Here is a 100431-nt window from a genome sequence, read left to right on the forward strand (position 1 = left end):
AAATGAGTAAGGGAACGAAGCCGTAGACCGTGTCCTGGAAGGGGCATGTCACAGCGCGCGGCGGACCTCAGTGGCACTCAGCCCTGATTTTCATGAGGCATAGGCTCACTTCCGGGCAAGATCAAGAACAGTAGCGAGCCCGGAGCCTGGTTGTTTTGGAAGGGCATGTCACGGCGCGCGGCGGACCTCAGTGGCACCCAACCCCTGATGTTCAAGAGGCGGAGATTCACTTTCGGGCGACACAGGCAAGGCAACGAGACCGAAGCCCGCTGTCTTGGAAGGGCTACATCACGGCGCGGGGAGGTCAGTGGCAGGTCACTTGCACGGCGGGCCTGTGCGGGCGGCTCAACGCCGGCGAACCGGGATTCGTGGCGTTGCTGGAGAATGAGTGGAAGCCGGCCTGTAAGCCGGGTTCTGTCGTGGACAGTCATTCATCTGGGGCCGCCGTCACCGGCGGCCTCGAGCGACCTACCCGAAAGCACCGCGGGCCGCGGCATTGCTTTCCTATTTGGTCTTGCTCCAGGTGGGGTTTACCTAGCCGCAGAATGTTGCCACCTGCGCGGTGCGCTCTTACCGCACCCTTTCACCCTTACCCCGCTTGCGCGGGGCGGTTTGCTTTCTGTTGCACTTTCCGTGGGCTCACGCCCCCCAGGCGTTACCTGGCACCCTGCCCTGTGGAGCCCGGACTTTCCTCCCCGGCGCGCCTGAGCACACCAAAGCGACTGTCCGGCCGGCTTCCGTGTCCATTGTCGCCCAGTCGGGCTTGAAAAAACAGCTTGTCAGTCGCCCGAGCCGGCATCGAGCAATTGATAGAGGTCCCGCCGGGAGACCCCGAAGAAACGGGCGGCGACCCGTGCCGCCTGGCTCCCGGAGAGGTGATTCTGCAAGACGCGGCCCAGTTCCAGTGCACGCTCCATCTGCACATCGCCGTCCGGCTCGGCGCCGGCGACGACGAAAACGAACTCCCCCTTTTGCTGCTGCGCATTGCCCGCCACGAGAGCGCGCAGTTCCCCCAGCGGTCCACGCAGGACGGTTTCGAACTGCTTGGTCAGTTCCCGACACACCGCCGCGTACCGTTCAGATCCAAATGCCGCTTCCAGGTCCGCGAGACACGAAAGGGCCCGGTGACTGGATTCGAAGAAAACCAGGGTGCGTGATTCGTGCTGCAAGCGCTCGAGCGCAGCCCGCCTGGCTGCCTGCCTGGACGGCAGAAACCCCTCGAATACAAAACGGTCCGTAGGCAGGCCGGCGGCACTGATGGCGGCCATCAGGGCACTGGGACCCGGCACCGGACGGACCGCAATACCCGCATCGATGGCGGTTCGAACCAGTCGATAGCCCGGATCCGACACCAGGGGCGTACCCGCATCGGACACCAGCGCGATCGATTCGCCGTCCCGCAGGCGTTTCACGAGTTGGGGCGCCATGGCCTCTTCGTTGTGCTCGTGCATGGCGAGCAGGGTCCGGTCTATGCCGTAGTGCGCCAGAAGCACGCGCGTTCGCCGCGTGTCTTCCGCCACGACGACATCCGCCTCCCGCAGCACCCGGTCCGCCCGGTGGGTCAGGTCGGCCAGATTGCCGATCGGCGTGGCCACGATGAACAATTCCCCGCTGGGCATGCAATGATCCTGGGTTGGTTGCCGTTGCGGCTTCATTATGGATCATCCGGAGCCGGCCTGCGGTATCATCGGGTTACCCAGACGCAAGCGTGGCCGGCGCCGATCGAGGCCCGTGCCGACGGAGTTGCACAGCCTCATGTCATCGAATTCGAACAACCCGTCCTACACGTTTCGGCCCCTGTTGGACCGATTCGTTTTTCCTTTACTGGTCCTGGTGGTGCTGGCCTCCTGCGCCGGAGCACCGCCGCCGGCTCTCGATGTGCCGGCCGCCGAGGACCCGGAAGCCGCATTCGCGCAGGGCCGCTATGAAGAAGCCGCCCGGGCGTGGCAGCGCGAGGCGGTGACCGCTCCCGCGGTTGATGCCGATGTATTGCGCATCAACGCCGCCAACGCCTGGATTCTGGCAGGACAGCCCGCGGCCGCGGCCGACGCCCTGCGTTGGGTCAGTCACGAGGCGCTGCCGGAAGCGGACCGTGCCCGTCTGAACCTGTTGCTGGCCGATCTCGCGCTGCGCGACGAACGCGCGGAAGACGCCGAAATGCTGCTTCAGGACATCGGGCCGGAATTGCCGTTCACCTGGCAGGAGCGGTATCAGCAACTGCTGGCCAATACCCGCCGTGCGCTGGCGCGGCCGGGCAGTCGCAATCTCTCCGAAGCGCGCGCGATCAGTCAATCCCTGTCCACCTACCAGCCGGACCGGGCGCTCTCACTGCTCGAAGCACTGGAACGAATTCCATCGGGAGAACTGGCCTGGCGTGCGGAGAATCCACGCGCCGACCGGGAGTTCACGGGCTGGCTGGACCTCGCCCGGGTCATCCGCGCACACCTGGTCGAGCCCGAAGGGCTGGAAAGCGCGGTCGATGCCTGGAAAGGGCGCCACACTTTTCACCCCCTGACCCGCACTGAAGCTCTCGATCTCTGGCTGCGCTATCGTCAGCGGTTTACACCACCACCCAACGTGGCCGTGCTGCTCCCTCAGTCGGGCCGCTACGAAGCGGCCGGGCGTGCCATCCGCGACGGTATCGTGGCAGCCTATACGGACCGACCGGACGGCTCGGAATTGCATTTCTTCGCCGCGGGTGACGACCCGCTGGACACGCCGTCGGCCTACTTCGAAGCGCGCGAAGAAGGGGCGCGATGGATCGTGGGTCCGCTGCAGCCGGAATCCGTCCAGGCGCTGCTCAACCTGGCCGGCCTGGCCACTCCGGTGCTGGCGCTCAATCGACTCCCGGCCGGCTTCCTGCCCGCACCCGGATTGCAGGGACAGGTTTACGGGATTGCCTTGTCACAGGAGGACGAAGTCAGAGCCATCGCGCGCGAGATGCGCGCCCGCGGACTGTTGCGCGCCCTGGTGCTGGCCCCCGAATCCGAATGGGGCGAACGGATGGCGGCCGTGTTCAACGACGAATTCCTACGCGAAAACACTGAAATCGTCGCTTCCACCCGATACCTGGAAAGCGAAAATGATCACTCCGCGGTACTCGAGCGCCTGTTGCAGATCGATGCCAGCAAGGCGCGTGCGCAACGGTTGGAGAACACATTGCAAATGGATCTGAATTTCGAGCCGGTGCGGCGGGACGACATCGACGTCATATTCCTGGCCGCCAGCGCCAGCCAGGGCCTGCTGCTCCGCCCACAACTGCGGTTCCACTCGGCCGGCAGACTTCCGGTTTACGCCACCAGCCGGATCTACTCCGGCGTGCCCGACCGGGCGCGCGACCAGGACCTGGATGGCGTGCGGATTCCCATCACTCCGCTGCAGCTGCGCGCGGATGAAACGGATACCTACGCAGCACTGCCCAGTGTCCGCAACGGGTCGTTCGCCCCGTTGTACGCGCTGGGCCGCGACGCCTGGTCCATTCTGCCCTGGCTCGAACTCATGAAACGCGATCCCGATTTTCGTTTTCACGGCGCCTCCGGCACCTATCGCGCATCCCCGGACGGCAACCTGGCCCGTGAGCCGACCTTCGCCGAATTTCGCGGAGGACGCCCGGTGCCCGTTCCGGCTCCGGACCGGCAGGCGGGTTTGCGAACGACCATGGCCGGCGCGGGGCGGTGACTGGCGCGGCCGCCGCCGGATCGGACTGGGAACGTCGCGCGGAATCTTTTCTGCGAAACCAGGGTCTCAGACCTCTGGCGCGGAACTTCAGTTGCCGGCTCGGTGAACTCGATCTCATCCTGCTGGACGGTGGATGTGTCGTCTTCACCGAAGTACGCTATCGGCGCGACACCCGACACGGCACCGGCGCCGAGACCGTGACCCCGGCGAAGCAGCAGCGCCTGCTGCGCACCGCCCGGGTCTGGCTGCAACGCCATCGGCGGCACGCCCGTCTGCCCTGCCGTTTCGATGTCGTTTCGATGTGCCACCGCAATGGCAGCCTGGAAGTTGACTGGATTCGCAATGCTTTTACCGCCTGAGGCGGTAAACCGATTGAAACGGAGACCCCAACCATGATCCTGTTCCACACCCCGCCCTCCATGTCCGCAGGCGGTTTCAGACGTGCCATGGCATGCCTGGTACTGGCGGTGTTCGTAATTACCGGCTGCGCACCCCAGGAGCAGCGCCGCAGCGTGGGAACGGTCATCGACGACCAGACCCTGGAGGCGAAAGTCATCGATGTCCTGTTTTCACGGCCGGATTTCGACGCCCAGGACCACGTAAAAATCGAAGTGCACAGCGGTACCGTTCTGCTGGCCGGCGAAACCCGAAGTGACGCCAACCGGGCCCTGGCCAGCGAACTTGCCGGAAACCTGAAAGGCGTGCGGCGGGTTGTCAATGAACTGGCCGTCATGCCGCCGGCACAGGGCAGCGGGCGCCTCAGTAACAGTTACATCACATCCAAGGTGAACACGGCGCTGACCACCCAGAATCCGGTGGTCGGGGTGGATGCGACCCGCATCAAGGTGCTGACCGCACGTCGAATCGTTTACCTGATGGGCACGGTCACCCGGGCCGAAGCTGACGCCGTCGCCGAAGTGGTGCGCAACGTCGGCGGCGTGGAAAAAGTCGTCAAGGTATTTGACTACACCGACTGAACAGGTCTCAGGAAACAAACCACAGGCGTGCGGGAATCAACAGGGCCAGTGCATACAGGGCGGCCACCACATCGTCGATCATGATCCCCAGACCCTCGCGGAAACGGTGTTCCAGGATTCGGATGGGCCAGGGTTTGACGATGTCGAACAGGCGGAACAGCGCGAAGGCGGCCAGCCACCAGCCCCATTGCAGCGGCACGAAGACCAGCACGGCCCACAGCGCAACCATCTCGTCCCATACGATGGCTCCGGGGTCCTCGGAGCCCAGGCGGCGCGCCACCACCGAGCAGCACCACACACCCAGGGCGAAAAACACCACCCACAGTATCCAGAACTCGAGCGGGGCAAGTTGCATCAGTGGCCAGGCCAGTGGCAGGGCGGCCAGACTGCCCGCGGTTCCAGGCGCGACCGGCGCCAGACCCGAACCCAATCCCAGGGCGACGAAACCGGTTGGAGTACCAAAAGCCAGCCGCCTGGCGGAACCACGTGACCGGACGTCTTCTGCCATCACGCCGGATCGCTCCGAAAGTGATCCCAACCCGCCGTACGGGGTGAGAATGCGGCACCGTCCGCATCGATACAATCCAGCCCGGCACCTTTCCGGATACGCCCGATCACGGTGAGCGCGACGCCCGCAGCCTCTTCGAGCGCGCTCAGATCGCCGGCGGCATCCGGCACCGTGAAGCACAATTCGTAATCATCTCCGCCACCCAGCTGCAGGTTCCATCGCGACTCCAGAGTCATGCCGGAAAATACGGGTGAATCGGGAAGCCGGTCGAGCCACAATTCGGCACCGAGCCCCGACGCATCGAGGATGTGTCCGAGATCGGCCGCCAGACCGTCGGAGATGTCGATGCAGGCATGGGCGACGCCACGCAGGCACCGACCCAGGGCCAGCCTTGGCCGCGGCCGATGCAAACGCCGGAAAGCTTCAGTGGTTGCCGCGTCTTCGAGGGCCGGGGATCGTTCCGGCCAGCGCAGGGCTCGCGCCGCCAGCCCCGGCATGCCCGAGACCACGATCCGGTCTCCCGGTTGCGCGGTGCTTCTGAGCAGCGCCTGGCCACGGGGTACCTGACCCAGGGCCGTCACGGTGACGCTCATCGGGCCACCGGTCGTGTCGCCTCCCGCGAGTTGCGTCCCCTCGGAGCCGGCCAGTTCGCCCATGCCCGCGGCGAACGCGCCCAGCCACTCGCGATCGGGCGGCGGACCGGTCAGGTTGAGGAAATGCCAGGCCGGGGTCGCGCCCATGGCGGCCAGATCACTGAGGTTGACCGCCAACGCCTTGTAGCCAATGTCTCCCGGTGCCGCATCGGCTTCGAAATGCACTCCGGCCACCAGGGTATCGGTCGTGACCACCAACTGGCATCCCGGATCGACATCGAGCACTGCCGCATCGTCGCCAATCCCCACGGCCGCCGGCCGGGGCACGTCGTTGTCGTATCTGCCGGCGGCATCGGCAAGATGGCGAATCAGATCGAATTCACCAGGTTTCGGTGTGGACTCTTCCGCACTCATCCGACCTCGTCCGGCCGCCATTCGCGCGCGGCCCGGTCCAGCACCGCATTGATCCAGGCATGCCCCTGCTCGGATCCGAACCGATGAGCCAGATCAATGGACTCGTTCAGGATGACCCGATGCGGCACGTCCGGCGCATGCAGCAACTCCCAGGCTCCCAGGCGCAGAATCGCACGTTCCACGGCATCGACCTGTTTCAAGGGGCGGTCGAGAAACGGTTCCAGACGGGCATCCAGCGTCTCGGCCTCGTCGATCGCGCCGGCGACCAGGGCCGCGAAATAGTCCGCATCCACTTCGCTGAGGTTCTGCGCTTCGCGAAACTGGGCCAGGATGTCAGCGGCCGGCTGTTCGGTGAATTGCCACTGGTACAGCGCCTGGACGGCGCGGCGGCGGGCACGCTGGCGGCGTTGACTCCCTCCCCGGCTCATGGCGCCGGGTTAGCCGGATACCGGTCGCCGATCACCCGGAGGGTTTCCAGTGTTTCCAGCGCGGTCACGGCCGCATCGAATCCCTTGTTGCCTTCACCGGTTCCAGCCCGTTCCAGCGCCTGCTCCACGGTATCGGTGGTCAGCACGCCCATGATTACCGGCAAGTCCCGGTCCAGCGCGACCCGGCCCAGCCCGGCCGAACATTCGCCGGCGACGAAATCAAAATGGGGGGTCCCGCCACGAATCACCGCGCCGAGTGCAATGACGGCATCGAAGCGGCCCGTGCGCGCGAGCCGATCCGCCAGCAACGGCAGCTCGTACGCACCCGGAACCCAGAACAACGGGCGGCTGGATTCGGGAAGATTCTGACGCGCAAGAGCGTCCTGGGCACCGTCGACCAATTGCTCCACGATAAAGTGGTTGAATCGGCTCGCCGCGAGCGCGATCTGAATTCCGTCCGTCACGATGTTATGCCTCCGAGGTTCGGGGATTGTCACCGGAAGTCACCCCGGGCAATTCGGCCGGGTTGACGTATTCGACAACCTCGAGACCAAAACCGGCCAGACCGGTCAGTTTCCACGGTGCGCTGAGCACCCGCATCCGGCGCACACCCAGATCATGAATGATCTGCGCGCCGATTCCATAGGTACGCAGTTCCCGCGAGCGCCGATCGTCTCCACCCGCGCCGACCGACGGTTCCGGTTCCTGCTGGATCAGTCGCAGCAGCTCCTCATCCGAACCGTGCCCGCCGAGCACCAGCAGCAAACCGGAGCCGGTCGCATCGATTTCAGACAGCGCGGTGCGAATCGGCAGTCCGAAATCAGGCCGCCGAATCGACAACACATCGGATAAGGGATTCTGCACGTGCACACGAACCAGGAACGCATCTTCGGGAGCGGGCTCACCACGCACCAGCGCCAGGTGCAGACGGCCTTCGATCGTGTCCCGGTAGGTGTGCAGCAGGAATGACCCGAAGTCGGTTGCGACCTCGTGACAGGACACGTGCTCCACGGTTTTTTCGGTTTCCAGGCGATAGCGGATCAGATCCGCGATGGTACCGATCTTCAGGCCGTGTTCCACGGCGAATTTCTCCAGTTCGGGGCGCCGCGCCATGCTGCCGTCTTCGTTGAGAATCTCGACCAGTACGGCGGCCGGCTCCAGTCCCGCGAGCATCGCCAGGTCCACGCTGGCCTCGGTATGGCCGGCGCGGGCCAGCACCCCGCCCGGCTGAGCCATCAGCGGAAAAATATGCCCCGGCTGCGACAGGTCGGTCGGCGTGGCGTCCGGCTGCACGGCGGTCCGGATGGTGTGTGCCCGGTCGTAAGCGGAAATGCCCGTGGTCACACCCTCGGCAGCTTCGATGGCGACCGTGAAATTCGTCGCGAACCGGGCCTGGTTCTGGTTCACCATCAACGGCAGGTTGAGTTGCTGACAGCGTTCGCGTGTCAGGGGCAGACAGATCAGTCCACGACCGTACCGGGCCATGAAATTGATGGCTTCCGGCGTGACCTTGTTGGCCGCCATGATCAGGTCGCCTTCGTTCTCCCGGTCCTCATCGTCCATCATCACGATCATGCGGCCCGCGCGGATGTCGTCCAGCAACTCGGGAATCGAGTTCAGTTCACGTTCTTCACTCACAGTTTCTCTCCAGGGCGCGGCGTTCGCGCTGGCGAAATTCATGAATATTCTCCCAGACGCTCCACGTAGCGCGCCAGCAGATCGATTTCGATGTTGACGCCGTCGCCCGCGGCGAGGCCGCCGAGCGTGGTCACTTCGAGCGTGTGAGGAATCAGACAGACCGAAAACCGGTCCGCCTCCGCACCGTTCACGGTCAGACTCACTCCATCGACACACACCGATCCCTTGCGCGCCACATAGCGGCCCAGGCCCCGGGGCAATTCGAACTCGAATCGTTCGGCGCGGCCGTCGGGTTTGCGCGAGATCAGGGTGCCCACGCCGTCGACATGGCCTGTGACCAGGTGGCCACCCAGTGGCTGGCTGAGGCTCAGGGCCGGCTCCAGATTCACGCTGCGGCCTGCGGTGACGGTACCCAGTGTGGTCAGTTCCAGGGTTTCGGTCGAAACGTCGGCACAGAAGCCGTCGACTCGCGGTTCGAGCATGGTCAGGCAGGCTCCGGAAACGGCGATGCTGTCGCCCTCCTGGGAGGCGGACAGGTCGAGCGACCCACTGTTGATGTGCAAACGGCTGTCCGCGCCCATGGGTTCAATCTGGTGCACGGTGCCGCGCCCGAGTACGATTCCGGTAAACATGTCACTCATCTCCCGCCGCGTCAGCGGATTCACCCGTACCGGGCGTCAGCCGCAGTCGCAGATCCGGTCCCACCGCGCAGGTTTCAATCACTTCGAGGTAGGTGCGCCCGGCCATGGATTCAAGTTCGCCCAGGGCGAACGGTCCCGGACCGCCCTCCCCCAGCAGGACCGGGGCGAGGTACACCAGCACTTCATCCACGAAGCCACCGCGCAACAGACTGCCGCACAATCGGGCGCCGGCTTCGACCTGCACTTCATTGATGCCGCGCTCGCCCAGCCCGTCGAGCAGCGCACCGAGGTCCACGCCGTCCACCGAACCCGGCAGGGGCAGGCACGTCACTCCCGTATCCGCGAGTTCCGGCGGAATCGCACTGTCCGCCAGACCGGCGATCAGCGCCGTACCCGGATCGTCCAGCACACGGCTGCCGGGCGGTGTACGCCAATGGCTGTCCGCGATAACCCGCAGCGGTCGCAATGGCGGATCTTCCACCCGGGCCGTCAGGGAGGGATTGTCCGCCATCACGGTTCCGAGCCCCGTCAGCATGGCGCAGGAACGGGCCCGCCAGGCCTGCACGTCACGGCGCGACGCAGCGCTGGTAATCCATTTGCTGTCACCATTCGACAACCCGGTTCGCCCGTCCAGACTGATGGCTGCCTTTACCCGCAGCCACGGCCTGCCGCTGCGCATGCGTTTGAAAAACCCGGCATTCAGCGCCTCTGCCTGATCCCCGAGCAGCCCCGTTTGAACGGCAATACCGGCGGCGCGAAGCCGCTCCAATCCGGTTCCGTTCACGGCATGGTTGGGATCGACCGAAGCGACCACCACCCGCTCGATCCCGGCTTCGATCAGGCGGTCGGCACAGGGTGGCGTTCGCCCATGATGACTGCAGGGTTCCAGGGTGACGTAAGCCGTCGAGCCTCGGGCGGCCGGGCCGGCCTTGTCCAGTGCAGCGACTTCCGCATGCGGCCCGCCCGCCACCTCGTGCCAGCCTTCGGCCACTACCTCGTTCCGGACCGCGAGCACGCAACCGACACGAGGGTTGGGCCGGGTCGTATTCATGCCCAGGGCCGCCAGCCTCAGAGCCTGCGACATGCTGGCATGGTCGAAAGCCGAGAAACTCATTTTCGGCGCCGCTTGACCGTTCGGCGCGTCGTTTCCAGCAGATCGATCTGGCGCTGGTCGCGATCCCCGGGCGGGGTTCGCTCAAGGCGCTCGATGACATCTCGAAACGCCTGCATGTCTTCGAAACGCTTGTATACCGACGCGAAGCGCACGTATGCCACCTGGTCGAGCCGGCTGAGTTCACGCATGACCCATTCACCGATGAGACTGCTGGGAATCTCCGCCTCCTCCACACCGCGAATTTCACGCAGCAGGGATCGAACAGCACGTTCGACTTCACGCGTCTCCACCGGGCGTTTCTCCAGGGCGCGCAGCATGCCCTCGCGCAGCTTTTCTTCCGAAAAGGCCTCACGCGCCCCGTTGGACTTGATGATGCGTGGCGCCTTGAGCTCCGGCGCTTCGAACGTATTGAAGCGTGAACCGCAGGACAGGCACTGGCGCCGCCTGCGAATTTGCATGCCGTCCGCCGTCAGCCGCGAGTCGACCACCCGCGTTTCGTCATGACTGCAGAACGGACACCACACGTCATATCACTCAGCTGCGATAAACCGGATGTTTACGGCACAGGGACACGGCACCTTCGCGAGCGCGCTCAATGACAGCCTCGTCTCCGATGCCGTCGAGCACGTCGCAGATCAGCCCCGCCAGTTCCACGCAATCGCCCGCCGAAAATCCCCGCGTGGTCACGGCCGGGGTGCCGATGCGCAGACCGCTGGTCACGAACGGCGAACGCGGCTCACCGGGAACCGTGTTTTTGTTCACGGTCATGTGCGCGCGTCCCAGGGCGTCTTCAGCGTCTTTTCCGGTGTATTCCTTGCCGATGAGATCCACCAGGAACAGGTGATTGTCGGTTCCGCCCGAGACGATCCGATAACCCCGTTTCATGATGGTTCCCGCCATCGCGCGCGCATTGTCGACCACGGCCTTCTGATAATCGCGGAACTCCGGTTCCAGGGCTTCCTTGAACGCCACCGCCTTGGCCGCAATCACGTGCATCAGCGGGCCACCCTGGGTGCCGGGAAACACCAGCGAATTCAGTTTCTTGTGAACAGCTTCATCTTCCTGGGCCAGGATGATGCCGCCGCGCGGTCCGCGCAGGGTCTTGTGGGTGGTGGAGGTTGTCACGTGGGCGTGCGGTACCGGATTGGGATACACCCCGGCCGCAACCAGTCCCGCCACGTGCGCCATGTCCACCACGAACCAGGCACCGACCGAATCCGCGATCTCGCGCATACGCGCCCAGTCAACCACCCGGGAGTAGGCCGAAAAACCGCCGATGATCATTTTCGGGCGATGCTCCTGGGCCAGTGCCGCGAGCGCATCGTAATCAATCAGCCCGGTTTCCGGATCCAGCCCGTACTGAAAAGCCTTGAACAGGCGGCCCGAAAAATTCACCGGGCTGCCGTGGGTCAGATGCCCACCCTCGGACAAATTCATGCCGAGCAGCGTGTCGCCGGCTTCGAGCAGAGCGAGATAGGCAGCCGCGTTGGCCTGTGAGCCGGAGTGCGGCTGCACGTTGGCATACCCGGCCCCGAACAGCTCGCGGGCGCGCTCGATCGCCAGTTTCTCGGCGACATCGACATTCTCACAACCGCCGTAGTAGCGCCGGCCGGGATACCCTTCGGCGTACTTGTTCGTCAACACCGAACCCTGGGCTTCCATGACCCGCGGGCTCGCATAATTCTCGGAAGCGATCAGCTCGATATGGTCTTCCTGGCGGCTGCGCTCGGCCTCGATGGCGGCAGCCAATTCATCGTCATATCCGTCAATCCGGTAACTGTCGTCGAACATTCTGGGTTTCCGTTTCGGCTTGGGTGACTGGAGAGGGTCGGCGGCCGCCATGCGGTGCCGTTCCCGGCATACCGGCCAAGCCCGCCATTCTACCACCGATTACCCGCCGGCCGCCGGGCTGAATGGCTGGAAAGCACGTGTCCGATCCCGCATAATTCGCCGTCCTTCAAACACATGCATGACAATGAGCCAGTATATCTACACGATGATCGGGGTCAGCAAGACCGTGCCACCGCAGCGGACCATCATCAAGGACATCTCCCTGTCCTTTTTTCCGGGGGCGAAAATCGGCCTGCTTGGCCTCAACGGCGCGGGCAAGTCCACCGTATTACGCATCATGGCCGGCGCGGATCCCGATTTCGACGGCGAGGCCCGGCCCCAACCGGGTATCCGCATCGGCTACTTGCCGCAGGAGCCCGAACTCGACAACGAAAAGACCGTCCGCGAGGTGGTCGAGGAAGGCGTGGCCGAAGTTCGCGACCTGTTGCGGCGCTTCGACGAAGTCAGCATGAAATTCGCGGAACCGCTGGAAGACGAGGAAATGAACGCCCTGCTGGCCGAACAGGCCGAATTGCAGGAAGCCATCGAGAATGCCAATGGCTGGGAACTGGAGCGTACCCTGGACGTGGCAGCCGATGCCTTGCGGCTGCCGGACTGGGATGCCGGCGTGGACAAGCTGTCGGGCGGCGAGCGGCGGCGAACCGCCTTGTGCCGGCTCCTCATTTCCAATCCCGACATGCTGCTGCTGGATGAACCGACAAACCACCTGGACGCCGAGTCGGTCGCCTGGCTGGAACGCTTCCTGGCTGAATTTCCCGGCACGGTGGTCGCCGTGACCCATGATCGATACTTTCTGGACAACGCCGCCGAGTGGATTCTGGAGCTCGACCGCGGACACGGTATTCCGTGGAAAGGCAACTACTCCTCGTGGCTGGAGCAGAAAGACCAGCGCCTGCAGCAGGAAGCCAGCCGCGAGAAAGCACGGCAACGCTCCATCCAGGCCGAACTCGAATGGGTCCGGTCCAACCCCAAGGGCCGGCAGGCCAAGAGCAAAGCCAGGCTGGCACGATTCGACGAATTGAACAGTCAGGAACACCAGAGCCGCAACGAAACCCGCGAAATTTTCATCCCACCCGGTCCGCGCCTGGGAGACCAGGTGATTGAAATCGACCACGTCAGCAAGGGCTTCGGCGATCGTCTGCTAATCGATGATCTGAGCTGCCGTATTCCTGCCGGAGCCATCGTGGGCATTATCGGCGGCAACGGCGCCGGCAAATCCACCCTGTTCCGGATGATCACGGGACAGGAACAGCCCGACAGCGGCGAAATCCGGATCGGTTCGACCGTGGATATGGCCTACGTGGATCAAAGCCGTGACAGCCTGGACGGCGAGCGGACGGTGTGGGAGGAAATCGCCGACGGCGAGGAGACGATTACGGTGGGCCGATTCAGCACGCAATCACGCGCCTACGTGGGACGGTTCAATTTTCGGGGCGCGGACCAGCAGAAACGGGTGAAAGACCTGTCCGGCGGCGAACGCAACCGCGTTCATCTGGCCAAGCTGCTGCGCTCGGGCGGTAACGTTCTGCTGCTGGACGAACCCACCAACGACCTCGACGTCGAAACCTTGCGCGCGCTGGAAGAGGCGCTACTGGAATTTCCCGGATCTGTGCTCGTCATCTCGCATGATCGCTGGTTTCTGGATCGCATCGCCACCCACATGCTTGCCTTCGAAGGCGACAGCCACGTGGAATGGTTTGAAGGCAACTATTCGGAATACGAGGCGGATCTGAAACGCCGCCTGGGAGACGCGGCGGATCGTCCACACCGCATGAAGTACCGCAAGCTCGGCTAGGCATTCAGCCCGGCAGCAGTTCAGCCGTGCTGGCGGGCACAACGAAGTCCGCGGGGGACGGGTGAAATTCGCGGGGCGCATGCCCGCTGCGGGACCAGATGCCCCCGTCGTCGAAAACCAGGTCACGATTCTGCCGCCAGACCATCTGCGTGCTGGCGGCGGAATCGCGCTGGAACACCCCGGCCAGCGAAACAGCCGCGGCCAACGCCGCGGGCGGCAAACCCATCACCCGCGGCGGCAGATCGAATGCTTCGAATACACGTTCCGTCATGACCCGGAAGGAAATCGTCTCACCACCGGGCACCACCGCCTCGGCCGGAAAGTCCGGCAGGGCTTCCAGCGCCCGCATCGCCAGTGCAGCCAGATCATCCGCGTGCACCGGCTGGCGCAGACCGGATGCCGGACCTGCCACGGGCAGAAAACGGAAGCGGCGAACCCAGCGCGCGATCCGGCTCAGATTGGCGTCCAGACCACAGCCGTAAATCAGGGTGGGGCGCAGCAGACACAGCATGCCGGCCCGTTCGGCGCAGGCCTGACGAAGACGGTCCTCCGCTGCGCGCATGCTGGCCATCATCGACCGCTCCTGTTGATCGGGCGAATCCGCCTTGACCAGAACGCTACTGGACGAGAAGCACACGACCCGCGCCCCTTCTCGGCAGAACGGAACCCACTCCGGGGCCAGACCGACCGGACCGGCCGACACCAGCGCGTCCGGACGCGTGTCCGCGGCCGCGCTGCCGGACTCCGAACCGAGATCAGACGGATGGATCCAACTCAGGCGCCCTCCGGCACGGGCCGGCTCCCGGCTCTGTCCCGGCCGTATCCGCCGGCTCGGAGCCAGTATCCGGCAGCCCGCCCGTAGCAGGCGCGGCAACAGAAACACGCCCAACTGGCTGGTACCTCCGGTCAGCAGCACGCACTTCATCGCTTGAGCCACACCCGCGGCAGGGTCAGAACGTAGTGGAGCCAGATTGCACAACCCAGCGCCCAGCGGCAAGGGAGGTTCATTCCGCTGCGGTAGTGTTTGTTGAAAAATCGCTGCATGCCGCGATGCTTCTGGCGATGTACCCACCAGCGACGGCTGCGTGACGATGTTCCCTGCTCGTGCAAGGCCGAGGCCCCGGGCACATACAGGCATTTCCAGCCCTTCTCCGCCAACCGGTACATCAGGTCGAGGTCTTCGAAATGCATTTCAAACCCGGTATCGAAGCCGCCAATCTCCCGGAAAGCGCGGGTTCGGACCATCATGCAGGCGCCGGAAACAGCCTGCGCCTCGACGATATCCGATGGCAGGGTCGACGCATCGGGTTCGACACCCCGGAAGGCGGGAAGCCAGCGGCCCAGGCGTGACAGTCCCGTGCCCGTCGTCAGAGCCCGCCAGGGATCCGGAAACCGGCGCACGGTGGCCCGTTGCACCACACCCCCGTGATCCACGATACGCGGGCCCGCCAGGGCGGCCCCGTGTTCTTTCTCCAGTGCCCCGCGCAAACGGGCCAGGGCACCCGGGTGCAACTCGCAATCCGGGTTCAGGATCAACAGCCACTCTTCTCCGGCGTCGGCCGCACAGGCGTTGACCGCGCGGCCGAAGCCCAGGTTCTGAGGATTTTCCAGAACGGACAGACGCTCGTTGCGCGGAAAACGGCTGCGCAGCACCTGACAACTGCCGTCACTGGAGTCGTTGTCCGCGACCACCACGTGCAGGGGTTCACGTTCGGCCAGCACCGCACCCACACAGCGCAGGAGACCGGCGCCGGCGTTGTAGTTCACGATGATGACGCGTGTCGAAGCGGGCACGGTCCGGGACTCGTCCGGTCTGCGGGTCAGCGGCGCCCGAACCAGCGCCGCCACCAGGGCGCCCGGCCCGTCTGTTCCCGGCTGCCGTCGTTCACAGGAGATGAGGTGGAGCCGCCGGCGCTGCACGATTCAAGCTGGGCTCGCAGTAACTCGATTTCACGTTCACGCTGTTCCAGCACCGCGCCCGCTTCCATGTTTTTGCCGATTTCGTGGTGGTAATGGCGGTACACGCTTTCGACGGCATCGTCGAACAACCACAATCCGGCCTGCAGGGGAGGCAGCGCTTCACGGCTGGCCGCGCAGATCGCGATGAAATACATGGCATCGCCGCCGGGTCCTTCGAGCCGTTCGATGCGATCGTCCCGCTCCCGGTGCACCTCGAACCCGTCCGGCGGCGCGCCATCGACCGGCCATATCTGCGAATGAAAGGCCAATCGCTGACCGAGCAGCCGCACAGCGGGAAACTCGGTGGCGAGCAGGCGCTCCAACTCCGGCCGGTACAGTTCCCGCACGTGAAACGGATTGCGGTTCTTCATACGATCCGTGTAGATGGCCTTGTCGGGCGAAGAAATGATCAGAAAGCCATCCTCGGCCAGCACCCGGCGAAACTCCCGCAACAGACGCTCTTGCGACTCCAGGTGCTCCAGCGTCTCGAAGCTCACAACGGCCCCGAAGCTGTCGTCCTCGAACGGCAGGTCACAGCAATCCTCCACCCTAAACGAAAGCCGCTCGCTTCGATAACGCTGCCGCGCGTGCTCCACGGCTTCGCGGGCGATGTCCACCCCGGTCACGGTCCGCGCGCGGGCGCTGAGCAGGTGGGAACCGTAACCTTCGCCACAGGCGGCATCCAGTACGTCACGGCCGCCAACCCATTCGGCCGCGAATGCATAACGGTGCAGATGTTCGTAACGGATTTCGCGCACGCATTCCGGCGTATAACGTTCGCCGGTGAATTCCATGGGTTTACTCACAGGATGCCGTATCCTCATTTGTACCGGGCCGCAGCGCTCCGGACTGCCTGCATATCATACGCCCAGGGCCTCCCGGGTCAGGACTCCCGCCTGCTCCAGAGCCCGAACCACGGTGGTACGGCGCTCCGCCAACGGATCGTCTTCGATGAAGGCCTTGACCCGATCCAGATAGTCCGGATGACGGTCCAGCACCCGCTGCATGGCGACCGGGTCCGGAGCGAGACCGAGCGGTCCGAAGGACTGGCCGCCCACGTGTACGACATAGACATCGTCACACAACACGTTGCGCCACCCGGCCGCGCGCACGCGCATGGAGAAATCATTCTCTTCTCCATAGCCCAAACCGAAATCGGGATCGAAATACCCGACGGCATCCAGTGCCGCGCGCCGGACCGCCATGCAGAACCCCACGGCGGTGGGCAGGTCCGGATAAACCGCATCACCGGTGGCGGCCACGATCCGGGCCACGGAATCGGGATCGGACGGTATCGGGTTCACTGCGCAGAACCGGGGCAGCGAAGCAATCTCGCCATTATTGGTCCACGGCGTCGCCGTCGCGATGCCGGGATCGGATTCCAGGCAACGGGTCAATCCTTCGAGCCACCCGGCGGTTACGACCGTGTCGGAGTTGAGCAGGACGACATCACCAGTCACCGCCTGCATGCCCCGATTCGCGGTGGCGACAAAACCCCGGTTTCGCGGCTGACGCTCGAGATTCCACAAGGATCCTGCCCGTTCCAGCCAGCGGTCCAGCACCCCGGCTACCCGGCGATCGTCCGATGCGTCATCGACCAGCAGAACCCGAGCCCCTGAAGGCAGGGTTCCGTACAACGACGCCAGGCAGGCATCGAGCGCTTCCGGTGCGTTGAACACCGGCACCACGACAACGGGCCAGGGTATCGGGCGTTCACGCCCGCGACCCGGAGTTTCACCGCGACGATTCGGCATCACCCGGTCCCTCGTCCGTCCATTCGTGCTCCAACCGCACCATGCCAAGCTCGCGGCTCTCGCCACGAACCAGAAAACGCTGCTCGGCGGTGTCGAACAGGCGCAGACCTTCAGGGTCCATCGCGTGGCCGCGAAGGCTGTACAGTCCCGGCAGCAGGGGCGGTGCCCTGAACCGCACACGGAACCGGTAGTGGTGTTCATCCACGCGCTCCGGCCGCGCGCCATCCTGATCGCTGGCTACGCCGTATACCGGGGTGCCATCTGCCCGCACGATTCCAACCAGCGCGACCGGCGCCCTGCCGTCGGGCGAATGGAGCACCAGTTCCAGGCCGAGATCCTCGCCCGACGCCAGCCTCACCTCATCTCCGGACCGCGGCGCGACATCCATCGATTCAATGCGGTACAGGCCTGATTCACCCCGCGCGGTGGCGCGTTGCCGTTTTTCCTGCGCCCCTCGCGATTCGTGCCAGGCCAGGTAGGATTGCGTGACTTCGAAAACATCGCCCTGCAACTGCGCCCGCCCGTCCTGCAACCACAGGGCTCGCCGGCAGAGCTTTTGCACCTGGTACATGCTGTGAGAAACCATCAGCAAGGTGTTGCCGCGTTCGAGAAAAGCCTCGATCCAGCGAATGCATTTTTTCTGGAACGATTCATCGCCGACGGCCAGCACTTCGTCGGTGATCAACAACTCGGGATCCGATGCCGTTACCACGGCGAATCCCAGTCGCACGACCATTCCGGAAGAGTAATGCTTGACCGGTTCGTGAATGTAGTCGCCGATATCCGCGAAGGCGAGTATGTCGTCCAGCTTGCGCTCCAGCCGGCGCGGACTCATGCCCAGCAGCGAGGCCTTCATGCGGACATTGTCCAACCCCGAAAACTCCGGCTGGAATCCCGCACCCAACTCCAGCAGTGCCGCGATGCGCGCATTGACCTCGACCGAGCCGCGACTCGGGCTGATCACGCCGGTCAGTATCTTGAGCAGCGTCGACTTGCCGGCTCCGTTCTCGCCGATGATGCCGAAAGACTCACCGGGCCGGATTTCAAAACTCACATCGTGAAGGACTTCAGCGCCATCCTGAGGTTCGCGCCCGGCCAACAGGGCCATGAATGCGCGCATGCGTTCGCCGGCCCGGTGAACCCTCGGGTAGAATTTCGATACCCCGTCGACACGAATCAGCGGCGCATTCACAGGAAATCCTCGAAATGGCCGCTGAGACGGCGAAAGAAGCGCAAACCCAGCCAGAACAGCAACAACGCGGAGACGGCGATGGCGATTCCGGCCAGACCGGGGTGCAGTTCGCCCTGCAGCGCTGCGGCGCGGACGAAGCCGACAAACCACGCCATTGGATTCCACGCAATCACTTCCGCCAGGCGGTCCGGCAGATAGGTGGGGCTGTAAAGTATGGGGGTGGTGAAAAACCAGAACGTCATCAACGGCGGCAGAATCTGGGCGACATCCCGCACAAATACCTGCAGCGCACTCATCACCAGCCCGATTGCCCCGGCCAGAACGGCCAGCAACACCAGAACGGGGAGCATCGCCACCACCCCTAGCCAGTGAATGTCCGTACCCGTCAGGGACAGTACGACCAGCACCGCGGCGTAGCCGGCCATGTTCATCAGGAAGGTAGCAACCACCATGGACAGCGGCAGCAATTCACTTGGGAAGGCGACCTTGCCGATCAGCGCGGCATTGGCCCGTACCGTCCCTCCGGCCTTCAGCACCGCCTCGGAGAACGCCGTCCAGGGCCAGAACGCGACCGCCAGATAGGCGACGAAGCCGACATCCAGCGAGTCAGGTACGCGGGCCTTGAAAATGGTCGAGAAAACGAACGCATAGACGGACAGCAACATCAGGGGCTGCAGGATCAACCAGGCGAACCCGGTCAGGTTCTCCAGGTAATCCTTGCGGATCGACCGGGAAACCAGTTGCCAGAAGATGGGATGGGCGAGCCGTTTCACTGCTGCGCATTGTACGCCGTTGGGATGAACGGGGCCGCCCGGCCGGCGGCCCGTCCACTGCCATGGATTCGTTTGGGCTACTCGTCCGCCGCGGTCTCTGCGTACGGGTCCTTGCCGAGGTCATCACCGAAATGACGGCGCGCCATGACGTCGACTGAACCTTCCGGAAAGACCACCGGATCGAGCACGAGTTTTTGCAGGTAGCGTGTTCGGTAACCGCTGATGTGCTCATGCTTCATGCGGGCGACCGCCTCGTCCTTGACCTTGTCGTACGGCCGGACGATGGATTCATAGCGTTTGTCGAGGCGAATGATGTGGTATCCGTAGGCGGTCTTGACCGGATCACTGATCTCTCCCGGCTCTTGCAGACCGAAAGCGGCTTCCTCGAAAGGCTTGGCCATCTGGCCGCGTCCCACGCGCATGTACTGGCCCTTGTTCTGGACCTTGGCGGGGTCGTCGGAGTATTCGAGCACCAGCGCTTCGAACTCAGCTGGGTTTTTATCCAGCCGCGCCTTGAGTTCCCCGGCCAGTTCACGGGCGTCCGAATCACCACGCTCCTCGGTACCGATGAGAATGTGGGTCACGGTCAGGCGCTCGCCAGTGGAATAGCGCTCGGGATGGGCCAGGTAATCTTCGTAGGCCATGGCCTCGTAGTCGGCCTCGGGCGCCCGGCGGCCGAGTTCTTCCAGCCAGGCTTCAGCCAACTCCTTCTCAACGGCCTGTTCGATACGGGCCCGGACCAGAGGATCATTCGCATAGCCGTCGGCCCGGGCATCCTCGGCCACGATACGCGCGTTGAGCAGGCTGCGGACCATCTGGTCGACCTTGGCGCCGTCCCGGATGAACAACAGGCGGTGCTCCTCGGGAATCCGGTTGAACGCCGCGTCAATGTCGTGCTGGGTCAAGACCGCGTCGCCCTGGTAGGCGAGGACCTGTTCGGGATCGTTCTTGTCCACGGAGCTGGCATCGGTCGACTGTGCCTGCGCCTGGGTCATGGCGGCGAATGCCAGCAAGCACAGTGCCAGGGGGTGCATGATTCTTATCATGGTGAACCTCTTGTTGAATTGCATGTTGGGGCCGGCTTGCCGTGATGGCGGCTGGCTATCGGACCCAAGTGAGACAAAAGCGGCGCTCAGAGGTTCACAGTTCCCTGTCCCACCGCTGGGCAAGCCATGCCGGAATTTGTTGGCTCCAGACAAACGAAGGGGCTGCGATGAGCAGCCCCTCGTTTTTCTTGCAGGGCCTTGCGGCCCATTGTCTTACGACGTACGTAACGCGTCGATCAATCGATCGACCGGCTCGGATACGAGCGACGGGTGTTGGCCCGGTGATCGAACAGTCCACCGTAGTTGGCCAGCACGCTGGCTTCCGGCGTACCCAGGAACCCGTTCTCGTACTGAACGGCCCAGAAACCGGTAACCGGCAGGCCAACCAGGCCAGCCCAGTCGACGTGATCCGGATCGGCACCGAAGTTGATCCGGGCCCAACCGTTGTCGGCTGCGTTGCCGATCGTGTAGAGCAGATCGGACGTGGTGCCGAAGACAGGACCGTCGCCGAAGCGCAGGACGTTGACTTCGTAGCACAGCTCGAACGGAGCCTCAGGAGGCGTGGAGCCACCCGGAGGTGCCGGCGAGACGATCGGCGGACGATCGTTTCCGGGGGTATCCGGACCCGCATTTTCTTCGCGGTCCCAGATTTCCAGACCGAAGGCTTCGCAGGCTTCGCCGTCAAATACCGAGGTGAACGGCTCGCGGCCGGCCACGGTGAAGACCTCTTCGTACGTGCACAGCACCCAGTCTTCCTGTACGTCAGGAACGCCGTTGCTGTTTTCGTCGTCCTGGTCAACGCTGTCGCCGTCGAACGGACCATTACGGCTCGGGAACGGTTCGCCCGGAATCCAGCCACCGCAACCCGGATCGTCGAGCTTGGGCTGCCATTCGCTGGACTGCAGGTCGGTAACCATCGGATCGACGTAGAAGTTCTTCGTCGGGAAGGTCACGATCCATTCCGAAGCAGCGTTCAGGCCGGCTTCGATGTTGTACTCGTTCATGATGTACTCATGCATGAACGTCGCGGAGATCGCGTCGACACCACGCAGGTAGCTCAGCTGAACGGCCCGATCCTGAGGCACACCGAAGAACACGGTAGCCGTGCGCTGGTCACCGTCGTTCAGGCTCGGACGCTCGTTACCCGGACGGAAGTGGTTACCGTCAGAGTCCTTGTCGTAGCCCTGGATGGCGCGAGCGTTGTAGGCGTGCATCGTGCCCTTGCCTACATTGACCACGGCGGCACCACCGAACAGACCGCCGCTGTTGCGGGCGATGTCCAGGGTTTCGTCGTCGAGCCACATGCCGTCGTCACCGGACGCGAAATCGGTCCAGTTGTCGACCAGCTGCATGCAGTCGGCCGGAACCTGCTTGCCGTCTTCGAAGATGTGCGTGGCTGCATCAGCGGAACCCAGACGCTTGGCGGTCTCGGTCTCGTTGGTCAGCGTGCCCATTTCGATGACTTCGAAGTGACCTTCGGAAGCACGAGCGATATCCGTCGGGCCACCGTCTTCGTAATCACCGGTGTAGGCGTACGGCAGGAATTCCTGCAGACCGAAGTCCAGACCCGCGTCGATGCCGTCACCGTAGAGGTACGGAACCGTGCAGGTGGTATCCGGAATGATCAGGTGCGGAACACCAGCCTGTGAGGCATCGACGGAACCGCCGTCGACAATCGCGGCCACCCACACGTCCCATGCGGACATGTACATGTTGAAGTCGAGGACTTCACGCGAGTTGTAACCTTCGAGGAAACGGACTTTGACCGCCTTGGCGCTGTCGGTGGTGTTGACCACGGACAACAGGGTGTCATTACCGTCGTTGCTGGTGTAATACGGATAGATCAGGACCTGGCCCAATCCGTCCGGATTCAGGTTGACTGCCTGCGCGCTACTGGCAATACCGGCGGCGCCCGCCAGTCCTGCCAGCACTGCAGCTGTCAGATTTTTTCTATTCATTACAACACTCCTAGTTTGTGTACACAGGGCTTCGCGAACCAACCGGAACCGCTCGCGACCTGCCCAACTCCAAAGGCAAACGTGACCTTGGTCCGGTCATTCGCGCGTCAATGTTACGATAAACGAAATTTCAACGCAACAATGCACCCCGGCTCAGTCATGGATGCACGGAGGCCCGAAACCCTTGTCTCCATGCGCTTTCACGGTGCATACATTCTACCGGCACCCGCCGTCGAATCGCGCGGAAAGCCGGATGGAAAGTCGAGCCGGGCGGCGCCGGCTGGCTGTGCGGTCCATGGCGGTTCGAACTACTCGTCCGGAACGAACCACCACTGCCCATCCGTGCGCACCCACCGCTCTTCGATCAGCCGCTCGCTGTCCCACCTGGGCACACCCGGTACCGGTGAACCAATGCGGTAGCCCACACGGGTTGTAACGGTACACCGATCGCCTTCACATTGGCTGCCCTCCACGCTTGCGGAGGTCCACTGGATGCGTCGGGTACGCAATGCAATTTCGAAATCCACGCGGGAATGGGCCGAACGATATCCCGGTGAGTAGTAGGCATAGGCGGAATCCAGGTCGACGCTGAGTAAGGCTTCCCACCTCTGTCTGGCCCGTTCTTCCGCCGTGGTTCCCCCCTGAGGCTGGGTCGCGCACGCTGACAACAGGGCCACCACCAGAGCCATCAGGGCCATTCCGGAATACCGGCCTGCTGCTGACAGCCGGGCCGAAGGCACGAATACGGATCGAATCATGACGATCTTCCTTGCGAATCTGTGAATGAAAATTTACTGAGTTTTACGTGACTTAAGCCGCCACGCGCGCCACAAGCCACTCGATTTCCGATTTCCGCCGCTCCAGCCGATGCGTGGCATCCGCCGCGCGGGCTACTCTTTGTCCTCGACCAGGGTCGAAATCTTCAGCGGCGGGACCCTGGAAAACTCTTTTTCCAGGTCCGAACTGATGCGCTCGAGATCCACCGAGGTCTCGATCACCGTGGGTGTGATCATGACCAGGGTCTCACTGCGCGAGGTGTTCTTGTTGCGGGTACCGAACAGGGGGCCAATGATGGGCACCCGGTTCAGGAACGGTACACCGCTGCGACCGCGTGAATCCTGCTCGGAAATCAGTCCGCCGAGAAACACGGTCTGCCCGGACTGCACCGCCACCTGGCTGGTCACGGTCTGGTTGTTGATCGGCGGGTTTCCGCTCAGCGAAATGTCCGGGTCACGCGCGCCGGCGCGGCTGACGTCCTGTGAGATATCCATGTAAACGAGACCGCCGGGATTGATTCGCGGGGTCACCGTCAAGGTGGTACCGGTTGACACATACTGGGCACTGCTCACCACGTTGTTGGTGCCGGTGGAGATGCTGGACGATTGCACCGGCACCTGGGTGCCCACGGTGATCGCCGCGGTTGCGTTATTGCGCACCAGCAGCGAAGGCGCCGCCAGCGAACGCACATCGGTCACGGCATCGAGCGCCGAGATGGTGGCCTGTACGAAACTGGTCCCATCGTTGATCGGACGGGAGATTTCGGTCAGGAAATTATTCGCACCGCCGCCAAAGCTGATGGAGTCGATGTAACGTCCGAACGGATTGCCCGCTCCCGCCGGAATCAGGTCGGGATTGTTGGTCAGGAACCAGGCGACACCGAACTGGAGATCCTCGGTCAGTTCGACGTTCAACACCTGGGATTCGATCAGCACCTGCAACGGCTCGATGTCGATGCGCTCGATGGCCGCCAGGATGGAGTTGTACTGCGATTGCGTGGACTGAATCAGCAGTGAGTTCGTTTCCGTCACGGCCGTGATGCGGATGTCCCCTTCGCCGAGACTCAGGACGGAACCCCCGCCCGATTCGCCCCCGGCCTGGGTCTGGCTGCCGGAACCCAGCCGGCTCTCGTTGAAATCCGAAACACTGCCGACCTGGACCGGTTCCAGCCCGGGCGCCAGCGTACCACCGCTGTCCGTCTGGGCATTCCGCGCCCCGCCTTCACCGCCGAAAATTTCCGTCAGATACCCAGCCAGAATGGGCGCTTCCAGATTCTTGACCCGATACACGTAGAGCTGCTTGCCGGCGCCCGCCGCACCCCGATCCAGGATGCGGATCCACTCTTCGGCCTTGTGCAGATACTCCTGCTGGTAGGTGATGACCATCACCGAGCCCAGTCGCTCCAGCGGAATGAACCGGAACATGCCCGCCAGCGGCGTATCGCCTTCGGTTCCGAATACACCTTCGAGTTCACCGATGATCGCCTCGACGTCGACGGTGCGCAGCGGGTAGATGCCCACGGACATGCCTTCGAGCCAGTCGACGTCGAAAATCTCGACGGTCCGCAGATAATTCCTGAGTTCCTCGGGCGTACCGGCCAGGAAAATCATGCTGCGGAACTGGTCCACCTGGACGATGGCGCCATCGCGCACGTACGGCTGCAGGATTTTCTCCATCTCGACGGCCGCGATGTATCTCAGCGGCACACCTCGCACCTCATAACCCTTGGCGGACTGAAGGCCACCGATCTGCGGAGCGAGGTGGCCGGGAATGGCTTCGGCCACCGGCAGCACGTGATAACGGCCTTCGGTGTAAACCAGGGTCGCGCCGTTCCACTGCAGCAACAGCTCCAGGATGGGCATGAGCTGGTCGCGTGATACCGGTTTGGATGTCGAGAAGGTCACCTCGCCACTCACGCCGGGACCGATGACGAAGGTCTCCTGCAGGACTTCGCCAAGAATGGTGTGCACCACCGACTGAATGGACTCACCTTCGAAATTCAGGACGATTTCGCCGTCTTCGGCCACCGGCTCCGGTGGTTTTCTGGCGGCCTCCTCATCAATGAAAACGCCGGTGCCTTCGTAAATTTCGATATCCGTCACACCCGGCTGCGCGACCGTCGGCGTCGACGATCCCACGACCAACTGTTCGGATTCCGGCGCCGGCTTACTGGGCTTTTCGACCTCCAGGCCGGTTCTGCTGGGCCCGATGGTCGGCGCGCTCGAGGCACAACCCGCGATCAGGACGATGGCTACGACCCATGCGGCATGACGCCGCAGCTCGCGCCAGCGCGGGGCTCCAGCCCTCCTGCCTGCTGGTACGCGGGTCCCGCTCGGTGAAGTATCCGGTGTATCGTGCATTGCTGCCGTGCCTCTATTGCTCATTCTGGTTATCGCCGTCCCTGCGGCTACGCCCGATCATGGATTGAATCGCCCGCTGGTAATCCGGCGCGGCCTCTTCCTCACTCGGCTGTTCCTGCTGTTCCGCCTGGCGCCGGAGTTCTTCACGGCGTTCGGCGATGCGCCGGCGAATCTCTTCCGCCCGGCTCAGCGGCTTGCCGTCCGCGTCGGCTTCCCCGGATTCCTGCTGCCTGGTTTGCTGCACCCGGCCCTCCGGCGCTTCGTCCTGCCGCGAGCCCTGGGGTCGAGAGACCGGTGCGGCCGGAGGGGTGATCTGTTCGTCATGGACCTTGAGTTCCAGCCGCAGTTCCTCACCCGCCGCCGAGGTCAGCATCACTTCCCGTGCATCCACCCGGCTGACCTGCCACGAACCGAAGTCGGATTCCTCGATCGGCCGACCCTCGAAGGCGACCAACGATCGGCCTTCATCTTTCGTACGCAAGGTCGCCATGCGCAGCGACGGGGTGATCACGACACCCGACAATTCAACGTCTGGCGCGTCCGGGTCGTCTTCAACCATTTCCTCGGCCAGCGGATCGACACTCAGCTCATCCTCCAGGACGGGTTGGCGCGATTCATTGAACAACGGCCGTTCCGTGATGACATAGTATTCGTCGATCGGCGCACTCTCGGCCAGCTCCGGTAACTGCAGGGCCTGCGCATCCGGAGCCGCGTTATCCGCATCGCCCCCCCGGTAAGCCGGCAGCAAAGACACCACACCGAGCCCGGCCATGCTCAGCACCAGCACACCGCAGACAACCGCAAGCCCGAGGCCGATCGGATTATCCTGCAACCAGCGCATCATGGCGAACGCAGGTAGCCGGCCATGTTGAAGCGCACGTCGAGCGCGCTGACGTCGGCCGGCGCCTGGCTGTTGCGCCGGCGGCGGGCCCGCGGCTTGATGACAGTCACTTCCTCCGCGATGATCATCGGCACACCCGTTTCCAGCGAATAGAGCACCCGCATCAGGTCGTCGATGGCGCAGCGCATGCGGACATTGACCGTCACTTTCTCAAACCGTTCCACCACCCGGGCTCGCACCGGCTGGCGGCTCACCACCTGGCACGACTCTTCAGCCTGGGTACTGATCATCTGATTGAGGCGCTCGGACATGCCGGCGGCCGCCTCGTTGAAGTCCGCCTCGGGCAGGAACAGGTTGGACTCGGAACGCCGGCTCTGCAGCGACTCGAGCTGCGCCTCGACTTCATCACGTTGCGCAGCCACCCGTTGGTAACGCTCCAGTTGTCCCGACAGCGCACCGATTTCGTCGCTGTACGCGATGTGCCTGAGGATGAACCAGTGAAACCCGACCAGGTAGATCAGGATGACGACAATGACCGCCAACAGAACGGCGGTTGTGCGGCTGTTGCCCTGGGACAGGGAAAGGGCCATCAGCCACCCCCCCGTGCCGACACGGTGGCGCCGATCTCGAAAATTTCCAGTCCGGTCGCGGCATCCAATCGGGTGGAACCGCGAAAAGCAGCCTCCTCCAACCGGTCGGACTTGTTCACGATCTCGATCAATTGCTGGGCATTACGCGACTTGCCCTGCATCAGAACACTGTCCTGACCGATGACCAGCCGATCGAGATAGGTATCGTCCGGCAGGGTTCGGGTGACGTCGGCCAGGACCTCGATGGCCATGGGGCTCAGAGACCGCTTTCGGGTCAGGAAACTCGCCGCCTCGCTGGTTTCCTCGACCTGCTCACGCAGGCCCTGGACCCGGCGCGCTTCGTCCTGCACCGCCTCGATCGCCGCCTCCAGGTCTTCGACACGGCTCGCTCGAAGGCTGAGCGATTGCACCATCACCAGAACGAGCAGCACCAGCGCCGCTCCGGCCAGAGCGTAATTGAGGCGAGTGCGGGGGTTAACCGACGTCACCCGGCGTTCGGGTGGCAGCAGGTTGACGCCCAGCACTTCTCCATTCGCGACCACATCCACGCCGCTGACCGACAGACCCCTTGCCGCCAACCCTTCGCAGGCGTTATCCACCACAGCCCGAGGCGTGACCAGAAGCTCCAGATGTACGTCACCGGCTTCCTTGGATCCGCGCAGCACGCGCCAATCGAAATACACGTCGGCGGCACGGAACGGCGTCTGACGATCCATTTCGAAAGTCAGCACCTGGCGCAGATTGGCTTCCGCTGCCGCCGGAAGCTTGAGCTCCTTGCGCAAAACACCGGTGTCGTCGAGTACCAGGAAGCGGGGCATCTCGCCCAGTTCGCTCTCCTCCAGCACCGTGAGAATACGCTGTCGCTGCAGACCGGCATCCTCGCCCGCCGGAAACTCGCCGAGGGCGCGGATGTCACCGCCTTCCTCGACACCCAGCCGGATGTCGCCACTGTCCATTTGCAGCACCACCCGCCGCGTCGCCAACTGGAGACGCTGCTGCCATTTCGCCGGCAGCAATTGTCGCAACTCGCCCAGCCACCAGCGCACGAACTCACCGGCCGGCCCATGCTGAATGCGGGCGCGCCAATACTGGATCGTGTTGTTGAGTGCTAACGCCATCTCGATCTCAATGATGGAACCCTTCGCGCCAGCGAAGGATGTTGAAGGGATAACCGAACGGATTTCCGCCCAGCCGGATGGTCGCCTCGATCTGGTCCCAGACACCGTTCGGCATGGTCGCCTTGGCGACGATACTATACGTGAGCCCCCTGCCCTGCGCCACGGCGACCTGACCGCTTGGCAGAGCGAGTCTCAGGTCGCTCGAACCGTCCAGGTCATGCCGCGCGGTGACGAATTCCGACGCGTCTTCCCGGGTCATATCCGGCAGCGCCACGAGGGCTTCGACCGGGGCGTAGGCCGGGTCGGGCAGGTTTCCGTCCGACCACACGGTCAACCCGGGTTCGATCAGCTGATACAGTTCCCACGGCAAGCCGAGAACCTGCAGCATCTCCTCCACCATCAGAAACCCCCGATTGGCGGGCCCGACCTGATACCCGGCGGCCAGGTAGTCATCCTCTTCGGCGCCGTTCGGCCGAACCAGCATATCCGGGTCGATCCAGTCGAGAACGGCGCCTGCCAGCGCGACTGAGTCGGTCTCTTCCAGGCCGTTGGCGACGAACAACTGGATCAGGGTTTCCTCGTTCGCATGATTGACATTCAGCTTGCCGCGCTCATCGGTGATGCGCAGTTCGACTTCGGCTTCGCCATACTGGATGGTGTAAGGCCGCCCGTCCGGAATCCAGCGTTCTTCCTCCACGGGATCGCGCAGGGACACCACGGCCATATTCAATCCGGCTTCGGCCGCCAGCCGGGCCCGGGTGCTCCACAACGTCGTATGCGCCTCCAGACTGTCCATTCGCGCCATCAGCGTATAGGCGCCGGTTGAAATGGTCACCAGCAGCAGGATCCACAGCACCAGCACGAGCGCGACTCCGCGCTGCCGTCCCGGGCCGGACATGGTGGAACACACCACTGTGGCGGGAACACCGGTGACACTGGGGAGCGGTTTGTTGGAGTGACGGCCGCTCAATCCTGGCTCCTTCGTTTCTCGATCAACTCCTGGATGGCGGAACGGTAGGTATTCTGGTTGCCGGCGCCGTCCACCACGCTACCGTCCACCTTCACGGCAGCGACCAGCAACGGCCACTCGGCGTAATTGCCCTCCACGAACTGGATGTCCAGGGCGACCGCAACCGGCAGTTCACCCGGAGTCTCCCAGGTGTTGGTCCATTCCGTCAGCTCGCCTTCCTCGTCCCGGGCGAGAAACTGAAACTCGGCCCGTTCCACCCGATCGATCAGCAGCACCGGCTCGCTGTCGTCCAGCCGCGACTCGTCAAACCCCTGTACCAGCGCGTGGGTGAGGTAGAGATCCAGGCCCTCGTCACCGCTGACAAAAGTCAGCTCCTGAACCTGCGGCCCACCAAAACCGAGGTAACCCGGCATCGGCGCGACATAGCGGATGGATTCGGGGCTGCCCAGGAAGACTTCCGGTTCCGGTGCCTCCAAGGTTTCGCCATCGGTCTGGTTGAACGCCAGTGGTATGGCCTGGTTGATTTGTTTACGGACGAACTGGTGCGCCATGCGCAGGCGACCGCTCTCCTCGAGAATCTGCTGTCCCCGGTCGGTGGCGCGAGTGGCGGCGTGCAAGCCGCCGTAGGCCAGAGCGAGCAGGATGCTCAGCAGGGTCATGGCCAGCAGCATCTCCACCAGCGTGAATCCGGAAACTCGCTTCATGCTCCCCCCGGTCGGATGCCATCGCGATTGGCCAGAACCGCACGCACCGTGTTGAACATCTGGCTGCGCTCGCGGGGGAATTCGCCCCAACTCACCTCGCACTCCACTTCCAGCAACTCAACGCCCGTCAGTTCACTGACCTCCAGGGTACGCGGGTTGTCGACCATGCCACCGAATTCGAACACGCCCACTTCCCAGCGATACGGTCCCTCTTCGCCTTCCATTCCGGCACCGGCTTCGAGCGGAATGCCCAGCCCGACCTGGTCCATCACCGATTGGGCGATCAGCGCGGCCTCGGTGTATTCACGGGCTCGCACGGTGTTACGCATGGAACCGGACAGGATCTGCAACACCACGGCGAAGCTCATGGCGAACACCACGAAAGCGAGCAACACCTCGAGCAGGGTGAAACCGCCGGCTCGCCCGGTAGGCAGGGATCGTTGCCGTATCGTCCGCAGCATCAGTTTTCAACCCGTTGTAACGAGGCTTCGCCGGTGAGCCAGGCGATGTTGATCCGATAAATTCGTCCGTTGGCTTCCAGTTCCACGTTGCCACCGGTGGAACCCCCGTCCGGATAAAAACGGATGCCGCCGACATTTTCCGAGGTCAACTCCGAACGCGCCGTCGTCAACTGCAGTTCCATACCTTCGGGCAATTCGACAGGTTCACGCTCCGGTGCCGAATAGCTGCGACTCTCGGTATCCACCAGAAAGACGTGCTCCTGCTTGTCAAGGATGGCCCTGGTCCGGGTGTAGCGCATGGATGCAGCCATTTCACGGGCGGCGGTGCGCATCTCGGCGCCGGACACACTGCGTGAGATCGAAGTGCCGACCAATCCGAGCACGATTGAGGCGAGCACCATCACCACGATCAGTTCCACCAGGGTGAAACCGGCGTTGAAGCGGTAATTCATTGGCGCTGAACGATGCATGGTCGGAAATCAACCGGCGTGGCGGCCTGGTTCACCGGATGGCGCCAGTCGGGAAATTACTCCCAGCTGTTGATGTCGGCGTTGTTGTCCTCACCGCCGGGTTGACCGTCCGCCCCATACGAGATGATGTCGAATTCGCCATGCTCGCCGGGCAAGCGGTATTCGTACTCCCGCCCCCACGGATCCTTGAGACTGGATTCCTTGACATAGGGTCCGTTCCAGCCGTCCTCACCTGGGTCATCGACCAGGTGCTCAAGGTTTTCCGGCGTGGTCCCGGTATCGAGGTAATAGCTCTCCACGGCCATGGACAAGCGGCTGACCTGAGAGGATGCCGCCTTGATCTTGGCGCTCTCGGCCTTGCCGATGATGCCCGGCAGCACCAGACCGCCGATCAATGCCAGGATGACCAGCACCAGCAGCAACTCGACGAGCGTAAAGCCACGGGTCCGCTTTCCCGGGATCGCATGCCGCGCCGGACGCATCGTTTGCTTGAGATTCATACCCTTTTTCAACATGACTGCAGACTCCCAGATTCTTGTTTACCCCACGAGGTCGTTGATGCTCAGGATGGCGAGCAGCACCGATAGTACGATCGTGCCGATCAGCACTGCCAGCAGCAGGGTAACGACCGGCGTGAAAATCGACAACAGGCGGTCGATGGTGTTGCGCACTTCGATGTCGTAGGTGTCGGACACCTTCATCAACATCGAATCGAGCTGGCCGGTCTCCTCACCGACGCTGATCATCTGCAGCGCCAACCGCGGAAATCGTCCGCTTTTGGCCAGGTTTCGCGCCAAACCGCCGCCGGTCTTCACTTCACGTGCCGCGTCGGAAACTTCCTTGCGCAGCACCGTGTTGGTTATGACATTACGGGCGATGGAAAGTGCCGCAAGCAGGGGAACACCGTTGCTCAGCAGGGTTCCCAGGGTACGGGTCAAACGAGCGGTTTCGATCTTGCCGACCAGATCACCCACCCAGCGCATGGACAGGACCCGGCCGTCCCAGCTGAATCGCCGCTCGTCATCCGCCAGCAGGCGCCGCACCTGGATCACCGCGACCACCGTCACCAGAATGATGGCCCACCAGAAATTCTGCAGCAGCGCCCCGAACGCCAATACGATTTTGGTAATGGTGGGCAGATCGCCGCCGAGTTCCTCGAAGATGGGCGTGAACTGGGGTATGACGTAGACCAGCAGCAGGATCAGCGATCCGGCCGCCAGGAACAGCAGCAGCACCGGATAGACCAGGGCGGATACGATGCTGTCTTTGAGATCACGCGAGCGCTCCAGGTACTCGGACAGCCGATTGAGTGTGACATCCAGGGTGCCACCCACTTCCCCGGCCCGAACCATGTTTACGAACAGGCGGCTGAACGCACCGTGCTGTTTTTCCAGCGCATCCGACAGGCTGCCGCCCTCGCGCACATGATCGCGAATCTCTTTCACCGTGCGCTTGACCCGCTCGGTGTCCGCCAGTTCGAGCAGCACCTGCAACGAACGGTCCAGCGGCATTCCGGCGCTCAGCAGAGTCGCCAGTTGCTGCGTGAACTGTCCGACCTCGCGGGCGTTGATGCCGCGGCTTCCCATGCGCAGCGCACCGAGACCGAACCCGCCCGACCCGGCCTCGCGGGCGTGCAGCGGAATGTTGCCGGCCTCCTGCAGTTTGAGCACGACCAGATCGACACTGGGCGCGTCCATCGTGCCCTGCACGGTCTCGCCACTCGGCGCCACCGCCTTGTATTCGTACAACGGCATCAGCTTTCCTGAGTGACGCGCAGGACTTCATCCAGGGTAGTGACACCCTGCAGACACTTGTTCAGGCCATCCTGGTACATGGTGCGCATGCCTTCGGAAACCGCGAGATCCTGGATTTCACCCGAGGTCGCGTGCTGCATGACCAGACGTCGCACGGGGTCGGTCATCGTCAGCAGTTCCAGGATCGTGGTGCGGCCCCGGTAGCCGGTGGGGTTTTCTTCGTTGGCCACCGGCCGGTACACGGTGTATCGCTCGCGCTCACCGAGCTTCTCAAGGCCGATTTCAGCGGCCACTTCCGGCAACAGTTCGTAGGCTTCACGAGTCTCCGGATCCAGGGTACGCACCAGGCGCTGAGCCAGGATGGCGTTGACCGTGGAGGTCAGCAGGTAATCCTCAACGCCCATGTCGAGCATGCGGGTGATACCGCTTGCGGCATCGTTGGTGTGCACCGTGGACAACACGAGGTGACCGGTCAGTGCCGACTGAATGGCGATCTTGGCAGTTTCCAGGTCGCGCATCTCACCGATCATGATGACGTCGGGGTCCTGCCGGACGATGGCCCTCAGCGCATGTGAGAAGTCCAGCCCGATCGACGCCTTGGCCTGAATCTGGTTGATGCCCTCGAGCTGGTACTCGACCGGATCCTCGACCGTGATGATCTTGCGTTCCGGCGTGTTCAGGGCACTCAGAGCCGTGTACAGGGTCGTGGTTTTACCGGAGCCGGTGGGACCCGTCACCAGGATGATGCCGTGCGGCATCTCCAGCGCCTTGACGAAACTCTTGCGAATATGATCGTCGAATCCGAGCGAATCGAAGTCGAAAACGATGCTTTCGCGATCGAGAATTCGCATCACCACGCTCTCGCCGTGCGACGTCGGAACAGTGGAAACACGCAGGTCCAGTTCCTTGCCCTGCACCCGGTGCATGATGCGTCCGTCCTGCGGCAGGCGTCGTTCGGCGATATTGAGTTTCGCCATGATTTTCACGCGACTGATCACGGCCGCGGTCGAACTGGCCGGTGGCGCCTCGACTTCCTGCAGGACTCCGTCGATCCGGTAGCGTACTTTCAGACGGTTCTCGAACGGCTCGATATGAATATCCGAAGCCCGCGCTTCCACCGCGCGTTGCAGAATCAGGTTGACCAGGCGAATGACGGGGGCTTCCGAAGCCAGATCACGGAGGTGCTCGATGTCCTCCGCGTCGGAATCGGATTCACCGCCCAGCCGCTCGACGATCTGGCCCATGGCGCTGCGCCCGCCACCGAGCAGTTTCTCAATGCCGTTTTCGACTTCCGACGCGATACCGACCTGGCGCACGATCTGCTTGCCGCTGGCCATGGCCAGCGCCTGGGCCGCGAAGCCGTCACGCGGATTGGCCATCACCACCGTCAGCTCATCGTCGGTTTCACTGACCGGCAGGATCAGGTTTTGCTTGAGGAATCGGACCGAGATTCCAGGAAACTCCGGGGCTTCGTCCGGCAGGTCCGCGGTGCGCACCAGCGGCAACTCCAGCAGGTGCGCCTCGGCTTCGGCGACATCGCGTTCCGACACCAGCCCCAGGCGTACGAGCAGGGTGACGAGATCTCCGCCGTTCTGTTCCTGGTAGGTTTCGGCGCGTTTGAGGTCCGCCGCTTTCAGCCGGTTGCTGGACAGCATGAACTCGCAGACCGCGTTGGTGACGCCTTCCGCGCGTTCCTCGACAGCCTGGGGCTGTTGTTCGGTAGCTTGCAAAGATCGGTCCCCGTAGTTTACGGCCGGTCGTGATATACGGCCGGTCCGCGGTTCATGGCCGAATTATACGGCAGGCGCGACCCGCCCCGAGGCGGGGCGGCCTGATTACACTGACCACCGGCGACTGCAACGGTTCCGGTCGCCGGCCTTCCGCCGGTTCCCGGGAGTGCCGGACCGCGCGGGTTTCCACCTCGGGCAACGACGGGTCAGCCGGCTTTCGGACGGCTCAGGTCGCCGACATTCCAGCCCACGAATTGTTCAACCAGGGGACGGTTCGTCAGCACCCACACGAAGATGGGCGCCAGCGCCGGCAGAATCAGGGTGCCGAGTTGATAACCCAGGGCAATCGCGGCATCGGAAATTCCGGCCTGGCTGACGATTTCGTGGGTCTGCGCCCCGAAATTGAAGCCCAGCATTTTCAGGGACTGGAACACCACACCCCAGATCTGCACCGCCGTTATGGTCAGGTACCCGATGAGCAGAATGACGGCCTTGCGCAGCCAACTGACATCCGACCCCATCACCAGGCCGAACAGCAAGGGCAGACCGTAACTGAACACCAGCGGATTGATGATGAAGCCCAAGGCGTCTGTGGTGCCGTCGCGGAACACATACTGAATATTGGTTTCCACCTGGTAGACCCAGCGCTGGCCGGGTTCGGCCACGATCTGTCGGAAGTGGTCGCCCAGCAGTTCGGACAGGATGAAGTCGGCCGCCTCGCGTGCCGGTATCCCGTGAAACGGCGACAGGTAGAACCACAGCATGAAGCCGAACAGCATCCACATCGACGACAGAATCAGCAGCTCGCTGAGCGTCAATTCGTCACCGCGGTTTTCGGATGATGTTTTTTCCGGCGCCGGGGTCTGCGAATCAGTCGGGTCGGGTTGCGGGTCGGTCATGGTGTCATCCTGTCCATTCACGCGCGTTTTCAAACATGCGCAGCCAGGGCGAAGCGCGATCCCAGTCCTGCGGCGCCCATGAGAAATTGGAGGTGCGCAGGGTGCGCTCCGGGTGCGGCATCAGTATGGTGACCCGCCCGTCCTCGTTGCACAGTCCGGTTACCCCCTGCGGCGAACCGTTCGGGTTGTCCGGGTATTGTTCGGCCCAGCCGCCGCGCCTGTCAACGTAACGGACCGCGACCAGTTCACCCGGTGGATCTTCCCCGCCGGAAAAATGTGCCCGACCTTCGCCGTGCGCCGTCGCCACCGGCAGCAGGGAACCGGCCATGCCACGGAAGAACAGGGACTGCGACGGGGCGATCTCCACCAGGCTGAGCCGGCCCTCGAACTGTTCCGAACGGTTGCGCACGAAATCCGGCCAGCGATCCGCCCCGGGAATGATGTCGCGCATCGCGGCCAGCATCTGGCAGCCGTTGCAGACACCCAGCGCGAACCGGTCGGTCCGCTGCAGAAACCGGGCGAACATGTCACGCATGCGGTCGGCGTAAAGGATGGATTTGGCCCAGCCACGGCCGGCTCCGAGTACGTCACCGTAGGAAAAACCGCCACAGGCGACGAATCCCGCGAATGAATCGAGTTGCCGGCGGCCATCGATGAGATCCGACATGTGCACGTCGATGCTGTCGAAACCCGCCAGCGCGAAAGCGGCCGCCATTTCCACCTGCCCGTTCACACCCTGTTCGCGCAGGATGGCAACCCGGGGCCTTTCGGCGCCGATGATCGCGGGGGCCGCGGGAGCGAACCGGATTTCGGGCGCCAGGCCCGGACGCGTCCAGTCACACGCTGCTTCCAGTTCCTCGTCCGCGCAGTCCGGGTGGTCCCGCAGGCGTTGTACCCGATGGCTGGTTTCGGACCACAGACGCTGCAATTGAGGGAGACTCTCATCCAGCACGACCTCCCCCCGGGCCGACAACACCAGGCGGTCACCCGCCACAGGCCGGCCTATGTCATGCACACGATCCGCCAGCCCGTGCGCGTCGAGGCAGGCCACAGCCAGATCGACGTCGTCTTCCGGAACCTGGACCACCGCCCCGGCTTCCTCGGCGAACCAGGCAGCCAACGCCTGGTCGGTCGTGACCGGCAGGTCGAGTTCCAGTCCGCAATGCGCCGCGAACGCCATCTCGCAGACGGTCGCCGCCAAACCACCGTCCGACCGGTCATGGTAGGCCAGCAGCCAGCCGGCCCGGTTCATTTCCTGGACAGCCGTGAACAACGCGGCCAGGTGCGCCGGATCCTCCACATCGGGCACCTCGGTTCCAAACGCCCGGTACACCTGGCCCAGGCAGGAACCACCCAGGCGATTGCGGCCGGCACCGAGATCGATCAGCAGCAAACGGCTCGCCCCCCGGTCCAACTGCAGTTGCGGCGTCAGACAGCGGTCGACGGCCTCGACCGGCGCGAAGGCCGAGACGATCAATGAGACGGGTGACTGAATCTGGTGGCGCTCGCCGTCCTGCTGCCACACGGTTTTCATCGACAGGGAATCCTTGCCAACCGGAATCGCAATTCCCAGTGCCGGGCAGAATTCCATGCCCACCGCACGCACAGTGTCGAACAACACCGCATCCTGGCCAGGCTCACCGGCGGCGGCCATCCAGTTGGCGGACAGCCGAATGTCGCGTATGGACCCGATGGACGCCGATGCGATATTGGTGACCGCTTCGGCGACCGCCATGCGCCCGGACGCCGGCCCGTCGACGATGGCCAGCGGTGCGCGTTCACCCATGGCCATGGCTTCGCCCGTGTCGGCGTGAAAACCGGCCAGTGTCACCGCGGCATCCGCCACCGGGACCTGCCAGGGCCCGACCATCTGGTCCCGCGCCACCAGCCCACCGACCGTGCGGTCGCCGATGGTGACGAGGAAGGACTTGCTGCCCACGGTGGGATAGCGCAATACCCGGCGTGTGGCCTCCGCGATGTCGATTTTCGCCGGCAGGGCCGGCAATTCCCGCACCCGCCGGCGGAGCGCATCACGCCGGAGACGTGGTGTTCTTCCCAGCAACACCTCCAACGGCAAGTCAACCGCCACCTCGCCAAGCAAGCGGTCGGTCAGAACCAGCCGCCGTTCCGCAGAAGCGCGGCCCAGGACCGCGTACGGACACCGCTCCCGGGCACACACGGATTCAAACCATGCCAGCCGACCGGATTCCAGGGCCAGCACATATCGTTCCTGCGCCTCGTTACACCAGATTTCCATGGGTGACATGGCCGGGTCGGCACTGGGCACCTCGCGCAATTCCAGTTCCGCACCGACGCCGCCGTCATCCAGCAATTCCGGCAGCGCATTGGACAGACCGCCGGCACCGACGTCGTGGATCGACAGGATCGGATTGTCCTCACCCAGTGCCCAGCAGGCATCGATCACCTCCTGGCAACGCCGCTGCATTTCCGGGTTGTCCCGCTGCACCGAGGCGAAGTCCAGGGACTCCTGTCCCTGCCCGCTGCCCACCGACGACGCGGCGCCGCCACCGAGCCCGATCAGCATCGCCGGCCCGCCAAGCACGATCACGCAGCAGCCCGGTTCGAGCGGGCGTTTGTCGACCAGTTCCGCGCGAATGCTGCCCATACCACCAGCGATCATGATGGGCTTGTGGTAACCCCACATGACCCCGTCGACCTCTTGTTCGAAGGTACGGAAGTAACCGGCCAGGGCGGGCCGTCCGAACTCGTTGTTGAAGGCCGCGCCGCCGATGGGTCCTTCGGTCATGATTTCCAGGGCACTGGCGATCCGGTCCGGCTTGCCGTACCGGGCCAGCCACGGCAGGTCCGCATCCGGAAAATCGAGGTGCGAGACCGAATAACCCGTCAGTCCCGCCTTGGGGCGCCCCCCGCGACCGGTCGCGGATTCATCCCGGATTTCGCCACCCGAACCGGTGGCCGCGCCCGGATACGGCGAGATCGCGGTCGGGTGATTGTGGGTTTCCACCTTGATCTGAAACGGCAGCCGTTCCGCCTTCCATGCATATTGGCCACTGCCCGGTTCGACGAAAAACCGCTCGCCCTCGGGCGCATCGATCACCGCGGAATTATCGTGGTAGGCCGACAGGACGCCTTCCGGCGCCTGCGCATGCGTATTGCGAATCATGCCGAACAGCGTGTGCGGTTCCGGTTCGCCATCCACGTGAAATTCAGCGTTGAATATTTTGTGCCGGCAGTGCTCGGAATTGGCCTGTGCGAACATCATCAGTTCGGCATCCGTCGGATCCCGCCCGAGATCCGTGAACGCCGCGGCCAGGTAGTCGATCTCGTCCCCGGAAAGCGCCAGGCCCAACTGCTCGTTGGCCCGGCTCAGGCCGCCGGAATCACCGTCCGGGACCGGCACGTGACCCAGGGGCCGCGGCTCGCTCTCGGCGAACAGCGCATGCGCCTGACTGGCTTCCGTCAACACCGATTCGGTCATGCGGTCGTGCAGGCAGGCGCTGGCGGCAGTCTTGGCGTCTTCCGTCAGAGCGACCCGCGACTCGAGCCAGAATGCCGTGCCGCGCTCGATGCGAGCGATGGAATCGAGGCCGCAGCGACCGGCAATATCGGTGGCCTTGCTCGACCACGGCGAGCGGGTACCCAGCCTCGGCACCACCAGGACCAGACCCCGGGGGTCGAGTCCTTCGGCCACGCGGCCGTGGACCAGGTCCTGGAGATGGTCGACCTCCGCGGCCGTGAGGGTGCGCCGTGTGGCGGCGAAATAGACATGACGGGCTCGCAGGTCGACGACGTCGCCGCAATGGCGACGGACGCGCTGAAGCAACTTTTGCCTGCGGAATTCGGAAAGGGCGGACTCGCCCAGCAGGCAGACTGGCTTGGACAACGTGGTGCTCCCGGATGAGGTCTACGATTCGGCGGCCAGGCCGGTCCGGCACCCATGCCGGCCGGACCGCGGCCCCGGCGTATTCTACCCCACTTCAAACAGGCGCCGGAGCGCCTGTACGGAACCGCCGCTCAGGGAGCGGAAGCGGTAGCGGCCATCTGATCCAGACGCTGGCGCAGTGTCTCCGGCGGCACGTAACCGGGAATCAGTTTGCCATCCGCGGTCAGCAGCGCCGGCGTGCCGGTCACCCCGAGCGCCACGCCGAGTTCATACTGGTCGGCCACCGGGTTCTCGCATTGCAGCGGATCCGGGTCGTTACCGGCCTTGGCATCGGTCAGCGCGCTCTGCTGATCCTGCGCGCACCACACCGACACCGCCTTGTCATACGACGCGGAGCCGATGCCGGCACGCGGGAATGCCATGTAGTGAATGGCGATTCCCTGCTCGTTGTAGTCTTCCATCTGGGAATGCAGCTTGCGGCAGTAACCGCAATCAATGTCGGTGAACACGGTCAGGTCGTAGACCGGGTCGGCCGGGGAAAACGTGATTTGCCGATCGGCATCCACATGATCCAGCAAATCCTTGCGTATGCCTGCCTTGGATGCTTCGGTCAGGTCTTCCCGGGTGTCCATGTCAATGACCCGACCCTGCAACAGGTACTTGCCGTCCTCGGTGGCGTAGACGATATCGCCGCCCACCTGAACCTGCAGAATCCCCTCCATCGGAGTTTCGGAAACCGCGATGGACTGCGCGGAAGGTGCCAGGGCGCGAATACGTTCTTCGACCAATTCGAATTTGTCCTTGGCCCACGCTGTTTGCAGAAACAGCGCAAGTGCCGCAACGGCCACCAGTAGTTGAATTGAGCGCCTCATGGCTTTCCTCTCTTGGTTTTATGGCGAGTGTGCCTGTCCGGCGCGGCAGCTTATCATGACCACGCCCCCGATTCGACGCCGCAACGCCGCTCCTGTCTCACAGAACACGGCAGGGGCGAAAAGTTCCTCAACTCCGCTCAACCGCGGGGATGATGGCGCAGATGCAGTTGTTTGAGCCCTTCGCGCGCAATGTGGGTGTAAATCTGTGTGGTCGACAGGTCGCTGTGCCCCAACAGCATCTGCACGACGCGCAAATCCGCTCCGTGATTGAGCAGATGGGTCGCGAATGAGTGGCGGAGCATGTGGGGCGAAATGTCGCGGCGAATCCCCGCCGCGGCCGCATGACGCCGAACCGCGTACCAGAATGCCTGGCGGGTCATGCCAGCGCGCCGCGCGGTGACGAACATGTGCGCGCACTGCCCGCCCGACATCAACTCCGGTCGCGCGTCGTTCAGGTAGCGCTGCATCCAGTCGTGGGCTTCCTCACCGAGCGGGACCAGGCGTTCCTTGCCGCCTTTGCCCAGCACCCGGACGATCCCCTGGTTCAGGCTGACCTGGGACAGCGCCAGCCCGACCAATTCGCTGACCCGCAGCCCGGTCGCGTACATCAGCTCCAGCATGGTTCGGTCACGCAACCCTACCGCCGTCGTCACATCTGGCGCCTCGAGCAGGCGATTCACCTGTTCTTCGCTGAGCGCCTTGGGCAGGGCGCGTCCCAGTTTGGGGTTGTCGATCAGGGCGGTGGGGTCCTCGGCAATATCCCCTTCGCGCCGCAGCCAGCGAAAAAATTGCCGGAATACCGAAAGGCGCCGCGACAGGGATCGGGGACTGCGGCCCAACTGGACTTCGGTGGCCAGGAAGTGCAACAGGTCATCACGACGGGTACCGGCCAGGGTTTTGCCGAGACTCTCGAGGTGCGCATGCAGCCGGATCAGATCGTAGCGGTAGGAAGCGATCGAATTCTGGCTGAGCCCCCGTTCGGCCCAGACGGCATCGAGGAACCGTTCCACCACCGCCGGCGTGGCCCCGCTCACGGCCGGGCCCTGCCGCTCACGACGCGCGGCGTCGGCGTTCTTCCCGCAGGTGATTGATCCACTGCTGCGCGGCGTCCTTGGTGCGCGGATAACGTGATGCCCGTCCCCAGTCAGCACTGGCCCGGTCGAGCTGCCCCAGGTTGAATTGCGCCATGCCCCGGAGCAGGTAGGCTTCACCGGTCTTGCGCTCGTCCAGGCCGCCTTTTTCCAGCGCGTTGTCCAAGGCTTCGCGAGCAGCGTCCCAGCGCTCAAGGTCCACCAGGATGTAACCCCGGCGCAGATCAATGTCACCATCCGATGCGGCCTGCCCGGCCTTTTCGTAGGCGACCAGGGCCTTCTCCAGTTCCTCGGCCGCGTACCAGTTATCGGCCGTAGCGGTCCAGTTGCGCTCGGTGGACTCGACGATCCCGTCCTCGATACCCTTTTGCAGGACCTCCGCCGCCTTGTAAGGCACATCGGAATTGGCGTACAGGCTGGACAGAAACATCACGTCAGCCTGTTTGTCCATCAGGTTCTTGCGGTAGGCCAGGGCTGCAACGGACAAGGCCTTGTCGTCCTGTTTGAGCTTGTAATAGGTTTGCGCCAGCTGGGTCCAATAGATCTTCTTTTCCGGCCAGCGGGTGATCATGATCTCCAGGGTCTGGGCCGCCTGGGGGTATTGCTCCAACTCGTAGTGAGCCGCCAGTTTGAGCTGGTACCAGGGCTCCTTCGGATTCTCGTCCATCGAAATCGCTTTTTCGATGGCCGTCAGGGCCCGGGCGTAATCCAGCTTCGCAGCGAAAATCGACGCCTGCAGCACGTAAGCTCCGGATGTGATTTTTTCTTCGGGGGCGGTGCAGAACCACAAATCCAGCCGCTCCAACGCGTCGTCGTACCGCTCTTTCATGAAGTAGAGCTGTGCGATCTGGTACATCAGGGCGAAGTGCGCCTGGTTGGGAAGCGCGTCGAGCTCGACCGCTTTCTCGAAGTGACTCAGCGCGGGATCGTAATTCTCTCGCGACCATTCCACCTGCGCCAACGCCTGGTGCAGAATGGCCTGCAGATATTCGTCACGCCCGGCGCGATTGAGCATCTTCTGGAGTTCATTGAAGGCGTCGTTGAATTTCTCCTCGCCAACGTCTTCGTAGACACCGTTGAGTTGCTTGTAGGTCGCCTCGTCCAGCGCTTTCGCACCCACCTCGCGCGATTTGCCGCACTGGCCCGACTGGGCCAGGGCCTCTTGCGCGGAGAACAAAAGGATGCCGGCGCCGATGAGACCGCCCAGAATTCCGTTGACGTGTCGAATCACCATGTCAGAACCCCTGCGCATCGTCGAGACTGAAATCGATGATCTGCGTCGCGCGCCGCTCGACCGCGACACCGTCCACCACGCGTGGCTTGAATTTCCACTTCAGGATCGCGCGAATGGCTTCGCGGTTGAAGATACGCGACGGTTTCGCGTCGATCACCCGCGGATCCTTCACGGTTCCGGTCTCGGTAATCGTGAACTCCACCTTCACCCAACCCTCGATACCGCCGATCGCGGCGTCACGCGGGTACATGGGCCGGATGACAACCACCGGAATGATATCGCCTTCGGCGGTCTTGTCGACCTGCTGGAAATTCCCGATGAAAATACCTTCGCCGCCGGACATGGGGACATCCAGATTGGGGATGTCGATATCCGGCATCGGCTGGATGTTCGCGTCCTGCTTGGCGATCTGCATTTTCGGCGGCGGCGGCGGATTCTTGGGCGGCGGCGGCTTCTTGGGAATCCGCCGGCTCTTGGTCTGGATATCATCCGGAATATCCACGGGACCAAAATGAATTCCGGCGATCGGTTCCAGTTCTCCCCGGTCGCCCGAGCCGGAACTCACCAGAAAATTCATGAACACGAACAAACCGAAGGTCACGCCGACGGCCAATATCGCTGCGATAAGTAAGCGTAGTCGATTCATGGGCTCTATCCGCCCGGCACTTCGGCCGAGATTGCTATGCCTTCGACGCCAGCCAGCTTCACCTGGTCCATGACCTGGGTGACGGTACCGATGCGCGAACCCTTGTCGGCGATGATGACCACGCTGCCTTCCGGGTTCTCGGATTTGGCGCGTTCCACCATCTGCCGGACTTCGCGCATTTCGATCTGGCGCTTGGCCATCCAGATGTCGTCATTGGGTTTGACGCCAATCAGTATCGTTCCGTTCCGCAACGCAACCGCCTGGGGTGCTTCGGGTTTGACGATGGTGGCGCCGGTTTCCTTCGTGAAGGATGTCGTGACGATGAAGAAAATCAACATGATGAACACGATGTCGAGCATCGGAGTGATGTTGATTTCAGCGTCTTCAGTGTGCGCATGCCTGCGGGTTGCCATGCGGTTCGCTCCTTGGGTCCAGTAAGACCTAGTGTCTTTGCAGCAGGTCTTCGAGCCGTTCGGCTTCGGTTGTCGCCTTGTGCTCGAGCCAGGTTCCGAAATACACGCCAGACAGCGCCGCCACCATGCCGGCCATGGTCGGGACCGTGGCCATGGACACACCACCGGCCATTGCGCGGGCATTGCCGCCACCGCTGTAGGTCATGACGTCGAATACCGTGATCATGCCGGTCACCGTGCCGAGCAGACCCAGCAACGGGCAGATGGCGATCAGCGCCTTGATCAGGCCGATGTTGTTCTTCAGCGCGATCGAGGCTTCCGAAATCAGCGCGTCACGCACCTGCCTGGCATACCAGGACGAGGTGTCCGCCCGGGTTTCCCAGTCAGCCACCACCTTGCGCTTGCGCGCCGGGTAAACGCGGTACATGTACCAGACGCGTTCGAGAATGAACGTCCACATCAGGAACAGCACCGCCATGATGGCCCACAGCACGTCACCTCCGAGTTCCATGAAATCCCGGATGGCGGCAACGGCCTCGTAGAACCAGATCATGCGCGTTTCTCGGCCAGCCTCGCGATGATGCCGGCCGCCTGCTCTTCGAGCGTCTGGATCAGCGATTTGGCCTTGCCCTGCAGGAAACTGTGCAACAGGGTCAGCGGAATCGCCACGACCAGGCCGAGCACGGTGGTCACCAGCGCGGTCGAAATACCGCCGGCCATCATGCGCGGATCACCCGTACCGAACAGGGTAATCATCTGGAAGGTGGCAATCATGCCCACGACCGTGCCGAGCAGACCCAGCAACGGCGCGACCACGTACAGCACCTTGATGAACGCAAGGCCGGTCTCGATCGGCGCGGTTTCGCGCAGAATCGCCTCATCCAGCTTGAGTTCAAGGGTTTCGATGTCGGTGTCCGGGTTGTCCGTGTACACCGCCAGTACGCGACCGAGCGGATTCTTCTTGTCGGCCGAATCCTGCTTCATCTGGCGCGAGATCCGGGCACCGGTGGTGTACAGGGCAAAGGCCTTCCACAGACACAGCAGCAATCCGAACAGCCCGACACCGATGATGACGTAGCCAACGATACCGCCGTCTTCCTTGACCCGTTCCAGGGGTGTTTTGCTCTGCACCACGGCGCGCAGGATCTGGCCGCGCGTAAAATCGACCGCCATGTCGTGGACCGTTCCCGGTGCCGCGCTTTGCAGGTCATCGGCCATCTCGCGGAAACGTTCGGCCGGCTGACGCGCCAGTTCGATGAAATTCTCCCGGCTCTTGCTGGTGTCCCAGTCCAGGAATTGTCCGTTGGATACCGCGTTGAACACGCCAACCCGCACGATTTCCAGGTCTTCGCGCTCGCCGCTGGTGCGCTCCACCGGCGCGGTGAATTTCACCACTTTACCGGCTTCGGCGATTTCGGTGACCATTGCCGACCACAGGCGGCGGAGCTCAGGGACGGTAGGCAGTTCGCGGCGCTGCGCGAGCTCGGCCAGGAAATCACTGCGGCCGGGATATTGCGCGGTGACCATGGAGTCGTCCAGCGCGGCCGCCACGTCCCCCGATGCCTGGCGTACGACGCCGAACAGTTCGCCCAGATTCCCCATGCGCTCGGCCAGAGTCGTTTCCAGTTCGGCCAGCGCACGCTCGTTCTGGTCGTATTCGCCCCGCAGCCGGTCGCTGCGCGCATTTTCGGCCGCCAGTTCCTGACGCGCCTGGGCTAGCAGCTCGCGCTGCCGGTTGCGGTCACGCACGAACTCGGCCTCTCGTTCCTGGTTGATACGGGCCTCGGTCGAAGCGGCTTCGCGCACGATGCGCGCGAGCTCGTCGAGGGTCTGGGCACTGGCCAGCGGAGCCAGCACAACGGTCGCGAGTGCGACGATCAGGTTCAGCTTCTTCATTCCGCCACCTCCGGACCCGGGGTCGGCAGCACCACGAGATCAGGCGCTTTTTCATTCTTGGCGATGGAAATGCCTTTCTTGACCTCCAGCGTGTAGCGGCTGGGCAACTCCTCGAAGGCACGTGTCGACGGATTGAACCACCCCGTCGCCGACTGATCACTGGTCTGATAGACCAGCAGGGTGCGGCCCACCCGCAGGAAATCCACGGTCTGGCCCGTCGTCGGCAAGGTATCGGAATAGGCTTCTGTCGTACGCCCAAATTCCAGTTCGCCCTGGTATGCCTCCATCACACGGCGGTATTTTTCCGAGGCCGTGACCTCCGCCTGATCCATCATATCGCTCAGGCGTTCGACCCGGGCGCGGCGTTCCTCGATACGGAACGGAATGTCCGCTTCGATGATCTGGCCCAGCGCATCGATCATTTCAAGCATCAGCGGAACCACCCCGCGGTTGGTCTCCTCGAGACCCGCGAGCTGGTTGTTGATCGACTCGACCTCGTTGCGCTGGTCGGTGACCACCTGTTCCAGGTTCTCGTTGTAGATCTTCAGGCTTTCGACTTCGCGGACCACCGCGCGGTATTCCGACAACAGGTCCTGCGTCTGTCGCGCCAGGTTATTGATGCGTTCCTGCGACGCCGCTGCATCGTTATTGATCTTGGTTTCCGTCTGCACTGCATTGTCGAGCGGCTGCGCCTGTGCCTGCGCGGTGCCTAACCACAGCAGCGCCAGGCAGGCAAGCATGCTCGCCAGCTCAAAACGGTGAAGCGTAGATTTTGGCATGGCCTGATTCCATTTGGTTTTATGGGTAGATAATTTCGACGTCGGGTTCCCGGTGGCGAAGCTCGGGCCTGCGGTCCCTTCGTTCGAAGCGGAACAGAATAACCGAACCCGTCAGTCCATTACCATACGGTACCTTTGGCGGACATTCGAACGAGCCAGCGTGACTTTTAGCATAGCAGACCGATTTTTCTACGAAAACATGCGTAGACAAATCGGGATTGCTTCGCCCTTATAATGGCCCGCAGCCAACGTCTTCGACGCATCCATGCCCGACGAAACCCCCCGTTTTACTTCTCCCGCGGCGCCGTCCCGCCCCTGCGGCCTGCTTCGCCGCCTGCTGATCATGCTGTACGACACGGTGGTGGTCGTCGCGCTGTGGATGCTCACGGCCGCCGCATTGCTGCCGTTCAGCGGCGGAGACTGGATGGCCGGCCGCGACCCGCTGTATACGGCCGTCCTGGCACTGGTGTGGTTTGCCTACCTGGCCTGGAGTTGGCGGCGGGGCGGCATGACCCTGGGCATGCGAGCGTGGCGGGTGCGCCTGGCGACGGAATCGGGCAGCCTGCCGGGCTGGCGCCAGTGCGCCATTCGTTTCCTGACTTCGCTGGTCTCGGCGGCCGCCGCCGGATCGGGATTCCTGGTTGCACTCTTCGACCGGGAACGCCGCACCTGGCACGACCGCATGAGCCGTACATCGCTGATCCACCAGCCCAGGAGCAAGCGCCGCAAACCCTGAGCCCGTGGCAGGCACCCCGCAGCAGGCGGTTCCGGCCGGGCTCGCCACACCCCGACCACGCCACTGCAACCGCCCGAAGGCCGCCTAGACCGAACGCCGCAGAGCGTAGATGGCGGCCAGCACCAGCAACAGTGACGGCAGGCTATTGCTCAGAACGGCCGGAAACTGGTAGGCATCCCCGAGGTTCTGGGCCATTCGGCTGACAATCAGGAACACGCCGCCGAGCACCATGCCGATGAACATGCGCACGCCCAGGCTGTGACTGCGTGCCGAGCCAAACACAAAAGGCATGCCGGCCAGCACCAGCGCGATGGCACTGAACGGAAACATCAGTTTTTCCCAGAATGCCGCCTGGTACACCGTGTCATCCAGGCCGTTTTCCCTGAGATATTCCAGGTACCCCGTCAATGAGCGCAATGACAGCCGCTTGGGCCGGGTCACCGCGGAATCCAGCAATTCGGGCCGCACTTCGGTGGACCACGGCCGCTGCCCGATCTGTTCCTGCGCCGCACCATTGGCGTCGAACCGGACTTCCGAAATGTCGTGCAGGGTCCACCGGGTGCCATCGTGATTGGCGCTCTCCGCCCGCGTGATGGATTTCAGGTCCACACCTTCGCTGAAGGTGTAGATCACGACGTTCTTGAAAGCCACCGACTGCTCCCCCCGGTCCGCCGACAACAGCGGCAACTGGATGTTGACGATCTGGCGGCCATCGCGCATCCACATGCCACGCGGCCCACCGATGATCGCCTGCCCCACCATTTCGCTCAGTCGAAAGGCGCGCGCCTGATGCTCGGCGGCCGGCGCCACCCACTCCCCCATCACCATGACCGGAATGGTCAGCATCAGCGTCCCTGCGAGCGCCGCCCCGGCCAGCCTCACACGGGATACGCCGGATGTGCGGAACGCCACCAGTTCATTGGTCGCGGCCAGGCCGCCGACCCCGACCAGCGCGCCCAGCAGCGCCGCAACCGGAAAAATCTGGTAGGCCATGCGCGGGACAATGAGCGCCACGTACCACAGCACGTCCCCGGTGGTGTAATCGTTCTGCTGCGAGCGCAATTCGCTCAGCAGGGTGATCACGAGAAACAACACGGTCAGACCCGCCCATACGGCCAGGGTACCCAGCACGGTGGCGCGCCCCACATAACGGTCAACCAGCTTGATCACGCCATTCCCACCCGCCGCCCCTGACGGCGCAGCCAGATCAGGGCGACCACCAGCACCAGCAAATGGACCCACCACATACCCAGCTCCGGCGGCAAGGCATCGGAGGCAATCCAGGACCGGCACATGTACAGGAGGTTGGCGTAGGCCGCGTAGGCCAGCACCCCCATGACCACTCGTCCGCCCCGGCCTTCACGCGGCGCTGAGTGCGCCATCGGAATGGCCAGCAGGCCCAGCACGATGACCGCAAGGGCCGGGGACAGCCGCCACTGCATTTCCGCCGACTCGGGCGGGCCCCGCTCCATCAGCAATTCAATGCTGGGCCGGGCTTCGATCGCGGGCGCCCGGACCCGCTGTTCCGGTTCGGGCAACCGCAGGTCATTGCGGGAAAAACGCACGATGCCAAAATCCAGCGCGTCCTCCCCGCCCTCGGTGATCTGTCCGTTCTCCAGGGTCAGAAACCGCTCTCCGCTTTCCGGATTCAGCCAGTAGAAGCCCTTTTCGGCCACCCAGACCTGCTCACGTCCGTTCTGACGTTGCTGGATGAAGACGTTGCGAAGACTGCGGCCGTCGCGCTCCACGGCCTCGACGTAGAGCACCAGGTCGCCGCCTTGAAGCACGTGGAACTGCCCGGTCTGCAGTCCCCATTCGGAAGCGGTCCGGAATGCCTCCTCCAGACGCTGCTGTGCCAGGGACGATGCCGCCGGCGATACGAATACTCCGACCACGAGAACCACGGCCGCTATCGGCAACAACAGGTTGAACAGAGGCCGCAGCATCATCTGCCAGCGGAAACCGCTGCTGCGCATGACCGCCATCTCCTGATCGCGGTACAGTCGCCCCAGCCCCCAGATGACCGCGATGAATACGCCCAGAGGCAATATGGTGTTCAGCAGCTCAGGCATTTTCAGGGTGATCAGGTCGGTCAGCAGCCCCACGGGCAGCCGGCCGCCGGCGATGTCGTTCAGCAGTTCACCCAACGACACGCCCAGCATGACCACGAACAGCACGACGAACACGGCGGCGAAAGTCCATGCCCACTCGCGCAGCAGATATTTTTGCAGAATGCTCAGGAGCGCCTCATCTCGGATACCGTGCAATGCCTGCCTGTCGGACCCACCAGGCCGGCAGGACCGCCGCGCGAACCCGGGCCGCGACAGGCTCGCGGAACAGCCGGGAAGTTTATCAGCTATCACGCCAGCGGTGAGCGGACGCAAGGGGATTCAAAGCGACGCTGTCCTACGCAACCGCCGGGGAAAATCCTTTACAATGGCACGTTTACGCCGGACGCCAGTTGCCGTGCCTGTCGCGAACCGGATCGGTAAATCCAACACAGACATGGGATACACGAATGCAACTCTCAACCAACAATGACGCCGCGGCAACCGTGGCTACGCCGTGCCTGGTCATCGGCATACACGAAGATGCTCCCCTCTCGGGCGCGGCGGCCGAAGTGAACGAGGCCAGCGGCGGTGCCCTGAGTCAACGCATCGAAAGCCGGGATATTTCCGGACTGTTCCGCAAAACGACCCTGCTTCACGGCCTGCCGGGCGTGACGGCGGAACGCATCCTCGTCGTCGGCCTGGGCAAGTCGGAAAAGCTCGATCGCAGTCGTTTCAATCAGGCCTGCCAGGCCGCCGGCACATTCCTGCGCGACCACCCGGTGACCTCCGCGCATATCTGCCTGCACGATGCCGGGCCCGGCGACGCCAGTCCCGGTTGGCGGGCACGCCAGGCGGCACTGGCACTTTGGCAGGCCAATTACCGCTATACCGTCACCAAGCCGATCAAGGACGACTCGCCCGTCCCCCTGGAATCCGCCAGTTTCGCCGGCGGGCCGGAACTGCAGACCGCCCTGGATCAGGCCGCCGGCATGGGAATTGGCTTCGACAAGGCCCGCGAACTGGGCGACCTTCCTCCGAACATCTGCAATCCGGCCTACCTCGCGCAGGAAGCCCGTGCGATCGCCGACCGCCACGAGAGCGTCAGTGTGGAGGTGCTCGAAGAAGACCAGATGGCCGAACTCGGCATGGACGCGCTGCTCGGCGTCTCGCGCGGCAGCAGCTATCCCGCGAAACTGATTATTCTGCGCCACAGCGGAGCCGGCCCCGATGAGCGCCCGGTCGTGCTCGTCGGCAAGGGCATTACATTCGATTCCGGCGGTCTTTCGCTGAAATCGGGCGACAACATGATGCAGATGAAGTACGACATGTGCGGCGCCGCCGGCGTCATGGGCGCGCTGCTGGCCTGCGCCCAGCTGGGCCTGCCGGTCAACGTGATCACCGTGGTGGCCGCGGTCGAAAACATGCCGGACGGAAACGCCTATCGCCCGGGCGACGTCATCACCAGCATGTCCGGACAGACCGTGGAGGTCCTCAACACCGATGCCGAAGGGCGGCTGGTGCTGTGCGACGCCCTGACCTACATCGAACGCTTCGAGCCCCAGGCCGTTATCGACGTCGCGACACTGACGGGCGCCTGCGTGGTGGCATTGGGTCACCATGCCAGCGGTCTCCTGAGCAATGATGATGACCTGGCGGCGGACCTGCTGGCGGCCGGTGACGATGTGCTGGACCGCGCCTGGCACCTGCCCTTGTGGGAGGAATACCAGTCGCAGCTGGATTCCCCGGTCGCCGACATGAAGAACGTGGGCGGGATGTCGGCCGGCGTGGTCACAGCGGGTTGTTTCCTCAGCCGTTTCGCCAGGAAACAACGCTGGGCCCATATCGACAATGCCGGCAGCGCCTGGAAATGGAAATCGGACGACGGCGCGACCGGCCGGCCGGTGGGCCTGCTGACCCGTTACCTGATGCAGGTTGCCGGAACACTGGCACCCTGAGTCCGGATGGCCGAGCCCTGCCAGGTGGATTTCTACGTGCTCGCCGATGCGGATCAGTCGGCCGAACGGCTGGCCTGCCGCCTGGCCCTGATGGCCTGGGAGCAGGGTTACACGGCCATGCTGCTGACCGGCAGCGAACAGCAGGCCCGCCAGATCGATGATCTGCTGTGGGAATCGCCACCCGACCGTTTCCTGCCCCACGGGAGAGCCGGCGACGACGGGCCCGAAGCGGTCACGGTCGGAACGGCGGATGAACTGACTGCCGGTTGCGGGGACGTCATCATCAACCTGTCACCGGATCCGGTGCCGGAACCGGGCCGCTTCCGACGCCTGCTTGAATTCGTGCCGGCCAATGACCGGGAGCGCAGGCGGTCACGGGAAAAATTCCGTCACTATCGCGACCAGGGGCTGGAACCGGCGAGCCATTCGATAGGCCGGCAGTGAGCGGATGAGCACACATTACCCGGTCACGCCGACCGCCCCGAACACCACGACACACAGAAACTGAGCCATGGACAAGAGTTACGATCCGGCCGCCATCGAGCGGCGCTGGTACGAACAGTGGGAACAGCGCGGTTACTTCGCCCCCGAGGGCGACGGCGAACCCTATACCATCATGCTGCCGCCTCCCAACGTGACGGGCAGCCTGCACATGGGGCACGCGTTCCAGGACACCATCATGGACGCCCTCACCCGCTGGCACCGGATGCGCGGCGACGCCACCCTGTGGCAACCCGGGACCGATCACGCCGGCATCGCCACCCAGATGGTGGTGGAGCGGCAACTGCTCGCCGCGGGCACATCGCGTCACGAACTCGGCCGCGACGCATTTGTCGATGCGGTCTGGAAATGGAAACAGCAATCAGGCGACACCATTTCGGGCCAGATGCGCCGGCTGGGCGCCTCCGTCGACTGGGAACGGCATTGTTTCACGATGGACGAACCGCTGTCGGAGGCGGTCCGCAAGGTATTCGTCAGCCTGTTCGAAGAAGGGCTGATCTATCGTGGCAAACGACTGGTCAACTGGGACCCGGTTCTCAACACGGCGCTGTCCGACCTCGAAGTGCTGTCCGAGGAGGAAAACGGACACCTCTGGCATATCCGCTATCCGCGCGCGGACGGCCGTGGGCAAGTCGTCGTGGCCACGACCCGGCCCGAAACCATGCTGGGCGACACCGCCGTGGCGGTACACCCCGAGGACGATCGCTATACCGACCTGGTCGGGCTGGAACTCAAGCTGCCGCTGACGGACCGCACGATTCCGGTCATCGCCGACGACTACGTGGACCCGGAATTCGGCTCCGGCTGTGTGAAGATCACTCCGGCCCACGATTTCAACGACTACGAAATCGGGCGGCGCCACGACCTTCCGCTGATCAATGTGCTCAAGCCGGATGCGAGCCTGAATGACGAAGCTCCGGAAGCGTATCGCGGGCTCGACCGGTTCGAGGCGCGCAAACGGATCGTCGCCGACCTCGAGCAGCAGGGCCTGCTCGAGCGCACCGACAAGCACAAGCTGATGATTCCGCGCGGCGACCGCTCCCACGCCGTGGTGGAGCCCTACCTCACCGATCAGTGGTACGTACGGATCGCCCCGCTCGCGAAGCCGGCCATTGAAGCGGTCGAGGACGGCCGTATCCGTTTCGTGCCGGAAAACTGGAGCCGCACCTACTTCGACTGGATGAACCGCATCGAAGACTGGTGCATCAGCCGCCAGCTATGGTGGGGGCACCGCATCCCGGCCTGGTATGACCCGGATGGCGGCATTCATGTCGGGCTCGACGAAGCCGACGCCCGGCGGCGCTCCGGCCTGGGTGCCGACGTAACGCTGCGCCAGGATGAAGACGTTCTGGACACCTGGTTTTCGTCGGCGCTGTGGCCTTTCACGACACTCGGCTGGCCGCGGGAAACAAAATCCCTGCAACGCTTTTATCCGACCAGCGTACTGGTGACCGGATTCGACATCATCTTCTTCTGGGTCGCCCGGATGATCATGATGGGCCTGAAATTCATGGACGACGTGCCCTTCCGCACGGTTTACATCCACGGCCTGATCCGCGACGGACACGGCCAGAAGATGTCCAAGTCCAAGGGCAATGTGCTCGACCCGCTCGACCTGATCGACGGCGTCGAACTGGAAACCCTGGTCAAGAAACGCACCACCGGTCTGATGCAGCCGCAAATGGCGCCCGCGATCGAGAAAGCCACCCGCTCGGAATTCCCCAAAGGCATCCCGGCATTCGGCACCGATGCGCTGCGCTTCACGTTCGCGTCCCTGGCGACCACCGGGCGGGACATTCGTTTCGACCTGGGCCGCATCGAAGGCAACCGGAACTTCTGCAACAAGTTGTGGAATGCCACGCGTTTCGTTCTGATGCAGACCGAAGACCGGACCATCACACCGGGTGGCGAACCCGATGCCTTCACCACGTGGATCCGCTCGCGCCTGAACCGGATGGTGTCCGAGGTCGAAACCCACCTGGGCGACTACCGGCTGGATCTCGCCGCCCACGCGCTCTACGAATTCGTCTGGAACGAGTATTGCGACTGGTACCTGGAATTCAGCAAACCGACTCTTCAGGGTGATGACGAGGAGCGCAAGGCGGCCACGCGTCACACCCTGCTGGATGTTCTGGAAACGACCTTGCGGGCACTGCACCCCATCATGCCCTTCATTACCGAGGAGATCTGGCAGCGGCTGCGCCCGCTGCTCGGCATCGAGGGCGATACGATCATGTTGCAGCCGTGGCCGCAGCCTGACCAGTCCGCAACCGCGGAGGAAACCGGAGCCGACCCCGAGGCCGATGTCGAATGGCTGAAGTCGGTCATCCAGGGCATCCGCCGCATCCGCTCGGAACTCAACATTCCACCGGGCAAACTCCTCGAGGCGCGGCTGCAGGCCGGCGAACCCGGCGACGAAGCGCGCCTGCGCGGTTTCGACGAGGTATTCTCCAGCCTGGCGCGCATCTCATCCTGGCGCTGGGCGGACGCGGACGAAGACACGGCCGACTGCGCGGTCGCGCTGGTTGGCTCGCTCAAGGTTCTGGTGCCGCTGAAGGGGCTGGTTGACGTGGACGCCGAACTGGCGCGGCTGCGCAAACAATTGGCCGCTGAAGAAGGGCTGGTCAAACGCTCCGAGGGCAAGTTGGGTAACCGTAATTTCGTCGATAACGCCCCGGAAGCGGTGGTGACTCAGGAACGTGAACGCCTGAGCGAACATCGCGACAACATCGAAAACCTCGAAGCCCAGATCCGGCGGATGGAAGCGGTACGCGGCGACTGACTCGAGGCCAGCCGCAGTCAATCGGCGGCCGGCACGGGCCGGATATCAGAACGGGTCGGTAGCGGCCCGCCCTGTGGGTGAAGGCACGCTTTGCGGCCCCAGTTCCAGGCGCATGACCACCGCGTCCTCGCGCCCCTCGTCAGCCCGGTAGTAATCGCGCCGAATACCGATCACATGAAAACCGTTGCGCTGATAAAGGGCGACACCGGCCTCGTTGCTCGGCCGAACTTCCAGGAACATCGACACACATTCGTGCGAACGCGCCAGACGGATGGCGTAGCTCAGCAGCATGCTGCCAAACCCCTGACGCTGCCACTGGGGCCCGATGCACAGATTCAGCAGGTGGCTCTCGTCCGCGGCCTGGGTTTGTACGGTGTAACCGCACAACGACGAGCCGACCAACAGGCCGTGACAGTCGTAACCGACCCGGATGCAGTCTTCGAAAATCGTCCGCGTCCACGGGTAAGGATAGGCTTCCCTTTCAATATCCATCACCCGGTCCAGATCGGCCGAGGTCAGCGGTCGAATCCGCGGCTGAAACGGTACGCGCGCGGTACTCACCCGGATGTCCCCCCGGCCGTTCTTCGCGGCGCGCAGAAGTCGGTGTTTCTCAGCCGTGCCCACAGACCGCGCCGAGCCGCGGGATCCGCGGCCAGCCGGCGCAGTGAATCCGCCGACAGAATGCGGGCGCTGCCGCACACGGTCTCGTCAGCCCCGGCCTCCACGCCCGGGATGGCGACCCCGAACAGGACCACGCCGGTGAACATCCGGCCGCTGATCGCATCTTCCAGCGACTGGGCCGGTGACGGGTTGCCGTCCGCCTCGCTCGAGCGATCCGCCGGCCAGCCCCAGACCGGCGCCCCGGCCAGGCTGCGGGCGATATCGCTGGCGATGGGCAGTGACGTCTCGTTGCGACTCGCACAGACCAACAGCAGGCTGCCCGCGCCCGGCCCGATAACCAGGGTATCGGCAACCGTTGCGATGGCGGCCCGATCCGTCTGCTCATCCCGGGGCGGCGCGGCTTCGGCCGAATCGCCCGGCTGATCGACGGGACCCGGACCAGACCCGGGTTGCCCGGAAACCAACTCCGCCACAGCGTCCGACGAATCGCGACGCAACCACACGTCGATGTCCATCGCCCGAAGGTATTCGATTTGTACCGCCCGGGAAGTCATGCCTGTTCGTCTTCCGGAGCGGATTCTTCCGGCGTGTCTTGATCGGGATCGTGTTTGCGCCGGGCCTGGCGGCCCAGCCTGCGGCTGCGCCACTGGTAACGGCCCAGCACCGTGACCACCAATCCCGACCCCACGTAAATCAGGCCGATGGTGAGCAGTACCGCGGGCGGATCCAGCGCCAGAAACACGATGACCAGCACGACCAGGAAGAGCACGTACAGCGGAATTCGATCGCCGGAAGGCCAACCCTTGCCGCTGAAATAGCGGACCCGGGAAAACATCAACAGACCGAGACCCACGGTTTCCAGCCAGATCAGCCAGCGCACGGATTCACCGGCGATGCCGCGATCGGCGAAAAACCAGACAGTGGCGACCAGCAGGCCCGCCGCCGCCGGCGATGCCAGGCCCTGGAAGTAACTCTTGTCCTCCACGCCAACCTGGGTGTTGAAACGGGCCAGCCTGAGCGCGGCACAGGCCACGAACAGAAAAGCGGCCAGCCAACCCAGCTTGCCCGCGGTCGGGCCGAGATCACGCAGACTGGCCAACGACCAGTTGAAAACCAGTAGCGCCGGAGCCAGCCCGAATGAAATCAGATCCGACAGGCTGTCGTACTGCACGCCGAACTCACTCTGGGTGTTGGTGAGCCGCGCCACGCGGCCATCCAGGCCATCGAGCACGCCCGCCACCACCACCGCGACGGCGCCGGCAACATAATGGCCGTTGATTCCGCTGATGATGGAAAAAAAACCAGCGAACATGGCGCCGGTCGTCAGCGCATTCGGCAGCAGATACACACCTTTGCTGATTTTGTTGTTTGCGGGATCCATCGGTTCTCCAGGCAGGCAGCCTGCCCGCAGCATGATATCACCGGCCGGGGGTTGGCCGCGAAACTGGGCGGGCCGCGGCAGGCGATGTACTATAGACGCGAAATCACTGACGCAGGGACTGCTGACATGAACCGCTCCGCCTACGCAATTCTGGCCATGGCCGGACTGGTCGCCATTTCGCCGACGGTCGACGCCAAGGAAGTCTATACCTGGACCGACGAGAACGGCGTGGTCCACTACGTGGATACTCCGCCCGATCATCCGGACGCCCGTTCGGTCGAGGCTCCGGAAGCTTATCGACCCGGCTCGGTTACCCATGAACCCGTTTTTCCCGACCCGCCGCCGGCCGGCGACCCCGCGCAAGCCGGTTCCAGCGATGCCGAAGGCGAGTCGGCAGCCGAACAGCTTTCCGCTGCGGACGCCAGGCGACAGGAACTGGAGCAGCGGCGGCAGGAGCGACTGGCCCAGCAAGCCGAGTATGCGGCGATCTGCAATCGTGCCCGGCAGCAGCTTGCGGAAGTCGAACCGAATCGGCGGGTTTTTTATGAGAATGAAGACGGCGAAACGGTCCGCATGGACGACGAAGAGCGGGTCGCGCTGGTCGAGGAGAACAAGCGACTGATCGACCAGTACTGCAACGACTGACCATCACCGCGCCAGCCTGATCGTTCCGGTCACCCGCGCAGCAACGCCCCCGCCGGGAACGAAAACCGAGCCGTGCCGGTCCGCCGTCACAGGCCGGTCCCCTACCCCGGTCACGGCCGGACCGCTACAATGCGCCGTTTAACAAACGGACTCTCCGGCCCCATGAAAGCCAGCCAATTCCATTTCGCGACCACCCGGGAAACCCCCGCCGACGCGGAAATCGCCAGTCATCAGCTCATGTTGCGCAGCGGCATGATCCGCAAGCTCACATCAGGCATTTACACCTGGTCGCCGCTGGGCTGGCGGGTTCTGCGCAAGGTCGAAGCCATCGTGCGCGAGGAAATGGATCGGGCGGGCTACCTGGAAATGCTGATGCCGGCGGTCCAACCGGCCGAGCTGTGGCGGGAAACCGGCCGCTGGGACGATTTCGGGGATCAGCTGCTCAAGCTCACCGACCGGGCCGGACGCGAATACGTGTTCGGGCCGACCCACGAGGAGGTCATCACCGACCTGGCCCGCAACGAACTGCGCAGCTACAAGCAGTTGCCGGTCACCTTTTACCAGATCCAGACCAAGTTTCGCGACGAGATTCGGCCGCGTTTCGGGGTGATGCGGGCCCGGGAATTCCTGATGAAGGACGCCTATTCCTTCCACATCGATACCACCAGCCTGGAAGAAACCTACCGCGAAATGTATGCGGTCTACAGCCGAATTTTCGAACGTGCCGGCCTCAAATTCCGGGCGGTGCGCGCTGATTCGGGCGCCATTGGCGGTAGCGCCTCGCACGAATTTCACGTGCTGGCCGAATCCGGTGAGGACCTGATCGCGTTTTCCACCGGTTCGGATTTCGCCGCCAACGTGGAACTGGCCGAGGCACCGAAACCACAGGAGCCACGGCCCGAACCCGGTGAGGAAATGCGCCTGGTCGACACGCCTGACGCCCATACCATCGAGGAACTCGTCACTCAGTTCGATCTTCCGGTGGAGAAAACCGTCAAGACCCTGGTCGTTCAGGCAGCCGCCGACCGTGATCATGATTTCGTGGCGCTGCTGGTGCGTGGCGACCACAGCCTCAACGAACTCAAAGCCACCCGTCTGGACGCGGTGGCCAGCCCGCTGCGTTTCGCGACCGAGGATGAAATCCGTGACGCCATTGGCGCCGGGCCGGGCTCACTCGGACCGGTGAACCTGCCGATTCCCTGCATCGCCGATTTCAGCGTCGGCGTGATGGCGGACTTCGGCGCCGGCGCCAACACCGACGACAAACATTATTTTGGCATCAACTGGGAGCGTGACGTCGAACTCCCGCCGCTGGCCGATCTGCGCAATGTCGTTGACGGCGACGCCAGCCCCGACGGCGCGGGTGAGATCCGGCTGGCGCGCGGCATCGAGGTCGGTCACATCTTCCAGCTGGGTAACAAGTATTCCACCGCCCTGAACGCGGTTGTGCTCGGCGAGGACGGCAAGTCCCATCCCCTGGAAATGGGATGCTACGGCATCGGCGTATCGCGGATCGTCGCTGCGGCCATCGAGCAGAACCACGACGAGCGGGGAATCTGCTGGCCCGAGCCGCTGGCGCCTTTCCAGGTGGCGATTCTGCCGATGAACGCGCGCAAGTCCTACCGCGCCCGCGAAGCGGCCGAAGCGCTCTACCGCGAACTGCTGGACGCCGGTGTCGAAGTCCTGCTGGACGACCGTGACCTGCGCCCCGGCGTGATGTTCAACGACATGGAACTGATTGGCATTCCGCACCGCGTGGTCATTGGAGAACGCGGCCTGGATGCGGGCACCCTGGAATACCGCCTCCGCACTGCAGAGAAAAACGAAGATTTGCCGTTGGAAAATGCCGCCCGGACGATTCTCGAACGACTCGGCCGCGGCTGACGCGGCCGTTAGTGGCGGCGGCGCAAGTACAGCGCCACGCTCAATCCGATGGCAATGATGAAATAGGCGCCGGTGGCGGCGACGACGAAAGACCAGATGGGCCCCGCGCCCGGTATTTCCTTGCCTTCCATCCAGCCGATGAACATCAGGCTCGCGACCAGCACGGCCGCCAGCGCGATGCTGTCGGACATCTTCCAGCGGCGTTCCGGAAGCAGGCACCAGTAAAGCCAGACGAGTACCGCCAGTACCGGCAGCAAAATGAGGCCGGTGATCATCCCAGGCTCCGCAGGCCGACGGCGTCCCGTACACGGTCGAGAAACGGGCGGGCCCATTCCCTGGCTTTCTCAGCGCCGGCCTTCAATTCGGCTTCGATATCCGCCGGACGTGCGATCAAATCCATGTAGCGTTCACGCGCTTCGGACAGCTCGGCATTGATCAGCTCGAAGGTCTGTTGCTTGGCTTCACCCCAGGCGATGCCGTCGCGGTAAGCCTGCCGCATGGCTTCGCGTTGTGCCGAATCCGCAAATGCCGCGTAAATCAGGAACAGGGCGGAATCGTCCGGGTCCTTGGGCTCGCCGGGCTCCAGCGAATTGGTGACGATTTTCATGATCGCCTTGCGGAGCTTCTTCTCCGGCAGCCACAACGGAATGGTGTTGTTGTACGACTTCGACATCTTGCGGCCATCCTGCCCCGGCAGCACGGCAACGTGATCGTCAACCACCGCTTCGGGCAAGGTGAACAGTTCCCCGTAGTGATGATTGAACCGGGCTGCGATGTCGCGGGCCATCTCCAGGTGCTGAACCTGGTCGCGCCCCACCGGCACCTCGTGGGTACCGAACATGAGAATATCCGCCGCCATCAGCACCGGGTAACAGAACAGGCCCATCATGACCGCGTGATCCGCATCTTCCCCCTGGTCGAGGTTCGCCTGCACGGCCGCCTTGTACGCATGGGCCCGGTTCATCAGTCCCTTGGCGGTGGAGCAGGTCAGAATCCAGGTCAATTCGAGGATTTCCGGAATATCGGATTGCCGGTAGAACACCGCATTGCGGGTGTCCAATCCCAGCGCCAGCCAGGTCGCCGCGATTTCCAGGGTCGACTGCACCATCCGGTCCGGGCTGTCGTTCTTGACCAGCGCATGGTAATCGGCGAGGAAGTAATAAGACTGCACCCCGGAATTTCGGCTGGACTCGATGGCCGGCTTGATCGCGCCGACGTAGTTGCCGAGGTGGGGTGTTCCGGTCGTGGTGATACCGGTCAATACGGTTCGTTTCTTCATGACGTTGATGCGCCGGACGGGACTTGGGAATGCGGTATTCTAAGGGAAGCCCGGCGGCAGTTCGACCCGAAAGTTGCCACCGGGCGCCCCCTGGGCGCAGGCCCTTCGCACGGTCTGCGCAAGGCCGACGCGGGAGGCGGGACCGGATGACACGGACGAGACACACCGGACCAGGCAACCTGGCTGCCACCTTGCTGGCGCTGTGGCTGTGGCCGGTCAGCGGGCCGGCGCAATCCATGCCGCAACCGGGACAGGCCGTCGCGGACCCCGTGCTCGAGCCCGTCGCGGTCACCGCAAGCAGGCGTCCGCTGCCGCAGGGCGCCGACGCCTGCGACCGCACCCGGGGCATCACCGGACTGCCGCGAACCACCCAGGAGACGCTACGCAGTTGGTCCTGCCACAGTTTCCGCTGGTTCGACAGCCTGTTCGGCAGCCGGCACGAGTTTGACGCGTCGCGGGTCAACGGAATGATGACCCTGGGCGCGGAATATACCGAATACCGAGACTTCGACCCAAGGCTGCGCCTGCGGGTTCGGGCACCGCTGCCCAATCTCAGCAGCCGCTGGGACCTTCTGCTCGGCCGCGTCGACGAAGATTCCTACGTCCGCGACACCCAGCCGCAGGACGAGACCTTCTATAACCCGGGCCTGGTTCCCCGCGAAGATGCGGAATGGCTGTTGGGGCTGGGCCACCGGCGCAAGAACGCGCTCAAAGGATGGGACTATTCGGCCGGCGTGCGCTTGCGCACCCCGCCCCGGCCTTATGCCAAGGCCCAGTACTTCCACAATCACACCTTCAGTCCGCGCACCGATCTGCGTTTTCGTCAGACGTTCTTCTGGCGCGGCGACGAAGGCTTCGGCACGACCAGCCGTGGCGACCTGGCGCATGCGCTCGACTACCACAGCGTATTGCGCTGGGAAGGGGTGGCCACCGTTTCCGAGGAACGCGACGGTATGTTCTGGTATGCCGGACAGACCTGGTATCGGCTGATGGCCAACAGCAGCGCCATTTCCCTGCTGGCCTTTATCCGCGGCGAAACCCACGACGAAGTGCCCCTGCAGGAGTACGGACTCAACCTGATCTGGCGGCGTCCGCTGGACGGCGAATGGCTGTATCTTTCGCTCGGCCCCAGCCTGACCTGGCCGAAGTTCCGCGAGGAAGAAAAGCGCAAGGCTTCGTTCGGTTTCGGCGCCTGGATCGAAATCCAGTTTGGCGACTACCGTTATTGAGCCTGGGAAACCCGTACCCGACCGTCGGGAAGTGACCAACCGGGACAAGAGCCTTTAATACATTTCAGCAATGAATTTAGAATAATTAATTTATTGGCCCTATAATTAAGACATGAATCTGCGAGCACTTCAGTATTTCGTGAAACTCGCCGAACTGCGGCATTTCAGCAAGGCGGCCGAGGCGTGCTTCGTCAGCCAGCCGACGCTCAGCACCCAGATCAAGAAGTTGGAAGAGGAGCTCGATGTGCAGCTGGTCGAGCGCTCCCCGAAAAACATCATGTTGACCCCGGCCGGCGTGGAAATCGCCCAGCGGGCGCGACAGGTGCTGGCCGACATCGACCAGATCCGCACCGTGGCCCGGCGCAGCCGCAACCCGGACGAAGGCACACTCCGGCTCGGCTTGTTCCCCACCCTGGCACCGTATCTGCTGCCCCATGTCGTGCCGCAACTCCGGCTGCGCTACCCCCGGCTGAAGCTGCAACTGGCGGAGGAGAAAACCGAGAATGTGCTTGAAATGCTGCACGGCGGGGAACTCGACGCCGCGCTGCTCGCGCTGCCGGTGCCCGAGGCGGGACTGGAAATCGAAGTCCTGTTCAGGGAACCCTTCGTGCTGGCGCTGCCCGGGCACCACGAACTGGCCCGGCGCGACCACGTCGGGCTGAAAGACCTGAAAGGCAATGAACTACTGCTGCTGGAGGAGGGCCACTGCCTGCGCGAACACGCGTTGGAAGTGTGTGCCCTGGCCGGCGCCCACGAACGGGTGGATTTCCACGCCAGCAGCATGGAAACCCTGCGTCAGATGGTCGCCGCCGAGGTCGGCATCACCCTGATGCCCCTGTTGGCGGTGAAACCCCCGATCGCCGCCACCGACAACCTGGTGATCCGGCCTTTTACCGGCAAGGCGCCTTCGCGCACGATTGCCATGGTGTGGCGGTCCAGCTCGGCGCTGGCCGATTTTCTGCGGCAGTTGTCGGCCAGTTTCCGGGAACTGCCGGGAGAACTCCTGGAACCCTGAGCCTCCCGGCCCGGGCTTCAGTAATCCAGACCTTCGAGCAGTTCCTGGGCCTCGTCCGGTCCTTCCGGAACATCTTCGAACAGCGGCGTGGACAGGTAACGTTCGCCGGTGTCCGGCAGCATGGCCAGAATGACCGAGCCGGGCTCGGCCTTTTCGGCGACCTTGAGCGCCGCCGCGAACGTGCCGCCCGACGAGATGCCGCAGAAAATACCTTCCTGGGTCGCCAGTTTGCGCGAACACTCGATGGCTTCGTCATCGCTGACCGTAATGTTCTGGTGGGCGACATCACGATCCAGAACGTCCGGAATGAAGTCCGGTGTCCAGCCCTGGATTTTGTGCGGCTGCCATTCCTTGCCTTCCAGCAGCGCGGCGCCGGCCGGCTCGGTGGAGATGATTTTCACGTCGGGGCGCGCGAGGCGAATCATCTTGCCCGCGCCGGTGATGGTGCCGCCGGTTCCGTAACCGCTGACGTAGTAATCCAGGCGGTGATTGGCGAAGTCGGACAGAATTTCCGGGCCGGTCGTACTGGCGTGATAAGCGGGATTGGCCTCGTTTTCAAACTGCCGGGTCAGGAACCAGCCATGCTTTTTGGCCAGCGCTTCCGCTGCCTCCACCATGCCGGTGGCCCGCCGCGGTGCCGGAGTCAGCACCACGCGCGCTCCCAGAAAGCGCATCAGTCGCCGCCGCTCCACCGAAAACGATTCCGCCATGATGGAGACGAACGGGTAGCCGCGCACGGCACACACCATGGCGAGCGCGATACCGGTATTTCCGGACGTTGCCTCGACCACGGTCTGACCGGGTTTCAGCACGCCGCGCTTTTCAGCGTCGAGAATGACGCCCAGGGCGAGCCGGTCCTTGACCGAACTCATCGGGTTGAAAGCTTCCAGCTTGACGAACATCGTCACGCCGTCCGGAGCCAGCCGGTTGATGCGGACGACAGGGGTATGGCCCACGGTATCGAGAATGTTGTCGTATATCATCGTTATTCCTTGTTGATTCAGGCGGCCGACTGCAGTTCGGCCGGTACTTGAAGCCAGCCGAGGGTACTCCCCAGCGAAGCGACCTGTCCAATGATCAGCAGCCCGGGTTCACCCCGGGGTGCCCTGGACGCGAGGCGCGGAAGTTCATCCACCACTCCGTGAAATACCTGCTGGCGGTCCGACGTGCCGCTGATCACCAAAGCCACCGGCAGCGCAGGGTCGATACCGGCGCCCAGCAGCCGGTCGCGCAGGGCCGCGGCCTGCCGGACTCCCATGTAGACCACGGCGGTACGTCCGGGACCGGCCAGGTGACCCCAGTCGATCCCGCTCCCGTCGGATTCCGCCAACGCATCAGCCAGATGTCCGGTCACGAAGCTCAGCGATTGCGCGTGTTTGCGGTGAGTCAGGGGTATGCCGCTGTAGGCCGCGCAACCCGCCGCGGCCGTGATGCCGGGAACCACTTCGTAGGCGATCCCGTGGTCCCGCAGGAACTCCAGTTCCTCACCACCGCGACCGAAGATGAACGGGTCGCCTCCTTTCAGGCGCACCACGTGCCGGCCCTTGCGGGCTTCCGACACCATCAGTTCGTGAATCTGTTCCTGGGTTCGGTGATGATTACCGGCGCGTTTGCCCACGTCGATCCGGTCCGCGTCACGGCGCGCCAGGTCGAGGACTTCATCGCTGACCAGCCGGTCGTGCAGCACCACATCGGCCTGTCCCAGTACGTGCAAGGCCCGCAGGGTCAGCAGGTCCGCCCGTCCCGGACCGGCGCCGACCAGTGAGACACGTCCGTTCGCTGTCGAATCGTCCCCGGCCGCCGCGTCAAGGCGCCGGCCGATCTGTCCGTCGATCTCATGGTCGGATTGCAGGCTGAGTCGGCGGATGTGCTGTTCGGTGAGCACCCCTTCCCAGAAACCGCGCCGACGCTCAGGCGGCAGAACCTGTTTCACCCGCTCACGCGCGCGTCCGGCCGCCAAGGCGACCCGGCCCAGCCCGAGGGGCAGCAGGCGCTCGATCCAGCCGCGGATGCGGCGGGCCAGCACGGGCGACGAACCGCCCGTCGCAATGGCCACCTGCACCGGAGACCGGTCGATCATGGCCGGCGTGATGAACCGGCACAAGGCCTTGTCATCGACCACGTTCACCGGCACCCCGGCCGACTCGGCGGCATCGTACACCCGCCGGTTCAGTTCCGTGTCGGCGGTGGCGGCAATCACCAGCCGTGCGTCGTCCAGCAGTCCGTCGGACCACTCGGCCGCCAGCCAGCGCACGTCACCGTTTTCCTGCCAGTGTCGAAACTGGCCGTTGAGCGAACGCGCAACCACGCGCACTTCGCCCCCCGCCGCCAGTAACAACCGGGCCTTGCGTTCGGCGACACGGCCCGCACCTACCAGCAACACGGGCAGGTCACGAATGTTCATGAAGAGCGGAAAATAGTCCATCGATCCAGGGTTCTCGGCAATCGGGCCGTGTCCGGGCCGCTTTTTTGCGGGCACACCACGGCAGAATGGGGTCGATAATAGACAGCGCGGAGGCCACGCTGGAAATACGCATTCTTTCTGCCGTTATGCCCGCACGTTATATCGTCATGAAAACGCGCTGGCTTGTCAGTTTTCCTGGCTGGCGTTATGCTTCAAAGGAATAAGGAGGTTGGTCGTGTTCGAAACCACTGGAACATACCGCTGCATCTGTCCACGAGCCCCGGGGCGCGTGGCCTAGGCGTTCAATTTTTCAGGACGACTGACCACCCGCCGGCTGGCGGGTTTTTTGTGTCATAAAAGGCACCGCACGGAAAGATTTGTCGCGGTTCGACGGTCTGTTGTGCGAACCATGAGGACGAACCAACGATGAAACTCCAGCAACTGCGCTACCTGGTGGCCATCGTCGATAACGGCATGAACATCACCCAGGCCGCCCAGGCCCTGTTCACGTCGCAACCCGGGGTCAGCAAACAGGTCAAGTTGCTCGAGGACGAACTGTCCCTGCCCCTGTTCATTCGCAAGGGCAAAAGCCTGGACGGACTGACGGACGCCGGAGAGGAAGTCGTGCGCCGTTCCCGGCGGATACTCACCGAAGTCGAAAACATCCGCTCGGTATCGCGTGACATGGCGGGACAGTTGCAGGGCGAGCTGATCGTGGCCACGACCCACACCCAGGCGCGTTACGTGCTGCCCGACCTGCTGGAAGGCTTCCAGCGCGCCTTTCCCGGCATTTCGGTCAGCCTGGTACAGGGCACGTCGGATCGCATCGCCAAACGGGTTCAGGATCAGGAGGCCGATTTCGCCATTGCTTCCGGCCGCAGCGAACTGTTCAGCGAACTGATCACCCTCCCGATCTACCACTGGGAGCGCACCGTGCTGGTGCCCCACGAACACGAACTGGCCAGCCTCGAACACCCCACTCTCGCGGACCTTGCCCGTTACCCCATCATCAGCTACACGCACAGTTTCGACCCGGGATCGGATCAGGCGGTCGCCTTCGAAAGAGACGGCAGCCGGCCCAACGTGGTGTTTACCGCCGAAGATCCCGACGTCATCAAGGCCTATGTGCGCAAGGAGATGGGCATCGGCATCGTGGCCTGCATGGCCTACGACAAGGAAAAGGACTCGGACCTGCTGGCCATCGATGCGACCCGCCTGTTTCCCAGTTGCACCACCTGGATCGGATTCCGCAGGGACCGCTTCCTGCGTGACTACATGTTCGGCTTCCTCGAACTGATGGTTCCCGGCCTGGACCGGCGCAAGATCGAAGAACTGGTGGAACAGGCCGAGGGCGGCAGAGGGCCGGCCTACGGCGAATCACTGGCGGCGCTGAACAATCACCCCAGCATCGGCAACCGTTTTTCGAATTGCTGCAACGGCGAGTTCAACCTCTGACATTTGCCATGTCGCGGCCTCCGCGGCGGCCGGTTTCAGCCTGCGCCGGCGGCTGACGCCGAACTCGTAAAACGCTCGGGCTCGTGCAGGCCGCACTCCCGCAGCAAACCGAAGAACCGCGTTTCCTGTTCAGTGAGACCGTCGGTCAGCGGGCGGCTGGAATGGTGATCGCCGATGGAAACATAGCCTTCATCCCACAGCGGATGGTAGGGCAGATCGTGCTGTTTCAGGTAGTGGTGAATGTCACGGTTACCCCAGTCGATGATGGGATACACCTTCACGGCCTGTCCCTGTCGTTGCAACACGTTCAGCCGGCGCCGGGTATCCGACTGGCTGCGCCGCAGGCCACTGAACCAGGTCCCCACGTCCAGCTCCTCCAGTGCACGCTCCATCGGCTCGACCTTGTTCATCTGGTTGTAGCGCCGAATGCCCTCGGCACCCTGCTCCCACAATCGGCCGTACCGAATCTCCTGCCATGCGGGGCTGAACTGCGGCCGGTAGATGTGCAGGTTGAGATCCAGCCTGGTCTCGAGTTCGTCGATGAACCGGTAGGTCTCGTCGAACAGGTATCCGGTGTCGATCAGCACCACCGGAATGGACGGCCGGAACCGCGTGATGAGGTGCAGCATGACGGCCGACTGCGCGCCGAAGCTGGACGTGAGCACCGCCCGCTCGGGCAGGTAGTCCAGGGCCCATTCAATCCGTTCCTCGGCGGACTTTTTCTCCAGGCAGGGCGCAATGGCCGCAAGCTGGGGCTCGGTCCAGGCCTGCCCGGGTTCGGGAATGCAGAGTTTCAGTGCTTCAGCGCTCATGATTCAACCCATCACTCCAGATTTCACGGCAATTCCATCGCACCGGTACGGTGCAGATAGTTTCCAAACGCTTCGCCGTCGCGCCGGGATCCGGCGTAATCGGCGAACAAACCGTCCAATACGTCGAGCACGTCCTGTTCGTGAAGGCTTTCGCGCACCATGGCGTTGAGCCGGCTGCCATCGAAGGCGGCGCCCACGTGCAGGTTGTAGAGTCCCGGCCCCTTGCCAACCAGCCCGATTTCCGCCAGATAAGGCCGCGCGCAGCCGTTCGGGCATCCCGTCATGCGGATCGTGATCGGCTGATCGGACAGGCCGTGTTTTTCGAGCAATGCATCGATCCGGGTCACCAGGTCCGGCAGGTAGCGTTCGCTCTCGGCCATGGCCAGGCCGCAGGTCGGAAACCCGACACAGGCCATGGAGTTGAGCCGCAGCGGACTCGACTGGCGCCAGCCGTCCAGCCCGTGTTCAGCCACCACGGCATCGATGGCCTCGCGATCACCTTCCTCGACGGCGCTGATGATGACGTTCTGGTTCGGCGTCAATCGAAACTCGCCCCGGCCTTTTTCCTCCAGCAGGTGCGCCACCGCGCGCATGCCAGCCAGCCCGGAGATGCTTTCGACGTCCGCGACCCGGCCATTCTCGATGAACAGCGCCAGGTGCCAGAGTCCGTCGTCGGTCCGCTGCCAGCCCAGCAGGTCACCCGTGTGGGTAAATGAGAACGGCCGCGGCTCGGCCAGGCTGAAACCGGCTCGCGATTTGAACTCTTCGAGCAGCCACTCCACGCCACGTTCGGCCAGCGTGTATTTGAGCCGTGCGTGCTTGCGCTCGACCCGGTCGCCGAAATCCCGCTGGATACCCACGATGGTCTCGGCGGTTTCAATCAATTGCCCCGGTGTGCAATAACCGACCACGTCGGCGAGACGCGGGTAGGTTTCGGGATCGCCGTGGGTTACGCCCATGCCACCGCCAACGGTGACGTTGTAGCCCACGACTTCGTCGTCCTCGACATGGGCGACAAAGCCCAGGTCATGCGCATACACATCCACGTCATTGCGTGGCGGGATGGCGAAGGCGATCTTGAATTTCCGCGGCAGATAGGTGCGGCCGTAGATGGGCTCGACTTCCTCGTCCTGGCCGCTGGTGCCGGCCACCCGCTCACGTCCCAGCCAGATTTCATGATAGGCCGTGGTGCGCGGCAACAGGTGTTCGCCAACGGCCGCGGCATCCGCGCAGACGCGCCGGTGCAGCGACGACGACTCCGGCAGGGCCGTGGCCATGACATTGCGGTTCACATCGCCGCAAGCGGAGACTGTATCCAGCATTGAATCGTTGATGGCGCGGATGGTGGCTTTCAGTTCGCGCTTTATCACGCCGTGAAACTGGAACGACTGCCGCGTGGTAATCCTCAGGGAGCCGTTGGCGTAGGTCCGTGCGACCTGGTCCAGGCCCAGCCATTGCGCCGGACTGCAGATGCCACCGGGCAAACGGGCCCGGATCATGAACTGGTAATCGGGCTCCAGCATTTGCCGGCGGCGCTCGTCGCGAAAATCGCGATTGTCCTGCTGATAGAAACCGTGAAATTTGCTGAGCTGGGTGTCGTCCTCGGCCAGCGCGCCGGTCGCGGAGTCCGCCAGGCCCTCGGTCAGGGTGCCGCGCAGATAATCGCTGCGCAGTTTGATGCCTTCGACCGGCGAACCCTCGCCGTGCTTGAGCGTTGTCAGGTTGTTGGCGTTACTCATCAGTAAAGATCCTTCAACAGCCGGCCCTGGCGGCGCAGCTCGGCAAAGGCTTCGGCGGCACCCTCGTCCGACAGGCCCTGACCCAGCGCCAACGCCTGCTGCACCGACTGCTCCACGGCCTTGCCCATGGACAGACCGCCGCACAGATACAGGTGGGCACCGCGATCGAGCCATTCGTTGACGCGCACCGCCTCGTCACGCACCACGTGCTGCACGTAGCGTTTCTCTTCCTGATCGCGGGAGAACGCGCCATCGATACGCGTGACCAGACCGCGCTTGCGCCATTCCAGCCATTCCCGCTGGTACAGGAAATCGGTCCTGAGATGAGGATTGCCGAACACCAGCCAGACGTCGGGATTCGCACCCTCTTCCTCGAGCTGCTGCAAAAAGGCCCGGTACGGCGCGATACCGGTGCCGGCGGCGACCAGGATCAAGGGCAATGAGCGGTCCTCGGGGAGCCGGAAGCGGCGATTGGGCTCAAGGAACACCGGCACTTCGTCGCCGGGCTTCACATGGTGATTGAGGTAATGGCTGGCCACGCCCTTTCGCTCCGAGCCAATGGCATCGCTGAACAGGGTCGCCACGGTGAGGTGCACTTCCTCGCCCACGGCGGCTCCGCTTGAAGCAATGGAATAGGAACGGGGCGCCAGCGGGCGCAGCAGTGTGGCCAGGCCGGCGGCATCGAACCGATCCGTTCCGGCCGGCGGATAGGCCTCGACCAGGTCGATGAACTGGCGCTGCTCGATGAAATCACGGCGGCCCGCATCGTCGAGACCTTCGAAAGCCGCTGCCAGATCATCACGGCCCGCGCGTTCGGCGTAGCCGGTCACGGTATCCGCACTGAGCCGTGTCAATTCGCGGTGCCGGGTCAGCAATTCGTGTACCGAGTGGCGATGGGCATCGACTTCCACCGATTCATCGGCATCCACGCCAAGTCGATCGATGACCCGGGCCACCAGGTCGTGGTCGTTTGGCGCCCACACGCCCAGCGAATCCCCCGGCTCGTAATCCAGGCCGGCGTCTTCCAGCGATAATTCGAGGTGGTAAACGTGCTTGGACGATTCCAGGCCGGTGATTTTCTGCACGCGCTCGACGGTCGCGGCGAACGGGTTTGCCCGGGTCCACCGCGGTGCCTGCGGCACCACGCTGAGCCGGCCCACCGCCGCTGTGGACGCGGCACCCGACTCTGTCGCGAGGTGTTCCCTGCCGTACTCGACAACGCTGCCAGACCATTCCGTGGCCAATGCCTCGTAGTCGACGTCGCAATCGGTTCGGGTGGAAAAGGTCGCCGCGCCCTGGTCGGTCAGCAATTTCTCGAAATCGACGCCCGCGGCGCAGAACTCGCTGTAACTCCGGTCACCGAGCGCGAGCACGGAGAACTTCAGGTCTTTCAGCGCCGGAGCGCGCGATCCCGAGAGGTACTCGAACCATTCGACGGCGTCGTCCGGCGGATCGCCTTCACCGTGGGTGCTGATGACGAACGCGGCATGGCGAATCTTCTTGATCGCCGCCGGCCGCGTGGAACCCATGGACTGCAATTCCACGGCGAAGCCCGCCTGGCGGGCACGTTCGGCCAGTTCTTCCGCGACGACTTCGCCGTTGCCCGTCTGCGATGCGTAAAGCACGTGCAGGGTTTCGGCCGGGGTGGCCACCGCCGCGGGCTGTACCACGGCCTCCGGAACCGATCCCCCGCTGGCGAGCCGGCCCGCGATGAAGCCGCTGAGCCACGCGGATTGCGTGGCATCAAGCCCCGTCAGACCCTGCTGAAGCTGCTGGATTTGCAGCTCGGTGAAAGGCGAATTGTCCGTGCGCAGCGCCTGAAACATGCCGGCCTACCTCTGAAAAGATGAGCCGAGAGCATAAGCGCCACCCCGTGAAGCGGGAACGAAGCGTTTTCTATTGCGGTATAACCACCGGGAATAAGCGAGCACGGCCGAGTGACCACGGCGAGTCGCGATTCACGGCCGGCAGGCGTACCCGGGGCGGTCAGCCGATGACCAGATCCTGCAACGAAATTCCGCGAGCGAGCGCGGGTGCGCCCGCGTGGATACCGGCCGCCCGCCGGATAAATCCATCACGTAAGGCCCAACTGCCGGCCACGCCCCACAAGCCCCATCGCCGAACGGGGCCGAACGCCTCCGGCCCGAACAGGGTGTGCAGGCCGTGAATGCCCCGCGCCATGACTTCGCTTTCGGAGAGCCGCTGGCGGCCGAACGATGTGAGCCGCCCTTCGTGGCCGGGGTCTCCGCCGGCCCGGCGGGCGGCCACCGCGGTCTCCACCAGGGCGGCGGCATCCAAAAAGCCGAGATTCACGCCCTGGCCGGCCAAGGGGTGGACGACGTGGGCCGCATCGCCGATCAACACGCAACGTCCCGCCGTATACCGGTCCGCCAACTGCAGGCTTAATGGAAACGCCGCTCTCGGACCCGTCGATTCGATGGAACCGAACGGTCCCTCCGCGTTCTCGCCCGCCACCCCTTCGAGTTCCGATCCGAATGCCTCGTCATCCAGCGACAGGAGGCGATCCGCTTCGGCCGAAGGCCGGGTCCAGACGATGGACGAGGCACCATCCGACAACGGCAGAAAGGCCAGCGGACCGCCCGGCAGAAAGCGCTGCCAGGCCAGACCCGGGTTCGGCCGCGCGGTGCGCACCACCGACACCAGCGCGCGCTGCCCGTAGTCCGTATGCCGCAGGCCGATGCCCAGCGTCCGGCGCACCATCGAACCGGCTCCGTCCGCCCCCACCAGCAGGTCCGGCCGGATGCTGCGGCCATCGGCCAGGGTAACGGCCGGGCGAGGCCCGAACAGGTCGAGGGATTCGACGTCCGCCGGACAGACCCGTTCCACGGCGGCGAGTTGCTTCAGGTTCTGCCACAACGCCCATTGCACCAGGTCGTTCTCGACGATGGTGCCCAGGCGCTCGAGTCCGAACTCGGCGGCGGTGAATTCGATGGCCGGATCCCGCGCACGGTCCTCGACGCGCATGCGCCGATAGGGACCGGTCCGTTCCGCCGCAATGGCGTCCCAGGCGCCCGCGGCTTCGAGTATCCGGACGGAGCCCGGCGACAGGGCCGACACCCGCAAACCCACCGGCTCCGAGGAATCGAACGGTTCCGGCTCCTTCGCCTGCAGCACGCAGACCGAAAGCCCGGCTCGCGCGAACAGGCAGGCCGCGGCCGCGCCGACCATGCCGGCACCGATCACGAGCACATCGGGCTGGTCGGACGCCCCCATTCAGCCGGCCCCCAGGTCTTCGCCCAGCGCCAGCCGGGGGATGCGCCCCCGGTAGCCCATGGCCTGTACCGCCAGCCGCCGCCGCAAGCCGGGAAACAGGGCATGCGCCAGCAGACCCGCCCGCCGCGCGGCCGCCGCCCCGGCCGTTGGATTGGCGAACAGGCGCGCCAGACCGTCGGTCAGGGCGATGGTCCGATCCTGATCGGGTGCACGCCATTCACTGTAGCGCCGCAGCAGGTCAGGCTCTCCGGGGTCAGCCCCGCGATCGCGCGCCAGGGCATCGGCGATCACTTCGGCCAGTACCGCCACGTCGCGCAGGCCCAGATTGAATCCCTGGGCACCGACCGGATGGATGGCGTGCGCCGCATTGCCCAGCAGCAGGCTGCGCGGGCCGACATCGCGCAACGGCCTGGTGAGCTGCAGGGGATAGGCGCTGCGCCGCCCCACACGCGTCCAGTCGCCCAGCGCATCGCCGAAGCGGGATCGCGCCCGCGACAGGAAGGTTTCGTCGTCCAGGTCCAGCAGGGAACGGGCCTGCGCCGTCTCCACGCTCCATACCAGTCCGCAACGCCCCCCGACATGCGGCAGGATGGCGAACGGGCCGGTGGCCGACAGACGCTCGAAGGCGCGGCCTGCATGATGCTGCTCCGGGGTCACGTTGCAGATCACCGCGGTCTGACCGTAGTCATGGTGCCGCGTTTCGATACCGAGCGCGTCCCGCACCGCCGAGGCCGCGCCGTCGGCGCCCACCACCAGCCGGCAGCGCAACTCGGCGGACTGGCCATCGGCCTCGTACCCGACCGTGACCGCCTCGTCATCCGGCGTGAGGGTGGTCAGCCGGGCCGGGCACAGCCACTCGAAACCGTGCAATTCAGGCAGCAGCCGCTGCGCGGCGGCGCCGAACACCCGGGCTTCGACCACGTTGCCGTAACAGTCCAGACCCAGTTCGTCGGCGCGCAGTATCACCCGGCCCGGACGCCCGAGCTCGGATACATGGATTTCGCGGATCGGAGTGGCGTTCTCCTCCAGCAGCGGCCAGATGCCGAGCGCCTGGAGAATTCGGCAGGAACTGGCGCTCAGCGCCAGAGTGCGATCGTCATAGCTCGGCTGCGTGGCGCTGCGCGGCGCCACCGCTTCGAGCAGCGCGACCCGCAGCCCCAGGGGTTCCAGCGCGCAGGCCAGGCTGGCGCCAACCAGGCCGCCGCCCACGATACAGACATCGGCTTCCGACCCCGCCGCGGAATCTGGACGAGCGTCGGCGCGGCTTGAATCGCGGCCCCCGGCACGGGTCATGACGCCGCCATCAGGGCCTCGATGTCATCGGGCTCCTTGATCAGCGCGCCGGTCAAAACCAGCGGCTCGTCGCGTGTGATGGCGACATTGTCCTCGATTCGAATGCCCAGGCCGCGAAAACAGGTGCGCACGGTGGTGTCGCCGGGCGGAATGTAGATACCCGGCTCGACGGTCATCACCATGCCGGGTTCGAGTTCCCGCGAATGACCGTCGATCTGGTACTCACCGACGTCGTGCACATCCAGGCCCATCCAGTGGCCGGTATTGTGCACGTAGAAATGCTTGTAGCCTTCCTCTTCCAGTTCCTGCTCCAGCGAATTGCGCAGAATCCCCAGGTCGATCATCCCCTGGGTGGCGACGCGTACCGCTTCGTCGTGCATGTCTTCCCAGGCGTGGCCGGCCCGGGCCTTGTCGATGGCGGCCGTCTGCGCATCCAGCACCACCTGGTACAGATCGCGCTGTTCGGGCGAAAAGCGGCCATTGACCGGAAAGGTGCGGGTGATATCCGACGCATATCCGTCATATTCCGCGCCGGCGTCGATCAGCAGCAGGTCGCCGTCCCGCAGCGGATCGCGATTGGTAATGTAATGCAGCACGCAGGCGTTGGCCCCGCCGGCGACGATGGGCAGGTAGGACGCCTCGCACTGATGCCGGGTGAAGGTGTGCAGCAGTTCGGCATGAATGTCGGCCTCGTTCAATCCCGGCTCGCACACGGACATGGCGCGTTCGTGCGCCTCGATGGCCACTGCGGCAGACCGCTTCATCACGGTCAGCTCCGTCCGCGACTTGAACAGGCGGAGATCGTGCAGCATGTGATCCAGTGCGTGGATTTCCTCGGGGGCGTGGAAGCCGCGCCGCGGCTTGTCGCGAAACGCGTTGAGCCAACCGATCAGACGCTGGTCGAATGCGGGCTGCCGTCCGAGGTCGAAAAAGATGCGTTCGCGGTCCTGGAGCAGTTTGGGAATGCGCTTGTCGAGTTCGTCGATGGCGAAGGCTTCGTCCATGCCGTAGTCCTCCACGGCACCGGCCAGCCCGGTCATCGGGCCGTCCCACATTTCCCGTTCCAGGTCGCGTTCGCGGCAAAACATCACGCAGCGCCCGCCACCGCCGTCCGGGATCAGGATCAGAACGGAGTCGGGCTCGCGAAAACCGGTGAGATAGAGAAAATCGCTGTCCTGGCGGTAGGCATAGTGAACATCGCTGTTGCGCACTTTCTCCGGTGCGGCACACACGATGATCACGGCATCTTCACCGGCCATGCGCATCAACTGCCGGCGGCGCCGGGCGTATTCCTTTTGTTTGATCACGGGTGGGTTTCTCGGAACCTTGTCGCAGCCTGTAAGGCGGTCAATGTATGGCGTCACCGGCACCGGGACCGCGCAACTCCTCGCGCAGCATCATGGTGACGACGCGAACGTATTCGACAATCTCGGTAAACGCCTTTTCGTCTTCGTCTTCCACCTCCTCGGCGAGGTTCTCCTCGTCGTCGAGGCCCGAATAGGCCGCACGGGCAATCTGCTGCAGGTCGGTTAACGCCTCCGCGGCTTCCTCGGAAATTTCTGGCAGTTCCCCGCCCAGTCCCAGCCCGGCCAGGAAACCCGTGCACCACTGCGCCAGGGCATCGGTGCGATCTTCCAGAGGTTCATCGTCGTCCGGCAGCCACAGCGCGAATTGCATCTCCTCGTCTTCGAGCTGCTGCAAGGTGCTGTCGAAAGCTTCCTGCATCACCTCGTTCATGGCCAGGCCGGGTTCGTCCAACAGCTCCAGGGTTTCCAGGTGCGTCAGGAAATCGCCGGCCGTCTTGCCGGTTTCCCCGCAAATCATTCCGCACAAGACACCGTGGCACTCCGCCAGTTCCGGCGCGTCCAGACTGCCCCGGCTGAGCATCAGGGCGTGACGAAAATCGGGCAATGGATCTGGTGGCATCTGACAGCTCGGTCCGGGATTGTGAATCGGATAGGCCGCACGCGTCGCTCGGGAGCACGGCCTCAGCCGACGGCACCGACAATATTATCACTCCCCGCGCCGCCACCCCACCCCGCATGCCAGCCGGCGCGCTGGCGGGGCACAGCCTTTGATTGACGGTCCCAGGGGACGCACTTATAGTGTGTCGCCATGGATTCACTGGAACAGACCAGCAAGGATCTCGAACGTTTGGAGCAGCAACTCAATGCCTTGCTGGACCAGTGCCGGCAGTTGCGTGAGGAAAATCATTCCCTGCTCAGCCGCCAGGAAGCCCTGGTTACCGAACGCGCGACACTGGTTGCCAAGAACGAAGAGGCGCGTTCCAAGGTAGAGGCCATGATCAACCGCCTCAAATCACTGGAACAGATTTGAGCCCGATTGCGTCGTGACGCACGGAGCGCCTGCAGCCGCACATCGATGAACCAAGCTTCCGAACCCGTATCCGTCACGATCCTCGATCGCAAGTATCAATTTGCGTGCACCCCCGAGGAACGCAAGAACCTGATCGAAGCGGCTCGCGATCTGGATGAGCGCATGAAGGAAATCCGCGAGTCCGGCCACCTGATGTCGCTGGAACGCATCGCGCTTCAGGCCGCTTTGAATCTCACCGACCAGGTCCTCAAGATGCAGCGCCGGGCCGCCGATCGCGAAGAACGGATCGACAGTCGGATTCGACTGCTCACCGAGCAGCTCGATAATGCGCTGAAAGAATGAATCTTCTATAATTCGGGACAGCCCCCTGTGGTGTTTGCCAGTGGGACGTTTATTGCCTTGTCCCTAGATCATGACCTCGGGACCGCGAAACTGAGAGCCGTTGTGCACGTTCGCAATGCTGCGAAAAGCCTGAAGCCCGGTGAGCTGTCCCACCTGAACCACTGGTTCAAGGTCACCGTTCCGCAGCGGCACCATGGAGGGCACTTGATGCCCGGCTTTCCGCCGGGTCCGGCCGGTTACGTTTTCACAACCGGCGGTACCCGACCCGTCTTCCCCGGAATGGCCCCGGCGCCAGCGCGCGCACCCGCTGTACATGCCTGATTCCGTTCCCGTACCGGACACACCCGCCGCCCGCAAGCGGGCGCTGCGTGCCCGTCTTCGAGCCCGGCGTCGCGATCTCGATCCCGCCACCCGCGCAACGGCCGATCACAGCATCAACGAACACGTGCTCGATCTCGCGCGCAGCGTGCCCCAGGGCACCGTGGCCGCCTTTCGCGCCTTCGACGGCGAGCCGGACCTGAACCCGGCCCTGTCAGCCCTGGCACGGTCCGGCCGGCGCCTGGCCCTGCCGGTGCTGGTCGCAACGCCCGGTGCCGCGACGACGCGGGCACGGCATCTCGAATTCCACGCCTGGGATGTCGAAACCGACCTGCTGACCAACCATTTCGGTATCGACGAACCCCACACCGGGCGCCCGGTGAGCCTGGACGAGATCGGGCTGATACTGGTGCCACTGGTCGGCTGGGACCCCAACGGCGGACGGCTCGGCATGGGGGCTGGTTATTACGACCGGGCGCTGGCCGGCGTCGCCGACCAGAAATACCCGGTTCGCGCCGGCATCGCCTACTCGGTGCAACGCGCCGATACCCTGCCCCTGGAGACACACGACGTACGGCTGCACGAAATCATCACCGAACACGGCCGGTTTACCTGTCCGCCGTGATTCGGGACAATGCCGGTTCAACCGCCGGCCCGGGGCCGCCCCCCGCTGGCCGCCGGACCGGTTCTCACTTCAAGCTACGGACCCGTTTCGATGAATTACTGGCTGATCAAGTCCGAACCCGATGAATTCAGTATCGACGACCTGAAGAACTCGCCCAAACGCAGAACCCACTGGGACGGCGTGCGCAATTACCAGGCGCGCAATTTCATGCGCGACGATATGCGCAAGGGTGACGGAATTCTTTACTACCACTCCAATTGCGAAACACCCGGCATCGTCGGTATCGCCGAAGTCGCCTCCGAGGCCTATCCCGACCACACGGCCTTCGACGCGAACGACAAACACTTCGACCCCAAGAGCGATCCGGACAACCCCCGCTGGATGATGGTGGACGTACGCTACAAGCGTAAAACCCGCCGGCTGATCTCGCTGGCCGAACTGAAACAGTACGACCGCGAGCTGGAGGGACTGGCCCTGATTCGCCGCGGCAACCGGCTTTCGGTGATGCCGGTTGCGAAAAAGCACTGGGACTTCATCCTCGGACTGGAGGAAAAGAAACCATGAATGAAAAAGCGGAAAGCACCCAGCAGGAGCAGAAAATCCAGGTCGCCGAATCGGCACTGGCACTGGTACCGGACGACTGCGTTCTGGGGGTGGGCACCGGCAGCACCGTAAATTGCTTCATCGACGCACTGGCCGCATCCGGCAAGCGCCTGGAAGCCGCGGTGTCATCCTCCGAGGCCACTACCGAACGACTCGCCGCCGCCGGCATCCAGGTGCGCGAACTCAATCATGCCGGAACCCTGGATCTGTACATCGACGGGGCGGACGAGTTCGACGGCCACCGACGCCTGATCAAGGGTGGGGGCGGCGCGCTGACCCGTGAGAAAATCGTCGCCGGCGCCAGCCGAAAATTCGTCTGCATCGTCGACGAAAGCAAGAAAGTCGGCGTGCTCGGCCGCTTTCCGTTGCCTGTTGAGGTAATTCCGATGGCCCGCAGTTTCGTGGCGCGCCAACTCGTGGCCCTGGGCGGTCAGCCCGAACTGCGCGAGGGCTTCACCACCGACAATGGCAATGCGATCCTGGATGTCCACAACATGGACCTGGTCGACCCGGTCACGATGGAGCAGCGCATCAACAACATCGCCGGCGTCGTCACCTGCGGATTGTTCGCCATCCGTCCGGCGGATGTGGTACTGATGGCAACGGCCTCGGGCGTCATCGAATTCTGATCGCGGCGATCGCCCTGCCGCCAGGGTTACGCCGGGTTATCAGAAGTGCGCCGAGATCTGGATCCAGAATTTGGTGGTGTCCTGGTAGGCCGGATCATCGTCACCCTTGAACCGGGCCGCTTTGAACAACACGTGATAATGCCCGGCGAAGCCACGGGCCAGCGATGCGTCTACTTCGCTGCCGTAGGAGCCGGAGCCCGACTCGGCGTCGAACGCGTGATACACCACGTTCCACGCCCAGTCGCCGATCTTGCCCTTTACCCCGCCGAATACGTCATCCAGACCGGCGCCCGGGGTGGCCAGAAACTTGTCGGCCCAGCCGTTGAAGGCGTGCAGGGTGGCCAGCGGCGTGCGGAATGATGCACCGGCCTCGCCATCATCGCCCCCCAGTGATTCATAGCCGACATAGGGCGTGATCCGACCGATACCGAGCGACAGATCGAAACGGTAATAGTCGGCGCTGAAGTCCACGGGGTTGTTGTGACCGTCGGTCTGGTGTGCGTATTCGGCCGCATAGCCAAACGTCAGGCCGCCAGACTCCCGGGAACCGGCGAAACGCAAGCCCCAGGTCCGGGTGGAGAATCCGGCCACATCGTCGTTGTCGATGTCGTAGTAGTAGCCGGTCAGCTTACCCGCGTCGGCCACATCCCAGCCAACGTTGGCCAGCCAGGTCGTGTTGTCGTTTTCACCCGCAGGCACGTCGTCACCGAAAATGCGGTTGACCTGCCAGACCCAGGCCACCTGGGCATCGAGCCCGGTGCCGAATTTCTTCTGCAGCCACACGCCGTCGTAGGTCTGCTCGTTCTGTCTCCAGCCAACGTTGCCCACGAAGCGCGCATTGTCATAGATGATGCGCTGTCGCCCGCCACGCAGCGTCGTGCCCGAGCCGTCGCTCCATTGCAGCCAGGCCTGATTCAGGTCCGGCCCCACCGGATCGGCCACGACGGGATATTCGGAGCGATCCGGCGTGTTGCCGGCGCCTTCGTTGTAATCGTCCCAACCGATGTTGCCGATGTAGTCGAGTTCACCGAAGGCGGCGAAGCCGTTCCAGTCATCGGTTCGGAAATTCAGGCGGCCGCGCAGGGTTGAGGCCCGGGCATTACGGTCGAGGGGATCCTGGTCGACGTGCTCGAAACGGTAGCGGAAACCGACCGTGGCCTTGCCCTGGGTAAACGCTTCGGCCAGGGAATCGGCCGCCTGAATCTCGTCCGCCGCAACGACTGCGACGAGCGTGACCAGGGCGAGCGCCAACAGGCCTGCCGGGCGGGCCGGCAGGGATCGTATGCAGTTCATGACTTGTCTCCCGCGGAATGAGCCGCCCGGGACGCGCCCGGGCGGCTGTTCGGATCAGTAGATGTCCTTCACGGTGTTGTACACATTGAACTTGCCGGTGGGAGTGATGACTTCCGGTCCCTTGATCACGTGCTTGAGCTTGCGGGTCCGGTCATCCACCACCACGATGGCGGATTCCTGATCCTGTCCGCTCCAAACCGAGAACCACACCTCGTCACCGGCTTTGTTGAACTCCGGCTGCACGACCCGTTTCGGACCCTCGCCCAGCTCGGCCCACTCGGCGATGGGCAGCACTTCGAACCCGGCATCCAGGTTATTGATGTCGTACACGGCCACCGATTGTGAGATCCCCTCGTCGGGGTTCAGCGGCGAGTCCACCCACAGGTTCGTCGACGTTGGGTGGGACTTGACGAACAGCGAGCCGCCGCCCTGACCTTCGAGCGTGCGCACCACTTTCCAGGCCTGATCGGGGTGTCCCTCCGGATCGGTGCCCAGGAACGTGATATTGGCGTTGCCCAGCGCGCTGGTCACCCACACCGGACCGAACTCGGGATCCGTGATGTTGGCGCCCCGGCCCGGGTGGGGAATCTTGGTGACTTCAGGCAGCCCCACCAGTTTGCGCTCGCGAGAATCGATGATGGCGATGCGGTCTGAGTTGTTGGCCGCGGTCAGGAAATAGCGTTTGGATGCGTCCCAGCCACCATCGTGCAAGAACCGGGCGGCGCCGATGGTAGTCACACTCAGGCTGTCGACATTTTCGTAGTTGACCAGCAGAATCTTGCCGGTTTCCTTGACGTTGACGATGAACTCGGGATGCTCGTGCGAGGCCACGATGGCGGCCACACGAGGCTCGGGATGATACTCCTGGGTGTCGACTGTCATGCCGCGCGTGGACACGATTTTAAGCGGCTCCAGGGTATCGCCCTCCATCACCGTGTATTGCGGCGGCCAATAGGCCCCGGCGATCGCGTACTTGTCCTCGTACCCGTGATACTTGGAGGTTTCCACCGAGCGGGCCTCCAGGCCCACCTTGATCTCGGCCACCCGATCGGGCGGATCCATCCACAGGTCGATCATGTCGATTTTGGCATCACGGCCGATCGTATACATGTAACGGCCTGATGCCGAAGGCCGTGAAATATGCACGGCGTAGCCGGTCTTGACCACATTGACGATTTCCTTCGTGGTACCGTCGATGATCGCGACCTCGCCGGAATCGCGCAGGGTGACCGCGAAGAAATTCTCGATATCACGGTCATGCTGCGGCGCGTCAGGCCGCTCTTCGGGCGGCACCAGAAGCGCCCAGCTGTCACGCATTTCCTGCATGCCCCATTCCGGCGGTTCCGGCGGCTCGTGCTGCAGGAAGCGGGCCATGATGTCGACCTGCTCTTCAGTCAGATCGCCCGACGTGCCCCAGTTGGGCATGCCGGCAGGCGAACCGTAGGTGATCAGGGCTTTGAGGTAATCCGTGCCCTTCTCGCGGGTGATGTCCACAGTCAGTGGTTTGCCGGTCGCCCCCTTGCGCAGCACTCCGTGGCAGCCAGCGCAACGCTGGAAGTAAACCTCGGTCGCGACATCGAATTCCTGCTGGGTCATGTTGGGCCCTTCGGAGTCGATGAACTTGCGCGCCGCTTCGCCGGTCATGGCGGTCGGTGCGCCGGAGTAGGCCAGCTCGGTGCTGCCGGAGGAAATCGGGTGATCCGCGGGTCCGGACACGGCTTCACCGCCGCGCACCGCGGCCACCTCTGCCGCGGCGACTTCCCCGCCCGGATTGTCCCAGGAATTCATCACGTAGGTGACGATGTCCGCCACGTCACTGTCGCTGAGGTAGGACAGCGCCGGCATGACCGCGTTGTATTCAACACCGTTTACGGTGATGGGGCCGGACAGACCGTTGATCACCGCCCCGATGGCCACTTTCGCGCCGCCTTCGGCCAGGTAGTCCGAACCGGCCAGTGGGGGAAAGGCACCGGCCAGACCCTGGCCTTCGGCCTGGTGGCAGGCCACGCAATGCGTGGCGTACAACTTCTGTCCGTTCTCCAGGCGCTCTTCGAACGTGACGGTGGCGGCCTCGGCTGCGTGTACCGCAACCGCGGGATCACTCCTTGCGGCCTCCGGAGCGGCATCGGACCCGGACTCGGACTGGCCGCAGGCCGACAGCGACATCATCAGTGCCGCCGGTATCAGGGTGATAAGGAACAGCATGGTGCGGGACTTCATCGGTTCACTCCCTTTCCTGCTTGCGGAAAATAGATTCATTATGCTTGCCTTAATTCTAAAAAACGATGGGATTCAGACGCATGATTCAGGTCAACGAAAGCACCGTGTTCCGGCGCGAACCTACCGTCAGAAGCGCAGGCTGAATGTCGCGGACAGATTACGGCCGGGACGCGCCAACGCCGCGATCATCGGATCGGCGGCATCGAGGTTGGCGACGTCCAGCCAGCGCCAGTATGTCTTGTCGCCCAGATTGAACACCCCGGCCCGCAGCTCCATGCCCCGCCCCGGCCGCCAACCGGCCGTCAGGTCGACCACGCCCCAGCCATCGGTGGCGAAACGGGGTCCATCTGCGGCGTCGATATCACCCCCATCCTTGGACGCGGTTGCCGTCAGGCTCAATGCGGCATCCCAGGCGCCGCTCGCGGAAATCCAGTCCAGGCCCACGACCGCCTGGGGTGGCACGATGGAATTCAGCGGCGCACCGGTCTCCCGGTTTTCGCCTTCCGACCAGTAGCCGGCCAATCGCAGCGACCACCCGTCCAGGCCGGCCCACCACGCGCCGAGATCCTGGTCGAAACGCACGTCGATGCCGTAAATGCGCGCGCTGTCTATATTGCGCGACTGGAAGATCAGATCGCCGGTAACCGGATCCGGACCGATCAGCGCCCGCGATTCGATGAAGTCGTCGTAATCGGTGTGAAACAGGGCCACACTGAATCGGGACGATGCAGTCACGCGCCGCACGCCGAACTCGAAGCCGTCCGAGGTCTCGGACTCGAGGTCGGGATTGGGAATCGCACGATAACCGAACAGCGCGATATCGAAACCGATGTTGGCGTCCTCGAACGGCGGCGCGCGGAACCCGCGGGTGTACTGACCGTACAGCGTCCAGTCGCCGGGCCCGTGGAACAGCACGCCCAGGCGCGGCGTGAGCTGGTCTTCGTCGACCCGCACGACCACGGCATCGGGGTAATCCGCCCGCCACAGGGCGTCCGGCCGCGGATCCAGTTCGTAGCGGTCCCAGCGCAGGGCCGGAATCAGTTCCCAGCGGCCATCCGCCAGGGTGATTTCGTCTTGCACATAAAGCCCCAGTTCGCGGCTGCGCGAGTTGGGAAAATCGCGCACCGGCATGGTCTCGCCGAGAATGAAGGTGGTGGACTGTCCCGACGCCAGATCGGTCTGCAGACCATCACGGAACTCGCTGGATTCCGTCTGCAGCCATTCCAGTCCGAGGCCCACCCGATGACGAACCGCGCCGGTGTACAAGGACCGGAACAGATTGAAGTCGATGCCCGTGTGCTGCTGGCCGTAGACGAACCGCCGGTCGATGGAAACCGGTACGCGTGCCGCCTCCCGGCGCTCGAAGCTACGCTGGTCGGTTTCGTAATCCGTCACGTAGACTCGCGCCAGCCCCTGCTCCCAACCGCCCCATGCGAACAGGAAATCGGCGACCAGACGGCTGCTTTCGTCGTGGTCGACACCCCGCAGCGCGGTGGTACCGCCGAAGCGACGGCCGTAGCCCAGTTGCGAAAACACGTCCGTCGTCACGTCACGTTCCTGCGCCGCCGCCGTGAGCCGCAGCCGATGACCGGAAGCGGTGTCGTAGGTGTAGCGCAGCAGGCCGTCCTGGCTGTCCCAGTCCTGCGGATCCAGCGGCTGCCCGTGCGGAACGGCGGCTTCGGTTTCATGCCCTTCGCGGCGCGTGTAGGCGGCCATCAGGGCATGCGGACCCGAGCCGAGCGCGGCCACACCGGACCCGGCCCAACTCGCATCCGCGCCGCGGTAGGCGCCGCGGACGCTGCCGGCGGTGCTGCCGCCACCGCGGGCGAGCACATCATCGGGATCGAAGGTGGTGATGGACACCACTCCGCCCAGCGCGTTGGAGCCATAGAGCACCGATGCGGGACCATGCAGAACTTCCACGCGCTTGATTCGATCAGTCTCGACGAGGTTGCGACCACCGTCCGAGTAACTGCCGACCGCGAATCGGTCACGCACCGGTATGCCATCCTGCTCGATGGCCACCCGATTGCCGCCGATACCGCGGATACTGATGCCGGTGCCACCGAAACGGGACCCCGCTGTTTCCAGCTCCAGACCCGGTTCGTAGCGCAGCAGATCGTCCAGCCCCTCGGCCAGTTCGGATCGGATGCGGGCGGCATCGATCACGCTGACCTGCGCCGCCACTTCGGACAGCGGCCGCGGCGCACGGCTGGCGACCACGACGATCGGGTCCAGCTCGCGCGCGTGCTCATCATCACCCGGCCGGCGCCCTTCGTCGGCTGGCATCTGCGCCACTGCGAAGCCCGGCAACAGCAGCACAGGCAGAATCAATGCCCTGAGCAAGTGCGCTCCGCGCGCCGGTGCCCGGGTACGGAGGGGAATTTGCTTTGCGGCGCACAAATCCGGCTTTCTGATCTTGCGCATGTTTTTTTCCAATGCGGTTCGCACCATTAAGAAAAAGCAGAATAGATGCATTCGAAATAATCTATTTTGACCTGGATCAATCCCGGTGCCGGTACTGCTGGCAAGCGCCCCACCCGCGAGCCTGCACCGGCAAGAAGCGCCGAGTGCGCGCGGTTGACCTGCATCAAGGGCTCCAGGTGGCCGGCTTGCTATTTTAATCCAGTGTTCATGCATCAATTTCCATTTCATGAAACTGACCCGCTTCACTGATTACTCGCTGCGCGTCCTCATCTACCTGGGGCTGGAGAATGGTCGGCGGGTCACCATCCGGGAAATTTCCGATGCGTACGGCATCTCTCGCAATCACCTGATGAAGGTGGTCAGCAACCTGACCCGGCAAGGCTATCTCGACGCGCGGCGCGGTCCCGGGGGTGGTATCACCCTGTCGCGCCCGCCGGGTGAAATCAGCCTGGCCGACGTGATCCGGGACATGGAAGAGGACCTCAATCTGGTAGAATGCTTCTGTGAAGATGGCCAGTGCGTCATTCAACCCGTGTGCCGGCTGCGCGGGGTTTTGAAACAGGCCTTGGCTGCCTATATCGGCGTGCTCGAGCAGCATACCCTGACCGACCTGTTGCGACCGCGGAACCAACTCTCCGATTTGCTCGGACTGAACATCGAAGCCGCCTGATTTATTCGCCCACCGTCAACCTCCTCATCCATGACCTACCCCGAGCTGAAACTGCTCCATGTCGCGCTCGCGCTCACCAGCATTGCCGGCTTCACACTCCGCTGGACCTGGAAACGCATCGGTCATGCCTGGTACGAAGCGCGTGTGACCCGGATTCTGCCGCACATCATCGACACGGGACTGCTGGCCGCCGGCATTCTGCTGGCCATTCGAATTGCCCAGTACCCGCTGACCCACTCCTGGCTCACGGCCAAGATCGCGGGCCTGATCGCCTATATTCTGATCGGCGCGGTGGCCATGCGTGCGGCACCGCGCAGCCATCTGAGCATGGCCGCGTTCACCCTGGCGGTGCTGGTGTTCGCGTGGATGGCGAGCGTCGCGCGCACCAAGTCGGTCTGGGGTTTCATCGCCCCGCTGCTGGCCTGAGTTTCCGCGGCCAGGCGCTGGACAAGCGCCGCGCCGGGCGCTAGGTCCCGTCCGGCAGGTGCTCCCGGATAAACCGGATCTGTTCACGAATGCCCGCGCGCGCCTCCGGCAGAAACCCGAACAGGGTGAAATCGTGCGGCATTCCCGGCCACACGCTCAATTGCGTGGTCACGCCCTGCCGCCGCGCTTTCGCCGAAGCCAGGCGGCTGCTGTCCAGCAGCATTTCGGAACCGCTGACCTGAAACAGGAGCGGCGGAAAGCCGGTGAAATCCCCCCAGTAGGGGCTGGCGCGCGGGTCGGTGGGGTTGTGTTCACCCAGATACCAGTGCCGCATCAACATCAACGCCGCAATGCCGAACATCACATCCGACCGCTCGTTATCGACCACCGAGCGGCCCATGCTGGTCAGGTCCGTCGCCGGCGACAGCAACAGCGCGCAACCCGGTTGCTCCGCTCCACCATTTCGCAACTCGCCCATCAGGGCGAGCGCCAGTGCCCCGCCTGCCGAATCACCCACCAGAACGCAGCGCCTCGGCACGCCGCCGGCTTCGGTCCACGCGCGCCATGCGGTAATGCAATCCTCCAGGCCGGCCGGAAAAGGATGTTCCGGCGCGAGGCGATAAGACGGCAAAACCGCTTCGAAACCGAGTTCGACGGCCAACCGGCCCGCCAGGCCGGAATGCAGATTGGGCGTTTCGATGCACCAGGCGCCGCCGTGCAGCACAAACAACGTTCCCCGCACTTCGCCTCCCACCGGGCGAATAAACCGGGTGGGCAATCCGCCCAGTTCGCGGTCTTCCACTTCGAGTCGGCGGGGTTCGTGCGCGAACCGGCGATCGATGCGCGCGGCGATGCGCCGGAAATCACCGATCTCCAGTTTCGAGGCGTGCCGGCGCGAACTGACGCGCAGGATCAGATTCATGATTCGAGATTGCCAGGAGGGCATACCGGCATTATCGCAAATGCGGCCGGGCCGCATGCATGTTAGCCGGTGCGCCCGGGCCCGCTCTTCTGTACCCTCTCAGACACCATGGCGCTCTGATGCAAAGGACTGGCCGAATGAAACAGCAGGACAAGCCGATAAGAATCCGATTACTGACTGTGTTGATCACGGCGCTTTTTGTTTGTCCTGGCGGCGCTGCAGCACAGAGCAGCGATACCGATCCCCTGCCCGCGCCGCCGCGCGCCGAAGGGGAAGGACCGTTCGACCGGCTGGCGATTCGCAATGCAACGCTGATCGATGGCAGCGGCGCTCCGGCTGGAGGGCCGGTCGATATTCTGATTGAAGGCAATCGCATCGCCGCCGTGGTGAAGACCGAGTACGTGGTGGGCGACATGCGGCCGGCCGACGCGCCGGAGCCGGCTTCGCACGAAATCGATGCCACCGGCATGTACGTGCTGCCGGGCTTTGTAGATCTGCATCTTCATTCGGGGGATACCCCCAAAACGCCGCAAGCGGAGTATGTCTACAAACTCTGGCTGGCCCATGGAATCACCACCGGCCGCGGCGTGCCGTTTGCCTCGCCGGAGTTCTCCGAGAGTGAAAAAAGACGCAGTGCGCGCAATGAAATTACAGCCCCGCGCATGTTCACCTACCGCCTTCCGTTCGATGAATGGGAGGGCACCATCGAAACGCCCGAAAAGGCCCGCGCCTGGGTACGCTCGGCGGCCAAAACCGGGATCGATGGCCTGAAGCTCACGGCTTATCCGCCGGACATCATGGAAGCCCTGATCGACGAGGCGAAAAAGCTGGGACTGGGCACTACCGCCCACCTGTCACAAACCGGTGTCGCCAACATGAATGCCCGCGATGCGGCCCGGCTCGGTCTGGGCACCCTGACGCACTTCTACGGTTTGTTCGAATCGCTTTACAAAGATCACCGGGTGCAGACGTGGCCGGCCGGATACAACAATTTCAACGAACAGGAACGCTTCGCCCAGGTGGCCCGCCAGTGGACCCTGGTACACGAGCGTGGCAGCGACGAGTGGAAGGCCCTGCTGGCCGAGTTCAAGTCGCACGACCTGACCCTCGACCCGACCTTCACGACCTACATCGCCAGCCGCGATGTCGCCCGCAGCCGAACCTCGGAATGGCACGAGCGGTACACCCTGCCTTCGCTGTGGGACTTTTACATTCCGAGCCAGGTCAACCACGGCTCATATTTTTACGACTGGACGACCTGGGACGAGGTGGCCTGGAAAAATTTCTACCGCGTCTGGATGGCCTTCGTCAACGACTACAAGAACATGGGCGGGCGGGTGACTGTCAGCTCCGACGCCGGCTACATCTACAACACCTTCGGTTTCGCGACCATCGAGGAAATGGAGTTGCTGCAGGAAGCCGGCTTCCACCCCCTGGAAGTCATCCGCGCCGCCACCCTGCACGGCGCCCAGACTTTGTTCGAACCGAAGGGCGAGCCGATCCAATTCGGCGTGGTTCGGGCCGGCCTGCTGGCCGACCTCGTCATCGTGCCGGAAGACCCGATCGCCAACCTGAAAGTTCTGTACGGAACGGGCACGGAACGCCTCAATCACGAGACCGGCGAGGTGGAGCGGGTCGGTGGCATCCGGTACACCATCAAGGACGGCATTGTTTACGACGCACGGGAACTGCTGGCCGATGTCGCGCGAATGGTCGAGGCACAGAAGGCCGAGCGTGCAGCAATAGGGGACTCTGAGCCCCTTTCCGTATTTGGCTCGGGAGAGGGATTCTCACGGTCCCGCCCAGGAAGCCAATGATCAAGCGTTTATCGGACCACGTAAGCCTGCCCAAGCCTCAGAAATACCAAGGGAGTGAACTTGTTTATGCGGAGCATTACGGCTTAAAGGACTAATTTCTGGGTAAGAATGGGTATTTTAAGAGGCAACTCCCTGAATGCTCAATTCAGACAGACTTAAAAACCGATTTTAGCGCTGAAATAGTGGTTCTAAGCGCTAAGAAGGGACAGTTTCAATTACATTTCCTCGGTAAAACCGTAGATTAGATGGGATTGGATTGGCCCGACCCCATCTTAAAGATTCCGCCAACGAAATACGAAAAAGGCCACCCGGGGGGTGGCCTTTTTCATATTTGGCTGGGGGAGAGGGATTCGAACCCCCGCTGGCGGAGTCAGAGTCCGCAGTCCTACCACTAGACGATCCCCCAATTATTCTTGCTCGCTGGTCCGAGCTGGATCGTACTCTGATTTTACGCAATTCGGCCGCGCTCTGCGCGCGGCCTGGGAGAGGGATTACTCCGGGCATCCTCGGCAACTGCTCCTGCGTTGCTCTACCTCCTGCATCCCTGCAGTCGTGCCCTCCGCCCCTTTGGGGCCGCCGCCTTGTGGCGTCGTTCAAATTCGCTCCCGGCGAATTTGTCGAACCCCCGCTGGCGGAGTCAGAGTCCGCAGTCCTACCACTAGACGATCCCCCAAATAATGCTTGCTCGATGGATTGAGCCGGATCGTACGCTGATTTTACGCGATTTGGCGGCGCCCGTTTGTGGCGCCGGTCCGGCCCGATGTTCCGAGCGCGGACAGTGAGCGTATTTTAGCGCTTCGAGAACTGGGTGGCGCGGCGGGCCTTGTGCAGGCCGACCTTCTTGCGCTCGACCTCGCGGGCGTCGCGGGTGACGTAGCCAGCGGCGCGCAGCGGTTTGCGCAGTTCACCATCGTACTCCATCAGGGCGCGGGTCAGGCCCAGGCGAATGGCGCCCGCCTGGCCGGAGATGCCGCCGCCTTCGACGGTCGCCTTGATGTCGAACTGGTCGGTCATTTCGACTTTTTCCAGCGGCTGACGCACGATCATGCGCGCGGTTTCGCGGCCGAAAAACTCATCGAGCGGCTTTTCGTTGATCAGAATCTGCCCGCTGCCGCGCGTTACGAAAACGCGAGCGGTGGACGATTTGCGCCGGCCGGTGCCGTAATACTGCTCTGTTGCCATATCAGTGTTCCGTAAATTCGGTGTCAGAGTTCCAGCGGCGCGGGCTGCTGCGCCGCGTGCGGGTGCTCAGGGCCTGCATACACGTGCAGCTTCTTGAACATCGCACGGCCCAGCGGGTTGCGGGGCAGCATGCCCTTGACCGCGGCCTGGATGACCCGTTCCGGGTGTTCCTGGAGCTGTTTGCCCAGGGTCACCGTTTTCAGGTTGCCGATGTATCCCGTGTACCGGTGATATTTCTTGTCGGCCAGCTTGTTGCCGGTAACGCGGATTTTTTCCGCGTTGACCACGACGATGTGGTCCCCCGTATCCATGTGGGGCGTGAATTCCGGCTTGTGCTTGCCACGCAGGCGCCGCGCCACTTCCGTGGCCAGCCGGCCCAGCGTTTTGTTGGTTGCGTCGACCACGAGCCAATCGCGCTCAATGGTCTCCGGCGTTGCAGTAAACGTCTTCATGAACTCTCTCGACGAAAAGGCCGCAGGTGAAGGGCGGGAATTCTACTGATTTACAGCGCCGGGATCAACTCCCCCGCTCACTGCGGCAGCGCCGCCCCACCGGAACCCTGCCTAGATTTTCAGCCGCTCGACGGGTTTGCCGCCGACCACGTGGGAATCGATGATCTCGTCCACGTCCTCGGTATCCACGTAGGTGTACCAGACACCCTCGGGATAGACCACGCACACGGGCCCTTCCTCGCACCGGTCCAGGCAACCGGCACTGTTGATGCGCACCTTGCCTTCTCCGGCCAGCCCCAGCGACTTGACCCGCTGTTTGGCATGGTCACGGGCCGCCTGGGACCCGCAGCGATTGCAGGAAGGCCGCTCTGCGCCTTCCCCCCGGTCGTTGGTGCAGAAAAATACATGGCGCTCGTAGTAGGACATGCCCGTGCGTTCCCCGTGATTGAACCGCGGCTGTCGGACCCGGCGGCCCGATCTTCAGAATTTGTAGACGAGATTGGCCGAGGTCAAGGTGTCGGTCTTGTCCACACCATCCTCGACATCGGTATTGTGCCGTACCTGGAAGCCCAGTTTCAGCGCGAACCGCGAGTTGATGGAGACGGCCAGGCCCAGATCGTTCTGAATGAAGGTGTTGTCACTGCCCGATTCCACCAGGAAACGCTCGGTCAGGTCGGTCGATGGGGTCAATTGCCACACCCAGTCCACCAGGCCGCGCGCGATCGCATCGCTCTCACTTTCCCCGGTCTCCTGCAGTTTGGCGGTGCGATAACCCAGACCGCCTTCAATTTTCAGCTGGTGGATGTCGTTGTCCAGCAGTTGACGGCCGTAACCGAAGGTCAGGGTGGACTGGTCTTCATAAGCACTGAAGTCGTCCTTTTCGTAGCGCAGGGCGCCGAAAACGTAACTCCGCTCGGAAAGTTTGTAGTCGGTCTGGGCGCCGAAGTCGAAGCGCTTGGCCGTGGTATCACCGTCGTCCTCGGCATTGATCGCGCTCGCCGCCAGCCGGTGGCGCCATTTTTCCGAGTTGTAGATGAATTCCAGAGCGAGATTGATCGACTGGGTATCGGTATTACCGCTGGTCGAAACCAGGCCGAACTCGCCCTTGCCGCTCCAGCCATAATCCGGCGCGTCTTCTTCCTGTGCCGCCAGCGGCGAAGAAAGCGTTGCCGCCAGGGCGGCCAGGGTGATCAGCTTGCTGTTCATGTTGAAATTCTCCATGGTCCCGCGTTGGGGATCTGCGCAAAAAGTGCGCAAGTATACCGATCTGAGTGTCATTTTCACGTCAACGCGGATATTTGAAATGGAACCGGCATTCGCGCGGGGAATGCTCCGGCGTATACTCTGTCGACCCAGGCAAAGGACCCGGAGCGCACAGTGGGACACACCGAAAAATCTCTCGGAAAGAACGCGGATTTCCGCACGTTCAGCCCGCTCGACCGTGCATTGATCCGACTGGATCAGGCGCTGCGCCTGTCCGCCGGAGCCGCCCCCGAACCCGGCCGGGCAAACCCGGCGGGCGATACCGCCGACATCGACCTCGAAGACACCGAACGGCGGCACGTGGCCGGCCTGATGCGGGTGAACCACGCCGGAGAAATCTGCGCGCAGGCTCTGTACGCCGGTCAAGCCGCGACGGCACGCGACGATTCCGTGCGCGAGGCCATGCAACAGGCCGCCGACGAGGAAATCGACCACCTCGCCTGGTGCGAGGACCGTCTGGAGGAACTGGACAGCCGGCCCAGCCTGCTCAACCCGGTGTGGTACGCGGGCTCGTATGCCATTGGCGCGCTGGCAGGTCTGGCCGGGGACCGCTGGAGCCTGGGCTTCGTGCGGGAAACCGAGAACCAGGTCGAGGCGCATCTGGCGGAGCACCTCGAGCGCCTGCCCGCCGGCGATGCGCGCAGCCAGGCCATTCTGGACCAGATGAAATCCGACGAGGCCCGGCATGCCGACATGGCCGAGCAGGCCGGTGGAAGAGTGCTGCCCCGCCCCGCCCGCCGCCTGATGGCGGCGACCGCCGGGATCATGAAAGCGCTGGCGTACCGGTTCTAGCCGTTCAGTTCGAGGATTCGCGGATCCTGCGCCGCAGGTCTTCGAGGGATTCGGGCCTGAAATCGGATTGGGCCAGCGGGTCGTCGGCATCCCGCCATTCGAGCGACCACTCGTCCAGGCCGGCCCCGGGATCGAGCGGAAAATCCCGCCGCGCGTATTCGGCCTCACCGGCGAGCCGCATTTCACCCTGCTGGGCCTCGGCTCCCGCGGCCCCGCCGGTACTGAACCGGAATTCCAGATCGAAGCGGCGGCCGGTCTCATTCACCGGCCACAATTCCCCTGAAACCGACCAGGGCGCCGGAAATCCACCGACCGCGGTACCGGTATCGAGCTGGATGGGCCGGTTTTCCTCCGTGACGGCGACCGGGCGCCGCTTGACGACCGCCGCGGGCCCGCCCGGCTCCGCCCGCTCCAGCAGCCGCAGGGCCAACTGCATCATCAGGGCCGGGGCGTCGATCGAAACCAGTTCGGCCGCATCGGCATCGAAACCACGCGTCAGCAGAGCGCGTTTGCCGATCAGCGCGATATCGCCGTGCACGGTTTCACCGGGTTCGTTCAATTCGGTGCGCACCAGCAGGTCGCCGCAGCGGCAGCGGAACAACTGCCATTCGGCGCGATAGCCCTCACCGGGAAAATCGACTCGCAGGCGGACCTCGGAAGGATCTTTCCATTGCAGCCCGGGCGTCAGCGTTTCGGCCGCGGACGCGACGGACGCGCAGCAGGCCACGAAAACCCACCCGAGCAGGAGACGAACCCGAACCGGACACATGATCGTCACTCCAGCATGAACAACGACTGCAACGCGGCACCCGGATCGTCCGCCCGCATGAAGGCTTCCCCCACCAGGAATGCCCGGATGCCGCCGCGCAGCAGACGCTCGACGTCATCGCGGGTGTGAATGCCGCTCTCGGTCACCATGATACGGGATGCCGGGATGCCGGCGCGCAGGCGCTCGCTGACGGCCAGATCCGTGGTGAAGGTCCGCAGATCGCGGTTGTTGACGCCGATCAGACGGGCATCGGTGGTCAGGGCCCGTTCGAGTTCGTCCTCGTCGTGCACCTCGACCAGCACATCGAGCCCGGCCTCCGCCGCCACTCCCGCGAAATGTTGCAATTGATCATGGCCGAGCGCGGCGACGATCAGCAGGATGCAGTCGGCGCCGAGCACCCGCGACTCCGCGATCTGCCATTCGTCGACGATGAACTCCTTGCGCAGGGCCGGAAGACTGCAGGCCGAGCGGGCCTCGCCCAGGAATTCGTTGGCGCCCTGAAAATACGGCCGGTCGGTGAGCACCGACAGGCAGGCCGCGCCACCGGCCTCGTAACTTCGCGCGATCGCGGCCGGATCGAAATCGGCCCGGATCAGACCCGCGCTGGGCGATGCGCGCTTGACTTCGGCGATAACGGCGGCGCCCGCTTCGGCGTGTTGCGCTATACGTTCGGCGAATCCACGAGTGGGCGCAAGATCGGCTACCCGGGCCTGTAATTCAGCCAGCGACTGAACGGCACGGCCGGCGGCGACTTCGGACCGCTTGGTATCCAGAATGCGCGCCAGCACATCATCGCCGCGAAAGGTGTCAGCGCCCATACCCTGGCCCTGGCCCGTGGCCGTGCCCGAACCACTCATGACGCCACCGCCCGGGTCATGGTCCGCAGCGATTCGAGCCGCTCCAGCGCGGAACCGTCCGCCAGCACCTCGCGGGCCCGCGCCACGCCTTCGGCCAGAGACGGCGTCACGTCGGCCGCAAACAGGGCGGCGCCGGCGTTCAACGCGACGATATCGGCGGCGGGCCCGGACTCCCCTTCCAGTACCGCGCGTATCCTCGCCGCCGATTCCTCCGGCCCGTCGACCCGGAGATCGTCCAGCGAACCCGCTTCGACCCCGACCTCCTCCGGCCGGACCCGGTAGGTGCGCACCTGACCGTCGCGCAGTTCGGCCACGCTGGTGGGCGCAGCGATGCTCAGTTCGTCCAGGCCGTCCTCGGAATGCACCACCAGCACATGGCGACTGCCCAGATCCCGCAACACCTTGGCCAGGGGCTCGACCCAACGCCGCCCGAACACGCCCAGCAACTGGTGCGGCGCCCCCGCCGGGTTGGTCAGCGGCCCGAGCAGGTTGAACAGGGTTCGGGTGCCCAGTTCCTGGCGCGGGCGGGCCGCGTGTTTGGCCGCGGCATGGTAGGAAGGGGCGAACAGAAAGCCGACATCGATGGCGTCGATGCATTCGGCCACCCGGTCCGGTGGCAGATCGACATTGACCCCCAGCGCCTCCAGCACATCCGCGCTGCCCGACTTCGACGACATGGAGCGGTTACCGTGTTTGGCCACACGCCCGCCGCCGGCCGCCACCACGAAGGCGCTGGCCGTGGATACATTGAAGGTGCCGCTGCTGTCACCACCGGTGCCGCAGGTATCGACGAGGTGTTCGGTCGGCACGTCGATCCGCATCGCGAGCTCGCGCATGACCCGCGCGGCGGCGGTGATTTCGGTCACCGTCTCGCCCTTGGTGCGCAAACCGGCGAGAAAACCGCCAATCTGAATCGGCGTCGCCTCTCCCGTCATGATCTGCCGCATGACCGCCTGCATGTCATCGGCGCCCAGATCCACCCGGTCGACGATGTGGCTGATGGCCTGTTTGATTTCCATACCGATTTCCCGCTCAGGCCGGCCCGGCGTCCGGCTGGTTTTCCGGCGCCGCGGCCACGAAAGCCGGCAGCGTCCGCAGATGTTCGTCGATTGACCGCAGAACCGGGTATCCGTCCAGCGGTACGTCGAAACGGCGTGCATTGTAAACCTGGGGCACCAGACAGCAATCGGCCGCCGTCACGGCATCACCGTACACAAAACGCCCCTGGGCCGAATGCTCCGACGCCCACGTCTCCAGCGCGCGAAAACCCTGGTGAATCCAGTGACCGTACCAGGCCTTGACCGCATCCGCGTCCTGACCCAGTTCGCCCTTGAGATACTGCAGAACGCGGAGATTGTTCAAGGGCTGAATATCACAGGCCAGCGCATGACACATCGCCTCCACCCGGGCGCGCCCGACCAGGTCGGCCGGATACAGCGGCGGCTCCGGCACCAGCCGGTCGAGGTAGCCGATGATGGCCAGCGACTGAACCAGCACCGTGCCGTCATGCTCCAGGGCCGGCACCAGGCCCTGCGCATGCGTGGCGAGGTACTGCTCGGAATTCTGCTCTCCGGCAGCAAGGTGGGTCGCGACGGATTCATAGTCCAGGGCCTTGAGATTCAGCGCAATCCGAACGCGATAGGCGGATGAGCTGCGCCAATAGGTATGCAGTCGAAACATGGGCGATCAGGGTCCTCCAGGCCAACACAGCGGTTCGAACCGCCGCTCGTTCGTGTTCAGCGAATGTGAAAGCTCAGGGTACCAAATCCCTCGACCCCGCCATCGACGCGATCGCCGGACTCCAACGCCCCGACACCGGCCGGCGTTCCCGTGAAGACCAGGTCGCCGGCCCGCAACTCGAACAGGGTGGACAGGGTGGCGACGACTTCGGGCACGGTCCAGATCATCTGGGACAGATCGCCTTCCTGCCGCAGGTCGCCATTCACCTCGAGCCAGATCCGTCCACGCGCGGGCACCGACTGACCGTCGAGAGCGATGAGGGGTGAGACGGGCGCCGAATGATCGAAAGCCTTTCCGGTATCCCAGGGCCGGCCCAGTTTCTTGGCCTCCGCCTGCAGGTCGCGCCGGGTCAGATCCACTCCGACCGCGCACCCGAAGACCGCCGCGGCCGCGGCGGACACATCCAGGTTGCGGCCACCCGCGCCGAGCGCCACCACCAGTTCGATCTCGTGATGCAGGGACCGGGTCGCGGACGGGTACGGCACCTCGCCCGCCTGCGTGAGCGCCACCAGGGCGTCGGCCGGTTTGCAGAAAAAGAACGGGGGCTCGCGTTCCGGATCGGCGCCCATTTCGCGAGCGTGGGCGGCGTAATTGCGGCCCACGCAATAAACCCGGTGCACGGGAAACGCTTCAGCACGGCCAGCGACAGGCATGCTGACCACATCCGGCGGCTCAAAAACGTAATTCATGGGTGTTCGCTTCCGTGTGCTGATGGAGGGAGTACCGGCAAGCGCGTCAATAGCGCTTGCTGATGGACTGCAGGAAATTCCGCAGCAAATCCTTGCCATGGTGCGTCAATATCGATTCCGGGTGGAACTGCACGCCTTCGATGGGAAATTCGCGGTGTTTCAGGCCCATGATCTCGTGACCGCCCTCGTATTCCGTCCAGGCCATCACGGCCAGGCACTCGGGTATCGATTCCTTCTCCAGGACCAGGGAATGATAGCGCGTCGCCTCGAACGGCTGCGGCAAGCCTGAAAACACGCCCTGGCTGCGATGGTAGATCTGCGACGTCTTGCCGTGCATGATCCGGTCCGCGCGCACCACCCTGGCCCCGAAGGCCTGGCCGATGCACTGGTGCCCGAGACAGACACCCAGTATCGGTATCCGGTTGCCGAGACCGCGCACCACGGCCATGGAAATACCGGCCTCGTTGGGCGTGCACGGACCCGGCGAGATGACGATGCCCTCCGGCTCCATTTCGCTGATGCCATCGACATCGGTGGCGTCGTTGCGCACCACTTCGACCGGCGCGCCCAGTTCACCGAGGTATTGCACCAGGTTGTAGGTGAAAGAATCGTAGTTGTCGATTACCAGTATCACGGCCCGGTCCGCTCCATCACCACAGTCCGGTGGACGCGGAATTTACCGCCGCCACCAGCGCCTTGCCCTTGTTCACGGTTTCTTCCCATTCCTTTTCGGGATCCGAATCGGCCACGATTCCGGCACCGGCCTGCACGTGCAGCATGCCGTCGCGGATCACCGCGGTGCGAATGGCGATGGCGAGGTCGGTGTCGTCCTGCCAACCGATGTAGCCCACCGCTCCGGCATACACGTTGCGCCTCACGGGCTCGAGCTCGTTGATGATTTCCATCGCGCGAATCTTCGGTGCGCCCGACAGGGTTCCGGCCGGAAACGCCGAGCGGATCGCGTCGACCGCACTCAGTCCGGGCGCGAGGTCGCCGGCGACTTCCGAGACGATGTGCATGACGTGCGAGTAGCGTTCGATGACCATGTGCTCGGTGACTTCCACCGAACCCGTGCGCGCCACGCGGCCGACATCGTTGCGACCCAGGTCGATCAGCATCAGGTGCTCCGCGCATTCCTTGGGGTCGGCAAGCAGTTCGGACTCCAGCTGCTGATCCTCTTCGGGCGTCGCGCCACGCGGACGGGTGCCGGCGATGGGTCTCAGGGTGACCCTCCCGTGCTGCACACGCACCAGCACTTCCGGTGAGGAACCCACCACCTGGGTATCGCCCAGATCGATGAAGAACATGTACGGCGACGGGTTCAGCACCCGCAGGGCACGGTAGACGTCCAGCGGTCTCGCGGCGAAGGGCACGCTCATGCGCTGCGACAGCACGACCTGGAAAATATCGCCGGAAAGAATGTATTCCTTGCTTTTTTCGACCGCGTCGATGAACCGGTCGCGCTCGAATCCCAGGTGGAAGTCCGACGCAGCCACCGCGTCACCATTGGCCGCCTCGCCGTATTCCGAACCCCCGGCGCGCAAGCGCTGCGATAACTGGTCCAGCCGGTTCTGCGCCACGCCCCAGGCATCCGGCCGCGCGGGATCGACGTTGACGATCAGGTAGAGCCGGCCGGCGAGATTATCGAATACCGCCACTTCCTCCGACTGGAGCAGCACCATGTCCGGGGTGCCCAGTTCGTCCGGCTTGCCGTTATCGGCGAGCCGCGACTCGAAACGCTGCACGATTTCGTAGCCGAAATAGCCCACCAGACCGCCGGAAAAGGCCGGCAGGTCATCGAGTCTCGGGGCGCGAAATTCTTCCTGCAGGCGGGCGATCCAGGCCAGCGGGTCGGCGACCGTGGATTCACTGACGCCTTCGCCGTTCTCATACACGGTCAGGCGATCACCCACCAGGGTGTAGCGCCGGCTGCACGGCAGGCCGATGATGGAATACCGGCCCCAGGTTTCACCGCCTTCGACGGACTCGAACAGAAAGGCGTCCGGACCGTCCGCAAGCTTGAGGTAAACCGACAGGGGGGTGTCGAGATCGGCCAGCACGGACCGGTAGACCGGAATGCGGTTATACCCCCCTTCCTTGAGTTGCTCGAATGCTTCCCTGTCCACTGCAGTCTCTGGTCGATCGGAAGGCGAGGTGCATTCTAGGCCGGATCGACCCACCGGCGTCAAGCGCCGGGCGTCCCCGGCGGAAAATACACTTCGAATTCGACACCGGCACCGCCAGGGAGATTCCGCGCAGCGACCGCACCACCGTGGGCCACGGCCACCAGTCGAACGATGTAGAGCCCGAGTCCGAGGTGCGGCGAAGCGCCAGGTTTTTCACGCAGCGACACCAGCGAATCGAACAGCCGGTCCTGCAGTTCCCGCGGCAGCCGGCTACCGGTATTGCGCACCGCGATCCGGTGCTCTCCGTCTACCCGGGCAAGTCGCAGTTCGATACGCTCCCGCGGCGCCGTCAGGGTCACGGCATTGTCGACCAGTTTGTCCAGTGCCTGGGCCAGCAGTTCGGGAGCACACCAGGCTACCTGCGGGGAGTCCGGAACCACCAGGTCGATGCGCCGGTCCGGATGCACGTCGCGGTAACCGGCCGCGCAGTGACGCAGTAATTCGGCGAGATCGGTGCGCTCCCATTCGGCCACCCGGATCGCGGCCTCCAGGCGGCTGGCCTCGCTCATCGCGCGTACGATGGCGGCCTGACGCTCCAGACCCTCCTGGGCGCGCTCGAGAAACTGCCGCCCCTGTTCGTCCAGTGGCCGGGCCGAAAGATTCTCCAGCGAAGAACGCGTGATCGCCAGCGGCGTCTTGAGCTCATGCGACAACTTGCCGGCGAGCGTCTGCAGGTACTGGTTGTAGTCCGCCACGGCACGCAGCAGGCTTTCGTTGTTGCGCGCCAGTTCGCCGAGTTCGTCCCGGTCGGAAGTCAGCGGCAGAACACCGCTGCCGATGCCGTGCTCCATGGCCACGCTGACCGTTTCGCTCAACCGTCGCACCCGTTGCGACAATCGGGTAGCGAACCACCACAGGCCACCCGCCAATCCGAATGTCAGGACCAGGGTGGTGAGCAACAGGCGGCCCAGGGCACGGTTGGTCACCAGCAGCAGTCCGTCGGATGTCGATTGCAACACGATGGCGCCTACGGTCTTGCCTTGGATCTGCACCGGGGCCGCCACGGTATTGCTCACCACGGCGGTATCGGGATCCTGCGACCAGCGGCTGCCAACCTCGCCTTCGAGTGCAAGGCGCACTGCTTCCCCGTTCAGCCGGGAGACATCGACCTCTCGCGCGGATTCAACCTGTGTGCGGCCGCCCGCGACCAGGCGATACCACAGCCGCTGCAGCCAGGTCGTGCGCTGCCCGGCCTGCGGCAGTTCGGCTTCGGCCGTTCCCGAATCCGCCAGCACCCAGCCGTTACGGTCCACCAGCCACGCCCGTCCGCCCGCTGGCGCCGCCGCGCGCATCAGCCCGGCCGGGTCATCCCAGCGCGACACCACCGGAATCCACGGTGTGGCGTTCCAGGCGTCGGCGGTCCCGCCCGACGACTCGATCCGAATCTCGGTGTCCCGCACCAGGGCCGGCAGCACCAATTCCAGCCGATAGCCTCCGGACACGTCCAGCAGAAAACCCTCCGCCTGACCGGGACCGCCTTCGCTGCGCAGTTGAAGCGGACCGGGGGCGTCCGGCCGGATGGCGAAGCGTTGCAGGCCGCGCGGGCTGCGTACGGTGAGGTTCAGCCCGGGCAACGCTCCCAGGCCCGCGCCCGGCGGTACACCGGCGGAAACGAACAGGAAGGATCCGCGCTCGGCCCGGCCGGCCAGCACCGCGTATTCCGGCCCGCCCGGCGCCTGCCACCGGTAGGCCTGACCGGGATCCGGCCAGTCATCCGCGGAGCCATCGAGCTCGGGCGACCTTTCCAAGGCGCGCAAAACGAGATAATGCTGGGGCGTGAACAGCAAACGGCCCTGCGCCTCGAATGGCAACGACTGCGCCACCGTACGCGCCCCGTGGGTCAGCGCGGTCTCCTGGGCCTCGCGCAGAAACAGCTCCAGTTCCTGCAACAGTTTCCAGCCCGACCAGGGCAGCAGCAGGGTCAGCAGCGACAAAGCCAACAGGCGGTTGCGCAAGCTCATGGCCGATTCGGACCCGGAGTCATTCCGCGGTCACGCCAGCCTCCGCCGGGGTGGTGACGGGTTTCCAGCGATACCCTGCGCCATAGACGGTATCGAGGCGATCGAAATCCGGGTCGACGGCCAGGAACTTGCGGCGAATGCGTTTGATGTGACTGGTGATGGTCTGGTCGTCCACCAGCACATTGGCATCGTCCATGAGTTGCTGGCGGGTGCGTACGTGGCCGGGATGACGGATCAGCGAGTGAATGATCCAGAACTCCGTTACGGTCAGGTCCACCGGTTCACCGTTCCAGCTGACTTCCATGCGTTCGACCGAAAACCGGAGCGGGCCGCGTTCCAGCATCTGTTCCTCCACGGCGTCCCCGGACAGGGCTTCGACCCGCCGGAACAGCGCGACAACGCGCGCGATCAGGTGCTGCAGGCTGATGTCCTTGGTCAGGTAGTCGTCGGCACCCAGGCGCAGGCCGGAGATCACGTCGAGATCGGAATCGCGCGCGGTCAGAAAAATGATGGGCAGGCTCCGGGACAGGCCGCGCAGTTCGCGGCACAACTCGAACCCGCCTTCCGGCTCGTCACCCAGTCCGACGTCGATGATCACCAGGTCCGGCAGACGCCGCGACAGGGCTTCCAGCGCACTGTCCCGCTTGGCGTAGCCGGTCACGTGATAACCGTAGCGCCGCAGCGCATGTTCGTAGTTCTGCCGGATCGAGGCTTCATCCTCGACGATGGCGATATGCCTCTGCATCACGCAACTCCCGCGCTGTTTTTTTCAGGCTCCATTCTAAGACCACCATCCCGCCTTTGACATCCACGCCGTCCGGCTGCCACCGTCTTGCCACAATTCCTCCACGGAATCGGCCGCATCGGGCCCCGCCACCGCACACCGGCACGCTTGAATGGCTTCGTCATTATTTCAAACACGAACCGCAGCCCAACGGAGCCGCCATGCACATCCCGGAAACTTCCTGCACGATGCCCCAGGAAACCCACACCCCTTCCAGGCAACAGTCGATCCGCCGCGAACTGGAACGGGATGCCTGGCGGCACCACCCCCGATTCGCCCGTGACCGGGCGCGGGGGGGGGGGGGGGGGGGGAGGGGGGGGGG

95 protein-coding genes, 1 tRNA gene and 2 other RNA genes are annotated in these 100431 nt (G+C 63.9%); 23 read left to right on the plus strand and 75 right to left on the minus strand.

Going from position 1 to position 100431, the window contains the following annotated elements; all coding sequences use genetic code 11:
* Positions 1-387: 387 nt before the first annotated feature.
* Together rnpB and rsmI are read right to left on the minus strand one after the other, a co-directional pair.
* An RNA gene (gene rnpB / locus V3330_RS15355) (RNase P RNA component class A) lies at positions 388-738 on the minus strand.
* Positions 739-779: 41 nt separating this feature from the next.
* Complete coding sequence (rsmI, locus tag V3330_RS15360; protein ID WP_354696327.1) at positions 780-1619, minus strand: 16S rRNA (cytidine(1402)-2'-O)-methyltransferase; 840 nt, start codon at positions 1617-1619, stop codon at positions 780-782.
* Positions 1620-1755: 136 nt separating this feature from the next.
* On the opposite strand from rsmI, the gene V3330_RS15365 reads away from it, so the two are divergent.
* The 3 genes from V3330_RS15365 to V3330_RS15375 are packed head-to-tail and all read left to right on the plus strand — an operon-like array spanning position 1756 to position 4655.
* Complete coding sequence (locus V3330_RS15365; RefSeq protein WP_354696328.1) at positions 1756-3678, plus strand: penicillin-binding protein activator; 1923 nt, start codon at positions 1756-1758, stop codon at positions 3676-3678.
* Positions 3675-4037: a YraN family protein gene (locus tag V3330_RS15370; protein WP_354696329.1), complete on the plus strand. Its 363-nt coding sequence runs from the start codon at positions 3675-3677 to the stop codon at positions 4035-4037. The genes V3330_RS15365 and V3330_RS15370 overlap by 4 nt, the downstream gene beginning before the upstream one ends.
* A 33-nt stretch (positions 4038-4070) precedes the next feature.
* Positions 4071-4655 (plus strand): BON domain-containing protein, encoded by a 585-nt coding sequence (locus V3330_RS15375; protein WP_354696330.1) that lies wholly within the window; start codon positions 4071-4073, stop codon positions 4653-4655.
* A 7-nt stretch (positions 4656-4662) separates the two neighbouring features.
* Here the strand turns inward: V3330_RS15375 and V3330_RS15380 are convergent, their stop codons facing one another.
* Genes V3330_RS15380 through glyA form a run of 9 tightly spaced genes read right to left on the minus strand, consistent with a single transcriptional unit; the run spans position 4663 to position 11782 of the window.
* Positions 4663-5163 (minus strand): phosphatidylglycerophosphatase A family protein, encoded by a 501-nt coding sequence (locus V3330_RS15380; RefSeq protein ID WP_354696331.1) that lies wholly within the window; start codon positions 5161-5163, stop codon positions 4663-4665.
* Positions 5163-6170 (minus strand): thiamine-phosphate kinase, encoded by a 1008-nt coding sequence (gene thiL, locus V3330_RS15385; RefSeq protein ID WP_354696332.1) that lies wholly within the window; start codon positions 6168-6170, stop codon positions 5163-5165. Before thiL ends, V3330_RS15380 begins: the two co-directional genes overlap by 1 nt.
* Positions 6167-6598, minus strand: coding sequence for a transcription antitermination factor NusB (nusB, locus tag V3330_RS15390; RefSeq protein ID WP_354696333.1), 432 nt, complete (start codon positions 6596-6598; stop codon positions 6167-6169). Before nusB ends, thiL begins: the two co-directional genes overlap by 4 nt.
* Positions 6595-7062, minus strand: coding sequence for a 6,7-dimethyl-8-ribityllumazine synthase (ribH, locus tag V3330_RS15395; RefSeq protein WP_354696334.1), 468 nt, complete (start codon positions 7060-7062; stop codon positions 6595-6597). The genes nusB and ribH overlap by 4 nt, the downstream gene beginning before the upstream one ends.
* Before the next feature lie 4 nt (positions 7063-7066).
* Positions 7067-8278, minus strand: a complete 1212-nt coding sequence (ribBA, locus tag V3330_RS15400; RefSeq protein WP_435791837.1) for a bifunctional 3,4-dihydroxy-2-butanone-4-phosphate synthase/GTP cyclohydrolase II — start codon at positions 8276-8278, stop codon at positions 7067-7069.
* Positions 8275-8868, minus strand: a complete 594-nt coding sequence (locus tag V3330_RS15405; protein ID WP_354696336.1) for a riboflavin synthase — start codon at positions 8866-8868, stop codon at positions 8275-8277. Before V3330_RS15405 ends, ribBA begins: the two co-directional genes overlap by 4 nt.
* Before the next feature lies 1 nt (position 8869).
* Positions 8870-9991, minus strand: a complete 1122-nt coding sequence (gene ribD, locus V3330_RS15410; protein WP_354696337.1) for a bifunctional diaminohydroxyphosphoribosylaminopyrimidine deaminase/5-amino-6-(5-phosphoribosylamino)uracil reductase RibD — start codon at positions 9989-9991, stop codon at positions 8870-8872.
* Positions 9988-10515 (minus strand): transcriptional regulator NrdR, encoded by a 528-nt coding sequence (nrdR, locus tag V3330_RS15415; protein ID WP_354696338.1) that lies wholly within the window; start codon positions 10513-10515, stop codon positions 9988-9990. Before nrdR ends, ribD begins: the two co-directional genes overlap by 4 nt.
* 10 nt (positions 10516-10525) lie before the next feature.
* Positions 10526-11782, minus strand: a complete 1257-nt coding sequence (gene glyA, locus V3330_RS15420) for a serine hydroxymethyltransferase (RefSeq protein WP_354696339.1) — start codon at positions 11780-11782, stop codon at positions 10526-10528.
* Between the two features lie 184 nt (positions 11783-11966).
* On the opposite strand from glyA, the gene ettA reads away from it, so the two are divergent.
* Positions 11967-13637 carry an energy-dependent translational throttle protein EttA gene (gene ettA / locus V3330_RS15425; protein WP_354696340.1) on the plus strand — a complete coding sequence of 557 codons (1671 nt, stop codon included), beginning with the start codon at positions 11967-11969 and terminating at the stop codon, positions 13635-13637.
* Between the two features lie 4 nt (positions 13638-13641).
* Here ettA and V3330_RS15430 read toward each other — a convergent pair whose 3' ends face one another.
* The 30 genes from V3330_RS15430 to V3330_RS15575 all read right to left on the minus strand — a co-directional run bounded on the left by V3330_RS15430 (position 13642) and on the right by V3330_RS15575 (position 45789).
* Positions 13642-14562 carry an NAD-dependent epimerase/dehydratase family protein gene (locus V3330_RS15430; RefSeq protein ID WP_354696341.1) on the minus strand — a complete coding sequence of 307 codons (921 nt, stop codon included), beginning with the start codon at positions 14560-14562 and terminating at the stop codon, positions 13642-13644.
* The gene (locus tag V3330_RS15435; RefSeq protein ID WP_354696342.1) at positions 14559-15431 is read right to left on the minus strand and encodes a glycosyltransferase family 2 protein; all 873 of its coding nucleotides are present in this window, start codon (positions 15429-15431) and stop codon (positions 14559-14561) included. Before V3330_RS15435 ends, V3330_RS15430 begins: the two co-directional genes overlap by 4 nt.
* A 26-nt stretch (positions 15432-15457) precedes the next feature.
* A complete protein-coding gene (locus V3330_RS15440; protein ID WP_354696343.1) occupies positions 15458-16402 on the minus strand; it encodes a class I SAM-dependent methyltransferase in 945 nt (314 codons plus the stop codon).
* A gap of 54 nt (positions 16403-16456) precedes the next feature.
* Positions 16457-17350 (minus strand): glycosyltransferase family 2 protein, encoded by an 894-nt coding sequence (locus V3330_RS15445; RefSeq protein WP_354696344.1) that lies wholly within the window; start codon positions 17348-17350, stop codon positions 16457-16459.
* Entirely contained in the window at positions 17331-18542 is a 1212-nt protein-coding gene (locus V3330_RS15450; protein ID WP_354696345.1) for an ABC transporter ATP-binding protein, read from the minus strand. Before V3330_RS15450 ends, V3330_RS15445 begins: the two co-directional genes overlap by 20 nt.
* Positions 18539-19315, minus strand: a complete 777-nt coding sequence (locus V3330_RS15455) for an ABC transporter permease (protein WP_354696346.1) — start codon at positions 19313-19315, stop codon at positions 18539-18541. Before V3330_RS15455 ends, V3330_RS15450 begins: the two co-directional genes overlap by 4 nt.
* Before the next feature lie 77 nt (positions 19316-19392).
* Positions 19393-20361, minus strand: a complete 969-nt coding sequence (locus V3330_RS15460) for a peptidylprolyl isomerase (protein ID WP_354696347.1) — start codon at positions 20359-20361, stop codon at positions 19393-19395.
* Between the two features lie 236 nt (positions 20362-20597).
* Complete coding sequence (locus V3330_RS15465) at positions 20598-22319, minus strand: hypothetical protein (RefSeq protein ID WP_354696348.1); 1722 nt, start codon at positions 22317-22319, stop codon at positions 20598-20600.
* Between the two features lie 308 nt (positions 22320-22627).
* Positions 22628-23077: a hypothetical protein gene (locus V3330_RS15470; RefSeq protein ID WP_354696349.1), complete on the minus strand. Its 450-nt coding sequence runs from the start codon at positions 23075-23077 to the stop codon at positions 22628-22630.
* A 132-nt stretch (positions 23078-23209) separates the two neighbouring features.
* On the minus strand, positions 23210-25456 hold the full coding sequence (gene gspD / locus V3330_RS15475; RefSeq protein WP_354696350.1) for a type II secretion system secretin GspD: 2247 nt from the start codon (positions 25454-25456) through the stop codon (positions 23210-23212).
* Positions 25457-25469: 13 nt separating this feature from the next.
* Entirely contained in the window at positions 25470-26300 is an 831-nt protein-coding gene (locus V3330_RS15480; protein ID WP_354696351.1) for a hypothetical protein, read from the minus strand.
* Positions 26297-26887 (minus strand): type II secretion system protein GspM, encoded by a 591-nt coding sequence (gspM, locus tag V3330_RS15485; protein ID WP_354696352.1) that lies wholly within the window; start codon positions 26885-26887, stop codon positions 26297-26299. The genes V3330_RS15480 and gspM overlap by 4 nt, the downstream gene beginning before the upstream one ends.
* Positions 26887-28005 (minus strand): PilN domain-containing protein, encoded by a 1119-nt coding sequence (locus V3330_RS15490; RefSeq protein WP_354696353.1) that lies wholly within the window; start codon positions 28003-28005, stop codon positions 26887-26889. Before V3330_RS15490 ends, gspM begins: the two co-directional genes overlap by 1 nt.
* Before the next feature lie 7 nt (positions 28006-28012).
* Positions 28013-28975 carry a type II secretion system minor pseudopilin gene (locus tag V3330_RS15495; protein ID WP_354696354.1) on the minus strand — a complete coding sequence of 321 codons (963 nt, stop codon included), beginning with the start codon at positions 28973-28975 and terminating at the stop codon, positions 28013-28015.
* A complete protein-coding gene (locus V3330_RS15500) occupies positions 28972-29679 on the minus strand; it encodes a type II secretion system protein GspJ (protein ID WP_354696355.1) in 708 nt (235 codons plus the stop codon). Before V3330_RS15500 ends, V3330_RS15495 begins: the two co-directional genes overlap by 4 nt.
* Entirely contained in the window at positions 29676-30140 is a 465-nt protein-coding gene (locus V3330_RS15505) for a type IV pilus modification PilV family protein (RefSeq protein WP_354696356.1), read from the minus strand. The genes V3330_RS15500 and V3330_RS15505 overlap by 4 nt, the downstream gene beginning before the upstream one ends.
* Positions 30140-30610 (minus strand): GspH/FimT family pseudopilin, encoded by a 471-nt coding sequence (locus V3330_RS15510; protein ID WP_354696357.1) that lies wholly within the window; start codon positions 30608-30610, stop codon positions 30140-30142. The genes V3330_RS15505 and V3330_RS15510 overlap by 1 nt, the downstream gene beginning before the upstream one ends.
* A 56-nt stretch (positions 30611-30666) precedes the next feature.
* Positions 30667-31125, minus strand: coding sequence for a type II secretion system major pseudopilin GspG (gspG, locus tag V3330_RS15515; RefSeq protein WP_354696358.1), 459 nt, complete (start codon positions 31123-31125; stop codon positions 30667-30669).
* Between the two features lie 24 nt (positions 31126-31149).
* Positions 31150-32364, minus strand: coding sequence for a type II secretion system F family protein (locus tag V3330_RS15520; RefSeq protein ID WP_354696359.1), 1215 nt, complete (start codon positions 32362-32364; stop codon positions 31150-31152).
* Complete coding sequence (gspE, locus tag V3330_RS15525) at positions 32364-34094, minus strand: type II secretion system ATPase GspE (RefSeq protein WP_435791838.1); 1731 nt, start codon at positions 34092-34094, stop codon at positions 32364-32366. Before gspE ends, V3330_RS15520 begins: the two co-directional genes overlap by 1 nt.
* Before the next feature lie 206 nt (positions 34095-34300).
* Positions 34301-34993 (minus strand): exosortase H-associated membrane protein, encoded by a 693-nt coding sequence (locus V3330_RS15530; protein ID WP_354696360.1) that lies wholly within the window; start codon positions 34991-34993, stop codon positions 34301-34303.
* 4 nt (positions 34994-34997) lie between these two features.
* On the minus strand, positions 34998-38858 hold the full coding sequence (gene purL / locus V3330_RS15535) for a phosphoribosylformylglycinamidine synthase (RefSeq protein ID WP_354696361.1): 3861 nt from the start codon (positions 38856-38858) through the stop codon (positions 34998-35000).
* A gap of 131 nt (positions 38859-38989) precedes the next feature.
* Complete coding sequence (locus tag V3330_RS15540) at positions 38990-39730, minus strand: DsbC family protein (protein WP_354696362.1); 741 nt, start codon at positions 39728-39730, stop codon at positions 38990-38992.
* 137 nt (positions 39731-39867) lie between these two features.
* Positions 39868-40764 (minus strand): site-specific tyrosine recombinase XerD, encoded by an 897-nt coding sequence (gene xerD / locus V3330_RS15545; protein WP_354696363.1) that lies wholly within the window; start codon positions 40762-40764, stop codon positions 39868-39870.
* A 16-nt stretch (positions 40765-40780) separates the two neighbouring features.
* A complete protein-coding gene (locus V3330_RS15550) occupies positions 40781-42055 on the minus strand; it encodes a tetratricopeptide repeat protein (protein ID WP_354696364.1) in 1275 nt (424 codons plus the stop codon).
* A 1-nt stretch (position 42056) separates the two neighbouring features.
* On the minus strand, positions 42057-42701 hold the full coding sequence (locus V3330_RS15555) for an energy transducer TonB (protein WP_354696365.1): 645 nt from the start codon (positions 42699-42701) through the stop codon (positions 42057-42059).
* A gap of 5 nt (positions 42702-42706) precedes the next feature.
* A complete protein-coding gene (locus V3330_RS15560; RefSeq protein WP_354696366.1) occupies positions 42707-43114 on the minus strand; it encodes an ExbD/TolR family protein in 408 nt (135 codons plus the stop codon).
* Positions 43115-43142: 28 nt separating this feature from the next.
* On the minus strand, positions 43143-43667 hold the full coding sequence (locus tag V3330_RS15565; protein WP_354696367.1) for a MotA/TolQ/ExbB proton channel family protein: 525 nt from the start codon (positions 43665-43667) through the stop codon (positions 43143-43145).
* Positions 43664-45010, minus strand: a complete 1347-nt coding sequence (locus V3330_RS15570) for a MotA/TolQ/ExbB proton channel family protein (RefSeq protein ID WP_354696368.1) — start codon at positions 45008-45010, stop codon at positions 43664-43666. Before V3330_RS15570 ends, V3330_RS15565 begins: the two co-directional genes overlap by 4 nt.
* A complete protein-coding gene (locus V3330_RS15575; protein ID WP_354696369.1) occupies positions 45007-45789 on the minus strand; it encodes a DUF3450 domain-containing protein in 783 nt (260 codons plus the stop codon). Before V3330_RS15575 ends, V3330_RS15570 begins: the two co-directional genes overlap by 4 nt.
* 265 nt (positions 45790-46054) lie before the next feature.
* On the opposite strand from V3330_RS15575, the gene V3330_RS15580 reads away from it, so the two are divergent.
* A complete protein-coding gene (locus V3330_RS15580; RefSeq protein WP_354696370.1) occupies positions 46055-46525 on the plus strand; it encodes an RDD family protein in 471 nt (156 codons plus the stop codon).
* Between the two features lie 84 nt (positions 46526-46609).
* Here the strand turns inward: V3330_RS15580 and lptG are convergent, their stop codons facing one another.
* Together lptG and lptF are read right to left on the minus strand one after the other, a co-directional pair.
* Positions 46610-47695 carry an LPS export ABC transporter permease LptG gene (gene lptG, locus V3330_RS15585; RefSeq protein WP_354696371.1) on the minus strand — a complete coding sequence of 362 codons (1086 nt, stop codon included), beginning with the start codon at positions 47693-47695 and terminating at the stop codon, positions 46610-46612.
* Positions 47692-48792, minus strand: a complete 1101-nt coding sequence (gene lptF / locus V3330_RS15590; protein ID WP_354696372.1) for an LPS export ABC transporter permease LptF — start codon at positions 48790-48792, stop codon at positions 47692-47694. Before lptF ends, lptG begins: the two co-directional genes overlap by 4 nt.
* A gap of 251 nt (positions 48793-49043) precedes the next feature.
* On the opposite strand from lptF, the gene V3330_RS15595 reads away from it, so the two are divergent.
* The 3 genes from V3330_RS15595 to V3330_RS15605 all read left to right on the plus strand — a co-directional run bounded on the left by V3330_RS15595 (position 49044) and on the right by V3330_RS15605 (position 53814).
* On the plus strand, positions 49044-50531 hold the full coding sequence (locus tag V3330_RS15595; RefSeq protein WP_354696373.1) for a leucyl aminopeptidase: 1488 nt from the start codon (positions 49044-49046) through the stop codon (positions 50529-50531).
* A 6-nt stretch (positions 50532-50537) separates the two neighbouring features.
* On the plus strand, positions 50538-50975 hold the full coding sequence (locus V3330_RS15600; RefSeq protein WP_354696374.1) for a DNA polymerase III subunit chi: 438 nt from the start codon (positions 50538-50540) through the stop codon (positions 50973-50975).
* Between the two features lie 67 nt (positions 50976-51042).
* Positions 51043-53814 (plus strand): valine--tRNA ligase, encoded by a 2772-nt coding sequence (locus tag V3330_RS15605; RefSeq protein ID WP_354696375.1) that lies wholly within the window; start codon positions 51043-51045, stop codon positions 53812-53814.
* A gap of 45 nt (positions 53815-53859) precedes the next feature.
* Here the strand turns inward: V3330_RS15605 and rimI are convergent, their stop codons facing one another.
* The 3 genes from rimI to pssA are packed head-to-tail and all read right to left on the minus strand — an operon-like array spanning position 53860 to position 55816.
* Complete coding sequence (rimI, locus tag V3330_RS15610) at positions 53860-54375, minus strand: ribosomal protein S18-alanine N-acetyltransferase (RefSeq protein ID WP_354696376.1); 516 nt, start codon at positions 54373-54375, stop codon at positions 53860-53862.
* Positions 54372-54989, minus strand: a complete 618-nt coding sequence (locus tag V3330_RS15615; protein ID WP_354696377.1) for a hypothetical protein — start codon at positions 54987-54989, stop codon at positions 54372-54374. Before V3330_RS15615 ends, rimI begins: the two co-directional genes overlap by 4 nt.
* On the minus strand, positions 54986-55816 hold the full coding sequence (pssA, locus tag V3330_RS15620; RefSeq protein WP_354696378.1) for a CDP-diacylglycerol--serine O-phosphatidyltransferase: 831 nt from the start codon (positions 55814-55816) through the stop codon (positions 54986-54988). Before pssA ends, V3330_RS15615 begins: the two co-directional genes overlap by 4 nt.
* Positions 55817-55942: 126 nt before the next feature.
* Between pssA and V3330_RS15625 the strand changes: the two genes are divergently transcribed.
* Both V3330_RS15625 and V3330_RS15630 read left to right on the plus strand, forming a co-directional pair.
* On the plus strand, positions 55943-56461 hold the full coding sequence (locus V3330_RS15625) for a DUF4124 domain-containing protein (protein ID WP_354696379.1): 519 nt from the start codon (positions 55943-55945) through the stop codon (positions 56459-56461).
* A 162-nt stretch (positions 56462-56623) separates the two neighbouring features.
* Positions 56624-58345 carry a proline--tRNA ligase gene (locus tag V3330_RS15630; RefSeq protein ID WP_354696380.1) on the plus strand — a complete coding sequence of 574 codons (1722 nt, stop codon included), beginning with the start codon at positions 56624-56626 and terminating at the stop codon, positions 58343-58345.
* Positions 58346-58353: 8 nt separating this feature from the next.
* On the opposite strand, the gene V3330_RS15635 is transcribed toward V3330_RS15630, so the two are convergent.
* Both V3330_RS15635 and trpS read right to left on the minus strand, forming a co-directional pair.
* Positions 58354-58620, minus strand: coding sequence for a hypothetical protein (locus tag V3330_RS15635; protein WP_354696381.1), 267 nt, complete (start codon positions 58618-58620; stop codon positions 58354-58356).
* Entirely contained in the window at positions 58617-59624 is a 1008-nt protein-coding gene (gene trpS / locus V3330_RS15640; protein ID WP_354696382.1) for a tryptophan--tRNA ligase, read from the minus strand. The genes V3330_RS15635 and trpS overlap by 4 nt, the downstream gene beginning before the upstream one ends.
* A gap of 146 nt (positions 59625-59770) precedes the next feature.
* Between trpS and V3330_RS15645 the strand changes: the two genes are divergently transcribed.
* Complete coding sequence (locus V3330_RS15645; RefSeq protein WP_354696383.1) at positions 59771-60853, plus strand: hypothetical protein; 1083 nt, start codon at positions 59771-59773, stop codon at positions 60851-60853.
* Positions 60854-60965: 112 nt separating this feature from the next.
* A complete protein-coding gene (locus tag V3330_RS15650) occupies positions 60966-61868 on the plus strand; it encodes a LysR substrate-binding domain-containing protein (RefSeq protein ID WP_354696384.1) in 903 nt (300 codons plus the stop codon).
* Positions 61869-61885: 17 nt separating this feature from the next.
* On the opposite strand, the gene cysK is transcribed toward V3330_RS15650, so the two are convergent.
* Together cysK and cysG are read right to left on the minus strand one after the other, a co-directional pair.
* Entirely contained in the window at positions 61886-62851 is a 966-nt protein-coding gene (gene cysK / locus V3330_RS15655; protein WP_354696385.1) for a cysteine synthase A, read from the minus strand.
* Positions 62852-62868: 17 nt separating this feature from the next.
* On the minus strand, positions 62869-64293 hold the full coding sequence (cysG, locus tag V3330_RS15660; RefSeq protein WP_354696386.1) for a siroheme synthase CysG: 1425 nt from the start codon (positions 64291-64293) through the stop codon (positions 62869-62871).
* A 405-nt stretch (positions 64294-64698) separates the two neighbouring features.
* Here cysG and V3330_RS15665 point away from each other — a divergent pair, with 405 nt between their 5' ends.
* Complete coding sequence (locus V3330_RS15665; RefSeq protein ID WP_354696387.1) at positions 64699-65727, plus strand: LysR substrate-binding domain-containing protein; 1029 nt, start codon at positions 64699-64701, stop codon at positions 65725-65727.
* A 35-nt stretch (positions 65728-65762) separates the two neighbouring features.
* Here V3330_RS15665 and V3330_RS15670 read toward each other — a convergent pair whose 3' ends face one another.
* The 7 genes from V3330_RS15670 to V3330_RS15700 all read right to left on the minus strand — a co-directional run bounded on the left by V3330_RS15670 (position 65763) and on the right by V3330_RS15700 (position 74731).
* Positions 65763-66539 (minus strand): phosphoadenylyl-sulfate reductase, encoded by a 777-nt coding sequence (locus tag V3330_RS15670; protein ID WP_354696388.1) that lies wholly within the window; start codon positions 66537-66539, stop codon positions 65763-65765.
* Positions 66540-66562: 23 nt separating this feature from the next.
* Positions 66563-68278: an NADPH-dependent assimilatory sulfite reductase hemoprotein subunit gene (locus V3330_RS15675; RefSeq protein WP_354696389.1), complete on the minus strand. Its 1716-nt coding sequence runs from the start codon at positions 68276-68278 to the stop codon at positions 66563-66565.
* Positions 68278-70104, minus strand: coding sequence for a diflavin oxidoreductase (locus V3330_RS15680; protein ID WP_354696390.1), 1827 nt, complete (start codon positions 70102-70104; stop codon positions 68278-68280). The genes V3330_RS15675 and V3330_RS15680 overlap by 1 nt, the downstream gene beginning before the upstream one ends.
* A gap of 160 nt (positions 70105-70264) precedes the next feature.
* Positions 70265-71512, minus strand: a complete 1248-nt coding sequence (locus tag V3330_RS15685) for an FAD-dependent monooxygenase (RefSeq protein WP_354696391.1) — start codon at positions 71510-71512, stop codon at positions 70265-70267.
* Positions 71513-72805, minus strand: a complete 1293-nt coding sequence (gene ubiH, locus V3330_RS15690; RefSeq protein ID WP_354696392.1) for a 2-octaprenyl-6-methoxyphenyl hydroxylase — start codon at positions 72803-72805, stop codon at positions 71513-71515.
* Complete coding sequence (locus tag V3330_RS15695; RefSeq protein WP_354696489.1) at positions 72802-74109, minus strand: aminopeptidase P N-terminal domain-containing protein; 1308 nt, start codon at positions 74107-74109, stop codon at positions 72802-72804. Before V3330_RS15695 ends, ubiH begins: the two co-directional genes overlap by 4 nt.
* A 43-nt stretch (positions 74110-74152) precedes the next feature.
* Positions 74153-74731 carry a UPF0149 family protein gene (locus V3330_RS15700; protein ID WP_354696393.1) on the minus strand — a complete coding sequence of 193 codons (579 nt, stop codon included), beginning with the start codon at positions 74729-74731 and terminating at the stop codon, positions 74153-74155.
* 189 nt (positions 74732-74920) lie between these two features.
* On the opposite strand from V3330_RS15700, the gene V3330_RS15705 reads away from it, so the two are divergent.
* The 6 genes from V3330_RS15705 (at position 74921) to rpiA (ending at position 77659) form a co-directional block, all read left to right on the plus strand.
* Positions 74921-75142: a TIGR02449 family protein gene (locus tag V3330_RS15705; protein WP_354696394.1), complete on the plus strand. Its 222-nt coding sequence runs from the start codon at positions 74921-74923 to the stop codon at positions 75140-75142.
* A 45-nt stretch (positions 75143-75187) separates the two neighbouring features.
* Positions 75188-75484: a cell division protein ZapA gene (locus tag V3330_RS15710; RefSeq protein WP_354696395.1), complete on the plus strand. Its 297-nt coding sequence runs from the start codon at positions 75188-75190 to the stop codon at positions 75482-75484.
* Positions 75485-75503: 19 nt separating this feature from the next.
* Positions 75504-75688: non-coding RNA, 6S RNA (gene ssrS / locus V3330_RS15715), on the plus strand.
* A gap of 109 nt (positions 75689-75797) precedes the next feature.
* Positions 75798-76427, plus strand: a complete 630-nt coding sequence (locus tag V3330_RS15720) for a 5-formyltetrahydrofolate cyclo-ligase (protein ID WP_354696396.1) — start codon at positions 75798-75800, stop codon at positions 76425-76427.
* Between the two features lie 90 nt (positions 76428-76517).
* Positions 76518-76991, plus strand: a complete 474-nt coding sequence (locus tag V3330_RS15725; protein WP_354696397.1) for an EVE domain-containing protein — start codon at positions 76518-76520, stop codon at positions 76989-76991.
* Positions 76988-77659 (plus strand): ribose-5-phosphate isomerase RpiA, encoded by a 672-nt coding sequence (rpiA, locus tag V3330_RS15730; RefSeq protein ID WP_354696398.1) that lies wholly within the window; start codon positions 76988-76990, stop codon positions 77657-77659. Before V3330_RS15725 ends, rpiA begins: the two co-directional genes overlap by 4 nt.
* Before the next feature lie 39 nt (positions 77660-77698).
* Here rpiA and V3330_RS15735 read toward each other — a convergent pair whose 3' ends face one another.
* The 3 genes from V3330_RS15735 to V3330_RS15745 form a co-directional block, all read right to left on the minus strand.
* A complete protein-coding gene (locus V3330_RS15735) occupies positions 77699-78952 on the minus strand; it encodes an alginate export family protein (protein WP_354696399.1) in 1254 nt (417 codons plus the stop codon).
* Between the two features lie 54 nt (positions 78953-79006).
* Positions 79007-81172 carry a cytochrome D1 domain-containing protein gene (locus tag V3330_RS15740; protein ID WP_354696400.1) on the minus strand — a complete coding sequence of 722 codons (2166 nt, stop codon included), beginning with the start codon at positions 81170-81172 and terminating at the stop codon, positions 79007-79009.
* Positions 81173-81298: 126 nt separating this feature from the next.
* Positions 81299-83518: a TonB-dependent hemoglobin/transferrin/lactoferrin family receptor gene (locus tag V3330_RS15745; RefSeq protein ID WP_354696401.1), complete on the minus strand. Its 2220-nt coding sequence runs from the start codon at positions 83516-83518 to the stop codon at positions 81299-81301.
* A 307-nt stretch (positions 83519-83825) separates the two neighbouring features.
* Here V3330_RS15745 and V3330_RS15750 point away from each other — a divergent pair, with 307 nt between their 5' ends.
* Positions 83826-84269 (plus strand): RrF2 family transcriptional regulator, encoded by a 444-nt coding sequence (locus V3330_RS15750; RefSeq protein WP_354696402.1) that lies wholly within the window; start codon positions 83826-83828, stop codon positions 84267-84269.
* 30 nt (positions 84270-84299) lie between these two features.
* Positions 84300-84695, plus strand: a complete 396-nt coding sequence (locus V3330_RS15755; protein ID WP_354696403.1) for a SirB2 family protein — start codon at positions 84300-84302, stop codon at positions 84693-84695.
* Positions 84696-84735: 40 nt separating this feature from the next.
* Here V3330_RS15755 and V3330_RS15760 read toward each other — a convergent pair whose 3' ends face one another.
* Positions 84736-85617, minus strand: coding sequence for an alpha/beta hydrolase (locus V3330_RS15760; protein ID WP_354696404.1), 882 nt, complete (start codon positions 85615-85617; stop codon positions 84736-84738).
* Positions 85618-85754: 137 nt separating this feature from the next.
* On the opposite strand from V3330_RS15760, the gene V3330_RS15765 reads away from it, so the two are divergent.
* Positions 85755-87434 carry an amidohydrolase family protein gene (locus V3330_RS15765; protein ID WP_354696405.1) on the plus strand — a complete coding sequence of 560 codons (1680 nt, stop codon included), beginning with the start codon at positions 85755-85757 and terminating at the stop codon, positions 87432-87434.
* Between the two features lie 332 nt (positions 87435-87766).
* On the opposite strand, the gene V3330_RS15770 is transcribed toward V3330_RS15765, so the two are convergent.
* From V3330_RS15770 to V3330_RS15790, 5 genes are all read right to left on the minus strand, one after another.
* Positions 87767-87840: transfer RNA gene (locus V3330_RS15770), tRNA-Gln, on the minus strand.
* A 383-nt stretch (positions 87841-88223) separates the two neighbouring features.
* The gene (rpsI, locus tag V3330_RS15775; protein ID WP_354696406.1) at positions 88224-88616 is read right to left on the minus strand and encodes a 30S ribosomal protein S9; all 393 of its coding nucleotides are present in this window, start codon (positions 88614-88616) and stop codon (positions 88224-88226) included.
* Between the two features lie 23 nt (positions 88617-88639).
* Positions 88640-89068, minus strand: a complete 429-nt coding sequence (gene rplM / locus V3330_RS15780; protein WP_354696407.1) for a 50S ribosomal protein L13 — start codon at positions 89066-89068, stop codon at positions 88640-88642.
* Positions 89069-89179: 111 nt separating this feature from the next.
* On the minus strand, positions 89180-89494 hold the full coding sequence (locus V3330_RS15785) for a (2Fe-2S) ferredoxin domain-containing protein (RefSeq protein ID WP_354696408.1): 315 nt from the start codon (positions 89492-89494) through the stop codon (positions 89180-89182).
* Between the two features lie 54 nt (positions 89495-89548).
* Positions 89549-90274: a DUF481 domain-containing protein gene (locus V3330_RS15790; protein WP_354696409.1), complete on the minus strand. Its 726-nt coding sequence runs from the start codon at positions 90272-90274 to the stop codon at positions 89549-89551.
* 171 nt (positions 90275-90445) lie between these two features.
* Between V3330_RS15790 and coq7 the strand changes: the two genes are divergently transcribed.
* Positions 90446-91123 carry a 2-polyprenyl-3-methyl-6-methoxy-1,4-benzoquinone monooxygenase gene (coq7, locus tag V3330_RS15795; protein ID WP_354696410.1) on the plus strand — a complete coding sequence of 226 codons (678 nt, stop codon included), beginning with the start codon at positions 90446-90448 and terminating at the stop codon, positions 91121-91123.
* A gap of 4 nt (positions 91124-91127) precedes the next feature.
* Here coq7 and V3330_RS15800 read toward each other — a convergent pair whose 3' ends face one another.
* From V3330_RS15800 to pdsR, 9 genes are read right to left on the minus strand one after another with little or no spacing between them, the layout of a single operon-like run.
* Positions 91128-91892, minus strand: coding sequence for a hypothetical protein (locus V3330_RS15800; protein ID WP_354696411.1), 765 nt, complete (start codon positions 91890-91892; stop codon positions 91128-91130).
* A 5-nt stretch (positions 91893-91897) separates the two neighbouring features.
* A complete protein-coding gene (gene trpC / locus V3330_RS15805; protein WP_435791839.1) occupies positions 91898-92749 on the minus strand; it encodes an indole-3-glycerol phosphate synthase TrpC in 852 nt (283 codons plus the stop codon).
* A complete protein-coding gene (trpD, locus tag V3330_RS15810) occupies positions 92746-93768 on the minus strand; it encodes an anthranilate phosphoribosyltransferase (protein ID WP_354696412.1) in 1023 nt (340 codons plus the stop codon). The genes trpC and trpD overlap by 4 nt, the downstream gene beginning before the upstream one ends.
* 13 nt (positions 93769-93781) lie before the next feature.
* On the minus strand, positions 93782-94429 hold the full coding sequence (gene maiA, locus V3330_RS15815) for a maleylacetoacetate isomerase (protein ID WP_354696413.1): 648 nt from the start codon (positions 94427-94429) through the stop codon (positions 93782-93784).
* A gap of 56 nt (positions 94430-94485) precedes the next feature.
* Entirely contained in the window at positions 94486-95178 is a 693-nt protein-coding gene (locus tag V3330_RS15820; RefSeq protein WP_354696414.1) for a fumarylacetoacetate hydrolase family protein, read from the minus strand.
* A 46-nt stretch (positions 95179-95224) separates the two neighbouring features.
* A complete protein-coding gene (locus V3330_RS15825) occupies positions 95225-95812 on the minus strand; it encodes an anthranilate synthase component II (protein WP_354696415.1) in 588 nt (195 codons plus the stop codon).
* A 16-nt stretch (positions 95813-95828) separates the two neighbouring features.
* Entirely contained in the window at positions 95829-97304 is a 1476-nt protein-coding gene (gene trpE, locus V3330_RS15830; protein ID WP_354696416.1) for an anthranilate synthase component I, read from the minus strand.
* Positions 97305-97363: 59 nt separating this feature from the next.
* The gene (locus tag V3330_RS15835) at positions 97364-99325 is read right to left on the minus strand and encodes an ATP-binding protein (RefSeq protein WP_354696417.1); all 1962 of its coding nucleotides are present in this window, start codon (positions 99323-99325) and stop codon (positions 97364-97366) included.
* 19 nt (positions 99326-99344) lie between these two features.
* Positions 99345-100070, minus strand: a complete 726-nt coding sequence (pdsR, locus tag V3330_RS15840) for a proteobacterial dedicated sortase system response regulator (RefSeq protein WP_354696418.1) — start codon at positions 100068-100070, stop codon at positions 99345-99347.
* Positions 100071-100431 lie beyond the last annotated feature (361 nt).

Source organism: Elongatibacter sediminis (genome assembly GCF_037892215.1).
Lineage (GTDB): Bacteria > Pseudomonadota > Gammaproteobacteria > Xanthomonadales > SZUA-36 > Elongatibacter > Elongatibacter sediminis.

What these genes read in the sequence shown, in the direction of transcription:
- rsmI (WP_354696327.1), bottom strand. Translation starts at nt 1,619, where the DNA reads ATGCCCAGCGGGGAATTGTTCATCGTGGCCACGCCGATCGGCAATCTG.
- V3330_RS15365 (WP_354696328.1), top strand. Translation starts at nt 1,756, where the DNA reads ATGTCATCGAATTCGAACAACCCGTCCTACACGTTTCGGCCCCTGTTG.
- V3330_RS15375 (WP_354696330.1), top strand. Translation starts at nt 4,071, where the DNA reads ATGATCCTGTTCCACACCCCGCCCTCCATGTCCGCAGGCGGTTTCAGA.
- V3330_RS15380 (WP_354696331.1), bottom strand. Translation starts at nt 5,163, where the DNA reads ATGGCAGAAGACGTCCGGTCACGTGGTTCCGCCAGGCGGCTGGCTTTT.
- thiL (WP_354696332.1), bottom strand. Translation starts at nt 6,170, where the DNA reads ATGAGTGCGGAAGAGTCCACACCGAAACCTGGTGAATTCGATCTGATT.
- nusB (WP_354696333.1), bottom strand. Translation starts at nt 6,598, where the DNA reads ATGAGCCGGGGAGGGAGTCAACGCCGCCAGCGTGCCCGCCGCCGCGCC.
- ribBA (WP_435791837.1), bottom strand. Translation starts at nt 8,278, where the DNA reads ATGAATTTCGCCAGCGCGAACGCCGCGCCCTGGAGAGAAACTGTGAGT.
- V3330_RS15405 (WP_354696336.1), bottom strand. Translation starts at nt 8,868, where the DNA reads ATGTTTACCGGAATCGTACTCGGGCGCGGCACCGTGCACCAGATTGAA.
- ribD (WP_354696337.1), bottom strand. Translation starts at nt 9,991, where the DNA reads ATGAGTTTCTCGGCTTTCGACCATGCCAGCATGTCGCAGGCTCTGAGG.
- glyA (WP_354696339.1), bottom strand. Translation starts at nt 11,782, where the DNA reads ATGTTCGACGACAGTTACCGGATTGACGGATATGACGATGAATTGGCT.
- ettA (WP_354696340.1), top strand. Translation starts at nt 11,967, where the DNA reads ATGAGCCAGTATATCTACACGATGATCGGGGTCAGCAAGACCGTGCCA.
- V3330_RS15430 (WP_354696341.1), bottom strand. Translation starts at nt 14,562, where the DNA reads ATGAAGTGCGTGCTGCTGACCGGAGGTACCAGCCAGTTGGGCGTGTTT.
- V3330_RS15445 (WP_354696344.1), bottom strand. Translation starts at nt 17,350, where the DNA reads ATGCCGAATCGTCGCGGTGAAACTCCGGGTCGCGGGCGTGAACGCCCG.
- V3330_RS15460 (WP_354696347.1), bottom strand. Translation starts at nt 20,361, where the DNA reads ATGATAAGAATCATGCACCCCCTGGCACTGTGCTTGCTGGCATTCGCC.
- V3330_RS15465 (WP_354696348.1), bottom strand. Translation starts at nt 22,319, where the DNA reads ATGAATAGAAAAAATCTGACAGCTGCAGTGCTGGCAGGACTGGCGGGC.
- V3330_RS15470 (WP_354696349.1), bottom strand. Translation starts at nt 23,077, where the DNA reads ATGATTCGATCCGTATTCGTGCCTTCGGCCCGGCTGTCAGCAGCAGGC.
- gspD (WP_354696350.1), bottom strand. Translation starts at nt 25,456, where the DNA reads ATGCACGATACACCGGATACTTCACCGAGCGGGACCCGCGTACCAGCA.
- V3330_RS15480 (WP_354696351.1), bottom strand. Translation starts at nt 26,300, where the DNA reads ATGATGCGCTGGTTGCAGGATAATCCGATCGGCCTCGGGCTTGCGGTT.
- gspM (WP_354696352.1), bottom strand. Translation starts at nt 26,887, where the DNA reads ATGGCCCTTTCCCTGTCCCAGGGCAACAGCCGCACAACCGCCGTTCTG.
- V3330_RS15490 (WP_354696353.1), bottom strand. Translation starts at nt 28,005, where the DNA reads ATGGCGTTAGCACTCAACAACACGATCCAGTATTGGCGCGCCCGCATT.
- V3330_RS15500 (WP_354696355.1), bottom strand. Translation starts at nt 29,679, where the DNA reads ATGAAGCGAGTTTCCGGATTCACGCTGGTGGAGATGCTGCTGGCCATG.
- V3330_RS15505 (WP_354696356.1), bottom strand. Translation starts at nt 30,140, where the DNA reads ATGCTGCGGACGATACGGCAACGATCCCTGCCTACCGGGCGAGCCGGC.
- V3330_RS15510 (WP_354696357.1), bottom strand. Translation starts at nt 30,610, where the DNA reads ATGCATCGTTCAGCGCCAATGAATTACCGCTTCAACGCCGGTTTCACC.
- gspG (WP_354696358.1), bottom strand. Translation starts at nt 31,125, where the DNA reads ATGTTGAAAAAGGGTATGAATCTCAAGCAAACGATGCGTCCGGCGCGG.
- V3330_RS15520 (WP_354696359.1), bottom strand. Translation starts at nt 32,364, where the DNA reads ATGCCGTTGTACGAATACAAGGCGGTGGCGCCGAGTGGCGAGACCGTG.
- V3330_RS15530 (WP_354696360.1), bottom strand. Translation starts at nt 34,993, where the DNA reads ATGACCGACCCGCAACCCGACCCGACTGATTCGCAGACCCCGGCGCCG.
- V3330_RS15540 (WP_354696362.1), bottom strand. Translation starts at nt 39,730, where the DNA reads ATGAGGCGCTCAATTCAACTACTGGTGGCCGTTGCGGCACTTGCGCTG.
- V3330_RS15550 (WP_354696364.1), bottom strand. Translation starts at nt 42,055, where the DNA reads ATGGTGATTCGACACGTCAACGGAATTCTGGGCGGTCTCATCGGCGCC.
- V3330_RS15555 (WP_354696365.1), bottom strand. Translation starts at nt 42,701, where the DNA reads ATGAATCGACTACGCTTACTTATCGCAGCGATATTGGCCGTCGGCGTG.
- V3330_RS15560 (WP_354696366.1), bottom strand. Translation starts at nt 43,114, where the DNA reads ATGGCAACCCGCAGGCATGCGCACACTGAAGACGCTGAAATCAACATC.
- V3330_RS15565 (WP_354696367.1), bottom strand. Translation starts at nt 43,667, where the DNA reads ATGATCTGGTTCTACGAGGCCGTTGCCGCCATCCGGGATTTCATGGAA.
- V3330_RS15570 (WP_354696368.1), bottom strand. Translation starts at nt 45,010, where the DNA reads ATGAAGAAGCTGAACCTGATCGTCGCACTCGCGACCGTTGTGCTGGCT.
- V3330_RS15575 (WP_354696369.1), bottom strand. Translation starts at nt 45,789, where the DNA reads ATGCCAAAATCTACGCTTCACCGTTTTGAGCTGGCGAGCATGCTTGCC.
- V3330_RS15580 (WP_354696370.1), top strand. Translation starts at nt 46,055, where the DNA reads ATGCCCGACGAAACCCCCCGTTTTACTTCTCCCGCGGCGCCGTCCCGC.
- V3330_RS15595 (WP_354696373.1), top strand. Translation starts at nt 49,044, where the DNA reads ATGCAACTCTCAACCAACAATGACGCCGCGGCAACCGTGGCTACGCCG.
- V3330_RS15600 (WP_354696374.1), top strand. Translation starts at nt 50,538, where the DNA reads ATGGCCGAGCCCTGCCAGGTGGATTTCTACGTGCTCGCCGATGCGGAT.
- V3330_RS15605 (WP_354696375.1), top strand. Translation starts at nt 51,043, where the DNA reads ATGGACAAGAGTTACGATCCGGCCGCCATCGAGCGGCGCTGGTACGAA.
- V3330_RS15615 (WP_354696377.1), bottom strand. Translation starts at nt 54,989, where the DNA reads ATGACTTCCCGGGCGGTACAAATCGAATACCTTCGGGCGATGGACATC.
- pssA (WP_354696378.1), bottom strand. Translation starts at nt 55,816, where the DNA reads ATGGATCCCGCAAACAACAAAATCAGCAAAGGTGTGTATCTGCTGCCG.
- V3330_RS15625 (WP_354696379.1), top strand. Translation starts at nt 55,943, where the DNA reads ATGAACCGCTCCGCCTACGCAATTCTGGCCATGGCCGGACTGGTCGCC.
- V3330_RS15630 (WP_354696380.1), top strand. Translation starts at nt 56,624, where the DNA reads ATGAAAGCCAGCCAATTCCATTTCGCGACCACCCGGGAAACCCCCGCC.
- V3330_RS15635 (WP_354696381.1), bottom strand. Translation starts at nt 58,620, where the DNA reads ATGATCACCGGCCTCATTTTGCTGCCGGTACTGGCGGTACTCGTCTGG.
- trpS (WP_354696382.1), bottom strand. Translation starts at nt 59,624, where the DNA reads ATGAAGAAACGAACCGTATTGACCGGTATCACCACGACCGGAACACCC.
- V3330_RS15645 (WP_354696383.1), top strand. Translation starts at nt 59,771, where the DNA reads ATGACACGGACGAGACACACCGGACCAGGCAACCTGGCTGCCACCTTG.
- V3330_RS15650 (WP_354696384.1), top strand. Translation starts at nt 60,966, where the DNA reads ATGAATCTGCGAGCACTTCAGTATTTCGTGAAACTCGCCGAACTGCGG.
- cysK (WP_354696385.1), bottom strand. Translation starts at nt 62,851, where the DNA reads ATGATATACGACAACATTCTCGATACCGTGGGCCATACCCCTGTCGTC.
- cysG (WP_354696386.1), bottom strand. Translation starts at nt 64,293, where the DNA reads ATGGACTATTTTCCGCTCTTCATGAACATTCGTGACCTGCCCGTGTTG.
- V3330_RS15665 (WP_354696387.1), top strand. Translation starts at nt 64,699, where the DNA reads ATGAAACTCCAGCAACTGCGCTACCTGGTGGCCATCGTCGATAACGGC.
- V3330_RS15670 (WP_354696388.1), bottom strand. Translation starts at nt 66,539, where the DNA reads ATGAGCGCTGAAGCACTGAAACTCTGCATTCCCGAACCCGGGCAGGCC.
- V3330_RS15675 (WP_354696389.1), bottom strand. Translation starts at nt 68,278, where the DNA reads ATGAGTAACGCCAACAACCTGACAACGCTCAAGCACGGCGAGGGTTCG.
- V3330_RS15680 (WP_354696390.1), bottom strand. Translation starts at nt 70,104, where the DNA reads ATGTTTCAGGCGCTGCGCACGGACAATTCGCCTTTCACCGAGCTGCAA.
- V3330_RS15685 (WP_354696391.1), bottom strand. Translation starts at nt 71,512, where the DNA reads ATGGGGGCGTCCGACCAGCCCGATGTGCTCGTGATCGGTGCCGGCATG.
- ubiH (WP_354696392.1), bottom strand. Translation starts at nt 72,805, where the DNA reads ATGACCCGTGCCGGGGGCCGCGATTCAAGCCGCGCCGACGCTCGTCCA.
- V3330_RS15700 (WP_354696393.1), bottom strand. Translation starts at nt 74,731, where the DNA reads ATGCCACCAGATCCATTGCCCGATTTTCGTCACGCCCTGATGCTCAGC.
- V3330_RS15705 (WP_354696394.1), top strand. Translation starts at nt 74,921, where the DNA reads ATGGATTCACTGGAACAGACCAGCAAGGATCTCGAACGTTTGGAGCAG.
- V3330_RS15710 (WP_354696395.1), top strand. Translation starts at nt 75,188, where the DNA reads ATGAACCAAGCTTCCGAACCCGTATCCGTCACGATCCTCGATCGCAAG.
- V3330_RS15720 (WP_354696396.1), top strand. Translation starts at nt 75,798, where the DNA reads ATGCCTGATTCCGTTCCCGTACCGGACACACCCGCCGCCCGCAAGCGG.
- V3330_RS15725 (WP_354696397.1), top strand. Translation starts at nt 76,518, where the DNA reads ATGAATTACTGGCTGATCAAGTCCGAACCCGATGAATTCAGTATCGAC.
- rpiA (WP_354696398.1), top strand. Translation starts at nt 76,988, where the DNA reads ATGAATGAAAAAGCGGAAAGCACCCAGCAGGAGCAGAAAATCCAGGTC.
- V3330_RS15735 (WP_354696399.1), bottom strand. Translation starts at nt 78,952, where the DNA reads ATGAACTGCATACGATCCCTGCCGGCCCGCCCGGCAGGCCTGTTGGCG.
- V3330_RS15740 (WP_354696400.1), bottom strand. Translation starts at nt 81,172, where the DNA reads ATGAAGTCCCGCACCATGCTGTTCCTTATCACCCTGATACCGGCGGCA.
- V3330_RS15750 (WP_354696402.1), top strand. Translation starts at nt 83,826, where the DNA reads ATGAAACTGACCCGCTTCACTGATTACTCGCTGCGCGTCCTCATCTAC.
- V3330_RS15755 (WP_354696403.1), top strand. Translation starts at nt 84,300, where the DNA reads ATGACCTACCCCGAGCTGAAACTGCTCCATGTCGCGCTCGCGCTCACC.
- V3330_RS15760 (WP_354696404.1), bottom strand. Translation starts at nt 85,617, where the DNA reads ATGAATCTGATCCTGCGCGTCAGTTCGCGCCGGCACGCCTCGAAACTG.
- V3330_RS15765 (WP_354696405.1), top strand. Translation starts at nt 85,755, where the DNA reads ATGAAACAGCAGGACAAGCCGATAAGAATCCGATTACTGACTGTGTTG.
- rpsI (WP_354696406.1), bottom strand. Translation starts at nt 88,616, where the DNA reads ATGGCAACAGAGCAGTATTACGGCACCGGCCGGCGCAAATCGTCCACC.
- rplM (WP_354696407.1), bottom strand. Translation starts at nt 89,068, where the DNA reads ATGAAGACGTTTACTGCAACGCCGGAGACCATTGAGCGCGATTGGCTC.
- V3330_RS15785 (WP_354696408.1), bottom strand. Translation starts at nt 89,494, where the DNA reads ATGTCCTACTACGAGCGCCATGTATTTTTCTGCACCAACGACCGGGGG.
- V3330_RS15790 (WP_354696409.1), bottom strand. Translation starts at nt 90,274, where the DNA reads ATGAACAGCAAGCTGATCACCCTGGCCGCCCTGGCGGCAACGCTTTCT.
- V3330_RS15800 (WP_354696411.1), bottom strand. Translation starts at nt 91,892, where the DNA reads ATGTGTCCGGTTCGGGTTCGTCTCCTGCTCGGGTGGGTTTTCGTGGCC.
- trpC (WP_435791839.1), bottom strand. Translation starts at nt 92,749, where the DNA reads ATGAGTGGTTCGGGCACGGCCACGGGCCAGGGCCAGGGTATGGGCGCT.
- trpD (WP_354696412.1), bottom strand. Translation starts at nt 93,768, where the DNA reads ATGGAAATCAAACAGGCCATCAGCCACATCGTCGACCGGGTGGATCTG.
- maiA (WP_354696413.1), bottom strand. Translation starts at nt 94,429, where the DNA reads ATGTTTCGACTGCATACCTATTGGCGCAGCTCATCCGCCTATCGCGTT.
- V3330_RS15820 (WP_354696414.1), bottom strand. Translation starts at nt 95,178, where the DNA reads ATGAATTACGTTTTTGAGCCGCCGGATGTGGTCAGCATGCCTGTCGCT.
- V3330_RS15835 (WP_354696417.1), bottom strand. Translation starts at nt 99,325, where the DNA reads ATGAGCTTGCGCAACCGCCTGTTGGCTTTGTCGCTGCTGACCCTGCTG.
- pdsR (WP_354696418.1), bottom strand. Translation starts at nt 100,070, where the DNA reads ATGCAGAGGCATATCGCCATCGTCGAGGATGAAGCCTCGATCCGGCAG.